Origin of the sequence: Winogradskyella echinorum (genome assembly GCF_014297365.1) — a bacterium.
Classification (GTDB): Bacteria; Bacteroidota; Bacteroidia; order Flavobacteriales; family Flavobacteriaceae; genus Winogradskyella; species Winogradskyella echinorum.
Genome location: NZ_JACOQD010000002.1, coordinates 403,699 through 519,041 on the forward strand (window position 1 = coordinate 403,699; position 115,343 = coordinate 519,041).

87 protein-coding genes and 3 tRNA genes (2 of these 90 only partly in view) are annotated in these 115,343 nt (G+C 32.0%); 46 read left to right on the forward strand and 44 right to left on the reverse strand.

Annotation, left to right across the window (positions count from 1 at the left end; genetic code table 11):
- A protein-coding gene (locus H8K90_RS09025) for an MFS transporter (protein WP_186845634.1) crosses the window boundary here: on the forward strand, positions 1–1,033 show its 3' portion. 239 nt of this gene lie to the left of the window's left edge; 1,033 of the gene's 1,272 nt are visible here — the last part of the coding sequence; its start codon lies beyond the left edge, outside the window; it ends in the stop codon at positions 1,031–1,033.
- A 57-nt stretch (positions 1,034–1,090) separates the two neighbouring features.
- Here H8K90_RS09025 and H8K90_RS09030 read toward each other — a convergent pair whose 3' ends face one another.
- The 5 genes from H8K90_RS09030 to H8K90_RS09050 all read right to left on the reverse strand — a co-directional run bounded on the left by H8K90_RS09030 (position 1,091) and on the right by H8K90_RS09050 (position 8,872).
- On the reverse strand, positions 1,091–1,261 hold the full coding sequence (locus H8K90_RS09030; protein WP_186845635.1) for a hypothetical protein: 171 nt from the start codon (positions 1,259–1,261) through the stop codon (positions 1,091–1,093).
- Positions 1,262–1,384: 123 nt separating this feature from the next.
- Positions 1,385–2,248 (reverse strand): N-acetylglucosamine kinase, encoded by an 864-nt coding sequence (locus H8K90_RS09035; RefSeq protein ID WP_186845636.1) that lies wholly within the window; start codon positions 2,246–2,248, stop codon positions 1,385–1,387.
- A gap of 60 nt (positions 2,249–2,308) precedes the next feature.
- The gene (gene gap / locus H8K90_RS09040; protein WP_186845637.1) at positions 2,309–3,310 is read right to left on the reverse strand and encodes a type I glyceraldehyde-3-phosphate dehydrogenase; all 1,002 of its coding nucleotides are present in this window, start codon (positions 3,308–3,310) and stop codon (positions 2,309–2,311) included.
- Between the two features lie 30 nt (positions 3,311–3,340).
- Positions 3,341–4,327, reverse strand: a complete 987-nt coding sequence (gene pfkA, locus H8K90_RS09045; RefSeq protein WP_186845638.1) for a 6-phosphofructokinase — start codon at positions 4,325–4,327, stop codon at positions 3,341–3,343.
- Between the two features lie 135 nt (positions 4,328–4,462).
- Positions 4,463–8,872, reverse strand: a complete 4,410-nt coding sequence (locus H8K90_RS09050) for a translocation/assembly module TamB domain-containing protein (protein WP_246457637.1) — start codon at positions 8,870–8,872, stop codon at positions 4,463–4,465.
- 299 nt (positions 8,873–9,171) lie between these two features.
- Between H8K90_RS09050 and tsaD the strand changes: the two genes are divergently transcribed.
- The 9 genes from tsaD to H8K90_RS09095 all read left to right on the forward strand — a co-directional run bounded on the left by tsaD (position 9,172) and on the right by H8K90_RS09095 (position 16,064).
- On the forward strand, positions 9,172–10,194 hold the full coding sequence (tsaD, locus tag H8K90_RS09055; protein WP_186845639.1) for a tRNA (adenosine(37)-N6)-threonylcarbamoyltransferase complex transferase subunit TsaD: 1,023 nt from the start codon (positions 9,172–9,174) through the stop codon (positions 10,192–10,194).
- A gap of 1 nt (position 10,195) precedes the next feature.
- Positions 10,196–10,651 carry a heme-copper oxidase family protein gene (locus tag H8K90_RS09060; RefSeq protein WP_186845640.1) on the forward strand — a complete coding sequence of 152 codons (456 nt, stop codon included), beginning with the start codon at positions 10,196–10,198 and terminating at the stop codon, positions 10,649–10,651.
- A 100-nt stretch (positions 10,652–10,751) separates the two neighbouring features.
- Positions 10,752–11,381: a peptidylprolyl isomerase gene (locus H8K90_RS09065; RefSeq protein ID WP_186845641.1), complete on the forward strand. Its 630-nt coding sequence runs from the start codon at positions 10,752–10,754 to the stop codon at positions 11,379–11,381.
- 2 nt (positions 11,382–11,383) lie between these two features.
- Entirely contained in the window at positions 11,384–12,088 is a 705-nt protein-coding gene (locus H8K90_RS09070) for a 16S rRNA (uracil(1498)-N(3))-methyltransferase (protein ID WP_186845642.1), read from the forward strand.
- 1 nt (position 12,089) lies between these two features.
- A complete protein-coding gene (locus H8K90_RS09075; RefSeq protein WP_186845643.1) occupies positions 12,090–12,731 on the forward strand; it encodes a DUF4159 domain-containing protein in 642 nt (213 codons plus the stop codon).
- Positions 12,732–12,768: 37 nt separating this feature from the next.
- The gene (locus H8K90_RS09080) at positions 12,769–13,188 is read left to right on the forward strand and encodes a hypothetical protein (RefSeq protein ID WP_186845644.1); all 420 of its coding nucleotides are present in this window, start codon (positions 12,769–12,771) and stop codon (positions 13,186–13,188) included.
- Positions 13,189–13,227: 39 nt separating this feature from the next.
- A complete protein-coding gene (locus H8K90_RS09085; RefSeq protein ID WP_186845645.1) occupies positions 13,228–13,731 on the forward strand; it encodes a TrmH family RNA methyltransferase in 504 nt (167 codons plus the stop codon).
- A gap of 59 nt (positions 13,732–13,790) precedes the next feature.
- On the forward strand, positions 13,791–14,879 hold the full coding sequence (locus tag H8K90_RS09090; RefSeq protein WP_186845646.1) for an AI-2E family transporter: 1,089 nt from the start codon (positions 13,791–13,793) through the stop codon (positions 14,877–14,879).
- Between the two features lie 6 nt (positions 14,880–14,885).
- Positions 14,886–16,064 (forward strand): class I SAM-dependent methyltransferase, encoded by a 1,179-nt coding sequence (locus H8K90_RS09095; RefSeq protein WP_186845647.1) that lies wholly within the window; start codon positions 14,886–14,888, stop codon positions 16,062–16,064.
- Here H8K90_RS09095 and H8K90_RS09100 read toward each other — a convergent pair.
- On the reverse strand, positions 16,059–16,652 hold the full coding sequence (locus H8K90_RS09100; RefSeq protein WP_186845648.1) for a hypothetical protein: 594 nt from the start codon (positions 16,650–16,652) through the stop codon (positions 16,059–16,061). The genes H8K90_RS09095 and H8K90_RS09100 overlap by 6 nt on opposite strands.
- 92 nt (positions 16,653–16,744) lie before the next feature.
- Complete coding sequence (locus tag H8K90_RS09105; RefSeq protein WP_186845649.1) at positions 16,745–18,220, reverse strand: glycoside hydrolase family 28 protein; 1,476 nt, start codon at positions 18,218–18,220, stop codon at positions 16,745–16,747.
- A gap of 232 nt (positions 18,221–18,452) precedes the next feature.
- Between H8K90_RS09105 and H8K90_RS09110 the strand changes: the two genes are divergently transcribed.
- Genes H8K90_RS09110 through H8K90_RS09125 form a run of 4 tightly spaced genes read left to right on the forward strand, consistent with a single transcriptional unit; the run spans position 18,453 to position 26,400 of the window.
- Positions 18,453–20,648 carry a rhamnogalacturonan lyase family protein gene (locus tag H8K90_RS09110; protein WP_186845650.1) on the forward strand — a complete coding sequence of 732 codons (2,196 nt, stop codon included), beginning with the start codon at positions 18,453–18,455 and terminating at the stop codon, positions 20,646–20,648.
- 1 nt (position 20,649) lies between these two features.
- The gene (locus H8K90_RS09115) at positions 20,650–22,005 is read left to right on the forward strand and encodes a rhamnogalacturonan acetylesterase (protein WP_186845651.1); all 1,356 of its coding nucleotides are present in this window, start codon (positions 20,650–20,652) and stop codon (positions 22,003–22,005) included.
- Between the two features lie 12 nt (positions 22,006–22,017).
- Positions 22,018–24,876: a glycoside hydrolase family 2 protein gene (locus H8K90_RS09120; RefSeq protein WP_186845652.1), complete on the forward strand. Its 2,859-nt coding sequence runs from the start codon at positions 22,018–22,020 to the stop codon at positions 24,874–24,876.
- Between the two features lie 18 nt (positions 24,877–24,894).
- Complete coding sequence (locus tag H8K90_RS09125; protein WP_186845653.1) at positions 24,895–26,400, forward strand: rhamnogalacturonan acetylesterase; 1,506 nt, start codon at positions 24,895–24,897, stop codon at positions 26,398–26,400.
- Between the two features lie 104 nt (positions 26,401–26,504).
- On the opposite strand, the gene H8K90_RS09130 is transcribed toward H8K90_RS09125, so the two are convergent.
- The 3 genes from H8K90_RS09130 to H8K90_RS09140 all read right to left on the reverse strand — a co-directional run bounded on the left by H8K90_RS09130 (position 26,505) and on the right by H8K90_RS09140 (position 32,320).
- A complete protein-coding gene (locus H8K90_RS09130; protein WP_186845654.1) occupies positions 26,505–27,671 on the reverse strand; it encodes a T9SS type A sorting domain-containing protein in 1,167 nt (388 codons plus the stop codon).
- A gap of 93 nt (positions 27,672–27,764) precedes the next feature.
- On the reverse strand, positions 27,765–29,228 hold the full coding sequence (locus H8K90_RS09135; protein WP_186845655.1) for a RagB/SusD family nutrient uptake outer membrane protein: 1,464 nt from the start codon (positions 29,226–29,228) through the stop codon (positions 27,765–27,767).
- An 8-nt stretch (positions 29,229–29,236) separates the two neighbouring features.
- Entirely contained in the window at positions 29,237–32,320 is a 3,084-nt protein-coding gene (locus tag H8K90_RS09140) for a SusC/RagA family TonB-linked outer membrane protein (RefSeq protein WP_186845656.1), read from the reverse strand.
- Positions 32,321–32,585: 265 nt separating this feature from the next.
- Between H8K90_RS09140 and H8K90_RS09145 the strand changes: the two genes are divergently transcribed.
- Positions 32,586–34,226, forward strand: coding sequence for a right-handed parallel beta-helix repeat-containing protein (locus H8K90_RS09145; RefSeq protein ID WP_186845657.1), 1,641 nt, complete (start codon positions 32,586–32,588; stop codon positions 34,224–34,226).
- Positions 34,227–34,340: 114 nt separating this feature from the next.
- On the opposite strand, the gene H8K90_RS09150 is transcribed toward H8K90_RS09145, so the two are convergent.
- From H8K90_RS09150 to H8K90_RS09160, 3 genes are read right to left on the reverse strand one after another with little or no spacing between them, the layout of a single operon-like run.
- A complete protein-coding gene (locus H8K90_RS09150) occupies positions 34,341–35,063 on the reverse strand; it encodes a DUF6250 domain-containing protein (protein ID WP_186845658.1) in 723 nt (240 codons plus the stop codon).
- Positions 35,064–35,089: 26 nt separating this feature from the next.
- Positions 35,090–35,413 carry an L-rhamnose mutarotase gene (rhaM, locus tag H8K90_RS09155; protein ID WP_186845659.1) on the reverse strand — a complete coding sequence of 108 codons (324 nt, stop codon included), beginning with the start codon at positions 35,411–35,413 and terminating at the stop codon, positions 35,090–35,092.
- Positions 35,414–35,427: 14 nt separating this feature from the next.
- Positions 35,428–36,747: a sulfatase-like hydrolase/transferase gene (locus H8K90_RS09160; protein WP_246457641.1), complete on the reverse strand. Its 1,320-nt coding sequence runs from the start codon at positions 36,745–36,747 to the stop codon at positions 35,428–35,430.
- Between the two features lie 216 nt (positions 36,748–36,963).
- On the opposite strand from H8K90_RS09160, the gene H8K90_RS09165 reads away from it, so the two are divergent.
- Complete coding sequence (locus tag H8K90_RS09165; protein WP_186845661.1) at positions 36,964–38,322, forward strand: right-handed parallel beta-helix repeat-containing protein; 1,359 nt, start codon at positions 36,964–36,966, stop codon at positions 38,320–38,322.
- 126 nt (positions 38,323–38,448) lie between these two features.
- Here H8K90_RS09165 and H8K90_RS09170 read toward each other — a convergent pair whose 3' ends face one another.
- A complete protein-coding gene (locus H8K90_RS09170; RefSeq protein WP_222611340.1) occupies positions 38,449–40,848 on the reverse strand; it encodes a glycoside hydrolase family 31 protein in 2,400 nt (799 codons plus the stop codon).
- A gap of 214 nt (positions 40,849–41,062) precedes the next feature.
- Between H8K90_RS09170 and H8K90_RS09175 the strand changes: the two genes are divergently transcribed.
- Genes H8K90_RS09175 through H8K90_RS09185 form a run of 3 tightly spaced genes read left to right on the forward strand, consistent with a single transcriptional unit; the run spans position 41,063 to position 46,169 of the window.
- Positions 41,063–42,283 carry an oligogalacturonate lyase family protein gene (locus tag H8K90_RS09175; protein ID WP_186845663.1) on the forward strand — a complete coding sequence of 407 codons (1,221 nt, stop codon included), beginning with the start codon at positions 41,063–41,065 and terminating at the stop codon, positions 42,281–42,283.
- Between the two features lie 11 nt (positions 42,284–42,294).
- Complete coding sequence (locus H8K90_RS09180; RefSeq protein WP_186845664.1) at positions 42,295–45,030, forward strand: glycosyl hydrolase; 2,736 nt, start codon at positions 42,295–42,297, stop codon at positions 45,028–45,030.
- A 17-nt stretch (positions 45,031–45,047) separates the two neighbouring features.
- Positions 45,048–46,169 carry a glycoside hydrolase family 88/105 protein gene (locus tag H8K90_RS09185; RefSeq protein ID WP_186845665.1) on the forward strand — a complete coding sequence of 374 codons (1,122 nt, stop codon included), beginning with the start codon at positions 45,048–45,050 and terminating at the stop codon, positions 46,167–46,169.
- Between the two features lie 25 nt (positions 46,170–46,194).
- On the opposite strand, the gene H8K90_RS09190 is transcribed toward H8K90_RS09185, so the two are convergent.
- Positions 46,195–47,235 carry a GntR family transcriptional regulator gene (locus H8K90_RS09190; protein ID WP_186845666.1) on the reverse strand — a complete coding sequence of 347 codons (1,041 nt, stop codon included), beginning with the start codon at positions 47,233–47,235 and terminating at the stop codon, positions 46,195–46,197.
- 203 nt (positions 47,236–47,438) lie between these two features.
- Here H8K90_RS09190 and H8K90_RS09195 point away from each other — a divergent pair, with 203 nt between their 5' ends.
- The 8 genes from H8K90_RS09195 to H8K90_RS09230 all read left to right on the forward strand — a co-directional run bounded on the left by H8K90_RS09195 (position 47,439) and on the right by H8K90_RS09230 (position 55,461).
- Positions 47,439–49,544: a bifunctional aldolase/short-chain dehydrogenase gene (locus H8K90_RS09195; protein ID WP_186845667.1), complete on the forward strand. Its 2,106-nt coding sequence runs from the start codon at positions 47,439–47,441 to the stop codon at positions 49,542–49,544.
- 81 nt (positions 49,545–49,625) lie between these two features.
- Positions 49,626–50,906: a sugar isomerase gene (locus H8K90_RS09200; RefSeq protein ID WP_186845668.1), complete on the forward strand. Its 1,281-nt coding sequence runs from the start codon at positions 49,626–49,628 to the stop codon at positions 50,904–50,906.
- A 9-nt stretch (positions 50,907–50,915) separates the two neighbouring features.
- Complete coding sequence (locus tag H8K90_RS09205; protein WP_186845669.1) at positions 50,916–52,286, forward strand: FGGY-family carbohydrate kinase; 1,371 nt, start codon at positions 50,916–50,918, stop codon at positions 52,284–52,286.
- Between the two features lie 4 nt (positions 52,287–52,290).
- A complete protein-coding gene (locus tag H8K90_RS09210; protein WP_186845670.1) occupies positions 52,291–53,442 on the forward strand; it encodes an alpha-hydroxy acid oxidase in 1,152 nt (383 codons plus the stop codon).
- Between the two features lie 21 nt (positions 53,443–53,463).
- Positions 53,464–54,873: a purine-cytosine permease family protein gene (locus H8K90_RS09215; RefSeq protein ID WP_186845671.1), complete on the forward strand. Its 1,410-nt coding sequence runs from the start codon at positions 53,464–53,466 to the stop codon at positions 54,871–54,873.
- Positions 54,874–55,129: 256 nt separating this feature from the next.
- Positions 55,130–55,218: transfer RNA gene (locus H8K90_RS09220), tRNA-Ser, on the forward strand.
- Between the two features lie 49 nt (positions 55,219–55,267).
- Positions 55,268–55,342, forward strand: a tRNA-Pro gene (locus tag H8K90_RS09225).
- A gap of 45 nt (positions 55,343–55,387) precedes the next feature.
- Positions 55,388–55,461 (forward strand) — tRNA-Arg (locus H8K90_RS09230).
- Positions 55,462–55,498: 37 nt separating this feature from the next.
- Here the strand turns inward: H8K90_RS09230 and H8K90_RS09235 are convergent.
- Positions 55,499–57,550 (reverse strand): HD family phosphohydrolase, encoded by a 2,052-nt coding sequence (locus tag H8K90_RS09235; RefSeq protein ID WP_186845672.1) that lies wholly within the window; start codon positions 57,548–57,550, stop codon positions 55,499–55,501.
- A gap of 113 nt (positions 57,551–57,663) precedes the next feature.
- Here H8K90_RS09235 and H8K90_RS09240 point away from each other — a divergent pair, with 113 nt between their 5' ends.
- Both H8K90_RS09240 and H8K90_RS09245 read left to right on the forward strand, forming a co-directional pair.
- Positions 57,664–58,842, forward strand: coding sequence for an acetyl-CoA C-acyltransferase (locus H8K90_RS09240; RefSeq protein WP_186845673.1), 1,179 nt, complete (start codon positions 57,664–57,666; stop codon positions 58,840–58,842).
- 9 nt (positions 58,843–58,851) lie between these two features.
- Positions 58,852–59,601: a C40 family peptidase gene (locus H8K90_RS09245; protein WP_186845674.1), complete on the forward strand. Its 750-nt coding sequence runs from the start codon at positions 58,852–58,854 to the stop codon at positions 59,599–59,601.
- Between the two features lie 51 nt (positions 59,602–59,652).
- Here H8K90_RS09245 and H8K90_RS09250 read toward each other — a convergent pair whose 3' ends face one another.
- A complete protein-coding gene (locus H8K90_RS09250) occupies positions 59,653–60,942 on the reverse strand; it encodes a tetratricopeptide repeat protein (RefSeq protein ID WP_186845675.1) in 1,290 nt (429 codons plus the stop codon).
- A gap of 28 nt (positions 60,943–60,970) precedes the next feature.
- Positions 60,971–63,508 carry a DNA gyrase subunit A gene (gene gyrA, locus H8K90_RS09255; RefSeq protein WP_186845676.1) on the reverse strand — a complete coding sequence of 846 codons (2,538 nt, stop codon included), beginning with the start codon at positions 63,506–63,508 and terminating at the stop codon, positions 60,971–60,973.
- Between the two features lie 262 nt (positions 63,509–63,770).
- On the opposite strand from gyrA, the gene H8K90_RS09260 reads away from it, so the two are divergent.
- Positions 63,771–66,323, forward strand: a complete 2,553-nt coding sequence (locus H8K90_RS09260; protein ID WP_186845677.1) for an ATP-dependent Clp protease ATP-binding subunit — start codon at positions 63,771–63,773, stop codon at positions 66,321–66,323.
- A 78-nt stretch (positions 66,324–66,401) separates the two neighbouring features.
- Complete coding sequence (locus H8K90_RS09265) at positions 66,402–66,767, forward strand: hypothetical protein (RefSeq protein ID WP_186845678.1); 366 nt, start codon at positions 66,402–66,404, stop codon at positions 66,765–66,767.
- Between the two features lie 12 nt (positions 66,768–66,779).
- On the opposite strand, the gene hutH is transcribed toward H8K90_RS09265, so the two are convergent.
- Complete coding sequence (gene hutH / locus H8K90_RS09270) at positions 66,780–68,309, reverse strand: histidine ammonia-lyase (protein WP_186845679.1); 1,530 nt, start codon at positions 68,307–68,309, stop codon at positions 66,780–66,782.
- A 126-nt stretch (positions 68,310–68,435) separates the two neighbouring features.
- Here hutH and H8K90_RS09275 point away from each other — a divergent pair, with 126 nt between their 5' ends.
- Entirely contained in the window at positions 68,436–69,476 is a 1,041-nt protein-coding gene (locus tag H8K90_RS09275) for a TlpA family protein disulfide reductase (RefSeq protein ID WP_186845680.1), read from the forward strand.
- A 51-nt stretch (positions 69,477–69,527) separates the two neighbouring features.
- Here H8K90_RS09275 and H8K90_RS09280 read toward each other — a convergent pair whose 3' ends face one another.
- Complete coding sequence (locus H8K90_RS09280) at positions 69,528–71,081, reverse strand: NAD(P)H-hydrate dehydratase (protein WP_186845681.1); 1,554 nt, start codon at positions 71,079–71,081, stop codon at positions 69,528–69,530.
- A gap of 79 nt (positions 71,082–71,160) precedes the next feature.
- On the opposite strand from H8K90_RS09280, the gene H8K90_RS09285 reads away from it, so the two are divergent.
- The 3 genes from H8K90_RS09285 (at position 71,161) to H8K90_RS09295 (ending at position 73,068) form a co-directional block, all read left to right on the forward strand.
- Positions 71,161–71,694, forward strand: coding sequence for a GNAT family N-acetyltransferase (locus tag H8K90_RS09285; RefSeq protein ID WP_186845682.1), 534 nt, complete (start codon positions 71,161–71,163; stop codon positions 71,692–71,694).
- Positions 71,695–71,833: 139 nt separating this feature from the next.
- Positions 71,834–72,193: a hypothetical protein gene (locus H8K90_RS09290; RefSeq protein WP_186845683.1), complete on the forward strand. Its 360-nt coding sequence runs from the start codon at positions 71,834–71,836 to the stop codon at positions 72,191–72,193.
- A gap of 2 nt (positions 72,194–72,195) precedes the next feature.
- Positions 72,196–73,068: a T9SS C-terminal target domain-containing protein gene (locus H8K90_RS09295; protein WP_186845684.1), complete on the forward strand. Its 873-nt coding sequence runs from the start codon at positions 72,196–72,198 to the stop codon at positions 73,066–73,068.
- Positions 73,069–73,180: 112 nt separating this feature from the next.
- On the opposite strand, the gene holA is transcribed toward H8K90_RS09295, so the two are convergent.
- Entirely contained in the window at positions 73,181–74,188 is a 1,008-nt protein-coding gene (holA, locus tag H8K90_RS09300; protein ID WP_186845685.1) for a DNA polymerase III subunit delta, read from the reverse strand.
- Between the two features lie 142 nt (positions 74,189–74,330).
- Here holA and H8K90_RS09305 point away from each other — a divergent pair, with 142 nt between their 5' ends.
- From H8K90_RS09305 to H8K90_RS09315, 3 genes are all read left to right on the forward strand, one after another.
- A complete protein-coding gene (locus tag H8K90_RS09305; protein WP_186845686.1) occupies positions 74,331–74,780 on the forward strand; it encodes a type I restriction enzyme HsdR N-terminal domain-containing protein in 450 nt (149 codons plus the stop codon).
- Positions 74,781–75,773, forward strand: coding sequence for a glycosyltransferase family 2 protein (locus H8K90_RS09310; protein ID WP_186845687.1), 993 nt, complete (start codon positions 74,781–74,783; stop codon positions 75,771–75,773).
- A 104-nt stretch (positions 75,774–75,877) separates the two neighbouring features.
- Positions 75,878–76,735: an OmpA/MotB family protein gene (locus H8K90_RS09315; RefSeq protein WP_186845688.1), complete on the forward strand. Its 858-nt coding sequence runs from the start codon at positions 75,878–75,880 to the stop codon at positions 76,733–76,735.
- Between the two features lie 285 nt (positions 76,736–77,020).
- Here the strand turns inward: H8K90_RS09315 and H8K90_RS09320 are convergent, their stop codons facing one another.
- From H8K90_RS09320 to H8K90_RS09335, 4 genes are all read right to left on the reverse strand, one after another.
- Complete coding sequence (locus H8K90_RS09320; protein WP_186845689.1) at positions 77,021–79,129, reverse strand: vWA domain-containing protein; 2,109 nt, start codon at positions 79,127–79,129, stop codon at positions 77,021–77,023.
- A 90-nt stretch (positions 79,130–79,219) separates the two neighbouring features.
- A complete protein-coding gene (locus tag H8K90_RS09325; protein WP_186845690.1) occupies positions 79,220–80,302 on the reverse strand; it encodes an AMP-binding protein in 1,083 nt (360 codons plus the stop codon).
- On the reverse strand, positions 80,303–81,244 hold the full coding sequence (locus H8K90_RS09330) for a CPBP family intramembrane glutamic endopeptidase (RefSeq protein ID WP_186845691.1): 942 nt from the start codon (positions 81,242–81,244) through the stop codon (positions 80,303–80,305).
- Between the two features lie 2 nt (positions 81,245–81,246).
- Positions 81,247–82,281: an o-succinylbenzoate synthase gene (locus H8K90_RS09335; protein WP_186845692.1), complete on the reverse strand. Its 1,035-nt coding sequence runs from the start codon at positions 82,279–82,281 to the stop codon at positions 81,247–81,249.
- A gap of 58 nt (positions 82,282–82,339) precedes the next feature.
- Between H8K90_RS09335 and H8K90_RS09340 the strand changes: the two genes are divergently transcribed.
- Entirely contained in the window at positions 82,340–83,239 is a 900-nt protein-coding gene (locus H8K90_RS09340) for a sterol desaturase family protein (RefSeq protein ID WP_186845693.1), read from the forward strand.
- A gap of 471 nt (positions 83,240–83,710) precedes the next feature.
- On the forward strand, positions 83,711–89,248 hold the full coding sequence (locus tag H8K90_RS09345) for an FG-GAP-like repeat-containing protein (RefSeq protein ID WP_186845694.1): 5,538 nt from the start codon (positions 83,711–83,713) through the stop codon (positions 89,246–89,248).
- A gap of 146 nt (positions 89,249–89,394) precedes the next feature.
- Here H8K90_RS09345 and H8K90_RS09350 read toward each other — a convergent pair whose 3' ends face one another.
- From H8K90_RS09350 to H8K90_RS09365, 4 genes are all read right to left on the reverse strand, one after another.
- The gene (locus H8K90_RS09350; RefSeq protein ID WP_186845695.1) at positions 89,395–90,072 is read right to left on the reverse strand and encodes a metal-dependent hydrolase; all 678 of its coding nucleotides are present in this window, start codon (positions 90,070–90,072) and stop codon (positions 89,395–89,397) included.
- 17 nt (positions 90,073–90,089) lie between these two features.
- The gene (locus H8K90_RS09355; protein WP_186845696.1) at positions 90,090–91,580 is read right to left on the reverse strand and encodes a hypothetical protein; all 1,491 of its coding nucleotides are present in this window, start codon (positions 91,578–91,580) and stop codon (positions 90,090–90,092) included.
- Positions 91,581–91,689: 109 nt separating this feature from the next.
- Positions 91,690–92,595 carry a 1,4-dihydroxy-2-naphthoate octaprenyltransferase gene (gene menA, locus H8K90_RS09360; protein ID WP_186845697.1) on the reverse strand — a complete coding sequence of 302 codons (906 nt, stop codon included), beginning with the start codon at positions 92,593–92,595 and terminating at the stop codon, positions 91,690–91,692.
- Between the two features lie 15 nt (positions 92,596–92,610).
- A complete protein-coding gene (locus tag H8K90_RS09365) occupies positions 92,611–93,450 on the reverse strand; it encodes a 1,4-dihydroxy-2-naphthoyl-CoA synthase (RefSeq protein WP_186845698.1) in 840 nt (279 codons plus the stop codon).
- A 131-nt stretch (positions 93,451–93,581) separates the two neighbouring features.
- Between H8K90_RS09365 and H8K90_RS09370 the strand changes: the two genes are divergently transcribed.
- Both H8K90_RS09370 and H8K90_RS09375 read left to right on the forward strand, forming a co-directional pair.
- The gene (locus tag H8K90_RS09370; RefSeq protein ID WP_186845699.1) at positions 93,582–93,983 is read left to right on the forward strand and encodes a hypothetical protein; all 402 of its coding nucleotides are present in this window, start codon (positions 93,582–93,584) and stop codon (positions 93,981–93,983) included.
- 156 nt (positions 93,984–94,139) lie between these two features.
- A complete protein-coding gene (locus tag H8K90_RS09375; protein WP_186845700.1) occupies positions 94,140–94,571 on the forward strand; it encodes a hypothetical protein in 432 nt (143 codons plus the stop codon).
- Here H8K90_RS09375 and H8K90_RS09380 read toward each other — a convergent pair.
- The 5 genes from H8K90_RS09380 to H8K90_RS09400 all read right to left on the reverse strand — a co-directional run bounded on the left by H8K90_RS09380 (position 94,560) and on the right by H8K90_RS09400 (position 99,254).
- Positions 94,560–95,393 carry a CvfB family protein gene (locus H8K90_RS09380; RefSeq protein WP_186845701.1) on the reverse strand — a complete coding sequence of 278 codons (834 nt, stop codon included), beginning with the start codon at positions 95,391–95,393 and terminating at the stop codon, positions 94,560–94,562. The genes H8K90_RS09375 and H8K90_RS09380 overlap by 12 nt on opposite strands.
- Positions 95,394–95,480: 87 nt before the next feature.
- Entirely contained in the window at positions 95,481–95,819 is a 339-nt protein-coding gene (locus H8K90_RS09385) for a DUF2853 family protein (protein WP_186845702.1), read from the reverse strand.
- A 94-nt stretch (positions 95,820–95,913) separates the two neighbouring features.
- Positions 95,914–97,674, reverse strand: coding sequence for a 2-succinyl-5-enolpyruvyl-6-hydroxy-3-cyclohexene-1-carboxylic-acid synthase (gene menD / locus H8K90_RS09390; RefSeq protein ID WP_186845703.1), 1,761 nt, complete (start codon positions 97,672–97,674; stop codon positions 95,914–95,916).
- Positions 97,675–97,706: 32 nt separating this feature from the next.
- The gene (locus tag H8K90_RS09395; protein ID WP_186845704.1) at positions 97,707–98,825 is read right to left on the reverse strand and encodes a chorismate-binding protein; all 1,119 of its coding nucleotides are present in this window, start codon (positions 98,823–98,825) and stop codon (positions 97,707–97,709) included.
- A gap of 3 nt (positions 98,826–98,828) precedes the next feature.
- Positions 98,829–99,254: a PaaI family thioesterase gene (locus tag H8K90_RS09400; protein ID WP_186845705.1), complete on the reverse strand. Its 426-nt coding sequence runs from the start codon at positions 99,252–99,254 to the stop codon at positions 98,829–98,831.
- Positions 99,255–99,300: 46 nt separating this feature from the next.
- On the opposite strand from H8K90_RS09400, the gene H8K90_RS09405 reads away from it, so the two are divergent.
- Positions 99,301–99,939 carry an alpha/beta hydrolase gene (locus H8K90_RS09405; RefSeq protein WP_186845706.1) on the forward strand — a complete coding sequence of 213 codons (639 nt, stop codon included), beginning with the start codon at positions 99,301–99,303 and terminating at the stop codon, positions 99,937–99,939.
- A gap of 33 nt (positions 99,940–99,972) precedes the next feature.
- Here H8K90_RS09405 and H8K90_RS09410 read toward each other — a convergent pair whose 3' ends face one another.
- The 5 genes from H8K90_RS09410 to H8K90_RS09430 all read right to left on the reverse strand — a co-directional run bounded on the left by H8K90_RS09410 (position 99,973) and on the right by H8K90_RS09430 (position 106,365).
- A complete protein-coding gene (locus H8K90_RS09410) occupies positions 99,973–101,433 on the reverse strand; it encodes an oligosaccharide flippase family protein (RefSeq protein WP_186845707.1) in 1,461 nt (486 codons plus the stop codon).
- 53 nt (positions 101,434–101,486) lie between these two features.
- Entirely contained in the window at positions 101,487–102,776 is a 1,290-nt protein-coding gene (locus H8K90_RS09415; protein WP_186845708.1) for a glycosyltransferase, read from the reverse strand.
- 48 nt (positions 102,777–102,824) lie between these two features.
- On the reverse strand, positions 102,825–103,520 hold the full coding sequence (locus tag H8K90_RS09420; RefSeq protein ID WP_186845709.1) for a hypothetical protein: 696 nt from the start codon (positions 103,518–103,520) through the stop codon (positions 102,825–102,827).
- Positions 103,521–103,556: 36 nt separating this feature from the next.
- A complete protein-coding gene (locus tag H8K90_RS09425) occupies positions 103,557–105,986 on the reverse strand; it encodes a YfhO family protein (protein ID WP_186845710.1) in 2,430 nt (809 codons plus the stop codon).
- Positions 105,987–106,071: 85 nt separating this feature from the next.
- Entirely contained in the window at positions 106,072–106,365 is a 294-nt protein-coding gene (locus H8K90_RS09430; RefSeq protein ID WP_186845711.1) for a DUF4834 family protein, read from the reverse strand.
- Between the two features lie 104 nt (positions 106,366–106,469).
- On the opposite strand from H8K90_RS09430, the gene H8K90_RS09435 reads away from it, so the two are divergent.
- A complete protein-coding gene (locus H8K90_RS09435) occupies positions 106,470–107,456 on the forward strand; it encodes a transporter (RefSeq protein WP_186845712.1) in 987 nt (328 codons plus the stop codon).
- A gap of 8 nt (positions 107,457–107,464) precedes the next feature.
- Complete coding sequence (locus H8K90_RS09440; protein ID WP_186845713.1) at positions 107,465–108,586, forward strand: GTP cyclohydrolase; 1,122 nt, start codon at positions 107,465–107,467, stop codon at positions 108,584–108,586.
- A gap of 46 nt (positions 108,587–108,632) precedes the next feature.
- Here H8K90_RS09440 and H8K90_RS09445 read toward each other — a convergent pair whose 3' ends face one another.
- The 3 genes from H8K90_RS09445 to H8K90_RS09455 all read right to left on the reverse strand — a co-directional run bounded on the left by H8K90_RS09445 (position 108,633) and on the right by H8K90_RS09455 (position 113,273).
- Positions 108,633–109,892 (reverse strand): aminotransferase class I/II-fold pyridoxal phosphate-dependent enzyme, encoded by a 1,260-nt coding sequence (locus tag H8K90_RS09445; RefSeq protein ID WP_186845714.1) that lies wholly within the window; start codon positions 109,890–109,892, stop codon positions 108,633–108,635.
- Positions 109,893–110,099: 207 nt separating this feature from the next.
- Positions 110,100–111,137, reverse strand: coding sequence for a PLP-dependent cysteine synthase family protein (locus H8K90_RS09450; RefSeq protein WP_186845715.1), 1,038 nt, complete (start codon positions 111,135–111,137; stop codon positions 110,100–110,102).
- A gap of 72 nt (positions 111,138–111,209) precedes the next feature.
- Positions 111,210–113,273, reverse strand: a complete 2,064-nt coding sequence (locus H8K90_RS09455; protein WP_186845716.1) for a S9 family peptidase — start codon at positions 113,271–113,273, stop codon at positions 111,210–111,212.
- Positions 113,274–113,350: 77 nt separating this feature from the next.
- Here H8K90_RS09455 and H8K90_RS09460 point away from each other — a divergent pair, with 77 nt between their 5' ends.
- On the forward strand, positions 113,351–113,674 hold the full coding sequence (locus H8K90_RS09460) for a YbaB/EbfC family nucleoid-associated protein (RefSeq protein WP_186845717.1): 324 nt from the start codon (positions 113,351–113,353) through the stop codon (positions 113,672–113,674).
- Positions 113,675–113,746: 72 nt separating this feature from the next.
- Here the strand turns inward: H8K90_RS09460 and H8K90_RS09465 are convergent, their stop codons facing one another.
- Both H8K90_RS09465 and H8K90_RS09470 read right to left on the reverse strand, forming a co-directional pair.
- The gene (locus H8K90_RS09465; RefSeq protein ID WP_186845718.1) at positions 113,747–114,766 is read right to left on the reverse strand and encodes a threonine aldolase family protein; all 1,020 of its coding nucleotides are present in this window, start codon (positions 114,764–114,766) and stop codon (positions 113,747–113,749) included.
- A 3-nt stretch (positions 114,767–114,769) separates the two neighbouring features.
- A protein-coding gene (locus H8K90_RS09470) for a zinc-dependent metalloprotease (protein ID WP_186845719.1) crosses the window boundary here: on the reverse strand, positions 114,770–115,343 show its 3' end. It continues 1,829 nt past the right edge of the window; 574 of the gene's 2,403 nt are visible here — the last part of the coding sequence; the start codon falls outside the window, past its right edge; the stop codon is at positions 114,770–114,772.

The window sequence follows — 115,343 nt, forward strand, 5'->3', positions numbered from 1 at the left end:
AATGTCAGTTGCATTAATACTTACTGCACTTGGCGGATTTTATTTAGCAACTTATCCTTCACTATATAATCTTCATTTATTATACGGATTTTGGGGCTTTACAACTATTTTCTTGTTTTGGGCTGCTATGATAAAAGCCACTCGAATTTGGGGAGGATCTAACAAACAAGGTATTGCTTTTGGTTTTTTAGATGGTGGCCGTGGCTTAGTAGCTGCGCTTTTTGGTTCTGTAGGAGTACTTATTTTCTCATTATTCATCACAAAAGATATAGAACTGACTTCTATTGAAGAACGACGTATAGCATTTAAAGAAGTTATAATATACACTTCAATAGCTGTATTATGCATAGGCATTATTGTATTCTTTTTATTAAGGCTAAAAGAAACTGAAACTTCAGTTTCTAAAAAACCACAGAAATTATTAACTCTTAATAATTTTAAAATTGTCATGAAATATAAAGCCGTGTGGTTATTGATGATAATAATTATGTGTGCTTATCATTGCTACAAAATGACAAATCTTTTTAGTCAGTATGCAGAGCAAATAATGCTATATAACAAAATCGAAGCTGCTAAAGTTGGCACCTATTTACTCTATATGAGACCGGTTATTGGAGTTGTAATTGGATTACTTGCAGATAGAACAAGTGCTACTTTATGGATTGTAATAGGCTTTTTATTAATGACTATTACAAGCTTAGTATTTGCCTTAGGTGTTATTGATGACAGCACTACTCTATTATTTATTTTATCAATTGGAACGATGGCTTTAGGAGTATATTCTGCAAGAGTATTATATTTTGCTACACTCGAAGAAACTAAGATACCATTAGCTGTCACTGGCACAGCAGTCGGATTCATTTCTGTAGTTGGTTATACACCAGATATTTTTACAGGAATAATTAATGGTTATTTTTTAGATGCTTATGATGAAGTTATAGGGCATCAAATTGTATTTGGTATTATGTTTGGTTTTGCAGTAATTGGATGTATTGCTTCATTTAAACTATATAGACATTCAATTAAAAAGTAATAAAAAAGAGCGCAAATTGCGCTCTTTATATTTTATAGTAAACTAAGTTTATACAGATTAAGCACGCTTAGCTTTTCTTTCTTCTCTAATTTCTTTAAAACGTTCTATTGAAGATCCAAAAATCCAGTAAGGGATTACAAAAGTTAAAAGGAATATCATTAACCAAAATCCAATAGTTAATATGGTTAAAAATGCTAAAAATCCTAAATATTGATCAAAATCGAACATAGTTTTTGTTTCGTTTACGTTTTAGATATGGCAAAGATATAACCAAAATATAAGTTTTACAATACCTAAACCTAGTTTTATTAACAGGAAATGAACAAAATTGAATTATTCATTACCATAACATTAAAGATTTTTTACATGATAATCTACTAAACCTTCAATAGGTCGTCTAACAAAGTTACCAACTTTAAAGTTAAATTCGTCTGCAACTTCTTTTATCTCTTCTTGAGAAAAATAAGCAATTGATCCGGCAAAATGAACTGGCACACCTTTGGCTAGCTCATCTTTAAATTGAAGAATCATGTTTTCAGCAAAAAGACGAATTCCTTTCCTCATAACATTTTTTATATAAGTAGAATCCTTGTTTATAAACATAAATTCAGCATGATCTGCTAAATAAGCACTTGGATTAGGCTGTTTATATAAATTATATTTAATAAAATCTGCTTCTAAATTATGCTTATGAGCAAAGGCTACACTTATGGTATCAGGCATTTTTTTAAAGTAATAATCTCTAATTAATTGCTTGCCAAAATAATTACCACTAGCATCATCCATTAAAATAAAACCTAAGCTATCTACACGCTGATGCAAAATTTCACCATCAAAGTAACTGCAATTAGACCCTGTACCTAATATACAAACCACCGCAGCTTCGTCGTTAGTATTAATGCATGCTCTAACTGCGGCATAGGTATCTTCTCTAACTTCTACCTCTGCGTTAGGAAAATAGGTTTCTATAATTGACTTTAACAACAGTCTTGGCTTTTCTGTACCGCAACCTGCTCCGTAAAAGAAAATATGAGTCACTTCATTGGCTAATGCCATAAGTTCTTCACTCTTTCGAACTATTTTCTTAAGTTTTTTCTCCGCAATAATAGCAGGATTTAAACCTTTAGTTCTTATTTTATCTACAGCTTGATTACCATTTTTATCAATAGCTATCCAATCGCACTTAGTAGAACCTCCATCTGTAATTAAAATCATACTGACTATAAATTAAAAATTCCGCAGTCATTATATTATAACTACGGAATTTTAGAATTTTTATAAGTTATTTACCTTCTGAGCTAAATCAACTAACTTGTTTGAATAACCAAACTCATTATCGTACCAAGACACAAGTTTAAAGAATGTAGAATTTAGTTCAATTGCAGAATCTGCATCAAACACACTTGTTCTTTCTTCGCTTACAAAGTCTTGAGATACTACAGCATCTTCGGTATAACCCATAACACCTTTCATTGAACCATCAGCTGCTTTTTTAACTGCTGCTTTAATTTCTGCTAATGATGTTGCTTTTTTAGTTTTCACTGTTAAATCTACTACTGATACATCTACAGTTGGTACTCTAAATGCCATACCTGTTAATTTACCATCTAATTCAGGAATTACTTTTCCTACTGCTTTAGCAGCACCAGTAGAAGTTGGTATAATATTGTTAATCGCTGAACGACCTAATCTGTAATTTTTACGAGAAGGTGCATCAACAGTAAATTGTGTAGATGTTGCTGCGTGGATAGTTGTCATTAATGCTTCCTCAATACCAAAGTTATCTTCTATAACTTTAGCTAAAGGTGCTAAACAGTTTGTAGTACAAGATGCATTAGAAACTATTGTGTTGCTAGCTGTTAATTTATCGTCATTTACACCCATTACAAACATTGGTGCATCTTTACTTGGTGCTGAAATTACAACTTTCTTTGCTCCACCATCAATATGATATTGCGCTGTTTCTAAAGTTGTAAAAATACCCGTACATTCTGCAACAACGTCTGCTCCTGCTTCATCCCACTTTAAGTTTTTTGGGTCTCTCTCTGCAGTTACTCTAATAGTTTTTCCATCAACTATTAAGTTTCCGTCTTTAACTTCAATTTCACCATCAAATCTGCCATGGACAGAATCGTATTTTAATAGGTAAGCTAAATGCTCTACATCTAATAAATCATTAATTGCTACAACATCCACGTCATTTCGCTTTACTGTTGCTCTAAACACTATTCTTCCTATTCTACCGAATCCGTTGATTCCTAATTTTAAGTTTGACATATTTTATTATTAATTAATTCTGTTTTATTATTAAATTGACATTATATCTGAAACTCTTAAGAGTTCCATATTTATTTTTGATTTTCCTTTTACAGCTTGGTCAAATGGTGTAATATCTATGATATCATTATTAAGACCAACCATAAAATTACTTTTTCCTTCTAATAAGCATTCTACGGCTTTTACACCCATTCTACTAGCTAATACTCGATCGAAACACGAAGGTGCACCTCCACGTTGCATATGGCCTAAAACTGAAACTCTCACTTCGTATTCAGACATGTTTTCATCAACATAATCTTTAAGTTCAAAAACGCTTTTTCCTATTTTATCACCTTCAGCTACAACTACTATACTAGAAGACTTACCAGACTGTTTACTTCGTCGTAAAGAGTCTAACAACCTATCTAATCCTAAGTCTTCTTCGGGAATTAAAATCTCTTCTGCACCTGCTCCAATACCAACATTTAAGGCAATATGCCCAACATCGCGTCCCATAACTTCCACAAAAAATAAACGGTTATGAGAACTTGCTGTGTCTCTAATTTTGTCAATAGCTTCTACAACAGTATTTAAAGCAGTATCATAGCCTAAGGTATGTGAAGTACCGAAAATATCATTATCTATGGTGCCTGGAATTCCCATAACTGGAAAACCATATTCTTGATTAAAAATCATTGCACCTGTAAAGCTTCCGTCACCACCGATTACAACCAAAGCATCAATACCTGCTTTAACTAATTGTTCGTGTGCTTTTGCTCTGCCTTCTTTTGTTCTAAATTCTTTTGAGCGTGCAGATTTAAGAATAGTTCCTCCTTTATTTATAATGCCCTTTACGCTACGAGCATCCATAGTAATAAAATCGCCATCAATCATCCCTTCATAACCTCTGTAAATACCAACACATTCTATATTGTGATATGCACAAGCTCTTACGACAGATCTAACAGCTGCATTCATACCTGGAGAATCTCCTCCAGAAGTAAAAACGCCAATTTTATTTATTGCATTTGTCATTGCTATAATCAATTTTTAGTAAAATTAATAAACAATACAAACAAAAAAGGTGCGAATTTGATAAAAAAACGGACTAAATATTAATTCAAACGTTTTCGTTAATAAGTATTTTAATAAAAGGGAAGGATTGACAACTTAAGACTTAGATTTTGTTTTTTTTTTCTTCATTGTCATATACTCTGGCATCATGGCATTTTCATCCTTTTCTTTCTTTTCTTCTTCCTTTTTTTCTTTTTTATCTTTTCTGTTTTTACCAGAAAATATAATTTGAATCAACTCTTTAAAAGTATCAAACTCTACATTGTAAGACAAACCTATACCTTGTGTATATCCAATTTCTTCACCAAAATTTCTAATAGTATTTTCTCTATTAAATACTTTAGCTCTTAAACTACCATCTTCATTAAGCAACCAATCAATTTGCACATCTCCAGTTATCGTCGTCTGTTGAGTAGTGCCAAATGGTACACCAAGCTTACCATTTACTAATATCTTGTCATTTATTTTAGTTTGAAGTGTAAAACCAACTGTAGAATTGGTCTGTAATTCTGGTGTATCTTGGCCGATAGCTAAATCCAGACCTAAGTTAAGGTTCTCGTTATCACCACCCAATATATTATTTACAATACCAGTTAATCTTTCTGAAATTGTTCCATTAATATTATTAACTCCACCAGAACCACTCGAAAATCCACCAGAATATAATAACGTTAGTGCCTGAAACTCTAGTTCATCCTTAGAAGATAGCCTATAATCTAACTCAGATTTTAAAGTAGAAGTAACGTTTGGAAATTTTAGGTTAAAATCTGGAGTTGGCTGCTCTAGCAAACCTGTTAATTGTATTTCTACTTGAACAGGAATTCTTTGACTGATTGGATTATCTAGTAAAACTGAAGGATTAGCAGTAGTTTCATAAAGTGCTTTTAGATTTATCTGTGCTTTCATTGGGTCTCCTTGCCATAAAATACTTCCACCTTTTTCAACATCAAACTTTTTCTCTACAAAACCACCATATTTAAAGTTATAGGTTCCTTCACTAACTATAAAGTTACCTGCCATATTAAATGTACCATTGGTATTAATCAAAAAGTTGAGATTTCCTTCTCCTCTACCTTTTATAGTACTTCCAGCTTCTTTGTCTATTACAATTTCAATAACTGCATTTTGGTTAACATTTAAATCAAAATCTAATACTAAACCTTTAACTTCAATTTGCTCTGTTATTTCTCCATTAATCCTTGCTATTTTTTCTTCAGGACTTAAAAAGTGAATAAACGAGTTATCACCAAAACTTTCAGCATCATTAAGTGGTATATAAAATTCTGTTCCAGGCTCTGTTCTTCCGTTCTTTACCTGTATAACCAATTGGTCTGTCGGTCCTTTAATTTCTGCTGTACCAGAGATAAACCCTGTTCCATAGTATAATTCATCCTCAGACTCTTCGGTATTTAGAACCAAAAGTCTATCTGTTTCTAACTCTAAACCTAACCTCCAATTCGAAAAGTTATTATGCGCTATAAATCCATTAAGATTCCCCTTTGAAAAGTATTTAGAATCCGTCATTGCTACATTATTAAATATAAACTGCTGACCTCTAAGTGATACTTTAGAATCGAAATCGAACCCGTAATCTACATTTAGATATGGAATAGATAATCCTGCCCTATCTAGCAATAATTCACCATAAATACCTGGTTTATTTAAACTTCCTGTAACATTAGCATTACCAGAAACCAAGCCTCTAATATTATTAATAACTCCTTCTCCTAAAGGATTTAAAGGGTCTAATAAGAATTCTTCGAAAACAACATCTAAATCTATTCTTGGGTTGTTTTTAGCAACATCTATACTTCCGTTGGCAGAAAATGATTTTAGATTATCATTTACAAGAGACACATCAACCTTGTAATTTGTAATAGAATTATCACCTTCTACTTTAGCTGTAAGATTACCCAAGTCATAATCATTGACAAACAAACTAGTAATTTCTACATCAGATTTTGGTAGATACACTCCATTATTTTGTATCACATCTAATTTTCCATTTACAACTCCTTGTAAAGACAAACTATCTATACGTGGAGTAATTTTTACGAGCTGTACATCATTAAAATCTAACTTCAAGTTTTTATTTAATGAATCTTTTATAACACCAGATAATAATATCTCTTCGTTACCTTGATTGATTTTTATAGGTGAAATATCGAAGGTCTTAAAACCTCTATCAAATTTTATTTTATTTAAGGTGTCTTTTTGAGAATTCACTAACCACTCGTACCCTTTAAATCGCACATCAGATTTTCTAAACCCAAATACAGATTTATTATCTTTATCTATAGTGTAAAATAGGTTGAGATTATAATCATCTTGATTGTTTTCTCCACCTTTAAACTCTGATTTAATTAAAAGAGTATCTCGCTTTGTTACGTTAATTAAACTAAACTGAGAGGCTCCATAAATACCTGCATTTAAACTATCAATTTCTATAAAAGTGTTATATAATGGGTTACTATTATCTACACTAATATTTATATTATTGGCAAAATAGTCTTGAAACTTAATTTCGGGTGAATTAAATGTAAGTTCAAATCCTTTTTCGTCCGTTTCAATTCTACCTTCTACAAACGTATTTTTACCTAGCGTTAAGTCTTTATAAAAAACAGCTGCAATTTTAGAATATACATTGAACCTAAAATCGATATACTGACCATCTTCCACTTCATTTGGCACATAATTAGTGTAAATACTACCTACAGAGTTTTCAACCAATTTTAAGATATCCATAGTTTTAAACTGACCTGTTATTCTACCATTTATAATATCTGGTGAGTTTATGGCTAACGTACGTTCATCACCTTCAAAAGAAGATACAATGTCAAAATCTTGAAAACTATAACGACTATCTTGGTTTTTATAAGTAGTGTTTTTAATGTTTATAGCACCAACTGCATTATCATATGTAGTACCTGTTGCCGTCATACTAACCAATCCTCTAAATTCTGAAATACTATCTCTTGTTACAAAATTTAAAACTTTAAGATTTGCATAATCCACATCTGCTTTAAAATCGAACTTTTTTAATTCTTGAGAAAAATCTACTAACCCATTAAAATCTAGCTGTAAATTTGGGTCGTCTGCTTTTAAAATACCATTGAAAATTTTGTTTCCTAAGTCTCCAGATATAGCAATATTTTCGTAGACATATCCATTGTAATCTAAGACATAGATATCACCTTTTACATCTGTTCTAAGGTTATCTATAGTAAATCCTTTTCCGTCAACATCTAGATTTAATGACGTGCTTTTTGCTGAAGGTTCATTAATTAATGCACCAATATTAAATTCATCTAAAACAACATTTCCTATATAACTTGCATTATCAATATCATCAATATTAGTAAGTTGCAAATCTGAGTTTATAAGTCCTAAGTCGGTATCAATTTCTATATTGGCATCTACGCGATTGCTTGTAATATAAGATGTTCCTTTTATTCTAAAATTACCAACTTTTGAAAGTACTGTTGGTATTGAATTACCTAGTATTCTTGGAAGTAACGCCGTTAAATCGTTGTAGTTTGATGATAAATTCTGAAATCTTCCGTCTAACGCAAAACCTTCTTCGTTGCTGTTAAATAAATTTTTAAATGTAATATCACCAATAATTCTCGTATTTCGAGTTGTGCTTACATTAAGGTTTTCGGCTTTTAAGTCATTTAAAGTTCCTGATAAATCTGCATTAAGAGTTGCGCGTTGGTTGACACCAAACTCATCAAAAAACACATTAAGCTCTGTTAGTGAAATTTCAGAATCTCTAAAACTTGCTACAACATTAACTTTATCAGTAAAATCCTTTAAATCTTCACGTTTATAATTAAATCTTAAATCCCCTTTTAATTCAGAAAGTTCAGTTTTAATATCTAAGGCGCCAAAACTCATGTGGTCGAGTGTATATTCAAAATTTGCCATTAGATTTTTAACAGCAATACCTCTACTATCTGTAAAACTGAATTTGTTTATACGAGAGCTTACCTCAGGACCGTTAATTAAGAAGTTAGTTGTATTGGCATTTAGATTACTAAACTCAAAGACTTTGGGTGTTTCTCTGTTTTCGTCTGTGAGTCTAAATATGCCATCTTCAATAGATACATCGCTCGATGAAAATAGAAATTCGCTTGGTCCTACTCTTGGATTATCATCATCAAACTTAGCAACAAACACATCTAAATTAGTGTCTTCTTCACCCTTATAGGTTTTTAGATTAAAGACTAAATTTTGTATATCTATATCACCAAAATTAAGTTTGCTATTGTAAAGATTTTTAAAACTTATAATAGAACTATTAATTTCACCAATACTAATTAGCGTGTCTTTTTTGTAATCTCTAATAAGAATTTCTTTAAGTTCAATATCACCATTAAGCTGAAGACCTACTCTACCAATATTTATATCTGTTTTAAAATCTTCGTTTAATCTTTCTGTAGCATATTTACCAAGTTTGGTTTGTACAGCAGGAATAGATAGTATTAAAAAGAGTATTAAAAACAAGAGTAGAATGATACCTACTATTTTGCCTATTATTTTGAGTACTCTTTTGATAGAAATTGTGCTTAAAAATTGATGAAATCTTCACTCCCTTTTTTCTGTAAAGCTAAGTTTTACTTTATATAAAATGCAAAATATAGCTTTACATCAGGAACCACTTCGTTAATACATGAATTTTTGAATTTGATTTTTTTGAATTTTCAAACTAAAAAAATCATGTACTTTTGTCTATAACTATACGTTGTTAAATATAGTATTAGACTACATGTTGTAAAATTAACAATTATAGTGCCATATCGACTATGAAAAAAGAAAATGTTTATATCCTTGGTATTGAATCTTCTTGTGATGATACTTCTGCAGCTATACTATGTAACGACCGTATTTTAAGTAATGTTGTAGCTGACCAAAAAATACATGCAGAATATGGTGGTGTTGTTCCAGAATTAGCATCTCGTGCTCACCAACAAAATATTGTTCCAGTAGTACACCAAGCTATAGAAAAAGCTGGTATTTCTAAAGACCAATTAAATGCGATAGCTTTTACTAGAGGTCCGGGTTTAATGGGCTCACTTTTAGTAGGCACGTCATTTGCTAAATCTTTAGCCTATGGTTTAGATATTCCTCTAATTGATGTCAACCATATGCAAGCGCATATTTTAGCACATTTTATTGAAGAAGATGGTCATAACAAACCACCGTTTCCTTTTTTAGCCATGACTATTTCTGGTGGACATACACAAATAGTAAAAGTGACAAATCATTTTGAAATGGAAGTTTTAGGCGAAACCATTGATGATGCTGTTGGAGAGGCTTATGATAAAAGCGGAAAAGTATTAGGCTTGGGTTATCCTGCAGGACCAGAAATAGACAGACGCGCACAACTTGGCAATCCGAAAGCCTTTCAGTTTACTAAACCAAATGTAGATGGTCTTAACTTTAGTTTTTCTGGGTTAAAAACTAACATTCTCTATTTTGTGCAGCGCAAAACAAAAGAAAACCCAAACTTTATTAAAGAAAACCTTAATGATATTTGTGCCTCAATACAGTACACTATTATTGGTATTTTAATGAATAAGTTAAAGCTTGCTGTAAAACAAACTGGCATAAAACATATTGCCATTGGTGGTGGAGTTTCTGCCAATTCTGGTATTAGAAAAGCACTAAAAGATACTGAGCAAAAACATGGTTGGACTACTTATATCCCAAAATTTGAATACACTACAGATAACGCAGCAATGATTGCAATCGTTGGGTATTTAAAGTATTTAGAAAAAGATTTCGCGGATTTTGATGTCATGGCTACTGCGCGCTTGAAGATTTAATATGAAGAAATTTTTAGTACCAATATTTTATTGGACTGCAACGACATTGTTTCTTTTATTAGCAATCTATTGGCACAACTATAATGATGCAGTTTTTGATATAAATATTCACGATACTTATTATGTAATTCATAATGCACATGCTTCCATATTATTGGCAGTTATATATGCTTGTTTGGGATTAATTTATTGGATTACAATAATTAGTAAAATAAAGATAAACAGTTACTTTACTCAAATTCATTCAATAATTACTTTAAGTATTATACCTATTTATTTTATTGGGTATTATATTTTAGAAAACCGCGAACAATCTCAATTTCCATTATTTGATGACACTTTAAGTTTAAATAATTTTTTATTCATTATTTGGTTGGTTTTTACACTCTCTCAACTCATTCTTATTGTTAATATATTTATCAGTTTAGTAAAGTTTTTTATTAAGAAAAAGTATTAAAACCTCTAATCTTCATATCGATTAATTATCCGTTTTATTTTTAATTTCTCATAAATTTTAGTTCTTTTGTAGATAACCCTAATTAACAAATCCTACTAAAATGAAATATGTATTACCGCTTATACTTTTCATTCCGTTATTCTGTATTTCCCAAAACACGTTAGAAAAACAAATGGATTCTATTACAACTACAGAAGCTGCAACAGAATTTTTAAAAGTCAACAAACCAGAAGATGGAAAGGTTTACACTTACAACAAGGAAAAGCATAAAACCAAATTAGCCAATGCGCTTTTTAAGCTTTCTATTGGAGACAAGAAAGTATTTAAAACTAACTTTAAAAAAACCTTTTATAAGGTTATTAATAAAACTGAAGTTGACCATTGTAAATTTAATATAATTGTATTGGATGGTAAAGACACTTCAAACCAGTCTGCAAAGATTATACGTAACAAAGTCTTATCTCAGTATAATGAAGGTTATAAATTTATGGAATTAGCTAAACTTCATTCGTCTTCACCGACTGCAAATATGGGAGGCGATACAGGCTGGATAAAACTTGGTGAGATTTCAGAGGCTTTTGATAAGGAAGCTTTTAATAAAGAGCGTGCCATTAACGAAGTCTTTACTATTGATGATTTAGAACACAAAAAGTATTACATTGTAATAAAAACTCAAGACAAAAAACCGATTGAAGAAATTACGGTTTTAAAATTCACTGAAGACATTTAGCAATGCAATTATTTTTCAATTCTAACATTTCTGAAAACGATGCTAGCTTTAGTTTTGACAAAGAAGAAAGTCGACATATTATTAAAGTATTACGTAAAAAAACTGGCGATAAACTTCACATTACCAATGGGGAAGGATGGTTATTTGAAGCTAAACTAACCTTAGCAGATATTAAACATTGTTCTGTAAATATCTTATCTAAATCTTTACAAAATAAGCGCACTTATAATCTACATTTAGCTGTGGCTCCAACAAAAATGAACGATCGTTATGAGTGGTTTTTAGAAAAAGCTACTGAAATAGGAATTGAGACGATTACACCTATTATCTGTGATCATAGTGAACGTAAGGTGGTAAAAACTGAACGTTTAGAAAAAATCATTCAGTCAGCTATGAAACAATCATTGCAATGTTACTTACCTAAACTTAATGCTCCTATTGCCTTTAAGGACTTTGTGAATCAAGAATTTTCTGGACAAAAATTTATTGCGCATTGTGAAGAAACTGATAAAAAATCATTAAAGTCTCAACTTAAAGCTAATAATGATTATGTTATTTTAATTGGTCCTGAAGGAGACTTTAGCGTTAAAGAAATCGAAATGGCTTTGCAGCATAATTTTATTCCTGTAACTTTGGGTAACACACGCTTGCGAACAGAAACTGCTGCCATTGCTGCTTGTCATTCTGTTGCATTTACAAATGAATAACATGAAATTCTTTTTTACTTTATACTTTACACTTTTTACTTTTTTACTTTTTTCTCAAGAAGTAGCCATCCTAAAATACAAAGGTGGTGGAGATTGGTATAGTAACCCAACTGCTTTGCCAAATTTGGTTAAATATTGCAACGATAATATTGATACTAATATTAACGAGAATATAGAAACTGTTGAAGCTGGTAGCATAGACATATTTCAGTTTCCTTTGTTACATATGACAGGTCATGGAAATGTATTTTTTAGTGATGAAGATGCTGAAAACTTAAGAAACTATTTAATATCTGGTGGTTTTCTTCATATTGATGATAATTATGGAATGGAACCTTACATTACAAAAGAACTGAAGAAAGTCTTTCCTAATAGTGATTTGATTGAAATCCCTAAAGATCACGCTATTTTTAATTCAGCATATAATTTCCCTAACGGATTACCAAAAATCCATGAGCACGATGGCAAAGCACCACAAGCCTTTGGTATTTTTCACGAAAGTAGATTGGTGTTATTGTTTACATTAGAAAGTGATTTAGGCGATGGTTGGGAAGACCAAGAAGTACATAATGATCCAGAAGATGTACGCGAAAAAGCTCTTAAAATGGGAGCTAATATTGTTAAGTATGCTTTTGAACACTAAATGCAATATATTAGAAGAGTAATTAATTTAAAAAAAGATGAAAAATATATACTTCTACGCTCTATTAATTACTTTATTGTCTTGTAATAATTCTGATCGATTAGGTAAGTGCTCATTAGTATCATGTCTTAATGGGGATATTATAAAATTAGAATTTATAAGTAATGAACAAAATATTTTTGAAACTAGTCCTCCAACCGATTTTACAATAACTCAAAATAACTTGCCTATTCATTTTGAGTTCACAATTGATTATCTTGTTAGTATAGACCTTGGGGATAGTGATCCTATACAAATAATTATTGACGATACTCAATTGAATATGGAAATTTCATCAACATATATTGAACGTGAGTGTTGTAGTGGGATTAGAGTTGATAGCATAATAATTAATAATTCAGAAATATGTACAAGTAATGAATTGTGTGATGAAATTATACAAATCAACATTGACTAGTGTCGTAATAATTTTTGCCTTAAATAGAAATTAAAAAAATTGCAACTAACCCACCGCACGTCCAACTTCAAAAAACTAAAACACCCAATCACTATAGTTTGTGATAACATCACCAATGCTCCAAATATTGGTAGTCTATTTAGAATTGCTGATGCTTTTGGCATCGAAAAACTAATTTTTTGTGGTAAAAATGTTTCACTTGGTAAACGCATGACAAAAACATCACGTTCTACAGAAAAATATGTAGATCATAAAATTGAAACCAATATAAACAGCGTAATAACAGACTTAAAAACTAAGAACTACTTTTTATTAGCTTTAGAGATTACAGAAAATAGCCAAGAGTTAAGTCAGTTTGCATTAAACACTAATCAACCCATTGCAATAATTCTTGGAGATGAAAACTTTGGAGTTTCTGAAGACATTTTAAATCAATGTGATGCCGTTACACACATTAATATGTATGGCAATAATAGCAGCATGAATGTAGTGCAAGCAACAAGTATTACACTTTACGAACTCACTAAACAACTTAATTCTTAAAATGTAATGCTAATTTAATTATATCAACTTATTTAAATAGCATTGATTATATTTATCAAATGAATTCAAAAATAATTGCAAACGGAATATTAAGAGCACTTGGCATCATAGTTGGTATCACTTTAATTCTTCTTTTCCTATATAAAATTCAAACTGTAATTATTTATTTGGTAATTGCTGGTGTTTTATCATTAATTGGCAGACCTATAATGATTTTATTAAAGCAAAAATTAAAGTTTAATGAAACACTTGCCGTAATAATTACCATGCTGTTTTTCTTAGTAATAGTTACTGGCATTGTAAGCATGTTTATACCTTTAGTTATTGAACAAGGTGAAAATTTATCATTATTAGACGTCGATGCACTACAAACTAGTATCGAAGATATTTACATACAATTTATAGAGCATTTTGGACTAAATGAGCAAGATGTTGAGACATCGATTAATGATTCTAAACTGATGTCTAAACTAAATTTTGGGTTTATACCAGATTTCTTAAATACATTTATAACAGGGCTAGGTAGTTTTAGTATAGGTTTATTTTCAGTACTATTTATTTTATTCTTTTTCTTAAAAGACAGTAAGTTATTTTCGAGTTCATTGTTGACGTTATTTCCAAAATCAGAAAATACAAGACTAAAAACTACACTATCAAAAATTAGAGAGTTATTGTCGCGCTATTTTGGCGGATTAGTTTTACAAATTCTAATTCTATTTACTATTTATTCTATTACCTTATTCATATTTGGAATAGAAAACGCTATTGTCATTGCTACATTATGTGCATTACTAAATATAATTCCTTATGTAGGGCCACTTATTAGCGCTTTCTTAATTTTATTACTTTCCGTAAGTAGTAATCTTGGTGAAGATTTCAGCTCTGTAATTTTACCAAAAGCTACCTATGTTATGATTGGCTTTATAATTGCCCAATTAGTTGATAATTTCTTTAGCCAACCTTTTATATTTTCAAAGAGCGTAAAATCCCATCCTTTGGAGATCTTTCTTGTAATTATAGTATTTGGTCTATTGTTTGGAATCACTGGTTTAATCATTGCTATTCCACTATACACAACCTTAAAAGTAATCGCTAAAGAGTTTTTTAGTGAGTATAGAATTGTAAAAAAACTAACAAGAGACTTATAATTTAGTTTGAATTTAGATGTTTTAAATACAGAAATTCAAGAATTTATCGATGCAAATATTAAGTCAGATATTTCGAGTCTACTGCTAAAAGGTATACCTCTTAATTATATAAATTCGAAAGTAATTATTGAGCAAATTGAAGCTAAAAAACGTTGTCAAAAAAAGCTTCCCACATGGTTTAATACAGAAAACATTTTTTATCCAAACAAGCTTAATATAGAGCAGACTTCTTCAGAAATAACTGCAAAGTATAAAGCTAATTTAGTTTCTGGACAAACCTTAATAGACTTAACAGGTGGTTTTGGTGTAGATGCTTATTATTTCTCTAAACAAATAGAAAACGTTACACATTGCGAAATTAACCCAGAACTTTCAGAAATTGTAACACATAACTATAAAGCCTTAAATGCTTTCAATATTACATGTAAAAACGACAGTGGTATTGATGTATTAAAACAATTAGATCAACCTTTTGATTGGATATACATTGATCCTTCTAGAAGAGATGATAGCAAACAAAAGGTGTTTTTACTTTCAGACTGCACACCAAATATTAAAACGTTTCAAAACTTATTTTTAAAATATGCTAAGCATGTGATGATAAAGACATCACCTTTATTAGATTTAACTGCAACACTTTCTGACTTGAAACAAGTAAAAGAAATACATACTGTAGCTGTAAATAATGAAGTAAAAGAATTATTGTGGTTATTAGAACGTGATTATGAAGGTGAAGTTTTAGTAAAAACTGTAAATCTTCAAAAAGAAAACACCCAAAATTTTCAATTCAATTTTAAAAATGAATCTACTGCTCATGTAGAACACAGTGCACCACTCACCTATTTATACGAACCTAATTCTTCGATATTAAAAGCTGGAGCATTTAATTCTGTCAGCCAAAAATTAAAGGTTAACAAATTACATAAGCACTCACATTTATATACTTCAGAAACATTAATTGACTTTCCTGGAAGGCGATTTAAAATTGAAAAACAGTTAGCATTTAACAAAAAAGAATTTGCCAAAGAAAAGATTACTAAAGCCAATATAACAACTAGGAATTTCCCATTGTCAGTAAATGATATTCGTAAAAAATTGAAAGTAAAAGATGGTGGTCATCTGTATTTATTTTTTACTATAAACATAAACAACGAAAAAATTATTCTCGTTTGCTCAAAACTATAAGAACCCTTTTTGCGCAACAAGCATATCTTTACCCCATAGTTTTACTAAATAAGAAATATCTATAGGAAAAAATGACGAAGAGCCATCTGAGTTATATTTCACTGGGCATTCTATGCGATTAGTATCAACTATTTCGCATCTATTTTTATTATTATCGGAAATAAAAATGGCACCCGAATCTAACTTTTCGTAAACTTTCTTCAAGTCGATTATAGCATATTTAATAAAGCTCGATGCATTATTGACATCATCTTTAGACCTGTCAATAATACCATAGGTAAAATAATGAGCTTTCATTTTATAATATTCAGACTCATGTCGCTCTTCAATTTTATTTTCATCTCTTCGGTAGCGAATGGTAAAATCCGAAAAATTCTCATATTGCTTTTCCCTAAAACGTTCTTGCACACTCATTATAGCATCATTATTTCTAAAGACATAATCAATACCATCCATCATATCAATATACTTGGCATAATCTTTTCTCAATTGAACTTCTGACCAATTTAGAGGTTTATAAATTAATGGTATAGCCAATTTTTTATGGACGTAATTAGTAAAAGCTCTATCGGATTTATACTTGGACATAATAGATCTAAAATAATAAAAAACAACTAAGCCTTACTATTTCTAGTAAGGCTATAAGCAGAAATTAATCAAAAAATAAACAATAATCTTAACTATTCATTCTGTTTCTTATACATTTTAGAAGTAAAATTAATACTGTCTGTGTTTTTTAGAATCACCTTAGAACCATCCTCAGTCTTTAAGGTTACATTATTTAGTTTCCAATTAGCACTATAGTTAATTTGTCCTGCAGTTTTGGCTTGAATGGATACATCAATTAATGTAATATTTTCAATAATAGAATTTTCTAATCCGTTTACATTAATTGCTCTTTCTGCTCCTTTAACATCTATATTATTAAGGGTGATATTTCTAAATGTTGGTATTCCCTTTGATTCGGGCTCAACTTTATTCAACATTTTTTTCCAATGCACAGGTATTGAGTCTGGATTAAATTCCTTTGGTAGTTTAGAATAACTATAAGTTGGATTCCAATTCATGGAAACCTCCATAAAGGTTCTTACACTATCCATTTTTATATTTTCTAAATAAATATCTTCAACCACACCTCCTCTAGTTGTTGCCGATTTTATATTTAGTCCATTCTTAGTTCCTAAACCCTTTATGTTAGACACATATACATGACGGATACTTCCTGATGTCTCACTACCCAAAGTAAATAAACCAGCTCCTTGTCTAGCTATACAATCTCTAATGACAACATACTCAGTAGGCTTGTTAACACGCTGACCATCCCAATCTCTACCAGCTTTCAAGCAAAAATTATCATCGTTACAATCTATATCGCAATTTTGAACTAGTATAAATCTAGAAGAGTCTATATCTACACCATCCGTGCTTGGGCCATGACCACCAATATTATTTCTAATCGTAAGTCCATCAACAGTAATATATTCAGAATATAGCACTTGCACAGACCAAAAACCAGCTTTTTGAATATTTAAATCTTTAAGAAATATATCTTTTGAATTTGAAATAAGAATCGTTCTCGGTCGTTTAGCGTCGTAATCCACAATCCAACGTAAGCCTCTTGGCTCGTAATCATTTTTCCTTAAATCCCAATAATAATCCCAAAATACTTTTCCTTGACCATCAATAGTTCCTTCTCCTCTAATGATAACGTTTTCCTGGTTTCTTACATTGATTAACGCAGCTGGCCATTTCATCTCTAAACCCGCAATTCTAGTGTCAATTTCTTTATAGTCTTCAATATTCTCACTACCTAAAATAACAACATCCTTAGGAACAACAAATTCAATATCTTTACTTATAAAAATAGAACCTGTTAAGTATTGACCTGGTTTAAAAGTTACAACTCCTCCTCCATTTTTAGCACATGCATCTATTGTTTTTTGGATCGCTTCTGTATTTAAGGTTTTACCATCTCCAATTGCACCAAAATCATTTACTAAAAAAATATCATCTTTTAATGTAAATTCTTTAGAACCTACTTTATCTATCCAATCAGGTTGAGTTGAAGTTTTAGGTTTTTTTGATTCTGCTTTGTCCTTACAGCTGAACAGCATTAATCCAGTAATTAAGATTAAAGTGAGTCTAAGAAATTTCATAAAAGTTTATTGTTTATATGATTGGCATAAACCTACGAAAGCTTTTCAGAAAATCTATCCTGTTCTTACAGGTAACTAAACTTACCTGAAAGCTATCCGTGTAAATTAAATGAAGTCATCATAGTACAGGATGGTCTTTTTTAATTAACTCGTTAGATTTGAGTAATACTATTAAAAAACAATTGAGATAAATAAATAGCAATTAAATCCTTTAGAAAAGCACTAATGTAGTATGAAAAAATCCTTACTCAAATTTAAACCGACGAGTAAACTTAATCCTTATAAAACGTTTAGTTTATTTATTTTAATTACACTTTTAAGTATCACTAACGCTTCAGCTCAAAAGCAAATGGAAACGCTTAATCGTGGTGTGCTAGCTGTGCGAACAAGTAGTACAGAAGTATTAGTGAGTTGGAGGATATTTGGTCCGGAATTTACAAATGCATCATACAATGTCTACAGAGGTACAACATTACTTAATAGCACACCAATTTCTGGTGCTAGTAATTTTATAGACACAATTAGTACAGACAGTAATTACAGTGTTGCTGCTGTAATTGATAATGTAGAACAAAGCTTATCGCAACCTGTTGATGTTTGGAACACATTCTATAAGAGTATTCCACTTTCTCGACCTGCTGGAGGCACAACTCCAAACGGTGATTCTTATTCGTATTCTGCAAATGACGCTTCTGTTGGCGATTTAGATGGTGATGGTGATTATGAAATTGTATTAAAGTGGATGCCTTCAAACTCTAAAGACAATGCACATGATGGTTATACTGGTAATACAATATTACAAGCCTTAGAAATGGATGGCTCAGTTTTATGGACTATAGATTTGGGTAAAAATATTCGATCTGGTGCACATTATACTCAGTTTATGGTTTATGATTTAGATGGTGACGGTAAAGCAGAAGTCGCATGCAAAACAGCAGATGGCACCACAGATGCTTCAGGAACCGTTTTAGGAGATATAAATGCCGATTATAGAAATAGCCAAGGACGAATTCTTTCTGGTCCAGAATATTTTAGCTTATTTTCTGGTGAAACAGGAAACTTTATTACTTCACAAGATTATATACCTGCAAGAGGATCAGTGTCTAGTTGGGGAGATAACTACGGTAATAGAGTTGATAGATTTTTAGCCTGTGTAGCTTATTTAGATGGTGCTAGGCCAAGTCTAGTATTTGCAAGAGGTTATTACACGCGTGTTGTACTTGCAGCTTATGATTATAGAGACAACCAATTGACTAATAGATGGATATTTGACACCAACGATTCTGGAAACGAAAGTTGCTTTGCTCAAGGTAATCACAATATAACCGTTGGAGATGTGGATAATGATGGAAAAGATGAAATTCAATATGGTTCTTGTGCTATTGACGATGATGGCACTGTATTATATTCCACAGGATTTGGTCATGGTGACGCAAGTCATTTAGGTGATTTTAATCCTAACAGAGCTGGTTTAGAATATTTTATGGTTCATGAGGTAGCAAATGGCTCAAGCATTCCTGCTTCAGATTTTAGAGATCCTTTAACTGGTAACGTACTTTGGAGTGTTCCTGGTAGTGGAGATATTGGTAGAGGGTTAACTGCAGATATAGACCCAAATTATTTAGGTGCAGAAAGTTGGAGCTCTGACGGCACAGGTGTTTATAGTGCAACAGGTCAATTAATAACAACTACTTACCCAACAACTGTTGGAAATGCGCAAACATACAACATGGCTGCTTGGTATGATGGTGATTTATTAAGAGAATTGGTAGATAAAACCGTAATTACAAAATGGAATGCTACTACAAGTTCTACAGACAGGTTGCTTACAGCGTACAATATTAGCGGCACAACAAGCAATAATGGAACAAAATCCAATCCTTGTTTAATAGCTGACATTCTTGGTGATTGGCGAGAAGAAATTATATGGCGGAATAATACAAATACAGCATTAAATATTTTTACTACACCAAACGTTACAACACATCGTATTTTCACTCTTATGCACGATCCGCTTTACCGTACGAGTATTGCTTGGCAGAATGTTGGTTATAATCAACCAGCACATACAAGTTTTTATTTAGGTGATGGCATGGCAATACCAAACGAACCGAATATTTACTTAATCGATGAAACATTATCAACAGACAATTTAGAAGAAGTAAAGTCATCATTGATGCGGGTTTATCCAAACCCAAATAATACAGGCCTAGTTCATATTAAAGCTTCAATAGCTTCTAACAGTAGTGTAAAAGTTTCGATTTATAATATTTATGGGTCAGTAGTTGCCATGAAAGATTTTGGGAATCATAGTAGCAACATGGATTTTAATCAATCTATGGATGTATCAAAATTGAGCTCAGGTATATATATGATAGAGATACAATCTGGCACTCAACGCCAAACAGCAAAATTAATCCGCAATTGATATGAAGTCTATGTGTAATAATTATAGTCGTTTATTTATAATTTTAACATGGTTATCCTTTTACTGTTCAAACTGTTTTTCACTACCTCATTATACTATTGAAGATCCAACAGATAACCCTAAAAAGTTGTGGTTATTCAATTTTGGTAAAGAAAACTCCGAAACTAAAGGCATAGCAATAAATGATATTATTAAGTATAGTCGCGAAAGAGGTTATGGTTTTGATTTTAATACTGCTAAAAACATAAACTTAAAAGCAGAAGGTTTTGAAGCAATAAATCCTGTATATTTTTCAATAGAACTTCCAGAAGGAAATTATAAAGTAACAGTAAAGTTAGGAAGTTTTCAAAAAACCACTAATACGACAATTAAAGCAGAATCACGAAGATTAATGTTGAAAGAACTATCTCTTAAAAAAGGTGAAACCATAGATACATCATTCAATGTAAGCCTTAGAAATAAAAAAATAGATGATCTAAATGAAGTTAATCTTAAAGAAAGAGAAAAAGCAGAGCTAAATTGGGATGAAAAACTAACCATAGAGTTTCTTGGAGAAGTAGCTGTTAAGCAAATTAAAATCGCCAAAATTGATACCATAGCCACATTATTTCTGGCTGGTGACTCAACTGTAACCGACCAAGATTTAGAACCTTGGGCATCCTGGGGACAATTTATCACTAATTATCTCAACGAAAATATTATTGTAGCAAACTATGCTTCTTCAGGTGCTTCTTTAAGTTCCTTTAAATCCAGTAAAAGGTTAGACAAAATACTTTCACTACTCAAAAATGGGGACTATGTATTGATACAGTTTGCTCACAATGATGAAAAACAAAAAGGTAAAGGTATTGGTCCATGGCAATCATACAGTAATTTGCTTAAAGAATTTGCAATAAGCATAAAGCAAAAAGGAGGTATACCCATATTTTTAACACCTGTTCAACGACGCTTTTTTAATTCAGAAGGTATTCTAAAATCAACCCATGGTGAATATCCTAGCGCAATGCGAAAAACTGCAGAAGATATAGATGTTAAGTTAATTGATCTCACCGAAATGACAACCAAAATGTATGAAGCTTGGGGAATAGAAGATTCAAAAATAGCATTTGTACAATACCCAGCAAATACATTTCCAGGACAAACTGAAGACCTAAAGGATAATACACACTTTAACAGCTTTGGGGCTAATGAAATTGCATTATGCATTATACAGTATCTAAAAGATGAAAAATTTGATTTAGCAAACTTTATAAAGTTAACCACACCTATATATAGTCTCAATAACCCTAATAATTATACAAATTGGACTTTACCAATGAGTATAAGATTCAACAATACAAAACCCGATGGTAATTAATAAAATCTCAAAATGAAAGCTAAACCAATATTACAATTTCTCTTAACTACAATGCTTTGCTTTTGTATAAAACTCAACGCACAGGAAACCGAAATCATGTACCTCTCCGGTAAAGACTTTAAAAACCCTGTGGAGTGGGATTTTATGTGTACAGATGGTTATAATAGTAAAACTTGGACTAAAATTAACGTGCCATCTAACTGGGAATTAGAAGGTTTTGGTGAATATACTTATGGCAGATGGTATAAAGAATTAAACCAAGAAGCCCCAAGTAAAGAGGAAGGGTTTTATAAGTATACATTTAGTGTTCCTGCTCATTATAAAGACAAAAATGTAACCATTGTATTTGGTGGCGCGATGACAGATACTGAAGTGAAAATAAATGGTAAATCTGCTGGTGAAATCCACCAAGGTGGTTTTTACGAATTTAAATATAACATTACCTCTTTGCTAAAATATGGAAGTGAAAATGTTTTAGAAGTTAAGGTCTCTAAACATTCTGCAAATGCTTCGGTAAACAATGCAGAGCGTAAAGCCGATTGGTGGTTGTTTGGTGGTATTTTTAGACCAGTATGGTTAGAAGCTGCACCAAAATCTTACATCAAACATTTTGCTGTTGATGCTAAAATGGATGGTTCGTTATTAGCCGAATTAGACCTTGTTAATATTCCAAAAAACTCACAAATTAAAGCAACAATTAGTGCTCATGGTGCAGATGATATTTTTGAACCAAAATTATTTCATGTAGAAAAAAATAAAACAAAACATACAATTAGCGCCATATGGGATAATATAAAAACATGGAATCCTGAGTCTCCTAATCTATACACACTAGAACTTTCATTAGTTAACAACGGAAAAATAATTCATACAACACAATCTAAAATTGGTTTTAGAACTATAGAATTTCTTAAAAAAGATGGCATTTATGTCAATGGAAAAAAAATCTTAATGAAAGGAATTTGTAGACATAGCTTATGGCCAGAATCTGGTCGAAGTACGAGTAAGGATATAAGTTTATTAGATGTTAATTTAATGAAGGATATGAATATGAATGCTGTCAGAGTTCACTATCCACCAGATGATCATTTTTTAGAAATGACCGATTCTTTAGGCTTATTTGTTTTAAATGAATTAACAGGTTGGCAAAATCCTTATGACACCAAAGTAGGCACAAAACTTATAAAAGAGATGGTACAACGCGATGTTAATCATCCTTCAGTAATTATATGGGATCAAGGTAATGAAGGTGGCTGGAATGATGAAATCGATTCAGTATTTAAAAAATACGACCCACAGAATAGAATTGTAATTCATCCTTGGGCAGATTTCGATGGTTGGGACACACATCATTATCCAACCTATTTAACAGGAATGCACCGTTTTAATAATGGTGAAAATGTATTTTTTCCGACAGAAACTATGCATGGTACATATGACAACGGCATAGGTTCTGGTTTAGAAGATTTTTGGAAACGTTATAAACAAAGTCCGTTGTTTGCAGGCACATTTATTTGGGCTCTAATAGACGAAGCAGTTTTAAGAACTGACTGGACAGGTGATGAAAAATACGATTCTAAAGGTAACTTAGCTGCAGATGGAGTTTTAGGACCTCATAGAGAAAAGGAAGGCAGCTTTTTTACGGTAAAAGAAGTGTGGTCGTCAATTCAATTTCAACCTAAAACAATTACTACAACTTTTGATGGATCGTTTTTTATAACCAACGAGTACACCTATACCAATCTCAACAAATGCAAGCTAACGTATCGTGTTACTAAAGCCAATAAAAATAGTATTGATACTAATGCAAATGCCGAAATTCTAATCGAAAAATCTATCAAAATCAAATCTATTGAACCTGGTGAGACCAGAAAAATTAGTTTTGATGTTCCAGAAAATTTTTACGACGGAGATTGGCTAGAGATTACAGCACACGATGAACACAATAGAGAAATATATACTTGGTCTTGGCCAATACACAGAGCAGATTATTATGCCCAAAAGTTCTTAAATGAAACTGCTGCAACTAGTAAATCAACTATTTCTAAAGCCAATAAAGAGGTTACATTGAAAAACGAAAGTGTAACCTTAAAATTAAGTACAACAACTGGCGAGATTATAACTATTGAAAATAAAAATGGTAATGTTCCCTTTAATAATGGACCAAAACCAATTGGTATGAAGGCCAATGTAAAACAAATATTAACTCAAGTAACAGATGAAGCAGTAATTTGTACGGTAGAATATACAGGAGGAATTCATTCTGCAGAATGGACATTATTTAATGATGGAAGACTAAAACTGAAAATGATTTTTCTAAAAAATGCAGGCAGAACAAATGGTTTTGACGGTGCTTTTTATGAAGGAAATATTAATAAGTTCGGGATAACATTTGATTTTCCTGAAGAAGGAATTGAAGGAATTAAATGGATTGGCAATGGACCATATAGAGTTTGGAAAAACAGAATTAAGGGTACCACTTTTGGATTATGGGAAAAAGACTATAACACTACAATAACAGGTGAAAGTTTTGATAAATTAATATATCCTGAATTTAAAGGATACCATGCTAACCTTATTGGCGCTAATCTTAAAACTAAAACTGGCAACCTTAAATTCTTCAGTGAAAATGATAAATTATTTTTAAGATTATTTACACCAGACTTGCCAAAGAATTCAATTTCAAAAGTATTTCCGCAACCCGAATTTCCTGAGGGTGATATCTCGTTTATGTATGAGATTCCTGCAATGCGATCGTTTAAACCCATAGAACATCATGGGCCCGAAAGTCAACCAACAAATATTAGAATAAAAAAAGGAGATGATGGCATTCCTATGACTTTATGGTTTGACTTTAGAAATTATCAATAATAATTTATAGATTTAATAATGAAGATATTAAAAATAAGCATTGTACTGTTTGCTGTACTTTTATTAGTCAATTGTAATTCAAAGCAAACCGAAAAACCTACGGTTTATACTGTCGGAGATTCTACTGTAAAAAATGGAAAAGGCGATGGATATGGTGGTCTTTGGGGATGGGGAGATTTTATTGGGCAATATTTAGATACTACAAAAATAAATATTGAGAATCATGCACTTGGTGGTACAAGTAGCCGTACTTACAGAGATTTAGGGCTATGGGAAGCTGTACGGAGTAAATTAAAAAAAAACGATTATGTCCTTATTCAATTTGGACATAATGATAATGGGCCCATAAATGACACCATAAGAGCAAGAGGTACCATAAAAGGTATTGGTAACGAAACTGAGGAAATAAATAATATGATTACTGGTAATCATGAGATTGTTCACAGCTATGGTTGGTATATAGAAAAAATGGTCAATGAAGCTCTAGAAAAAGGTGCTATCCCAATTATAATGTCACCAATTCCAAGAAATAAATGGGAAGGAAAAAAAGTTCCTAGAATTAATAAATCCTATGGCTTGTGGGCAAAACAAATTGCCGAAAAAACAAATACTACGTTTATAGATTTAAATGATAAAATGGTATCACAATTAGAGCAATTGGGAGAAGCAAACACTACTGGAACGTATTTTTATAAACGCGATCATACGCATACCTCAGCAAAAGGTGCGGTTATGGCAGCTTCAATTATTATTGAGGAAATCAAAAAAACGGATAGCAGTTTAAAGCAATTTTTACTTTCAAATCCATTGGTTCAGCTTCCAAAGAAAAAAAATATATTCTTAATTGGTGATTCTACAATGGCGAACAATAATGATAAAAATGCCGTAGGTTGGGGCGTTCCATTTTTAAAATATTGCGATACAACACAAGTAAATATTTACAATAAAGCTAGAGGTGGGAGAAGTTCTAGAACTTTTGTTAATGAAGGCCTATGGGATAAGGCAAAATCTGAGTTTCAAAAAGGAGATGTGATTTTTATTCAGTTTGGGCATAATGATGCAGGTCATATAGACACTAAAAAATTTAGAGGTTCTTTAAAGGGTATTGGAAATGAAACACAAATTGTACAACGAGATAGCATAGAAGAAACTGTACACACTTTTGGTTGGTATCTATCAAAAATGATAAAAGACACAAAAGCCAAAGGAGCTATGCCTATTGTTTTAAGTATAACACCAAGAAATGAATGGCCAAGCAATGTGGTTGAGCAAAGAGATAGTACATATGTAAAATGGGCTAAGGAAGTAGCAGAAAAAGAACAAGCGCTATTTATTAATTTAAGTGATATTGTTGCAAAAAAATACCAAGAACTAGGTAAAGAAAAGGTAAAATATTTCTTCCCAAAAGATCATACACATACAGGAATAGAAGGGGCAGATTTTACTGCAAAAAGTTTGGCGGAAGTACTTAAAACATCAAAAGCAATTGGCTTAAGAGGTTCGATTATTAACTTAGATTATTAAGTTAAAGCCTTATTGAAAGCTTTATTTTTAAACTTTGAAAACCTAAAAATTAAAAAGGTCTCATTAAGAATGAGACCTTTTTTAAGCTGTAGAAATTATTTCGATTACATTACTAACAACTTAACTGATTTTTGTCCTTCAGCAGTAGTAATAGTAGCTAACCAAAGACCAGTATTAAAATTAAATTCAAGATCTTCATTAGTATTAATCGTTTTCACTAAGGATCCTGTGATATTATAGATTTTAATTTCAGTTTCTAATTGAACATTAGAAACAATTACTCTATTATCCACAGCTCTAACTATTGTTGAAACTTTAGTAGCATCATCAACACTTAGTACACCCGTAATTTGAATAGGAACAGAAACAAGACTATTGTAGCTAGTAATACCATTATCTGGTTGTGTAGCGTTTGGACGTCCAATTTTAAAAGAAACATTGGTCATACCATTTGCATCAATATCTTCTGCATTGATATTATCTTTTTCTACTAAATGATACGTAACACCTTTGTTACTCCAAAAAATTCTCGACTCAGGTATATCTCTACCTCTGCCATCTAATGCAGATACTTCGTTGTAAAGCACCTCGCTAATAAAGCATGGAAAACTACCCCAATTAACGGTTCCATCACCTGTTCTTGCTTGGATAGCATCTACAAATAACTGATAAGGATCACTTGGATAATTAGTTGAAGGAACTAATCCTATCACTAAAAGTGCCGTTTCTTCTGTAGGATAATTTTCATAAACACGCGTTAATAAAGTCATATCATCATTAATCGGATCAGCTATAGCTGAATCTGGATTTAATTCATCATCAATATAAACTGATGGAATTGCTCTAGATGAGCTAAAGCCAGTACCATCACTAGTAATAACTTTTACCGAATAAGATGTTGGTCTACCAACATCGAATGCGCCATCACCAGTATAACCAGTAGGTGAATTTGTATCATCTGTCCATACTTGAGAATCATCAACAAATACAACACTTCCAGAAGATCCGTCAGTAATTCCTTTAGCAATTCTTGTTCTACCATTTACACGGTTATCACCATAACTTCTATAAATTTCTACTTCAGCTATGTCTGCTAAGACACCAGCATTTTCAGTAAGACTCAAAGTAAAAGTTACACCAGATGTATTGGCTACGGTAGTATATTCTGCATAAAATGCCACGCCTAAAGTATCTCTAACAGTATTAACTGTTTGAGAATACATTACAATAGAAAATATTGCAAATAAAAAAGTAAAATAATTTTTCTTCATAATTTATTGAATTTAGATTAATTAGTTTGAGTTAATCACTGAAAGTCAAAACAATTTATTAACTCGTTTATATAGATTAATATTTAATTATTATTAATACCCTGGATTTTGTGTATACAATCCTTCTCTTATTTGCATTTGAGAAAATGGAATTGGATATACAAGTTTGTTTTCGTTTATTGTAATACTTTCGTTTATCATTGTAAAAAAATCATTCATAACATCTACCGCTTGCTCTGATCTAACAAGATAATGCCAATACTGACCTTCACCAACAAATTCATACCTATACTCACTTTTTAATAGTTCATTAAATTCTTGAGCATTTACTGGATTTGCATTTGTAAGACCTGCACGAGAACGAGTCATGTTAAGACTTTGAATGGCTTGTGTTGTAGGGCCGCCATTTTTTAAATTCAAAGCTTCTGCATGCATTAAATAAATACTTGCGGGTCTTATAATAGGATAGTTATGTGGCCAATCGCTTCTACTTAAAAGATTAGGAACTTCGTCTGTCTCAAACCATTTTTTAATATAATTATCTTGTTGCTGAAGAAAAAAGTTATTCGTATATACAGTATCTACACTGGCATTAAATCTAAGGTCATTTTCTTGATCGAAAGAATCAATTAAGTCTTGACTTGGACGAATTTGAGGCACACCTCCATTAAAAGGAAACTGCAAAAAATTACTTGATAAAAATTGAGATGGAAATGTAGCACCAATACCTGCTGTACCAGATACATACTGCACTTCAAACAAAGAATAAGTATTGTCATTTTCTACCTTAAATAAATCTTCGAAATTTGAAGCCCAATTTAATGTTGGTATTAACTCTTCAAATAATGCAATTGAAGCATCTAATTTTGATAAATCTTGCACAGGATAACTTGCCCATGTTAAATATAACTCTGCCAATAAAGCCTTAGCCGCTCTTTTGGTTGCTCTACCCTCTTCACCAGGATAACTATCAGCTAGATTATCTATTGCTATGTTTAAATCTTCCTCTATAAAGGCATACACCTCTTCAGTTTCTGACTGGCCTATTGATACTCCTTCTTCTGGAGACAATGTTTCGTCAACTATAGGAATTCTACCAAATGTTCTAACTAAGTTATAATGAGCATAAGCGCGTAGAAATCTAGCTTCTCCTCTACTTTTAGTATTAAATTCTTGGTTTGGTAAATTTAATTCATCTAGAACCTCTAAAACTTTATTTGCTCTAGCAATAACAACATAACCGTATTGCCATGCATCCTCTACAGTAACCATTACTTGAGATACATTAAACCTAGAAATATCGACTGCATCTCTTTGAGCATTAGAAATATTAAAATTGATATTATTAGACCTAACTTCACTTAAATAAATATTATACAACTCCGGATATCTTCTCAATTCGGCATAAACTCCAGTTACTGCAGCAGAAACATCGTCCTCATCTTGAAAAAATTGAGTACTATCAATGGCGTTTGGATTTTCTAATACTAAATAATCGTCACAAGACACAAAAATAGTTGCTATTAATACGATTAAGATATATACTTTTTTCATCATTTATATTTTTAAAATTCTAAATTTATTCCTATTGATATCACTCTAGATAATGGATACCCTCCATAATCACCGCCATCTGTATTTAGTGCTTCTGGAGAAAAACCAATATCATAGTTATCTACCATAAAAACATTATCAGCAGATACATAAACTCTAAATTTATCAATACCTTCTATTATATTTTCTGGTAAAGTTGCTGATAATGTAATGTTCTTAATTTTCCAATAAGTGGCATCATATAACCATCTAGAATCATAGAGTCCCGCTGTAGTACCATCAATTCTTGGAGTAACACCATCACCAGTATCGGTTTCAGATCTCCATCTATTTTTCCAATGAGCAGGTCTATTATGTAATGTAGCTCCACTCGGGTTATCTATAGCTCTTCCTATTAAACCGTAAACCTCACCTCCTTGCTGACCTTGAATAAGTATTGATAAATCCAAAAACTTATAACTAAACGAATTGGTAAAACCCCAATAAAAGTCTGGTTGAGGACTACCTACAATAGTTATATCTTCTTCATTTATAACCCCATCTTTATTAACGTCTCTATACCTTACATCACCAGGAATAGTATTTGCCATAGATGGAAGATTATCAACCTCTTCTTGATTTTTATATACACCAATAGCATCGTACATATAATAAGAAAAAGCTGCGCTACCGATTTGATGAATTTGCGTTCTGTTTTGAAAACCTGTTGGTATTGGTGTACCATTAGGACCTAAAGCCTCAATTTCATTTTTATTGTGAGAGAAATTTAAATTTGTATTCCATTTAAATTCATTTACTAAATTTTTAGTAGTTAATTCTATTTCATAACCTTTATTTCTCATAGCACCTATATTAGTATATCCGCTAGAGAATCCTGTTGATAAAGCTACAGGCACATCTAGTAACATACCTGATGTTTTTTTATCGTAATAATCTACTGAAAGAAAAACTCTATTCTTAAATAAACCTAAATCTATACCTATATTAGAAGATAACGTTTTTTCCCACCCTAAGTCTGTGTTTTCAATAGATCCAATGGCATTTCCAAAATTAACACCTTCATTAAATGAGTAATTAGCTGTAGCAATATTACCAAAAGCTCTATATAATGGTATACTATTATTACCTGTTTCTCCAAAACCATATCGAAACTTCAACATACTAATTGAATTTACATTTTCCATGAAAGATTCTTTATCTACTCTCCAACCCACAGAAAATGATGGAAAAACTCCATAGAAATTATTTTTACCAAATCTAGAAGATCCGTCTCTCCTTATACTTCCTGAAAATAAATATCTATCGTCATAATTATAATTAACTCTTCCGAAAAAGGATAGTAACCTATCTTGAGAAAATTGGTAATAACTAGTACGAACATTTGATGTTACTTCATTAAAAGTTACTAAAACATCATTATTAATTTGGTTATGAATTTGTCGTGATGCATCTCTCCATCTAGATTCTATTGCAGATCCAACTAGAGCACCAAAAGAGTGCTTACCCAAAGTCTTATCATAAGATAATATACCTTGAGCAACATATTTATTATCTCTATAGGTGTCCAAACGAGCATTACTCAAAGAACCTTCTTCCTCGTTTGTATTTCTTGAGGCTATTCTAGTAGGTATATACCTATGAAAAGTTCTAGACGCACCATAGTATGAGCCTTCAGCTCTAGCATTTAACCCTTTAATAATTTCATAATTTAAGGATATGTTAGTTCTAACACTCATTTGTCTATCTTTTTGATGTAACTCTCTCAAATAAGCTATCGGACTAGTTTTAGAACCTGCCCATTGATACGTAGGGTAAGGGTAAGAACCTGTATTAATACCTGCATCTTCTTCTACAACTGGTGCCATTTCTAAAGCGTAATGAACTTGAGCATCTTTACCCGAAGTTCCACCTCCTGTATTAATTGAAGTTGTAGGAGAAACATTAAATGCTAATGAAAGTTTTTCATTAAATTTTACATTTATATTAGATCTAAAATTTAATCTTTGATAATCTGTGTAAGGAATAATTCCTTCTTGACTCAAAATAGTTCCAGATATATAATATTTAATATTTTCAGAACCACCAGATGCAGTAATTTGATGTTCTTGTATTCCAGCTGCTCTAAATAATTCATCTTGCCAATCAACATAAGTTAAGCCTTCACCAGTATCCCATCTAGGATCAGAAACATAGTTAGTATTAACTTCACCACCAAGTTGCGAAAGTCTATAGTCATAGGAGTCATCTGCCGTATAAGGAATACCTCTCTGAATTCCTAAATTAACCCAAGCCTTGTTTTTAACTTCTCTATTAATATCAATCCATTCTTCTGCAGTTAATAAATCTATTTTTCGCTCTACAGTTTGAATTCCATAATAAGAATTAAGAGTAAATTTTGTTTTTCCACTTTCACCTGTTCTTGTGGTTATGATAACAACTCCATTAGCTCCTCGTGATCCATATATTGCAGCTTGAGATGCATCTTTTAAAACACTTATAGATTTTATATCGGCAGGAACCAAATCAGAAATATCCTCCGCAGGAAAACCATCTACAATATACAAAGGTTCTGTTCCTGCAGATATTGAAGTTCCTCCGCGGACAGAAATAGATAATGGAGCACCTAACTCACCTGTTGTTGCTCGCACACTCACACCTGCTATTTGTCCTTGTAACGCTTGCTCTACCCTAACAATTGGTCTATCTTCAATGGATTTTGAAGTTATTGAAGAAACTGCACCTGTTACATCTGTCTTTTTAGCAGCACCATAACCTATTAATACTACCTCATTTAATTCGTTAAGATCCTCAACAAGCACACAGTTTACTTGTAATTTACCATCAATAGCTATTTCTTGTGTTTTATAACCTAAATAAGAAAAAACTAAAATGTTTTCGTTTGATGGTACCGTTATGGAATATACACCATCAAAATCTGTGACTGCTCCAACATTTGTACCTTTAACAATAACACTCACTCCTGGTAATGGTGAATTATCTTCACTTAATCTAACTGTTCCTGTAACCACAGTTTGAGCAAACAAAAAAGATGTTGATATGGTTAATATGAATAGAAATATTAGTTTATTTTTCATGTGATTTATTTTAGCTTAGTTTAGTTTAACAGATCTTTTTTTTATAAACTCTGTCCAAAGATTAGTTTAGGATATAACAAATCTATGTTTTGTTTAAGAATTGTCTATCCTGTAGAATCCTGTTAAAAATAACTTTTATTATAGAATGCCTAAGTTTGTATAAAATAAATTTATAAAGATGCAATTATATCCTGTAAACATTAACGATATCACAATGTGTGTTTAAAAAATATTTTTTCGAATTATCCTATTAACTTTAAAAATTATGAGAAATAAAACAATAATAAACCTGGTATTTTTTGCTATTAATGTAATCGGTTACGCTAACAACTTTTATGTTGCGCCAAATGGATTAGACACAAATACGGGTTCAATAAATAATCCGCTCGCTACAATTCAACGAGCACAAGAATTAGCTGCCTCAGGTGATACTGTTTATATACGCGGTGGACTTTATATGATGCAAGAAAGCCAAATTGCTAGATACGAAAGTATTTGGGCTTATGTAACAGAACTAGATAAAGATGGTATTAATTATTTTGCTTATCAAAATGAAAGACCAATTTTTGACTATACAAATGTTACACCTGCAGACAAACGTATATTCGCATTCTACATAACAGGAGATAATATTCATATAAAAGGTATTGATGTTACTGGTGTACAGGTTACTATTACTTCTCACACTCAGTCAGAATGTTTTGAAATCAACGGAGGAAGTAATAACACTTTAGAAAATATAAACATGTATGATAATATGGCTATTGGCGTCTATATATTAAGAGGCTCTAATAACCTAATTTTAAATTGTGATGCATACAGAAACTGGGATTCTGTATCTCAAGGTGGTACTGGAGGTAATACAGATGGTTTTGGTGTGCATGTACGCAATGGAGATACAGGTAATATTCTTAGAGGATGTAGAGCTTGGTTGAATAGTGATGACGGATTTGATTTAATAAATTCTGGTGAGCCAGTTATTATTGAGAATTGTTGGGCGTTTTATAATGGATATTCTTCGAGTACAGGAGATCTAAATAATTTATCTAGCCGTGGTGATGGCAATGGCTTTAAGGTTGGTGGTTATGGTGCAGGTGGTACTCCTTATTATACAATTTTACAAAGGTATGCTCCAATCCCATCCAATACAGTGCAGTTTTGTATTGCAGCGGGTAATAAACAAAGTGGTTTTTATGCAAATCACCATTTAGAAGGAAACAATTGGTATAATAATAGTGCTTATAAAAATAAACGTAATTACAATATGCTAAATTGTGAAGAATTGAGCTCTTCTGGTTACGATGTGGATGTACCTGGTTGGAATCATGTTTTAGCTAATAACTTAGGATTAAGTGCTACACTAGTAGAATTAACTAATATTGATATACCTGAATGTACTTTGACCAATAATTACTTTGACCTTAGTGTTACTGTTAATTCTGCTGATTTTTATAGTCTTAATGAAGATTTGTTAATGCTTCCTAGGCAAGCAGACGGTAGCTTACCTGATATTGATTTTATGAAAATTGTACCTTCTAGTGATCTATTAGATGCTGGAGCAGACATTGGTTTTCCTTTTGAGGGTTCTGCACCAGATTTAGGACATAACGAATATAATGTTGCACTTAGCGTCACTGATTTTAATAACGAAGTTGAATTTTCAAACTACCCTAATCCTTTTGTAGATGAAACTAAAGTAGTTTTTACTCTAGACCAATCTGACAAGATTAGTCTTTCTGTATACAATTTGCTAGGTGTTAAAGTTTATGACTTGCCAGAACAAAATTTTGTTACTGGTAAAAATTCTATCACTATAAAAAGAGGATCGCTAGCCTCAGGTAATTATATTCTTGCCTTAAAAGGATCAAATAATCAATTAGTATCAAAAATAATTACGGTTCAATAGCGTTGTATTCCAACATATATTAAAATGATAATAGCTGCTTCTATTTATAAATAAAAGCAGCTATTCGTTTTATGAATTATAGGGAATAATATAGATACAAACATCAAAGCATAACTACTTTAACCTATAGACTTTAAAATTATTTATTAGATGCCTCGATTTTGTAGTTCTAAAACCAAAATACCCACTAGTTAGTGGAGCAGAATCAGTATAAGAAAAATATTCTTCACCATCAATAAAGACTTTAGTGGTGCCATTATAAATTACCGTTTTTATATGATAGGTTTTATTTGGTTTTAAAAAATATTGTGGGTCTGTATGGTCTGTTACTAAATACCGTTCTCCAGTTCCTAAATACTTTCTAAAACGTGTTGTTGTGTTACTTCTACCTCCTATACCAAAATAGTAAAGCTCTAAATCGTGATACTGCGAAAACGTTCCGTTTCTTGTAAATAGGTTTAGATTATTTGGATCATTTGCCATCCAAAACTGATTTAAATCCGAAAGTCTATCGTTTGAACCATTTTCAACAACAACCATTCTATCGTATTCAATTAATACATTACCTGAAAGTTTATCTTTTAACCAAACCGTAGCACCACAATCTACATCGATAATTAATTTCTTATTATCAACTTTTACGGCTGTATTGCGTAGTGTGTCCGTTTCAATTATCCATTGCGAAAGATCAACCTTATCAAAATTATCCTCATACAGAAGCTCATCAATTGTATAGCCTTCAATAGTGTTCTTTGCCTCTACTTTTACACTAGACTTACATGCGACAATTATAGATCCTAATATGATTACAAATAATAATTGGATAGAAATCTTCATTTTAATAGCTTGTGGTTTAAATGATTTTAATCTAAATGAAAAACTTCTACTAGTGGTTTCTCTTTAGGAGAATTATCACTATTAGTTTCCATAATATCTGCCATATAAGACCACCACTTTTTAACCAATGGATGATTAGGCAATACCTCTTTGTTAAAATCCTTGTGAAGCTTCTGAACCGCAAAAAGAATTAAAGTTTCTTCATCTAAAAAAATACTATAATCACTAATTCCGGTTTCAGAAAGCAGTGTACTTAATTCTGGCCAAATTTCATCATGCCGCTTTTTATATTCCTTTTCAAAACCAGATTTTAGTTTCATCTTAAAAGCATGTCTTATATAATTATCCATATCTAATTCTTCAATTAAAGGTCCTTGTTTACAGATGTATCATCTTTATTAAATTGATTTTGAAGTAAAACTTTCAATTTGTTCGCTAAAACTGTGTCCTTTTCTATTAAATTGTTTTGCTCTTCTGAGTCACTTACAATATCAAAAAGTTGATAGTTTGAAGGTGAAGCATCCTTAAAACGTTGTCGAATTAATTTCCATGGTCTTTGAATTAGACTTTCTTGCTTATGACCTCTAACATAAATTTCGTGAGAAGTTTTAATTTTAGGATTTAATAATGATGGCCATACATTAACACCTTCAACATCATCGGGAATTTCTTGTTCTATCAGTGAAAGTATAGTTGGCATAATATCACTTATAGAAATAAAATTAGCATTGACTTGAGGATTTAAATGGTCTTTCCAATACACTATTGCAGGCACTCTAATAGCTCCTTCAAAATTAGAAGTTTTCCAATCTTTTAGAGGGTGATTACTACCTAGAACATCGTTTGGACCATGCGCTCCATTATATTGCGCTTTCGGATACCAGTTTTCCATAGCTCCATTATCACTCAAAAATATTATAAGGGTATTATCATCAATTTTTTGATCTTTTAAACTCTGTATAATTCGTCCGATACTATAATCCATATGTGCCATAGCTGCCGCAAAATCTCTTCTTGAATTATTTTCTATTTTATTGAGGTAAGGTTCCTTCCATTTGTCTTCTTCCTGCAATGGAAAATGAGGCGCACTATAAGCCAATTGCACAAAGAAAGGTTTACTCTTATCCCTTTTATTAGCAATCCATTCTATAGCTTCGTTTTCAATAAGGTCCGTAACATGACCTTCTTCTTCTATCATTTCATCATTTCTATACCAACTATCATCACCATTTTTGTATTTGTGAGTGTACTGATCTATCTGTCCATGTAAAAATCCATACGAGTAATCAAAACCGAAAGCATTTGGTCCATTATCAATATCCAAACCTAAATGCCATTTCCCGAATATGGCATTTTCATAGTTTGCTATTTTTAAGGCTTGAGGCAATGTGGTAATGGAATCTGGCAAAGTTTTGTTACTGCGACCGCTAATTGGAGCAACAACACCTATTCTACTTGCAGGCATACCTGTTAACAATGAAACGCGAGATGGTGAACATGTTGGGTTAACATAAAACCGATCTAATTGCACTCCATTTGTTGCTAATTCATCAATATTTGGTGTATTAATTTCGGAGCCGTTATAACCAACATCATTCCAGCCTGCGTCATCTGCAATTATGACCAAAATATTAGGAATTGTTGCTGTTTCTTCTGGTGCTTTAACTGCCTCTTTGCAAGCCATAATAACTAACGAGCCGCACAAAATGAACAAAAATTTGTATCTAATTTTCATTATGTTAATTGATGATTAGTGACTCAAATGTATTTGAAATATTACGCTTTAGTATCCTGTGCTATACCGCATTATTAATAGATTGCAAAACACAAACAGGATACAACAGGTTGCGATTATTTTAGCATAACTCTAATTTTAGATTTCTATAAAATAGGTTTTATTATGAAATTTCAACCAGTCATTTTACTGTTATTTTTAAGTAGTTTTTCGATATCTGCTTCAAACATTTATGTGGCACCAAATGGTGATGACACTAACAATGGTAGTATAAACAAGCCTTTAGAAACGATAAAAAAAGCTCAAGATATTGCTAAACAAGGCGACACGGTTTTTATACGAGGTGGTCGTTATATAATGCGAGAAAATCAAATTGCTAAATACTATAGGATTTGGGCATATGTGACTGAATTACATAAAAATGGTATTAACTATTATGCATACAAAGACGAACAACCAATTTTTGATTTCTCCAATATAAAGGTGCCAAAAAAACGCATTATAGCATTCTATATCAAAGGTGAAAATATTCATATTAAAGGTATTGATATTACTGGTGTACAAGCAACAATAAAAGTGGGTAACTCACAATCTGAATGTATTAAAATAGAAGGTGGAAACAATATTACTATTGAAACAGTAAATATGTACGACAATATGGCTATTGGTGTTTATATCACCAAGGGTAAAGACAATCTTATTTTAAATTGTGACGCCTATAGAAACTATGATCACCTAAATAGAAATGGCTATGGTGGTAATGCCGATGGTTTTGGCGTGCATGTTAAAAATGGTGATACTGGTAATGTGCTAAGAGGCTGCCGAGCTTGGTTAAATAGCGATGATGGCTTTGACACTATTAGTTCTGGAGAACCAGTTTTAATAGATAATTGCTGGGCGTTTTACAATGGCTTTTCTAGTGATGATGGCACCTTAGAGAACGTTACAAGCCGTGGTGATGGCAACGGATTTAAAATTGGTGGATACGGAAAAGATAGATCAGATTTTAATGAAATTATGTTTAAATATGCACCTATTCCTAGAAATACAATTAAATTTTCTATTGCAGCTGGGAACAAACAAAGTGGTTTCTACGCCAACCACCATTTAGAAGGAAACAACTGGATTAACAACAGTGCATATGCGAATAAGCGCAATTACAATATGCTTAATTGCAAAGCATTAAATCCACAAGAATATGGTGTAGATATTCCTGGTAAAGACCATCATTTGGTTAATAATTTAGGGCTTTCGGCAGATACTGAAGAATTATCTAATATCGATAAGGATAATTGCATCCTAAGAAATAATTATTTTGATTTATCCGTAACCGTAGACGCAAATGATTTTATAAGTCTCAATGTAAATGAATTAATCCTACCTCGAAAAAAAGATGGTAGTTTACCTGATATCAATTTCTTAAAATTAAAATCATCTAGCGATTTAATTGATGTTGGTTACGATATTGGTTTTCCCTTTAATGGTAAAGCCCCAGACTTAGGCGCTTTTGAAAGTAAAAACTAATTAACACCTTATTATTAAAACAACAAATAAATCATAAATAGCCATAAAGAGGTAACAATAATTTGTGCTATTTCGAGTTTATATTTTTTCATTTTTAATATTTTTTTTCTCACATATCTTTTTAAACTACTTCTTAATTAATATTTTAATTTCTTCATTGCTCTTCAGTTGAGGTGAAATCGTTAAAACACTATCGATGTAATCAAAATCTATATTTTCATTATTAACACTTACGGAAGCTGGTTTATTTAACATATGAAGTTTTATATCATAACTAATGTCACCAGTTTTATATTTGCCATTAGTAGCTGCTATTCTGAAAGTAATATGACTATCGCTAACATTTAGATTTAATTCAGTAGTATTAAAATTACCATTTTGATAACTCAGTGTTCTACCATCATCATTGTAGATTGTAAATGTATTTGAGGCATTAGGCCAAACCTCTATAGTTAATTTTGAAAATTCCTTTTCGCCAATATATTGAACCAATTCTTGCTTCGGAATGATAGCTCCCTCTCTTATAAATATAGGTAGTTGATCTATTGGGCATAAAACACTGTAATACTTTTTTCCTTGATATATTTCACCTGTCCAGTAATTTGTCCATGTGCCTTCTGGTAAATAAACCACTCTGGTTTTTGCTCCTTTTTCTGTCACAGGGCAAATCATCAAGCTCTCACCTAACATATATTGATCTGTTATATCATAGACGTTTTCATCATCCTGAAAATCTAAAACCAAAGCTCGCATTTGAGGTGTTCCCTTCGTGTGATTTTCATATGAATTACTGTATAAATACGGAATAAGTTCGTAACGCATTTCATCATATTGCTTAAAAATGCGTAAAGCTTCATCACCATAATTCCAAGGTTCTTTATAATTAGGATGCTCCATGCCAAAAAGATGTGCAATAGGACTTAAAAGACCAAACTGCGTCCATCTTATATATAATTCTGGGTCTGCCACATGCTCAAAACCTCCCATGCAATGCGCCCAATTACCAACACCAGAAAGTCCAATGTTAAGTCCAGCTTTTATTACTGGTTCAAAATACTGCCATTCACTCGGCCAATCACCAGCGAAAATAAACGGGTAACGTTGTATGCCGGCAAAACCTTCGCGTGTGTTGTTCATGCCTCTAAGCTTGTTGTAATCTTCAAATTGTTTATAAGCTGCTTTAGCATAAGCTAGCGGAAATATATTATGTAAAGATTTTATGTTTTCACCTTGAGGTCCGGTTTTATTACTCTCATTTGCTTTTCTTCCAAAAGCGCTGCCTTCATCTGTTTTTAAAAACATAGCGCCTTGGTCTGCAACGCGTTTTACACCATTATCAAACCACCAATTAACAGCTTCTTCATCGAAAAAATTGACGAATTCTCCAGGATTATCATCTTCTGGGTAGACATAGCCTTTTGCTCGGGCTTCGTCTAATAATCTTAAATTCTTTCCATTATCAAATCTTGGTCTTAGATGCACTCCAACCATATTTAAATTAAGATCATATAAATCTTTGAACATCTTTTCTGGATTAACAAAGGTCTCTCTCCACTCAAACGACGTAGCTCCTTTACCTCCATTTTCCCCAAAAATTCTCCAAGTTGAGTCCAAATGCAATACGTCTAAAGGAATATTTAATGCTCTAAATTTCTTTGCTAAATCAACAACATAATCTGTAGAAGTTTTTTCTTCATGCCCCCAAGTACCACCACTATAGGTACCAACTTGAAGCCCTAAAGCAAATTTTGGTAACAATGGAGACTTTCCTGTCAAGGATGTGTAACTGTCTAAAATTGAAGTAAAATTTGGACCATACATAAAATAGTAATCCATTTCGCCACCTTCAGCAGAAAAAGTATAAGTCTTGTTACTAGAATAACCCATATCCCAATTAGAAGGATGCGAATTATGAAGAAAAATACCATAACCTTTAGTACTCATAAAAAATGGAACCGGACAGTAATTAGCTTCTAAAACATTGTACGCGCCAACAATATGTGGCAATCCTATACCTCTACCAACATCTAATCTTACCTCCTTACCTCTTCGATCTAAGAAATCCATTCGCTCACCAAAACCAAAAAAGTGTTCATCTTTTTGAAGATTTTTAGAAGATGAAACTTTTTTATTATTTATAGAATATCCGTTTTCAGAATCTGAAGTAAGCAGATTACCTTCTAAATCATAAAAAGCTATTGTAAATGGTGATTTAAGTACTTTTAAAGAGATTTTATCTGTTGTAACTAAGAGGTCATTAGCATTATTCTCTATTGTATATGGTACTTTACTCCAACTATAATTAGTAACCATCCATGGTTCATTGGCTTCAAATTCGCCATTCCAACTTGTTCTAACTCTAATCATCGTTGCAGTACAGAGTTCTATTTTCACTGTAGCTTCTTCTGTCTTTAGAGTTATAATGTTTTCATTTTCAGAAACTAATTCTTTAAAATCACCAGTAAAAGATTGTGCAATAGATAAGCTTGAATACAAGAAAACAAAAAACGCAAATGTAAATTTCATAAATAGTATATGTTGAAGTGTAAAGCTCGAAAATATCATATTTATAAAATTTTAGCATCCTGTGCTATGCTGAATTAGATTCTGTTTTTGCGTTTTAAGTCAGCCTTTATAACTTTTCATAATTTATTCGACAGGATACAACAGGACAGAAAATGCATTTACATCAGATACTTTTACTACTCAGTTTTTATACAATCATCAAAAAATATTGAGCATGCAAAAACTAGTCTTATTTATTGTTATAATCAGTTTATGTGCATGTAAACCTGAAGTAGAAAAAACTGAAATTCCTGTTTTAGGAACAAATAAAGAAAGTTCATTACAAAACGTTTGGATAGATTCGCTTACTGGGCATAAAATTGAAAAAATTGTTAACCTTCCTGGCGATAATAGAAGTTTCTACTTTCATAATAACCCCTTTTTAAAATCTAAAGATGGTAAAAACGCGTTGATGATTTTTAGCAATCGACAAGACGAAGATGACCAATATTATTCAGTGAATTTAGAAACAAAGGAAGTCGATCAAATTACTTCGAAAAAAGGCTCCAAGAAAGGTGAAATTGTTGGTCCTAAAACTCGTAAAATTTTCTATATGGTTAAGGACAGTGTTTTTTCTACACATATAGATACACATGAAACAGAGTTTTTGTATAAATTCAGTGATGATGTTATTGGATCCATTACGACATTAAATGCTGACGAAACTTTATTAGGTGGTGCGCTAATAACAAAAGAGGAAAACGAAATTTTTAAAAAAAATCCTAAAAAAACGAGCTATTTTGATAAAATTTACGATGCTAAATTAGAGCGAAGTCTAATTTTACTTAATGTAGAAACCAAAGAACTTAAAAATATATATTCTGAAAATGCATGGCTTAATCACATACAGTTTTCGCCAACAGACGCTAATAATTTAATGTATTGCCATGAAGGACCTTGGCACAAGGTAGATAGAATCTGGAATATTGATATAACTACAAGCGAAACCCAAATAATGCATAAAAGAACTATAGACAGAGAAATTGCTGGTCACGAATTCTTTAGTCCAGATGGCAAAACGATTTGGTACGATTTACAAATGCCACGCAGTGTTACATTTTACTTAACAGGCAAAAATGTAGAAACTGGCGAGGATACTAGATATGGTCTAAAGAGAAACGAATGGTCCATACATTATAACATTTCACCAGATCAAAAGTTCTTTGCCGGAGATGGTGGAGATCCTGGACAAGTTGCCAGAGCAAAAGATGGTCGTTATATTTATCATTTCACACCAAAAGGTGATAGTTTAGTTTCTACTAAATTAGTAGACATGAAAAATCACGATTACGATTTAGAACCAAATGTTCATTTTACACCAAAAGGTGATAAGATATTATTTAGAGCAAATTTTGAGGGCACAACACAAATTTACACGGTTGATATAAAAAAATAATAAAATTAAACATGCAGAAAACAATATTATTAGCATGCACACTTCTATTTTTATTTGTTGAAAGTTGTTCAGAAAAACAGAACAACATTTCCATAGAAAATGAAACTGAAATAAGCTCAAAATCACAAACAAAAACTTGGACACGTTGGTGGTGGATGGGAAGCGCAGTAGATTCTGTAAATATAAAATCTAACCTTATAGATTTACACAAAGTTGGTATTGGTGGTGTTGAAATTGCACCGATTTATGGTGTAAAAGGAGAGGAAGAAAACTATATAGATTACCTAACGCCAAAGTGGATGAATATGCTTAGCTATACCACCAAAATAGCTGATAGCTTAGGCATGGAAGTCGATTTAACTTTAGGAACTGGTTGGCCCTATGGTGGGCCTCAAGTAACACAAGAGTTTGCCGCTACAAAATTAATCACCCAAAAATATTCAGTATCTAAAGGTGATACGTTTAATAAAACTATCGCTGTAGATAACCCTAAAGACAAAAGCACAGCAGTTTTAAACTGTGTGTTAGTATATGGTGAAAATGGTACTTATAAGGATATTACAACTTTAGTAAATAACAATACTATTAATTGGGAAGCTAAAGATGATAATTACACTATTTTCGCCGTGTTTACAGGAAAAACCAGACAACAAGTAAAAAGAGCCGCTCCTGGTGCTAAAGGCCTTACTTTAGATCATTACTCTAAGGATGCATTAAACACCTATTTAGAAACTTTTAATACAGCTTTTAAGGATTTTGATGGCAACATTCGCTCTATTTTTAATGATAGTTACGAAGTATATGGCACTGACTTTACACCCGATTTTTTTAATGCTTTCATTAAATACAGAGGATACGATTTAAAACCTCATTTACCACTTTTACTAAGTGAAAAAGAAACCGAAGAAAGTAATAGAGTAAAAAGCGATTATAGAGAAACCTTATCGGACTTACTACTTTATGATTTTGATGAACCTTGGACGCAATGGGCCAACGACAATAACTATAAATCCAGGCTTCAAGCACATGGTTCACCAGGAAATTTAATTGACCTATATGCTTCTGCAGATATTCCTGAATGTGAAACATTTGGCTCTATGCCATACGATATTGAAGGTTTTAGAAGAGAAAAAGAAGATATAAGAGAAGGAGATGCAGATCCTGTAATGTTGAAATTTTCATCTTCGGCAGCTCATATTGCTGGTAAGCCATTAGTATCTTCAGAAACATTTACCTGGTTACGAGACCATTTTAAAGTGGCATTATCTCAAACAAAACCAGAGTTAGAAGATTTATTTTTAAATGGTATAAACCATATATTTTTACATGGTACTACATATTCACCAAAACGAGCAGAATGGCCAGGTTGGAAATTTTATGCATCTGTAAATTTCAATCCTAATTTAGCTATTGGTGAAGATGAAAAAAGTCTATTTGATTATATTGAAAATTGCCAAAACTTATTACAATCTGGCGATGCTGATAACGACATACTGCTATATTGGCCAATATACGATGTTTGGAATTCGCACTTAGATGCAAGTCTGTTTTTTCAGTTTAAAATTCATTCTTTAGATGAATGGCTGCATAACCAACCTTTTTACAATACCACAAAAGAATTGATGGATAAAGGTTATGGACTAGATTTTATTTCAGATAATTTTATTAAAAAAGCAGATGTTGTAGATGGACAATTAAAATTACCAGGTGGACTTTATAAAACATTAGTTGTGCCAACATCTACTAACATGCCATTAAATACACTTAAGAAACTTATTGAATTAAAGAAAAAAGGGGCGAAAATTGTCTTTCAAGATTTACCACAATCCGTTCCTGGCTTTAAGGATTACGAGGCGCAAAATAAGGTGCTTCAAAAAATAATTTCAGAAAACAAGGAGATTATTTTTCCAGCAAAAGATATCTTTTCAGATATAAATAATGCTAAGGCTCTGCCAGAAACATTGGTGGAAACAGGTTTAAAGTTTATTAGAAGAGATCATAACGGTAACAAAATTTATTATTTAGTAAACCATACTTCAGATGTCATCGATGAGTTTATTCCAGTAAATGTAAAATCAGAACAAGTCACTATTTACAACCCAGATACAGACACTTACGGAAATGCTCAAATCAAAGCTGAAGGAGATAAAACCTTAGTTAGAGTTCAAATAAAATCAGGAGAAAGTCTGTTTGTAACTACAGATGCAACAAATACGTATGAAGATTGGGCGTATTTTCAATCGACAAATAAAACGTATAATCTTAATGGTGATTGGAAAATTGATTTCTTACGAGGTGGCCCATCACTTCCTAATTCGGCAAGTATTTCTGAGTTAACATCATGGACAAATCTGAGTAAAGATGCAGAGTATTTTTCGGGTACTGCTAAATATGAAATGACATTTGAAAACCCAGATAAAAACACTAAAAATTGGCTTTTAAAGCTTGGTGATGTTAGAGAAAGTGCAAAAATTTGGTTAAATGATGAGTTTGTTGGCACACTTTGGGTCAATCCTTTTGACGTAAACCTAGAGTTAAAACAAGGTAAAAATAAATTGACCATAGAAGTTACAAATTTATCTGCAAACAGAATTAGAGCAAAAGAACTTAGAGGTGAAGAATGGAAGATCTTCCATGAAATAAATATGGTTAATAAAGATTACGAAAAATTTGATGCCACTAAATGGAATCCTATGCCTTCCGGTTTATTAGGTCCAGTGACGTTAATACCTCTAGTAAAGAATTAAATTTAAAGATTCAGAATATGAAAAAATCCCTTATAATCATTGGTTTACTTGTTTTTTCACTACAAACCGTATGTGCTCAAGCTATTGACAAAAAACAAGTCTTAGAATCCATGCAACTTGCTAACGACTATTTTATGAAAAAATGGCAAGATGTAGGTAAAACTATCATTACCAATAAAGAACGACCAAGCAATATATGGACACGAGGTGTTTACTATGAGGGACTTATGGCTTTATATGAAATTTATCCTAAAGAAGCTTATTACGACTATGCTTACGACTGGGCAGAATTTCATGATTGGGGATTTAGAAATGGCAGTGCCAATAGAAATGCAGATGATTATTGTGCGGCACAAACCTATATAGACTTATACAATTTAGAGCCAGACCCTAAGAAGTTAAAGAATACGAAAGCATGTATTAACATGTTGCTTAACACACCTCAATTAGACGACTGGTCTTGGATTGATGCCATACAAATGGGTATGCCAGTATTTGCAAAACTTGGTGTTTTAGAAAATGACGATAGATATTTCGAAAAAATGTATGAAATGTATATGTTTACACGAAACGAACATGGAGATAACGGGTTATACAATCCAGAAGATGGTTTGTGGTGGAGAGATGCAGATTTTGATCCACCATACACAGAGCCTAATGGAGAGGATTGCTACTGGAGCAGAGGAAATGGTTGGGTTATAGCCGCATTAGCTAAGGTCTTATCTATTATTCCTGAAGATGCACCACATAGAGATCAGTACATTGTAGATTTAAAATCTATGGCAGATGCCCTAATTCCAATACAAAGAGAAGATGGTTTTTGGAATGTAAGTTTACACGATCCAAATCATTTTGGTGGTAAAGAAACCTCTGGTACTGCCTTATTTACATATGCAATGGCTTATGGTGTTAATAATGGAATTTTAGATAAAGACAAGTTTATGCCTGTGATTGAAAAAGCTTGGAATGCCATGATAACAGAAAGCTTACAAGAAAATGGTTTTTTAGGATATTTACAATCTACAGGAAAAGAGCCAAAAGATGGCCAGCCACTTTCGGTAAGCAAAATTCCAGATTTTGAAGACTACGGGTTAGGATGTTTTTTATTAGCTGGTGCTGAGATTTATAGGTTTGATTAATAATTAATCTACAATAGAAAAGTTTTTAGATTGAGTTTCTATCTATAAAATTAAACTCATTCTTCACTTTTCCTTTTTCCTTGTTCAAAATCATTTTTGCCGCAGTTTCTCCCATTTTTCTAAAGTTGGTAGACATTACAGTAATTCCTAAAAGCTCTTTTAATGGTGTATCATTGTAAGATATAACACCAATTTCATCACCTAAAATATACTCGTCTTCTCTTATCTGTTTAACGAGATTAACAAGATCAGATTCTTCGATTATAATAAATAAATCTCCACGTTTTAAAATCATATCCTCATAGACTTCACTTAATATTTCAAAATCTATATTGTGTTTTGCACAAAACTTACGAAAACCATGTAAAATTCGTCTAGGATATGGATAAACCGATTTATCGGGATATACTAAAATTAACTTCTCATATTTTTTAACTTTTTCTAACCCTTGCTCTAAAGCATTATAAATATCATTTTGAAAATCTTGTGATACCTCAATATTACCAACATCTACGGGAGGCTTACTATTGTCTAAAATAACCAGTTTATCTTTTGGTATTTTATTTAAAAATTTCAAAACCTGTTCTGTATAACTTACATGCTTGAGTTCATCCGTTTTAAAATGTGGCATAATCACATAATAATCATAAGCTGTTTTATTTTTGTCTAAAATATTTAAAAATAAAGACTCATCACAATGGTAAATATGTAGATCTGTATGAGAGTTTGCACCAACATTTTCTATAAACGAATTATATATCCTTAATTTATAAGAACTTAGTTTATTAACTAGAAATAAAATATTAACTTTAGATAACAGTCTAGTTCTAGTAACATAATAACCTTTACCACGTATAGAGCTAATAATATTTCTGTCTTTTAATATATTATAAGCTTTTTCTACTGTATCTCTGGATAAATAAAATTCTTCACTGAATTTATTTATAGATAGAATCTTTTGATCAATGGTTAGATGACCAGCTGAAATGTTGTCAATAATTGAATCGACTATTTGCTGATATTTAGGAACCCTTGAATTTTCATCAATGGTTATTAATTTTCTCATTTCCATGCTTAAAAATATAATATTTAAAGAATATACTGTTTTGAATTAACCTTAAATAATTAAAGTATGCATTTTACAATTAATTTTTGATGTAAATATACCGAAATAAACTAACCGTTATTCTTAGTAAAAACGGGATAGTACAGGATAGAGTCTTACTAATCTTAATATACTTTAGCTATGAAATATTATTAATCAATTTTATGACTGTAATTACTAAAAAATTTAAATATGTCAATTATTTGTGGGATGACAAAAAAGCTGCCGCATTAGGAGATAACCAAGTAGATTTATTTTTATATAGATCTAATATTTTGGGTGCCGATTTAAGAATCACAAACTATGGTGGTGGCAATACAAGTTGTAAAACTATAGAAAAGGACCCTTTAACAAATAAAGATGTTGAAGTGATGTGGGTTAAAGGATCTGGTGGTGATATAGGTACTTTAAAGCGATCAGGTATTGCAGGCCTTTATACGGACAGACTGCGAGACTTAAAAAACGTTTATGGAGGGTTAGAAGACGAAGACCGTATGGTAGGCTTATTTAATCATTGTATTTATGACTTAGATAGTAAAGCTCCATCAATTGATACTCCACTACACGGACTTTTACCGTTTGCACATATAGATCATTTACATCCAGATGCTCTAATTGCTGTGGCCGCAGCAAAAGACAGTGAAAAAGTAACCAAAGAAATTTGGGGTGACACTATGGGTTGGGTACCTTGGCAAAGACCAGGTTTTGATTTGGGTCTGCAGTTAGAGAAATGCCTAGCAGAAAACCCTGGAATACGAGGAATCGTTCTAGGAAGTCATGGGTTATTTACTTGGGGAGACACATCATATGATTGTTATATGAATAGTCTCGAAGTTATAGAAATGGCTTCAGAATACATTGAAAATAAAATAAAAGAGCAAGGTCAGGTTTTTGGTGGTCAAAAAATTCAAAGTTTACCAAAAGAACAGCGCTTAAAGAAAGCTGCCCAGTTAATGCCTTTATTAAGAGGTTTATGCTCATCTGAAAATAGAATGATCGGTCATTTTTCTGATAGCGATGTGGTCTTAGAGTATATTAATAGTAATGATTTAGAAAGGTTAGCACCAATGGGTACTTCTTGTCCAGATCATTTTTTGCGTACTAAAATTCAACCATTAGTTCTAACTTTAGATGCTAATGAAGACTTATCGGATAGTGCCACAATTCTGAAAAAATTAGAACCTGCTTTTGCACAATACCGCAAAGAATATGCAGATTATTATAATACTTGCAAAAAAGACAATAGTCCTGCCATGCGAGATCCAAACCCAGTAATCATTATTTATCCTGGTGTTGGTATGTTTAGTTTTGCAAAAAACAAACAAACGACTCGTGTAGCAAGTGAGTTTTACATCAACGCGATTAACGTAATGCGTGGTGCAGAAGCGATTACTGAATATACATCTTTACCTAGACAAGAAGCTTTTGATATAGAATATTGGTTATTAGAAGAGGCAAAATTACAGCGCATGCCCAAAGAACAGCCACTATCTCGTAAAGTAGCATTTGTTACTGGCGCAGGTGGAGGTATTGGTAAAGCAATTGCAGACAAATTAGCTGAAGAAGGAGCAAATGTAGTTTTAACAGATATTAATGAAGACAGTTTAAAAGAAGCACAAGCAAGTTACAAAAGAGATGTTGCTAGTTATGCAGTATGTGATGTAACCAATAATGAATCCATTAGTTCTGCATACGATAAGGCTTGTATAGAATTTGGTGGCGTAGATATAATTATTCATAGTGCTGGCTTGGCCATTTCTAAACCATTAGAAGAAACAACCGAAAAAGATTGGGATATTCTTCAAGATGTTTTAGTTAAAGGTCAATTTGCATTAGTTAAAGCAGGCGTGCAAATAATGCGCAAACAAGATTTAGGTGGTAATATTATAAGTATCGCTAGTAAAAACGGATTAGTTTCTGGACCAAATAATGTTGGTTACGGAACAGCCAAAGCTTCGCAGCAACATATGTCTCGTTTATTGGCTGCTGAATTAGGCAAAGATAAAATTAGAGTAAATGTTGTAAACCCTGATGGTGTTATCGTAGGAAGCAAAATATGGGAAGGAGACTGGGCAGAAGGACGCGCCAAAGCTCATGGAATTACCGTAGACGAATTACCAGCACATTATGCCAAAAGAAATCTACTTAATGAAATTATATATCCAGAAGATATTGCAAATGGAGTATTTTCATTAGTCGCAATTTTAGATAAAACAACTGGCAACATAGTTAATGTAGACGGTGGTATGGCCAATGCATTTGTCAGATAAAAGAATTTGAGTTAGTTTTAGAAAGAAGAAACTTCCATATCATATTAATTTATTATGGAAGTTTTTTTTAAATCCATGTACATGAAAATAGATCAAAACCTAATAATAGATAGTAATAATAAAAACCTTCAAACGCATCAAAGTCATTTTAACTTTTTAGCAGATTCGTTGTCAAAAAAAGGCAAAAATGTTGATGCTATAGTTTCAAGATTAAAGGATTTTCAGGTAGCCATCCCTAGTTGGGCTTTAGGTGCTGGTGGAACACGATTTGGAAGATTTTCCTACTATGGCGAACCTTCAAACTTAGAACAAAAACTAGAAGATGTTGGTTTAATTCATGCACTTACTAAAACTGCTGGTGCTGTATCATTGCACATTCCATGGGATATTCCTACAGATTATAAAGCAATAAAAGAATTAGCTAATGATCTCGATATTAAATTTGATGCCGTAAATTCTAACACATTTCAAGATCAAGAAAAGGCTAAAGAAAGTTACAAATACGGTTCTTTAAGTAATACATCTTCAGCTATAAGAGAACAAGCGATACAACATAATATAGATGTTATAAATATTGGAAATCAATTAGGTTCAAAAAGTTTAACCGTTTGGTTGGCTGATGGTTCTTGTTTTCCGGGTCAAAACAATTTTCAAACAGCACTTCAAAATACAGAAAACAGTTTAAAAACAATATATAAAAAACTACCTGAGGATTGGAACATGCTTATTGAATACAAGCCTTATGAGCCAAATTTTTATAGCACAGTAATACAAGATTGGGGAACATCATTTATGTTAGCCAATGCATGTGGAGATAAAGCTTATTCTTTAGTGGATCTTGGGCACCATTTACCAAATAGTAATATTGAACAAATTGTTTCTATTCTCATGTCTAAAGGTAAACTTGGAGGTTTTCATTTTAATGACAGTAAATATGGTGATGATGATTTAACCGTTGGTAGCATAAAACCTTATGCCCTATTCTTAATATTTAATGAATTAGTTTATGGCATGCAAAACAATCCTCAAAACCCAGATTTAGCTTGGATGATTGATGCTAGTCACAACATTAAAGATCCTTTAGAAGATTTAATACAATCACTTGAAGCCATACAAGAGGCATATGCAAAAGCGCTATTAATAGATCAAGCAGAACTAAAAGCTGCACAATTAAATAATGATGTTGTAAAATGTCAAGAAATTTTACAAGATGCTTACAGAACTGATGTAAGACCTTTAATTGAAAAAGCACGATTAGATGCTGGTGGAGTTGTACATCCGATTAAAACGTATCGCGATTTAAACATTAGAAACACCTTAATAAAAGAAAGAGGAAAAAACACTGTAGCTACAGGTTTATAAGCGTTTTTTATGATAGATGTAACTGCCATATTTGATATTGGAAAAACCAATAAAAAGTTCTTTCTTTTCGATAAAGATTATAAAGAAGTATACAAGGAATATATCACTTTCGATGAAATAAAGGATGAAGATGGTCACCCTACAGAAAACTTAAAAGCTTTGCAAAATTGGTTAAAAAGCGTTTTTAATAAGATTCTCGAAACATCTAAATACAATATAAAAGCAATAAATTTTTCTACATACGGAGCAAGTTTTGTACATATAGATGACAACGGAGACGTCTTAACACCATTATATAATTATACTAAGCCTATAGATTCAGAAATTATAAATTCCTTTGTTGAAAAATATGGGCCAAAAGAAGAATTCTTAAAAACAACAGGGTGCTTTGACTTAAGCCTTTTAAACTCAGGTTTACAATTATACTGGATAAAATACACCAAGCCAGAAGTTTATAAAAAAATTAAATATTCACTTCATTTGCCTCAATACCTTAGTTATATTTTTACAGGTATTCCCATTAGTGAATATACAAGCATAGGATCTCACACAGCGCTTTGGGACTACACTAAAAAGGATTATCACCAATGGGTATATAAAGAAGGGATTCATAATATTTTACCAACTATTGTTTCTACGGAAACTAGCATAAATATGAATTATAATGGCAAGCGTATTAAAATTGGAGTTGGTATACATGATAGCTCAGCAGCTCTTTTACCTTACGTAAGAAGTATAAAGAAAAAATTTGTTTTAGTTTCTACAGGTACGTGGAGTATTGCATTAAATCCGTTTGTAGAAAGTCAATTAAGCGTTAAAGATTCCTCAGGAGATTTTATAAACTACATGCGTATAAACGGTAAACCCGTTAAGGCAACACGATTATTCTTAGGTAATGAGTATAAGATTCAAATTAAAAAATTGACCAAACATTTTAATGTTTCTGAAGGTTATCACAGAAATGTAAAATTTGACTATGATACTTATTTCGAAATTATTAGAGATTTTGAACCTATGTATAAATGGGAAAGTATATCAACAGAAAAAATGCCACCAAAAACTAAAATACCTTACGATAAGTTTGAGCATGCTTATCATCAACTTATGATTGAACTTGTCCTTTTACAAATTAAAAGTGTAAAAGAAGTAATAGGAGACGATGATATTAAAAGATTATATGTAGATGGTGGATTTAGTGATAACGATTTATACATTAAGCTTTTATCTCATCATTTTAGAGATAAAAAATTAAGAACAACAGATTCTTCTTTAGGATCTGCTTTAGGTGCTGCAATTTCAATATCTGATAAAAAATTAAATTCAAAATTTCTTAAAAAGAACTATTCTTTAAAGAAACATATTCCTTTTATAATAAAATAATACAATGGCTAACTCCTTCGATACTAGGTATCCATCTATAGACGATCTAAGAAACAAAGCAAAACAACGAATTCCTAAATTTGCTTTTGAATATTTGGATGGTGGTTGTAACGAAGATGTTAATTTACATAGAAATACTTCTGAACTAAGAGAAGTTCAGTTAAAACCAAAATATCTTAAAGACCATTCAGGTTCTTCACTTAAGACTAAATTATTTGGTATAGAATATGATGCACCATTTGGTATTGCTCCTTTAGGTTTACAGGGCTTAATGTGGCCAAATGCGCCAGAAATTTTAGCCAAAGCTGCATATCAACATAATATTCCATTTATACTCAGTACAGTAACAACCACAAGTATTGAGCGCGCAAGTGAACTAACAGAAGGCAAAGCCTGGTTTCAATTATATCATCCAACTGAAAATAGATTGAGAGATGATATAATAAAAAGAGCTGAAGCTGCAGAATGTCCTGTATTAGTAATTCTATGCGATGTCCCTACTTTTGGTTTTAGACCTAGAGATATAAGAAACGGACTTGCAATGCCACCAAAAATGTCATTAAAAAATATTATTCAAGTTTTAGGACGACCAAATTGGGCTTTACAAACTTTAAAACATGGTCAACCAAATTTCGAAACCTTAAAACCCTATATGCCAGAAGGTTTAGACTTAAAACAACTTGGTAAATTTATGGATGATACTTTTAGCGGACGATTAAATGAAGAAAAAATAAAACCAATTAGAGACATGTGGAAAGGGAAATTGGTGCTAAAAGGAGTCGCTTCAGAATATGATACAGAAGAAGCTATTCGATTAGGACTAGATGGAATAATTGTATCTAATCATGGAGGAAGACAGTTAGATGCTGGAGAATCTACAATAAAGCCTTTAAACAGTTTAGCAGCAAAATATGGAGACCAAATTGAAGTAATGATGGATAGTGGCATACGTTCGGGACCAGACGTTGCAAGAGCAATGGCCAGTGGTGCCAAATTTACCTTTATGGGTCGCTCATTTATGTATGGAGTTTCTGCTTTGGGTAAAAAAGGTGGTGATCATACTATTTCTTTGATAAAGTCTGAATTACAACAAGTGATGGAACAAATTTGTTGCGAAAATACCACAGATTTTCCAAATCATTTGATTACAAAATAACTAACTAATTGAACACCAATTATGAGTCAAATAAATATTGAAGCTGAAGACATAGAACAGATTGCTGGAGGCGAATTTGAAAGAACACCCGTTCCTCAGTCCAAACTTAAAAGCTGGAAAAGTTTTCTAGGTATGTACGCAGGTGAGCATGCTGCAGGTACCGAATTTATGATTGGGCCTCTTTTCTTAACTGCAGGTGTAAGTGCATTTGACTTAATCATTGGATTATTAATAGGTAATTTATTAGCTGTGTTATCCTGGAGATTCTTAACAGCAGAAATTGCTGTAAAAAACAGACTTACATTATATTATCAATTAGAAAAAATTTGCGGTAAAAACCTTGTAACAGGATATAATTTAGCAAATGGAATACTCTTTTGTTTTTTAGCCGGATCTATGATAACGGTTTCTGCTACAGCAGTTGGAGTTCCGTTTGATATGCCAATGCCTAAACTCTCTGATACTATGCCAAATGGCATGACTTGGGTAATTATTGTCATCTTAATTGGTGCTGTAATTTCTCTAATCGCAGCAAGAGGTTACGATACAGTATCTAAAGCAGCAAATTGGATGTCTCCTCTTATTGTTATAGCATTTATCGCCTGTGGTATTGTAGCCTTAAGTCAGTTAGGAGTATCAAGTTTTGGTGAGTTCTGGGATATTTGGGGAGAAGGTAAAGAACCATTTCCTGGACAAATTAAGTATACATTTTGGCATGTTGTTATTTGGTCGTGGTTTGCAAATGCGGCTATGCATATTGGTATGTCAGATCTATCTGTTTTTCGTTTTGCAAAAAAAGCAAAATCTGGATGGACAACTGCTGCTGGTATGTATGTAGGTCATTATATGGCATGGATAGCAGCTGCGCTACTCTATGCAGTTTATTTAAATTCTCCTGAAGCTCAAGGATTTTTATCAAATGGTGAAGCTCCACCTGTAGCCCCAGGACCATTAGCATACAATGCTATTGGTGTATTTGGTATTATAGCTGTTGTTTTGGCAGGTTGGACAACTGCCAACCCAACCATATACAGAGCTGGTTTGGCATTTCAGGCTATTATACCAAAGGTTTCTACATTTTGGGTTACAATAATTGCAGGTTCTGTAGCGACAATTGCTGGATTATTTCCTGCTTTTGCCATGAAATTATTAGGCTTTGTAGCTTTATACGGTTTTATATTGGCACCATTTGGAGCCATCATTGTTTTTGAACATTTTTTCTATAAAAAATTCGGAATAATTAAAAATTACGCAGAGCACTCTGGCTCTAAATTTAATAAATCTGTGCTTTTAGCGTGGGCTATAAGTTTTGGATTATTCTATTTTATCTCTGAACAATTCGATATCTTTTTATCATTTGTTACGTTACCAACTTGGCTGCTATGTGGAGTATTGTTTCTAGTATTTAGTAAATTTTTACAAAAGAAATAGAACAATTAGAGTAACTAAATTTATTCAAATAATTTATTTATAATAAATTGAATTAATTTCTTTAGTTTAAATCGACTCTTTAGAGACTAATTTTAGATAAAAAACATTTATAATTAGCTAAAAAACAACATTATAAATTATACTATTTATATATTAATATTTTAGTTGTAAAAAACTCAAAAAAAATGTTGCGTTCTTTAATATGAAAAGTTAACTTTGCATCCGCATTTTTAATGAAATACGTTCATTTATTACTGGAGAGGTGCCTGAGTGGCCGAAAGGAGCGGTTTGCTAAATCGTCGTAGGTGGAAACACTTACCCAGGGTTCGAATCCCTGTCTCTCCGCAAATTCACTTTAGTTATTATAACTAATAGTAAAATAGATAATCATTTTCGGGGTGTAGCGTAGCCCGGTTATCGCGCCACGTTTGGGACGTGGAGGCCGCAGGTTCGAATCCTGCCACCCCGACTTTGTTCTTCAAAACTTTGTGATGAAGAACTTTATTAGAGTTAAGGGCTCTTAGCTCAGCTGGATAGAGCACCTCCCTTCTAAGGAGGCGGTCGAAGGTTCGAATCCTTCAGGGCTCACAAAAAGCTTCAACATGTATGTTGAGGCTTTTTTGTTTTATTCCGGATACTCTATTCTAAGATGATATATATTAGCTAGCTTTAGCTTTAGCACTTTCTTAATGGATTGAATTTCTTTAAAGGTGATATCCGCATTTAAAAATTGACCACTTTCCATCTGTTTATTTATAATATTATCTACAAAATCATTAATCTTAGTACTTGTAGGCTCTTTTAAACTTTTAGATGCTGCTTCTACACTATCGCACATCATTAAAATGGCCGTTTCTTTACTAAAGGGTTTTGGTCCTGGATATGTAAAATCATTACTATCTACATTTTCATTTTCAGACTTCTCCTTCATATAAAAATAATACACTAAACTTGTACCATGGTGAGTTCTTATAAAATCAATAACTCGGTCTGGTAAATTATTTTTTTTGGCAATTTCGATTCCGTTTATTGTATGGTCAATTATAATTTTTGCACTTTCAACACTTGATAATTCATTATGCGGATTTATACCTGTGCTCTGATTTTCGGTAAAGTATGTTGGGTTTTTCATCTTACCAATGTCGTGGTATAAGGCACCAACTCTAATTAGCATAGCGTTAGCACCAATCTCATTAGCACAAGCCTCAGCTAAGTTTGCAACATTTAATGAATGATGAAATGTACCTGGTGCTCTATTAGATAATTCTTTTAGAAGCTTAGTATTAGTATCTGATAATTCTAATAAAGACACGTCTGAAACTAAGCCAAAAATCTTTTCGTACATATAAATTAAAGGCTGAACAAAAAGTGTTGCAAGACCGCAAAGAATAAAAAGCCCAAATACTTCCCATTTCATACTTGTAATTTGACCTTCATGAATAACGAAAAAGGCAAAATATGCAATAATGTATATAAAGGTTATTTGCCCAACAGATATAAAAAGGTTGGCCCTCTTGTATAATTCCGAAACCGTTAAAATGGTTACAATACCTGCTATAATTTGAAGAAACATATACTCATAACTATTTGGCACTATAAAACCTAATAATAATACCGTAAGTACATGAGCAAATAAACCTAATCTTGCATCGAAAAAAGCTTTTAAAATTAAAGGTAAAATACATAATGGCACTACATATATATATTGCGAATTATAATTAATCACCAAGGTGGTAATAAAAATCATCAACGCAATATTGAAAAATATAAAAGTGACTTTAGTATTATTTAAAAAGACGTCTAATCTATATTTTCTTAGAAATAATAATAGCATCAGTAATGTTAATGCAACCAAAAGCGTATAAGCTACAAGTACCCAATTATAATTTGTGGTATTCCATACTTGCGACTCGTATTCGGATTTTAAAGAATCTAATATATCGTATTCAGCATCTTCAACAACTTGTCCTTTAGAAATAATTAGTTGATCCTTTTCTATACTTCCTCTAGTTAAGGCAATTTTAGATAACTCTTCCTCTAAAACACGCTGTGTTAAGCTTTCATTTATGGATATATTAGGCTTTATTACATCAAAAAATATGGACATCATCCTATTACGTTTCTCTGTAGAAACACTATTGCCTAAATGCTTTTCTACAAGTTGACGCAATTCTCCTATCTCATATAATTCTCCATACGTTAATTCCTTTTTAACGGTATTTGATGTTGCTAATGTAATTGGTTTATTATCCGAATAACCATAGCTATTATCTAGAACACCACTGCTATATAGTTTATCTATAAATGATTTTCCTTTTTTAAATAAATCTGAATCTTGAATTCTAACAGAACTCGAATCTTTAAAAGTCTTAATAAAACTTTGAGTATATCCCTGTAGAACCTCTTTTTCAACTGCATTACTAGCTTTAAAATAGATTGAACTATTACGTTCTACTTCTGCCCTTTCTTTATCAACCTCGTCCTTAGTTTTCTTTATGGCAAAGTTAAATGGTGCGTATAGATTTTCGGATTGCCAAGGTTTTCCTTTTTCAAATGAGTACCTAAACTTACCCGTTTTAGGAAATAGGTAAACAATAAAAAGCGTTGTAACTAAGAATAATAATATCTTATAAACCAACGCATGATTTTTATACCATTTATTTAGAAGTGTATTCATATGTAATCAAATGTAATAAATATTAGAATTTTAGACTGCTATAATCATCAATACATTGAGAAATCTCTCAAAAAATGATTAATTTCGCAGCAATTAATATAAACACAAACATAATGAATAAGGACGTTGTAATAGTTTCTGCCGTTAGAACACCAATAGGAAGTTTTTTAGGAAGTTTATCTACTGTACCTGCTCCACAACTTGGTGCTACAGCAATTAAAGCTGCATTAGATAAAATTAACCTTAAACCAGAAATGGTTGATGAAGTATTGATGGGAAATGTTGTACAAGCTGGCACAGGACAAGCACCTGCCAGACAAGCGGCTATTTATGCTGGTATTCCAGACACTGTTCCTTGTACTACTATTAATAAAGTTTGTGCATCTGGAATGAAAGCTATTACACAAGCGGCTCAGGCTATTAAACTTGGTGATGCAGATATTGTTGTTGCCGGTGGCATGGAGAATATGAGTGCAATTCCACATTATTATCATGCACGTAGTGCTACAAAATTTGGACCAGCTACACTTGAAGATGGTATGCAAAAAGATGGATTGGTAGATGCCTACGATAAAAATGCAATGGGAGTTTGTGCGGATGCTTGTGCAACTGAATACAAATTCTCTAGAGAAGATCAAGATGCATTTGCTATACAATCTTATGAACGTTCCAAAGCAGCTTGGGAAGCTGGAAAATTTAAAGATGAAGTTATTCCTGTAGAAGTTCCACAACGTCGTGGTGATGCAATTGTTGTAGATAGAGATGAAGAATATACAAACGTAAAAATGGAAAAAATTCCGTCTTTACGTCCTGCTTTTACAAAAGATGGAACAGTAACTGCTGCTAATGCATCAACCATAAATGATGGAGCCGCTGCAGTGGTATTAATGAGTAGAGAAAAAGCAAATGAACTTGGCTTAACGCCTCTTGCAACTATAAAAAGTTATGCTGATGCTGCGCAAGAACCAAAATGGTTTACAACGGCACCAGCAAAAGCCTTACCAAAAGCATTAGCAAAAGCTAATATTGAATTAAGTGACGTTGATTATTTTGAATTTAACGAAGCTTTTTCTGTTGTTGGTTTGGCTAACATGAAAATTTTAGGATTAAACGATAGTAATGTTAATGTTAATGGTGGTGCAGTTTCGTTAGGACATCCACTTGGCTGTTCTGGTGCTAGAATTTTAGTAACATTAATTAATGTATTACATCAAAACAATGCTAAGATTGGAGCTGCAGCCATTTGTAATGGAGGTGGTGGAGCTTCAGCGATGGTATTAGAACGCGCTTAAGTTTTATATATGCAATACGGTCTTTGCAATCTTGGAATTGTACCAATACGATTAGAACCTAGCGATACCAGTGAAATGGTAACGCAAGCATTGTATGGTGATCTATTTAAAGTATTAGAACAACGAAAAAAATGGAGTCGCATTCGTTTTGCGTTCGACAAGTATGAAGGCTGGATAGATAATAAACAATATATAGAAATTGAGGAAGCTAATTATAAAAGTTTATCTGAAGCTGAAATGAAGCTTTCCTACGATTTAATTGAATTTGTATCTGATGCTTCTAATAATTTGTACCCTATACCTACAGGATCCGATTTAAATGGATTAGCATTACTTAATCATAAATTTGATGGTACTATTATTACCACTAAAAATAGTAAATCTGAAATAGTAAAAACATCTTTTCAATTTTTAAATGCTCCATATTTATGGGGTGGAAAGACACCTTTTGGTATTGATTGTTCTGGTTTTACTCAAATGGTTTACAAATTAAACGGTTATAAATTATATAGAGATGCTTCTGAACAAGCAACACAAGGTGATGCACTAAGTTTTATTGAAGAAAGTGAACCAGGTGATTTAGCTTTTTTTGATAATGCTGAAGGAAATATTACTCATGTTGGCATTATTATGGAAGACAACTACATAATACATGCACATGGTAAAGTTAGAATAGATAGATTAGATCACAGTGGAATTTATAATGTTGACAAAAAGCTACACACACATAAGCTAAGAGTTATCAAAAAAATAATATAAAAAAAGCGACTAAATATTTAGTCGCTTTTATTTTTCTATGTAATAATTATTTTAATTACCACCAGCCGAAGCTTCCATTTGTTCTACTCTAGCTCTCATTGCTTTAAACTTTTCTGTTTCTGCAAGTGCGCTATAGATATTCATTAAAGTTCTAGCTGCATCAATATTTGTATTTCTTAATTCTAAAGCTTTTTCCAGATAAGGAATAGCATCTTGATATAACTGAGAACGTTTTTCTTTTAGCTCATCATACTTTTTATTATCAGCTGCACTGGTTCCTAAACCATTCATTTCTTCTACAATAGCAGCTTCACCTTCTAAAATTGCAACTGCAATATTATTATAAGCATCTACATAGTTAGGGTTAATTTCAATTGCTTTTTTATAGTACTTTTTAGATTCTTCAAGATTACCACCTTCTGCTGCTAAAACACCTAGATTATATAATAACTCAGCATTATTAGGGTCTTTTTGTGTTGCCTGCTCCATTAAATCCTTAAACTTATCTCTATTACCCATTTTTAAATGAACATTAGCTTCTGATAATAAAAGTCCTAAATCGTCTGGATTTTCAGCTCTAGCATCTGCCATTGCACCTAAAGCTTTTTCATTCTTTCCTTGAGATACATAGATTAGAGCTATATTCTTAACGATTTCTGCTGTCTTTGGGTCACTTTTTACATCTCTTGGATTATTGTGAGATTTAGCAATCCTAACAGATAAATCTCTTGCTTCCTTACCTGGGAATGATTCTTCTACACCAGATTCCTTATTAGTAGCATAGTAGTTCATTTGAACACCAGTGTAACCCATATTTTTCAGTTGCACATAATAATCTAGTGCAGAATCATAGTCTTGGTCAGTAACTGCTGCTGAAGCGGCATAATATAAATATAACGTATCCGTTGGAGACATTTTATACACTTTCTCAAATCGTTTTGCTGCTACTTTATAGTCCTTATTATTAAAAGCATCATTAGCTTTTGTTAAAAAAGAATTAAGCATACCAGTTTTCATCTCATTTGCTTCATCAGTATATTTTAATTTACCCATTGAAGATTCTAAATCTTTCAACTTATCTAAGCTAGCAATTGCAGAATCTATATCGCTATCAGATCCTTGACCTTCTGCATATAAGGCCTTTGCCTTAAGGAAATAGAATTTAGACTTTAATTTATCATCCATACTTCCTTCTAGAGCTTCTGCTGCAGCAACTGCAGATTTTGCGTCACCATAATTTGAACCCTTTATTGCTTTTTCAATTGCCTTTATCTCATTCTTTTGTGCAAAGGACATAGTTGTAAAAGCCAAGAGTAGCACTAATGTCATTAATTTTTTCATCTTGTAATAAATAATTTATTGTTAATTTTTAGTTTTCAGTTTCATTATTATCAATAGCCGTGCCATCTTCCTTAGTCGCCTCATTTTCAGAAGATTCAGAATCCATCTCTTCAGTGGTTTCATCATCATCTTTCATTACTTTAGCAACAGCTGCAATGGAATCGTTACCTTTTAAATTAATGAGTTTAACACCTTGCGTTGCTCTACCCATAACACGTAAATCGGCTACTTCCATACGAATTGCAATACCAGATTTATTGATAATCATAAGATCATCATCATCAGTTACATTCTTAATAGACACTAAGTTACCTGTTTTTTCTGTAATAGAAATAGTTTTTACACCTTTTCCTCCTCTATTAGTAATTCTGTAATCCTCTAAGCTTGAACGCTTTCCGTAACCGTTTTCAGATACAACGAGTATATTACTTTCCATATCATCAACAGCTATCATACCAATAACTTCATCAGTATTTTCGTCTTGTAACCTAATTCCTCTAACACCAGAAGCATTTCGCCCCATTGGTCTAGTCTTAGCTTCTTCAAAACGAATTGCTTTACCAGATTTTAATGCAAGCATTACCTGACTTTCTCCAGTGGTTAGCTTTGCTTCTAATAAAGTATCATCTTCCTTAATCGTAATGGCATTAATACCATTAGTTCTTGGTCGAGAGTATTGTTCAAGAGATGTTTTCTTTACTTGACCTTTCTTGGTAGCCATAATTACATAATGACTATTGATATACTCTTCGTCCTTTAAATCTTGAGTACAGATGAAAGCCATAACTTTATCATCTTGTTCAATATTTATAAGGTTTTGGATTGCTCTACCCTTAGAAGTTTTAGATCCTTCAGGGATTTCGTAAACTCGCATCCAGAAGCATTTTCCTTTCTGTGTAAAGAACAACATATATTGGTGGTTCGTACCTACAAATAAATGCTCTAAGAAATCTTCATTACGTGTTGTTGATGCTTTTTGACCAACTCCACCTCTATTCTGTGTTTTATATTCGGTTAATGAAGTACGTTTGATATAACCTGCATGAGAAATAGTAATGACTACTTTTTCATCAGGAATCATATCTTCTATACTTAAATCACCACCAGCATATTCAATAACAGAACGACGCTCATCACCATATTTTTCTCTAACAACTTCTAATTCTTCCTTAATAATATCCATACGACGTTCTTTCTTGTCAAGAATATCTTTTAAGTCTTCAATAGTCTTCATTAACTCATCATACTCAGCACGTAACTTGTCTTGCTCTAGTCCTGTTAACTGACGTAGACGCATTTCTACAATTGCTTTGGCTTGTAATTCTGAAAGTTTAAAACGTTCAATTAATTTAGCTCTGGCTTCATCTGCATTTGCGGATGCTCTAATTAAAGCTATAACTTCATCAATATTATCTGATGCTATAATAAGCCCTTCTAATATATGTGCACGCTCTTCAGCTTTACGTAATTCATAAGTTGTACGTCTTACAACAACCTCATGTCTATGCTCAACAAAATAATGGATTAACTCTTTTAAGTTTAATAATTGAGGGCGACCATTTACAAGTGCTATATTATTTACACTAAAAGATGATTGTAAGGCTGTGTATTTAAATAATTTGTTAAGTACTATATTAGGAATAGCATCGCGCTTTAATACGTAAACAATACGCATTCCGTTTCTATCAGACTCATCTCTAATGGTAGAAATACCTTCAAGTTTTTTATCGTTAACCAAATCAGCAGTCTTCTTAATCATGTCTGCTTTATTAACTTGGTAAGGAATTTCATTTACAATTATACACTCACGTCCATTAACTTCTTCAATATTAGCCTTACCACGCATTACAATACGTCCACGACCTGTATGAAAAGCTTCTTTTACTCCATCATATCCATAAATGGTACCACCTGTAGGAAAATCTGGAGCTTTAATGTGCTGTATTAACTCGTCTATTTCAATATCGTTATTTTCAATATATGCAATAGTACCATTAACAACTTCTGTTAAGTTATGTGGTGGCATGTTAGTAGCCATACCAACGGCAATACCAGATGCACCATTAACTAAAAGACCAGGAATACGTGTTGGTAATACAGTTGGCTCTTCTAGTGTATCATCAAAATTTAACTTATGGTCAACTGTCTCTTTGTCAATATCTGCTAACATATCTTCAGATATCTTACGCATACGTGCTTCTGTATAACGCATTGCTGCTGGACTATCACCATCTACAGACCCAAAGTTACCTTGCCCATCTACTAACATATAACGTAAACTCCACTCTTGAGCCATACGTACCATAGTATCATAAACCGAAGTATCACCATGTGGATGATACTTACCTAAAACTTCACCGACAATTCTTGCTGACTTTTTATGTGCACTATTTGCTCTAACACCCAGCTCATGCATACCATAAAGTACACGTCTATGAACTGGCTTTAAACCATCTCTTACATCTGGTAAAGCACGTGACACAATGACTGACATTGAATAATCAATGTAAGCCGATTTCATTTCATCTTCAATATTAATTGGAATGAGTTTTTCTCCTTCTGCCATATAATAAATTAATTAGATTTTTCGTAGGTTTTCAAAACGTGCTAATATAACCAATTTAGCAGTGTTTAATAAGAAATAGAGGCTTGTTTTTGGGAGTTTTTATTAACAATTTTTGATATCTTTTTAGTTAATAAGTATCTAAAAATTTGCTTTGATATAAATTGCTTTTTTAGTCTCTTCGTTTCAACGTTTTATTTAAGGTATGATTTTTGACCTATAGGTAATATGTTTTTATTATTTTTAATGCAGAAAGGAATTTACTATGGACGATAATTTTTCCCCAAGAGTTAAAGATGTTATAGCTTTTAGCAAAGAAGAAGCTTTGCGATTAGGCCATGACTTTATTGGCACCGAACATTTAATGTTAGGGCTTTTAAGAGATGGTAATGGCAAAGCTATTGATATATTAAGCGCTTTAGACGTGGACTTAAATCACCTTAGACGTAAGGTTGAGATTTTAAGTCCTGCAAATCCTAATATAACCACAACATCTAACGAGAAAAAAAACTTGCACCTTACAAGGCAAGCAGAACGTGCTTTAAAAACTACGTTTTTAGAAGCAAAACTATTTCAAAGTACTTCTATAAATACAGCACATTTGTTGTTATGTATTTTAAGAAATGAAAATGACCCAACCACCAAGCTTTTAAATAAGCTAAAAGTTGATTATGATAACGTAAAAGAAGAATTCAAATCTATGATTACTAGCGAAGATGATTATTTAGAAACCCCAAAAGCCGAATCGTTTTCTGATGATGATTTAAATGACGAAGATGACGATGCAAAGCAAAACCCTTTTGGTGGACAGTCTAGCAAAACGAATAAAAAATCTAAAACTCCTGTTTTAGATAATTTTGGTAGAGACTTAACTGTGCTTGCCGAAGAAGGCAAACTAGACCCAGTTGTAGGACGAGAAAAAGAAATACAACGAGTATCTCAAATATTAAGCAGAAGAAAGAAAAACAATCCTTTATTAATAGGTGAACCTGGTGTGGGTAAATCTGCCATTGCAGAAGGACTTGCTTTGAGAATTGTTAAACGGAAAGTATCTCGTACCTTATTTAACAAACGTGTTGTTACTTTAGATTTAGCAAGTTTAGTTGCTGGAACAAAGTATAGAGGACAGTTTGAAGAGCGCATGAAAGCTGTTATGAATGAACTTGAAAAGAATGATGACATTATTCTTTTTATTGATGAGATTCATACTATTGTTGGTGCTGGCGGAGCTACTGGAAGTTTAGACGCATCAAATATGTTTAAACCAGCATTAGCAAGAGGCGAAATACAATGTATAGGTGCTACAACTTTAGATGAATACAGACAATACATTGAAAAAGATGGAGCTTTAGAGCGTCGTTTTCAAAAAGTAATTGTTGAACCTACATCTGTTGAAGAAACAATTGAAATCCTTAATAATATTAAGGGGAAATACGAAGAACATCATAATGTTGATTATACTGATGAAGCTATAGAGGCTTGTGTAAAATTAACCAATCGTTACATGACTGAGCGATTTTTACCAGACAAAGCAATTGACGCTTTAGATGAAGCAGGCTCTCGTGTTCATATTACTAATATTGATGTACCAGAACAAATCCTTGAGCTAGAGAAAAAACTAGAAGAAGTTAAGGAAACTAAGAATAGTGTTGTTAAAAAACAGAAATATGAAGAAGCAGCAAAGCTTAGAGATGATGAAAAACGTCTAGAAAAGGACCTTGCTGCTGCACAAGAAAAATGGGAAGAAGAAACAAAACAGCATAGAGAAATTGTTAGTGAAGATAATGTAGCTGATGTTGTTTCTATGATGACAGGTATTCCTGTAAATAAAATAGCACAAACAGAAATTAATAAACTATCTCAATTACCAGACCTAATCAAAGGAAAGGTTATTGGTCAAGATAATGCTGTTGCAAAGGTTGTAAAAGCTATTCAGAGAAACCGAGCTGGACTTAAAGACCCTAATAAACCAATTGGGTCATTTATATTTTTAGGGCAAACAGGTGTTGGTAAAACTCAGTTAGCTAAAGTATTAGCAAGAGAGCTATTTGATAGTGATGATGCTTTAGTCCGCATTGACATGAGTGAATACATGGAAAAATTTGCTATCTCTCGTCTAATAGGTGCACCTCCAGGATATGTTGGTTACGAAGAAGGTGGTCAGCTTACAGAAAAGATAAGACGTAAACCTTATGCTGTAGTGCTTTTAGATGAAATTGAAAAAGCGCATCCAGATGTATTTAATATGCTTTTACAGGTGCTTGATGATGGTTACTTAACAGACAGCCTAGGACGCAAAATTGATTTTAGAAATACAATAATAATTATGACATCTAACATAGGTGCTCGTAAGCTAAAAGATTTTGGAACTGGTGTTGGTTTTGGGACATCTGCAAAAGAAGCTCAGGCTTCAGACCATGCAAAAGCTGTAATTGAAAATGCATTAAAGAAAGCATTTGCACCAGAGTTTTTAAATCGAATTGATGATGTAATTGTCTTTAATGCTTTAGAGAAAGAAGATATTAACAAAATCATTGATATTGAATTAGTTAAGCTTATTGATAGAATTAAAAATTTAGGTTACGAACTTAAACTTACTAATAAGGCTAAGGACTATATTGCAGAAAAAGGTTTTGATAAGCAATATGGTGCAAGACCGCTTAACAGAGCAATTCAGAAATATGTAGAAGATGCTTTAGCTGAAGAAATTATTAATTCAAAAATTCATGAAGGTGATACCATTACAATGGATTTAGATGAAAAGAATGATGTCTTAAAAATTAAGATTAAATCTTCAGGTAAAACGACGGAGTCTTAAGCAATTCGTCTATAATAATTATAACTCCTTCATAATGAAGGAGTTTTTTTATATCTTATATTCAAAAATCAACTAATCATGAAAGAAATCCTAACTTTCGATTTTTGTGATATGACTATTTATGATAATTATATTTTAGTTATTATAAAGGAAGGCGTAAATGTTATACCTAAACATAACGACGTATTGGTTGAAGTTACTAACACCTATTTTGTAGACAAACCTTTTGTATACATTACACATAGAATTAACTCATATTCTGTAGACCCTAAAGTTTATTTTAAAACTTCGAAAATTAAAAATCTAAAAGGATTTGCAGTTGTTTCTAATAATTTTCAAGCAAAAAAAAATGCGCAAATAGAACAGCGTTTTTTTAATAAACCTTTTAAAATTTTCACAAAATTAAGCGATGCCTTTACTTGGGCAGATAACCTGGTTAAATAAAACTACAGTGACTTACTTTAAACCATAAGTGTTTAAAAACAATTCTTCAATTTCAATATCTACATCTTTTAAAAACTGAATTGAAGCTTCAATATCATCATGCAATACTTCGTCTACTTTAATAAAAGGTACAACTTTTCGATACTGTTCTAAAAACGACTCTAAAAAGGGTGATGTTTTTAAGGGACTTCTAAACTCTATAGCCTGTGACGCATTCATTAATTCTATAGCAATAACACGTTCTACATTTCTAATTAAAGTGTAAGCTTGTGTTGCTGCATTTGCACCCATACTTACATGATCTTCTTGTCCATTAGAAGACACAATTGAATCTACACTCGCTGGAGATGCCAATTGTTTATTAGCACTTACAATACTTGCAGCTGTATATTGCGGAATCATAAATCCTGAATTAAGTCCAGGATTATCAACTAAAAATGCGGGTAAACCTCGCAAACCAGATACTAATTGAAATACACGACGTTCTGATATATTACCAATCTCTGCCATTGCTATTTTTAAATAATCTAACGCCAAAGCCAAAGGTTGTCCATGAAAATTTCCACCAGAGATAATTAAATCTTCTTCATGAAAAATATTAGGATTATCTGTCACGGAATTGATTTCAGTTAAAATCACTTTCTCAACAAAATCTAACGTATCCTTTGTTGCACCATGCACTTGCGGAATACAACGAAATGAATAAGGATCTTGTACATGTTCCTTTTCACGAGTAATAAGTTCACTTCCTTTTAAAAATTCATTAAAACGTCGAGCTACTTTTCTTTGTCCAGGATGTGGTCTAACCGCATGTACCAAATCATGAAAAGGATCCAGACGACCATCAAAAGCATCTAACGAAATACTTGCAATAATATCTGCTAAATAAGATGTTTTATGAGACATTAAAAGTAAGTAAACTCCATATGCACTCATAAATTGTGTGCCATTTAATAATGCTAATCCTTCTTTAGCTTCAAGCTTTATGGGTTTCCAATTGAATTTCTCTAATATAGTCTCAGCTTCATATTCCTGATTATCATGCACCACTTTTCCTTTTCCTAATAACGGCAATGCTAAATGTGCCAAAGGGGCTAAATCACCAGATGCTCCTAAAGAACCTTGTGTAAATACAAAAGGAAATATATCGTTATTAAAAAAGTCAATTAACCTATTTACGGTTTCTAACTGAACTCCACTATGACCATAACTTAGCGATTGTATCTTTAGAAGTAACATAACTTTAACCACAGATTCTGGTACACGATCACCAGTTCCACAAGCATGAGACATAACGAGGTTTTCTTGAAGCTGCGTTAAATCCTTATCCGAAATTTTAACATTATATAATGAGCCAAAACCAGTATTGATACCATACATTGGTTTTTTATTATTTGCCAGTTTAGCATCTAAGTACGTTTTACACTTTTTAATGTTATTTGCAGCGGCTTCTGAAAGTTTTAATTTTTTCTTATCCTTAAAAATATTGTATATCGTTACAATATCTAAAGCTTCAGAAGAAATAGTATGATAATTATTCATTTCAGGTTATTAATTGATAATTCAAAATTGAGAAATATTTTGCACTCTACATCATATTGTTAATAATTACTGTAAACTTGAAATTAAGCTTAGAATGCTTATTTTTGGGCAATAACAAAAAAATTTATGAAAAGATTATTAGCAATTTGTATAGCACTTTCACTATTTGCATGCAAGAAAGAAGAACCTAAGGATTATGCAACTATTTCTGGAAAGATTGAAAATGCTCACGAATCCAATATTTTAAGAGTTTTCCAAGGTAGAAACTTTGAAAAATTAATATCTCTTAACGACGATGGAACATTTAAAGACACTTTAAAAGTTACAGAGGGAGATTATAATTTTCAGCATGGGAATCAACGAGGTGTTATTTTTCTAAAAAATGATAATGAATCTTCATTTAATGCAGACTATACGGATTTTATGAAATCTATAGTTTTTAGCGGTGATGCAGAAGATATAAACAATTTTTCTATACAATCTTTTTTAATTTCTAATGATCATTTTACTGAAGATTTAGTGGCAAACGGATCTAAAGCTGAATTAGACGAAGCCATTAAAAACTACAAATCAGCATACGAAGACCTAAAGAAAAAATACAGTGAAATAGATTCTACTCACCTAGCATTAATGGATAAAAATATTGACGGTACGCTAAAACAACTAACCCAATTTATGTCAACTAAATTGGCAACACGTTCTGCATTACCAGAAGGGTCGCCTTCACCTATTTTTGAAAATTACGAGAATTTTGCAGGAGGAAACACATCACTTTCAGATTTAAAAGGTAAATATGTTTATATAGATATTTGGGCAACTTGGTGTGGCCCTTGTATTAAAGAAGTGCCATCACTTAAAAAAATTGAAAAACAATATGACGGTAAAAACATAGAGTTTGTAAGCATTTCTGTAGATGAAGGTCGTGGTTATAAGGGTGATGCTAAGGCAGCTCACTTAGGGTGGAAAAAAATGGTAGCCGAAAAGGAATTAAGCGGCACACAATTATTTGCTGATAACGGATTTATGTCTGAATTTATACAATCATACCAAATCAATGCTATTCCAAGATTTATATTAATAGATCCTAAAGGAAACATTGTAAATGCAGACGCTCCGAGACCATCTAGTCCTCAACTTGTTGAGTTATTTAATACTTTAGAATTATAATTAATAATAACGATATATAAAAAAGCCTTCATCTTTGAAGGCTTTTTTTTATTACTTTTCTTGTTGTTCCTCCTCTTGTGGTTGCTCTGGCTGCTTAAATAAATCTATATAAGCTTCACCCATAGTATCAATAATATGACTTGCAATTAAGCTTTGATAACCATAATCTTCTAATGAAATATCTGCGGATTTACCATGCAAGTAAACTCCAAAAATAGTAGCTGCCAAAGGCTCGTATCCTTGAGCTATTAATCCCGAAATAATTCCTGTTAAAACATCGCCACTTCCAGCCGTTGCCATACCAGGATTTCCTGTAGTATTTACATACAACTTATCGTTATAAACCGTAATAGAGTTTGCACCTTTAATTAATACAATCACCTTATACTTCTTTGAAAACGCTTTTACTTTTTTCAGTTTATCAAAATCATCAGACCACTTCCCTATTAATCGCTCTAATTCTTTAGGATGTGGAGTTAATACAGTTTGTTCTGGCAATAATTTTAGTAATGTTTTCTTTTTTGAAAGTAGATTTAAACCGTCAGCATCGATTACCAATGGTAATTTGTTTTTCTTTAAAAATGCTTCAAAAGCCTTTGCAGTTTCATCAGTTGTTCCTATACCTACTCCAACACCAATTACTGTTGGTTCTATATCAAAGTTTATCTGGGTAATATTATTTTCATTATCATCTGTAATTACCATCACTTCTGGTAAAGCAGCTTGCATACTATTATAGCCGCATTTTGGGATATAAGCCGTTACCAAACCTGCACCAGAACTTAAAGCCGCTCTACTTGCTAAATTTACAGCACCTATTTTTCCATAACTTCCACCTAAAATTAATACATGCCCAAAGTCACCTTTGTGCGAAAATTTTTGTCGAGGTTTATAAAGTGGTAAAACTTCAAATTTAGATATGAGTTCTACTTCTGTTTCCGTTTGTATTAAATAATCTCTATCAATACCAATATCTAAAGCTTCCCATTGAATGGTATATTTAGCCGTTTCTGGTAAAAAGAAAACCAGCTTAGGTGATTGAAAACTTAAGGTATAGTTAGCATGAACTACGGCATTTTCATCCTCAACCGCTTTGTCAGAGTACAAACCTGATGGAATATCTACCGCCAAAGTAAATGCTTTAGATGCTCTCCATCTTTGAAATAGTTCTTGTACCCAATCATTAGGTAATCGATTTAAACCAATACCGAAAACAGCATCAACAATGATATCTTTTTCATCTATTACAATTTCAGAAAAGTCTGCACCACAACTTAACATAATTGGCCAATTCTTTGTAGTATCCTTTATGCGATCGTAATTAATAAGAAAATCTTTAGACCGTTTATCACTACAGTTTACTATATATGTTACAACATTATAACCATGTGTTATTAAGTGCCTTGCCAAAACCAGACCATCACCACCATTATTACCTATACCACAAAAAACATGAACTGGCACTTGGGCTCCTTGCATACGACTATGAATCCAATTAAAGATTTGAGTACCTGCACGCTCCATTAAATCGGTTGATGATATATTTTGACGTTCTGTTGTTAACCTATCTCCTTCGTAAATTTGCTCTTTGGAAAATATCTTCATGCAATAATTCTATAAAATGAATGTGTTTTGTCCCGTAAAAATAATACATTTAATATATAAAAATATCCCCTTTTGCTAAATGTCTAAGTACAAACCATTCTCAACGCAAAGACTCATCATTAGACCAGTCACTATTAAAGATGCTCCGTTTATTTTAGAATTAATGAATACACCAAAATGGATAAAATATATTGGAGAGCGTCATGTAAAAACCGTTGAAAAGGCCGAAGCTTATATTAAAGAAAAAGCATTTCCTCAACTTGAAAAACATGGATATACCAATAATGTTATTATAAGAAAAGAGGATAACACAAAACTTGGCACTTGTGGCTTATATCACAGAGAGGGCAAAGAAGATCCTGATATTGGCTTTGCATTTCTACCTAATAATGAAGGTAAAGGCTATGCCTTTGAAGCAAACAATAAATTAATGCATGTCGCTAAAGAAAATTATGGCTTAACCGAATTAAGTGCATTTACATTAGAGGATAACAAATCTTCTAGAAAATTATTAGAACGTTTAGGCTTTAAATTACTAGGTATAGGTAACTTACCAAATAATGATGAGGACTTATTACACTACCATAGAGTTTTAGATTTTAATAATAAATAGGGTTGTGCTCAATATCAAAAAAATATTTAAAAATTTTAATTTAAGATTAGTAGTTCTAGAATGTATCTCCTTAGTTTTTATAATTAGCGGGATAAAACGATTTTATATTGCATATAATGGAAAACTATACGATGTTTTAATGAATAAAGATTGGGAAAAACATGAATTAATAAATAATTCGTCAATTTCTGAATTATTTGTGAATGAAATATATTGGTTTTTAACAACGTTGTTAATTAGTATTTTAGTTATTGCACTTATAAACTGGAGAAATAAATTTGGACAAATAAACTCAATTGCGGTCATCATAATTACTTTAGGAATTTCTTCGACTGAATTTTACTCATCAGGATTTATAAACCGATATCTAAATTATTTTTGTGGAATATTTGCGGAAGGCTATGGAATGGCTTTTTTAGTTGGTGGCTCAATTATATTATTAGTTGGAATTTTGATTTTATGGAAAACCATTACACTGCATAAAAAAACAAAGCATTAACAATGACAAAATTCATTAATTTTACCTTCCTTTCTTTATTTATAGTTCTTAATGGTTTTTCGCAACAACTAACTTTAGAAACAGGCTTAGATGCTTCAGTTAATGAAACTTCCGGATTGCTTTATCTTAACAAAACGCTTATTACACATAATGATTCTGGTAATACTAATCAATTATTCGATATAGATACTTTAACTGGTGCTGTTACAAGAACGGTAACCATCAGCAATGCCAAAAATGTAGATTGGGAAGATCTTACACATGATGACACCTTTATCTATATAGGCGATTTTGGAAACAATAATGGTAACAGGACAGATTTAAAAATCTATCGCATTTCCATTGACGATTATTTTAATAAGACCTCTGTAACTGCAGATGTTATTAACTTTAGTTACAGTAATCAAACAGTTTTTAAGTCAAAACCCTTTAACACAGAATTTGATGCCGAAGCCTTAATACATTACAATGATAATCTCTATATATTTTCGAAAAATTGGAGAGATGATATAACTCATATTTACAAACTCTCTAAACTTCCAGGAACTTATAATATTTCTACAATAGATTCCATTGAAACCGAAGGTCTTATTTCTGGTGCTAGTTATAATGCACGCAGTGATAGCATTATACTTTGTGGTTATGGTGATGGTGCTTTTATTATTGAATTAAAAGGATATAGCGAAGGTTTGTTTTCTAATGGTTCTATAGATCGGATTTCTATTACCCAACCTGAAAATTATTCGGCACAGATAGAAGCAATTATTCCTATTAACGCTAATGAATATTATTTGTCAGCTGAAAAAAGTTTATCAAATGCGCCTTCAGGATTATTTAGATTTAATACTTCAATTTTAAAAAATAAAGAAGATTAATTTGAAGATTCTTATTCGAGATTTGATTTTGCTCAACTTTTTTTATTAACGAATATTATAGATGCTGAACTTGTATCAGAATCTCATATAATTTTAAACGTTCAATTAAAATTTACCCTAAAATCCTAACCAACAATTCCTTTAGTAAATCACCTTGAGGTACAGCATTAGAACCAACACCTTTACCTTTTACATCAAACTCACGCAATAACCCAATTACAGAACTTACTTTTTTCATCGGATAGTTTCGAGCTGCTGTTAAATACTCATTCACAAAATAGGGATTCACTCTTAAAGCTGAAGCCACACTCCTAGGATTTTTATCGTGCATACCATGAAGATGTAATAACTGCGAAAAAAAACTAAACAGCAACGATACTGTAACAACCATAGGATTGTCCTTAGGATTGTCTGCAAAATACTTTGCTATTTTATGAGCTTTTACCACATTGCGCTCACCAACCGCTTTTCTTAGCTCAAAATTATTGTAATCCTTACTAATACCTATATTTTCTTCAATATGTTCTGGTGTAATTTGTGTGCCTTTTGGTAATACAATTTTAAGTTTATTAAGTTCATTATTAACCTTACTTAAATCTGTACCTAAAAATTCTACAAGCATTTGAGCTGCCTTTGGCGAAATATCATATCCTTGCCCTTTTAGCACACGTCTTATCCAATCTGGCACTTGATTATCATAAAGCTTTTTACTTTCAAAAACAACTCCACCATTTTTGTTTATTGCTTTATATAAAGCTTTACGCTTATCAATTTTTTTGTACTTATAATTAACCACCAAAACTGTAGTTGGCTGCGGATTGTCTGCGTATTGCGCTAATTTTTCAATCGTTCTGCTTAAATCTTGAGCCTCCTTAACAATCACTACTTGTCGCTCTGCCATCATTGGATATCGTTTGGCATTACTCACAATATCATCAATAGATACATCACGACCATACAAAACCATCTGATTGAAACCCTTTTCAGCTTCATCTAACACATTATCTTCAATAAAATCTGAAATCTTATCAATATAATAAGCTTCTTCTCCCATTAAAAAATAGATAGGCTTAAGGTCTCCCTTTTTTATTGCTGCAACAAGTTGTTTTACGTCGTCCAAATTATCAAAAATTCCAAAAATTTAAATTCCAAATTCCAATGCAAATCAATAAGATTAATACTCATTTTTAGATTTTGGGATTTGAAAATTGTGATTTGCCGTATTCTACATTAAATTTGATGAAAAATTAAGAATATTGCCTTTGCAAGACCTCAACTTTCCAAAGTTTGAATACCGTTTCAAAAGTACAGAAAATAAAGTTTCTATTTTTGATGTAATTCGGAAAAAATTCATCATTCTACAACCTGAAGAATGGGTGCGACAACATTGCGTGCATTATTTAATTAACGAGAAGAAATACCCTAAGTCGTTAATTAATGTTGAAAAAGAATTGACCATAAATGGCTTAAAAAAACGTTATGACATAGTTATATTTAATACAGATGGTAGTATTTATTTAATCGTAGAATGCAAATCACATAAAATTACGATTGACCAAACTACCTTCGATCAAATAGCACGTTACAACTTAACTCTAAATGCCACGTATTTAATGGTAACCAACGGTTTAAATCACTATTATTGTGAAATGGATATGAAAGCAGAACGTTATACCTTTTTAAAGACGATTCCAAATTACTCAAAAGACTAAATGTTACAAATTAAAGATATAGCAGTTGTAATTTTAAACTGGAATGGCAAAGCCTTACTCCAGCAGTTTTTACCATCAGTAATTAAACATTCTAATGATGCTATAATTTATGTTGCTGATAATGCTTCTACTGATGATTCTGTTGCATATATTTCTAAACATTATCCGACTGTAAGATTAATTCAGAATAAATTAAATGGTGGTTATGCTAAAGGTTATAATGATGCACTAAAACAAGTTGAAGAACCTCTTCTCTGCCTATTAAATAGTGATATTGAAGTTACAGCAAATTGGTTGCAACCTATTTTAGAAGTATTTAATAAAGACGCTAATACAGCCATTATTCAGCCAAAAATTTTAGATTATAAAAACAAAGCTTTTTTTGAATATGCTGGTGCAGCTGGTGGTTTTATAGACAAATATGGTTATCCATATTGTCGAGGACGTATTTTCAATACCATTGAAGAAGATAAGGGGCAATACAATGACATTAAAGACATTTTTTGGGCTTCTGGTGCTTGTTTTTTTATTAGAAATACTGTTTTTAAAAACCTAAATGGTTTCGACGAAAGTTATTTTGCGCATATGGAAGAGATTGATTTGTGTTGGCGCGCATTTAATAGCAATTACAATACAAAATATGTAGGTTTATCAACGGTTTATCATGTTGGTGGTGCAACGCTGAATAATACAAATCCTAAAAAAACCTATCTTAATTTTAGAAATAGTCTCTTAACACTTGTAAAAAATACCGACACAAATGTTTTTATTAAAGCTGTTATTAGAATGAAATTAGATGGTGTTGCAGCTTTCCGGTTCTTATTACAGCTAAAACCATTACACTTTTTTGCTATTTTTAAAGCGCATTTATCTTTCTATAAAAATTTAAGCAAAATTTTAAGACAACGCAAACAACTGTCAAAGCGAGGAAATTATTATAAAACCACCTCTATTGTTTGGTCTTATTTTATTAAAAACATAACAAAATTCTAATTGTTCATAAAACTGTTAAAGTTTTTGTTAATCCATGTTTAGACAATTCTTCTTTTCTATAATTTTGAATTGTTGTAAATAACAGTTTAACTAAAAATGAATTTATGAAAAAATTAATGTTATTAAGTGTTTGTTCAATGGTGTTGTTAGCGTCTTGCGTGTCGAAGAAAGATTACCTAGCACTTGAAGCACAACAAAAAGAAACACAAGATTTATTAAATACAGCTACGGTAAAATTAAATAGCTGTCTTTCTGATGCTGCTGCTGCAAATGCTCGTGTAGAAGCTATGAAAGAACAATTAGCTGATATGCGTAAAAGCAATGAAGCTTTGATAAAAAACTCTCAAGACTTAACCGAATTGACAAGTAAAGGTGCTACTAACCTCGAAAAATCGCTAGAAAGTCTAAGAGAAAGTAACTTAAAAATTACACGTTTACAAGATGCTTTAACTCGTAAAGACAGTGTGACTTTAGCTATTGTTACTAGCCTTAAGAAAGAGGTTGGAATGAGCGATTCTGATATTGAAATTAACGTAGAAAAAGGTGTTGTATTTATTTCAATTGCTGACAAATTATTATTTAAAAGCGGAAGCTATACTGTAACAGAAAGAGCTAATGAGATATTAGGAAAAGTTGCAAAAGTTATCAATAGCAAACCAGATTTTGAAGCTATGGTAGAGTCGCATACAGACAACAAGTCTTATAGCAAACCACCATTATTAGACAACTGGGATTTAAGTGTAAAACGTGCTACTGCAGTTGTTAGAGTTTTAGAAAGCCTTAATGTAAACCCTCAACAGTTAATTGCAGCTGGTCGTAGTTCTTATGTGCCGTTAGTTGACAATGATACTGCCGAGAATAGAGCAAAAAATAGACGTACTCGTATCGTTGTACTTCCTAAAATTGACCAGTTCTATGAAATGGTTGAGTCTGAAATGAAAAACCTAAGCGAAGGAAATTAATCCTTTTAAGCAATATATTGAAAAGCCCAATACGGTTGTATTGGGCTTTTTGTTTTTTATAATATTTTCAACTGCGCTCAACTGAACATAATAGTTCTAATTAACATGTTTTGCATTATACATATACAAACACTATTTGTTGTCAGTTCGAGTAATTTTGAGGTACGAAAAATTGTATCGAGAACATTTTATTGAACAATATTCTGCTTCTCGATACATATTTTCCTCATTTTCAATCGAAAAATCCACTCGAAGTGACGAATTCTATCAAAATGCACAATAGTTCTAATTAATATTATCATAAGATTTCACCAATCTTATAAATTCTGCTCTATAACCTTCTTTGTCTTCACCTCTACCATTCTCTGCTAGTTCAATAACTCTATCTAATTTAGCATTATTATTATATTTAGAGTTTCTCAGTTTCATACCAAATAAAGCAACCGCAGAAGCAAAATTCATATCAGCAGATGCCACAGTAATTTTAGTATTTTGTACGTGTACCATCTCAATACTCTTTGACTCGTCTAGTCTTTTATATCTGAATTTTACTGTAAATAATTCGTTTTCATACTTTGAAGTTGGATATGTGGTAGCGTATTTTAAACCTGGAACTGTTTTTAAATAATCACTTTTAATTCCTGTTGGGATAATTTCATATAAAGCCGTTACGGTATGACCACTTCCTAATTCACCTGCATCTTTTGTATCATCTATAAAATCCTCATCTGCTAACAACCTATTTTCATAACCAATTAAACGATACGCTTGTACTTTCTTTGGGTTGAATTCTACTTGAATTTTTACATCCTTGGCAATCGTAAATAAGGTACCACCAAACTCTTTTCCGAAGACTTTCTGAGCCTCTTGCATATTATCGATATAAGCATGATTTCCGTTACCTTTATCTGCTAACGTCTCTAATTTTGAATCTTTATAATTACCATATCCAAAGCCTAAAACAGATAAGTACACTCCAGACTTACGTTTTTCTTCAATTAAACTTTGCATGTCGCTGTTACTTGAAGCTCCAACATTAAAATCTCCATCTGTTGCAAGTATTACTCGATTATTTCCATTTTTCTTAAAGTTCTTTTCAGCTAATTTATAAGCTAACTCTATACCTGCTCCACCAGCAGTTGAACCACCAGACCTTAAATTATCTAAAGCCGCTAAAATCTTTTCTTTATTATCACCAGATGTAGGTTCTAAAACCACACCAGCTGCACCAGCATATACCACAATAGATACTTTATCTTTTGCTCTTAATTGATTAACCAAAAGTTTAAAAGCACTTTTTAATAAAGGCAGTTTATTCTGCGAACCCATAGAACCAGATACATCAATTAAAAATGTGAGATTAGATGCTGGTAATTCTTCGTCTGTATAACTTTTACCCTGAAGACCAATTCTTACTAATTGGGTTTCTTTATGCCATGGTGACTCAACAACTTCTGTGTAAATAGAAAAAGGGTGCTCATTTGTTGGTTGCGGGTAATTATAGTTAAAGTAATTAACCATCTCTTCTATTTTGACAGCATCTGGAGAAATATGTTGGCCATTATTAATCATACGTCTAACATTACTATAAGAAGCTTTATCTACATCAATTGAAAAAGTTGATAATGGAAACATATTAGTTCTTTCGAAATTATTCTCTGTGATTTGAGCATAAGATTCATCATTTTGAATTCTATAATTTCCGCTTTTAGTTGTAATTACAATGCAACCATCTTTTGCTGAATTACCAAACATACTAAGCGCTTCAGTTGATTTATAAACATTCATATGCTCAATATCATTAGGATTTAACTTATCAATTAATTGATTATATCCTTTTTGTATTGGAATCCCATCAACGATATATAAAATATTAGAGTTACTATTTTTTGCCTTTGTACCTCTTATGTTAACCCCTTGTACATTGTCTGCCAATTGTTTGGAAATCTTATCGTGGAATCTTTTCTGTTCTTGTCTTCTTATTTGTGATTTGCTTGGAGCACTTATACTACTAATACTCTCTGATCTGACAACTTCTGCAGTACCAGTATAAGCCTTTTTTGTAGTTGTACCATAACCAACAATCACAACTTCATCTAATGTTTCACTTGCTTCTAAACTAACATCAATAACACTTTTGGTTCCTACGGTTACACTTTGAGACTTGTAACCTATATAACTAAATATTAATTTATCACCTAAATTGGTGCTTATTGAATACTTACCGTCAAAATCAGTTGTTACACCTTGACTAGTTCCTTTAATAAGAACATTTGCTCCTGGTAATGGCAACCCGTCTGAAGCAGTTGTTACAGTGCCTGTAACAGTTTTTTGCTGAGCATTTAATTGTACTGAAAAAAACAATACAATAATGATTTTTAAAATTGTTTTCATAATGTTTGAGTTATAAGTTTGTGTAAACCTATTAACAAACACTATAATACAAAACCACTAATGAGTGAAGTAAGTCTTTGAATGAGTAAACTACCTTAAAGCAGCTTTAAGTGTTTTTTTACGTTGAATTTTCCCTGTATTCGTCTCTGGAAATTTCTCTAGTGTGTATATCTGCTTCGGAATTTCAAATTTATCCAAGGCTTTTAATTCCTGAATATTGGATAAAATGGTGTCTGCAGAATCCGCAGGATTTTCAATTATAAGAATTAACTTTTCTCCAAGTTCAACGTCAGATTCACCAGCAATAATATATCGCTCCTTAATAAGAGTTTGAAGTTTTTCTTCAATTTGCTCTGGAAACAGTTTTACTCCACCAGAATTAATTACATTATCATAACGTCCGAGTAGTTTAAAACTAGTTTCGGATTTTAAATCTACAATATCATTAGTTACTAAAGCGTCTTTAACAAGTTTTGGTGCGTGGATAATTAAACATTTCCTTTCATCTTGCTCAAAACGAACATTAGTTAACGCGTTGAAATATTTTTCGCTTTTAGCCGATTTAGATTCTAATTGACGTACTGCAACATGAGTTACGGTTTCCGTCATACCATAAGTTTCAAAAAATAGGGATTTTGATTCTTTAATTTTTTCTAACAAAGGTTTAGTAACCATAGAACCACCAACAATAATAGTCTTTATATTTTGTGTGTAATTTATAGCTTGTTTTAATTGAAGCGGAATCATAGCACAAAAATCGTAATGCTTGTCATAATCGAAAATGGGATGCGCAACTGGTGCAACAAAATCTAGTTCTAATCCCAATACCAAAGCACGTACAAACATCATTTTACCAGCAATATAATGACTAGGCAAACAATGTAAAGCTGTATCACCTGGTTGAAGTCCAAAAAAATCACCTGTGGCAATAGCAGAGTTAACCATTGCTTGCTTTTTTAATTTAATAGACTTTGGTGTACCTGTAGAACCAGAAGTATTAACAATTAAAAAATCCTTGTCGTTGAGCCAATCTATTAAAAAGTTGCCAGTTACTTTCTCAAACGGTTCACCTTCTTTTATAAGGCTATAGGCTACTTCTTTTAAGTCTTCAAAATTAAAATGAAGTCCGTTAAACTTAAATCGGTTATGTACTTTATTGTACTTTGGTGTCATCTATTCAATGATTTTATAGTCTTCTTTGGGTGGTTCTACAACATCTCCAAATAATTTATCTTTCCAGTTTTTCCAACCGTACTTTTTAGACAAAATAAGAAGCATTATAGGATACACAACTAAAACAGGAATTACTATTTCTGTTACAGTACCAGCAACAGGTTCTGCAGTACTTTTATATATGGCATCTGTTTGTAAAGCTGTCCAATCTGTAGTTACAAGTAATGATGCAATAAGATTATTACCTAAATGAAATCCTAAAGCTAACTCTAAACCTTCATCCATTAATGTCATAATACCCAATAATAAACCTGTGCCAATATAAAAAATCATCATTTCCCAAAATCCTATAGCTCCAACTTCTGGGTTGGCACTATGAGCAATTCCGAATAAAACAGAGGTAAATATTAACGGAAACCATTTATTCTTAACCAAAACGCCAATATGCTGCATTAAATAACCTCTAAATAAATACTCTTCTAATCCTATTTGAAGTGGAAAAAGGATAATACTAATTAAAAATAATAAGGCAAATTTACTAGCATTAAACTGATATACAATTTCTGAAGCGTCTATCGCATACATTATATAAAATGTACCAATTGTATAAAGTGTTATCATTAAAAACGAGAACAAAATCCGTTTGTAATCTATTTTAGATCGCGATGTTGTTAATGATAAAATACTTCTTTGATGCACATATTTTACCATAATAAATAATAGACCCAGTAAAAAAGCAAATGGCGCTAAATTAATGATTAAAGTAACATTAGCAGACCAGCCCCAACTTTTCATCATCTCCATAGCAGCCTCTAATTCAGCAGGATCTGAAAATAAAAAATAGATAAAATTGGCAATAAATATACCAGCAACTAATATGGTTGTTATAATAAACATCCATAATTCGCGCTGTCCTTTATAGGCTTGTTGTATATAATTCATAGTTATATATTAAATTTCCAGTGTTGTTTTTTATCGTATTGCAAAGTACCATTTTTTACAATTAATGGCGAATCAAAATTATTAGTAAATAAACTTCCTGTACCTAATCCTTGAGGCATTGTGTTTTTTAGCGTGTAAGTCCATTGTGCAATAGCATTTAGCCCAATATTACTTTCTAAAGCACTTGTAATCCACCATTTTATATTTAAACTTTCTACTAAATCAATCCATTGCGTGCTGCCACCAAAACCACCAACCAAACTTGGTTTTAATATTATATATTGTGGCTGTATCGTTTCTAGTAATATTTGTTTCTCTTCTATTGAAAACACACCTATCAATTCTTCGTCTAAAGCAATTGGTAAAGGTGTCGCTTCACAAAGCTGAGCCATAGCTTCAAATTGTTTTGGTTTTATGGGTTGCTCAATGGAATGTAATTGGTATTCTGAAAGTTGTTTTAATTTCTCTAAAGCATCATCTTTTGAAAACGCTCCATTAGCATCTACGCGCAATTCTATATCCGAAGCTGAAAATTCTTTTCTAATAGATTTTAAAATATTCAATTCTGTTTTAAAATCTATGGCTCCTATTTTAAGTTTTATACAATCAAATCCGGTTTCAATCTTTTCCTTGATTTGAGTTCGCATAAAGTTTTCATCTCCCATCCAGACTAAGCCATTAATAGCAATAGCGTCAAAACCTTTTGTAAATGCTGAAGGAAATAACTGAAACTGATCATCACTTTCTAAAGATTTAAAAGCAGTTTCTAAACCAAATTGAATGCTTGGAAATTCCTTAAGCTCGTCAACCAATATAGCTAATCCTATATGTATATTTTGGCAAACCCATTTTAATTTGGTTTCATAGTCTGGTCTATCATCAATAGATAAACCTCTTAAAATGCCACACTCACCTATTCCTTGTTTGCCATTATTTCCTAGTGTTATAAACCAGGTTTCTTTAGTAGTCATTACTCCACGAGATGTACCACTCGGTCTTTTAAAGTCTAAAATGTATTTATGATATTTTGCTGTCATAGATGCAATCAAAAATACTTAAATAATTTTGTAATTTACCAACTCAAAATCATTACAAATGCCAGATTTTCCTAACATCATCTTATTTGCCATTCCTTTTTTTATTCTAGCGATGTTATTAGAATTATATGTCACTACAAAACAGCACATTAAGACCTACGAAAGCAAAGATGCACTATCTTCTATTGCAATGGGCTTAGGCAATGTGTTTTTAGGTTTTGCCAGTAAAGCTTTAGTACTGTTAATATTCTTCTGGATATATGATAATTTTAGGTTATTTACCGTTCCTGTGGCTTGGTGGTCTTTTGTGCTAATATTTTTTATAGATGATTTCTCATATTATTGGTTTCATAGAGTATCGCATGAGTGTCGTTTATTTTGGGCATCGCATGTGGTGCATCATTCTTCTGAACATTATAACTTAAGTACAGCTCTAAGACAAACTTGGTCTGGTGGTTTTTATACCTTTATTTTTTGGTTATGGCTGCCTTTATTAGGTTTTCATCCTGCGATGATTTTATTACAAATGTCAATAAGTTTATTGTATCAATTTTGGATACATACCGAAGCTATAGACAAAATGCCCAAATGGTTTGAAGCTGTGTTTAATACACCATCGCACCACAGAGTGCATCATGGTAGTAACCCTATTTATTTAGACCGCAATCACGCAGGTATTTTAATTATTTGGGATAGAATGTTTGGTACGTTTCAACCAGAATTAAAAGAGGAAAAAGTAGTTTACGGTTTGGTAAAAAATATAAAAACTTACAACCCAATAAAAATTGCGTTTATTGAATGGGTTAATATGTTTAATGATGCATTTACCGGAAAGAAATCTATTAAGAACAGGATTCTCTATTTAATAAAACCACCTGGTTGGAAACATGATGGTTCTGGTAAGGTCAGCGATGATCTGCGAAAGGAATGGATGGATTTAAAACAAATAGAAAAATAAGTTAGTGATTGTATAATTTTAGTTTTAAAATACCATTTAAATAGTTCCTTTGATTTTTTACTTAAACAGTTTTTACAATAATAGTATTCATATGCTTTATAGTTTACTGTGAACCAATATGTTATTCTTTATCACTTCAATTTTAAAACATATCTAAAATCTATAAAATCAATTTAAAAGCCTATACAGCAATGTTTTAGATCCTATTTAAGGTACTATAGCCTATAAACCTATACGATAAACGAAAATATTATAATAAGGAGTATTTATTAATCATCTTGTACCACTATTTATACTTATAAAATATTTTAAGCATATATAAAAAACCAAATCAATAATAATATGACTGAAAACTACACGCTAGATTCTTAATTAATGCTTTCTATTTTTTTTGATACATCTTCTTTATTGTTTATGTATTGAAAGCATTTGTTTTTTTGCATGTATTTTTTTGTCGATACCTCAAGGAAAATGGTAAACAAGAAACTTATCCTATTTATCACCGTAGTGATTGCAGCTATTGCAGTTCTATATTATAATGAGTCTCAAATCGATGCTTCAAATTATTCAGATTATGAACTCTTAGCGGTTGCAGATCATGAAAAGCTAACTTCAGGATCATACACACTGCAACCTATACGTGAGAATAGCTCTATTGCCACTTTTAAAAGACATGAAAAGGCTATAAACTCACATACAACTAACAGAAGTGCTTTAATGGATCCAGCCATTAGTGCTGAAGCAATTGCAAAATTTCTTAATGGAAATTTACCAACAACAACTCCTTCTGGTAATACAGGTATTCCCGCTTTGTTGTCACAGACTGGAGCTTTTTCTAATTTAAGTATCTTAACTCCTAATCCAGGACTTATCCCTTATGATATGATTGAACCGTTTTGGTCTGATGGTGCTGCAAAAAAAAGATGGATGGCCATACCAAACGATGGTACATATGATACAGCTGACGAACAAATTACATTTTCTAACGATGAAGCTTGGGATTTTCCACGAGGCTCTGTATTAATTAAACATTTTGAGGTTGGCGGACAACGTTTAGAAACACGTTTTGAAGTAAAAGGAGACGACGACGTCTATTATTATTTAACTTATAAATGGAATAGTGCACAAACAGATGCAACCTTATTAGATGATGCTGTAGATGAAGATGTTGTTGTGAACGGAGTTACTCAATCTTGGCATTACCCGAGTAGAAACGAATGTGCATCTTGTCACTTTCCGCAAAATGGTAGTGTATTAGGTCCAAAAACAAGACACCTTAATAAGGCAATCACTTATCCGAGTTCTGGTATAACCATGAACCAACTTGTTAATTTTAGTGAGCTTGGTCTTATAACTGAAACTATTACAGATACTAATGTTAGTAATTATCCTGCGGTGGCTGCAAAAGACGATTTAAGTGCTTCGTTAGAAGATAGAGCAAGATCTTATTTAGATGTAAACTGTGCAAGTTGTCATAATCCAAACGTCGATAACGTGGCTATGTTTGATGCACGTTATTCAACTCCATCGGCAAACCAAAATATTATTTATGGTCCTGTAGTTTATGATGAAGGTTTGACAGATCCTAAAGTGATTATACCACAAGATGTTGCCAATTCTATGGCACATTTTAGAATGAATTCTACACAGACTGGTATTGAGATGCCTCCGATAGCAAAAGATGTTGTTGATACTGCTGGTGTTCAATTAATTGAAGATTGGATAAATAGCTTAACTCCAGCAACCTCTTCTCCACCAGAAGCTTTGTTTTCTGCTTCTACTGTAAATGGCCCAGCACCTTTGAGTGTTAATTTTGATGCTTCCGCGTCAATTGATGCAGATAATGATCCATTAACTTACTCTTGGGATTTTGGTGATGGTAATACAGCGTCTGGTGTTACAACTAGCCATATATTTACTACTTCAGCTGAGTTTACCGTAACATTAACGGTAAGTGATGGTGAATTTTCTGATATAGCAACTACAATAATTGCAGTTAATAATAGTAATCCTGGTGGAAACACTATGTCTTTTACTGATGGAACATCGCTCTTAGGACAAGATAATTTTAGTGGATTGCCAATGGGAGTCATTGATATGAATGGCGACGGTAAAGATGATATTGTACAGTTTAATAATGCAAGGCAGCTTCGTATTCAGTATCAAAATGAAGCAGGACAACCGTTTACAAGCCATGACCATGGCACAGTAAGTAACAGTAATCAATGGGGAACTGCAATTGCCGACTTTGATCATAATGGCTTTAATGATATTATGTCTGGTGGTGCTTACGACAACTTAAAGATTGTAAAGAATAATAATGGAAACGATTCGTACTCACAATCTACACAGCCAAACTCAATTTTGTTCTTACAAGGTGCAAACTTTGCAGATATCAATAACGATGGTTGGGCAGATATTTTTGCGTGTCATGATGACGCAGAATCGCGAGCTTATCAAAACAACCAGGACGGAACTTTATCTTACAATCATAATTTAATTAGAACTTTTACAACCCCATCAAGTGATAATTCCGGAAATTATGCAAGTATGTGGATGGATTATGATAATGATGGTGATCTCGATCTTTATATTTCTAAATGTAGAGGTGGTGTAAACGACCCAACGGATCCAAGACGTATAAACATGTTATGGCAAAATGATGGAGATAACAATTTTACCGAAGTCGCTGAGCAAGCTAATCTTAAAATAGGAGCACAAACTTGGTTGTCGGATTTTGGTGACATTGATAATGATGGTGATTTAGATGCCATTATCATTAACCACTTTACGGGTCCTAATTTAATGAGAAACAATGGTAATGGAACTTTTACAGAAATAACTACAGGAAGTGGTTTATTGCCTACTTTAGATTCCTCTAATTTTTATGGAATTCAAGGGTTTTTCAAAGATTTTAATAATGATGGTTTTATAGATTTAATGGTGTCTGGAGACAACCATTACATTTTTTACAATAATGGAGATGGTACTTTTCAGAATGCTCCAAATCCGTTTAACTCTAATCAAATACAGTCGTTTTCTGTTGGTGATATTAATCATGATGGTTTCTTAGATATTTACGCAGGTTATGCTAATGGATTAAATTCTCCTAGTTCTACAAAAGATAGAATCTGGTTAAATGATGGTAACTCAAATAACTATATTAATATTCAATTAGAAGGCACCGTAAGTAATATAAATGGTATTGGCGCACGAGTAGAATTATATGGTACTTGGGGAAAACAAATAAGAGATGTTCGCTCTGGTGAAGGCTATGGCTTGGTAAATACATTTACTCAACATTTTGGAATTGGAGTAAATACTCAAATAGAAAAAGTGGTTGTTCGTTGGCCTTCAGGTGTTGTTGATGAAATTCTTAACCCAGAAATTAATCAATTTTTAAAGATTATTGAGACCATCCCAGAACCAAGTTGTAATGATGGTATTCAAAATGGTGATGAAACTGGTGTGGACTGTGGTGGATCTTGTCCAGACGAATGCCCACCACCTCCTACTTGTACAGATGTCATGGTGTCTATAACATTTGATAACTATCCACAAGAAACAAGCTGGTCTATTCAAGATAGCGCAGGAGTTACTGTTGCCTCTGGTGGTACTTATGGTAGTGAACCAGATGGTTCTACTATTACTATTGAAGAATGTCTTCCTGAAGGCTGCTATGACTTTATCATTAGCGATACGTATGGAGATGGTATTTGCTGTGAATATGGCAATGGATCATATACTGTAACGGCTAATGGACTAACAGTTGCTTCTGGCGCAAGCTTTGAAAATTCTGAGACTACTAATTTCTGCTTGGAAGAACTCCCATGTGCAGGCGTTGACTTAACTGTAATTGAAGTAGATTTTGAAAACGGATCTGGTACGGATTGGACGACTTCAGGAACTGCTTCTACAGGAACTTTTGTTATTGCAAACCCAACAGCACAAACGTCGGGTGTACTAACACAACCAGAAGACGATCATAGCGAAGTGGGAACAAATGCATTTTTTACGGCAACAAATACTACAGCAGGAGTTAATGATATTGATGGTGGTGTTTCAATTGCTACCTCACCTGTTTATACTATTACTGATGACTCTAATTTATCAATTTGGTATTTCTTTGGACAACGTGATGCTGGTGGAGATTCTGGTGATTTCTTTTTATTAGAATATTCAATTGATGGTGGTACTAACTATACTACGCTTGCATCTTATGGTGATGAAACTGTAGAAGCACAATGGACGGAAGCAACAGCACAAATTCCAGCAAACTCTAGTTTAGTTATTAGAGTATCTGCAGCAGACGGTTCAAGCGCTGGTGATATTGTTGAAGCCGGAATTGATGATTTGGTGGTTACCAAAATTTGTGTAGAACCTATACTATATACCTTTAATGACAATGTCTGGTCGCCAGAAGACCCAAACAATATATCTAACTCAAATGATGAAATTGTAATAGAATCTGGTGAGGCTGTAATTTCTATGAATACATCTATTAATACTATATCGGTCGAGGCTGGTGCGGCATTGACAGTAAATTCTGGTATTACATTATCGGCAAATACTACAACTTTAAAGTCAACTTCAGTTTTATATTCTAGTTTAATAGTTGATGGAACAATTGAAGGTGAGGTAAAATATGAGCGTTTTGTTAATGCTAGTTCTGGTGGTAATGATTTAATTTCCCCACCACTTTCAGGGCAGACGTGGGAAGATTTCTTGGCCTTAGATACAAATGCTACAGACTTATTAAATAATGGTAGTATTAACCCAACAACTTATGCTTTTGGTCCTTTCGATAAAACAGTAGATAATTATATAAATTATACTAACTCTCAAAGCGATTTAGATAATATAAATTTAGTAAGTGGTAAAGGCTACAGAGCCGCTACTGAATCTGGAACAAATTTAACGTTTGAAGGAACCGTGCCTACGTACTCAATTTCGATTAATATATTAGATACAGGAGCACAATTTCCTGATTGGAATTTAATTGGAAATCCTTATCCTTCTTATCTGGATATGGATTTGTTCTTAAATTTTGTTTTATTAGATAATGGCGTAGACCCAGTAGTTAGAAATATGGATATTTTCGAAAATATATCTGGTATATATGGTTATGCTGGTAATGGTGTAGAAAACAAATGGGATGTTATTACCTTAGCCAATGCTAGTGAAAAATTAATGGCACCAGGCCAAGGATTCTTTGTAGCTGCAAATGAAGCTTATGTTAATGATTATGATGTTATTTTTGACCCTTCAATGAGGGCAAAAAACGGCGCTGATGATTTTATTGCTGGTCGTAGTTCAAATAATTTAACGTTTTTTAAGCTCAATATTGGTGCGTCTAATAGTAATTATAGTACTGAGTTTTATTTTAATAATCATGCAAGTAAAGGTCTAGATCATGGATATGATGGAAAAATTTTAGGTAATGTAGCGCCCAACTTTGCCCTATATTCTCTTTTAGTAGAAGACAATACAGGACTTCCTATAGCTTTACAGGCATTAAACCCTACAGATTTAGTAAATACAATAATTCCATTGGGTGTTAATTCTAATCAAGGAGAACAAATTACTTTTAGTATAAGCGAAACCACATTACCAAGAAATGTCGAAGTATATTTAGAAGATAACGTAACTAATACTGTTACGTTGTTAAATTCAGGTGATTATACATTTACCCCTAATACAGACTTAAATGGTTCTGGTCGTTTTTATCTTCGTGTAACATCATCAACGCTATCCGTTGGACAGAATGAATTAGATTATATTCAAATATATACTACAACAAGCCCAAAGTCCTTAGTTATTAAAGGACAATTAAATGCTGGTAGTAGAGTAAGTTTACATGATATACAAGGTCGATTAGTTTTAAATGAAACATTGAATCATTTAAAATTAAGTAACACCATTGATATTTCAAGGCTTGGAACTGGAGTGTACTTTGTTAAGGTATTTAATAATTACCATAGTAAAACACAAAAAATTATAGTAAATTAGATTATGATTAAAAGAAAAAAGCAAGTTTTATAAACTTGCTTTTTTTTTAATTCTAACTTATTTGACAAAGGGTATTTTATTTTTTCTAAAGGAACCCTTATAAACTCAAAAAACAGCGTTTTAAAAAATAAGGGACAACATATAAATTAAAGTTCAACGCTCTCTCCTATTTCTAATAACATTAAATCTTTATTCTTATCAAAAAATTTACGTTTTGCTACTTCATGGTCAATTTCTATATAACCAAATGTGTCATAATGGTAGCCCAAGATTTTATCGCATTCTACAAAATCACTTGCAATAATGGCATCTTCTATTCCCATTGTAAAATTATCACCAATAGGTAAAATCGCTAAATCGAGTTTGGTTTGCATGGGTATTAGTTTCATATCCATAGTTAAGGCTGTATCACCTGCTATGTATATGTTTTTACGTTCGCCTTCAATTATAAAACCACCAGGTTGTCCACCGTATTTTCCATCTGGAAAAGAAGAAGTGTGTATGGCATTTACATATTTCAGACTTCCGAAATCAAAATCCCAAGTTCCGCCGTGATTCATTGGATGACCTTCCAATCCTAATTCTTGATAATGCACTACAATTTCGTAATTAGAAACAACAATTGCTCCTGTTCGTTTAGCAATAGCTTCAACATCTAAAATGTGATCTTGATGTGCGTGAGTTACTAAAATATAATCTGCCTTTATACCCTCAATGTTTATATGAGCTGCTTTATCGTTTCCTGAAATAAACGGGTCAACAAGAATATGAATATCCTTGATTTGAATACCTAAACAGGCATGTCCATAGAATGTGATTTTCATAATTGTATATTTTTAGTCTATTGTAAAATCATAAATTGTCTCTTTTTACGACCAGAACTCATCATAATAAATTTTCCGTCTTGATAAGTTCCGTAAAATGGTAAATAGAATGTTTTTCCTTTATTATCTTGTATTTTACTATAGATAACTTCACCTGCATTATCATAAACTATATCGTATAATGAAGACGACTCAAACCATCCTTTAGAGACTTTTGTTCTTCCATCCTTTTTTTCAAGTAGATTTTTACCAGAATTTAATAATACATGCAATTCATCATTTTTAAGAAATGCATTATATGAAGGTGCTGTAGAACGTTTAAAAATACTTCTTCCCCAATCTAAATTACCAGAAGCTCCAAATTTTAATATTAAAATGTCGTCATAATGATATACCGTTTGCCAGTAACCACCATTCATACCAGTAGACACGTAGGTTTGCGTAATATAAAATTCTTCTGCCAATAGATAAGTATTTCCTTGTGAATCTTCTAAAATATAATCGATATAAAAATTGGTTAACTCTTTTCCTTTATTTTTCTTTTTTGATCCTCTTTTATCACCGAATAAATCTTCATAAACATTTATAGGTAGCTCATAATTGTTTTTACTGGCGATAGAAAAATTTTCTGAATCAATAATAAAATTACAACCACCTTTAATTCTACCCGAATTTCTTTCAGAATAAAAACCTATAAGATGTAACTTACTGTCTACTATTGTAATACCTAAATTTTTAATATGCTGATCAGCTAGGCTAATGGATAACTCCTTATTGCTTGTTTCGGTAATTTTATTTAAAATAAAATCGTAATTGGCTTCTCCCTTTTTCTTTTCTCTTTTTCCTTCTTTATATAATTTTCCTAATACAAAAACGTCTCCGTTATCATTGATAGAAATATCATTATGCTTAAAATATTTTTCTTCATGCTTTTGATAGCTTTTAGTAAATAACAATTCTAAAGTTTTAGCGTTAAACACTCTAATAGCATAGTCGTTTACGTCCTTGTAAATATTATCCGTGGCCATAGCTAAATACTTTCCATTTGGAGATATACCTAAACTGGTTTCACGATCTTGTCGATTACCAAATAAAAATCGCTTTTTAGCAACTGTAACTTCAAATAGTTTCTTTTTGCTATGAGATCCACTTTTTATATTAAATGAATGACAATTAACTATGCGCTCTTTAGCTTTAGGTGAGAACACAGTAAATACTTTAATTTCGTCGCCATAAACAACTTCTCCTATATACCGTTCTTTTTTATCGCTCTCAATAACCAGACTATGTTTTTTATCAAGACTATTATCAAAAACATCAAACAATATATCACGTTTGCTTTCTCTTACTATGCCTGTTAAGCCATTGTCTGTAGTATGAATCGTTAAAACACCTGTAGACTTAACCTTATCTTTATACTCTAAACTTTCACTGACATTTAAATTTGTTTTTTGAGCATCAACAAAGGTAAATGCTAATAGTAAGGCAAGTGTAATTAGATTTTTCATGTAATGGTTTAGATTTTTTTGAATAAGTTGTTAAAATAAAAAAACTTAAGCATTAATATACTTAAGTCTATAAATTTTTACTTTAAAAATCACTTTATAATATAATGAACTAGTACAAAATATACCCAATACCTAAAAGTAAAGCAAACAGAAATGTTGACAAGGCTAAAACTTTTAGTTGCTTATCAAAATCATCTGCTGTTTTTGCAACTTTAATTTTTTTAACATGAATTATTAAAGGGATAAATGCTATAAGATATAAAAAATTGTAAGGCTCTACATAATACAAAATTGAAAATATGACACTCAACAACATAGCACCTATAATCAATACTAAATGATATTTTTTGGCCTTTTGTAGTCCTAATTTTACTGCTAAAGTAATTTTACCTGCATTAGCATCTGGTTCTATATCTCTCATGTTATTTAAATTAAGCACACCAACGCTTAACAAACCTACTGTAATTGCTGGCAAAATCACAACATGATCTATTGTATGCATATAAAGTAAATAACTACCTATTGTACTCAATAATCCGAAAAATACAAAAACAAAAATATCGCCAAGAGCTCTATAACCATAAGGCGAATCTCCCATAGTATAATTTAAAGCTGCATACACTGAAATACCTCCAAGAAAAACAAACAGCAGTAGAAATAAAAAATTAGTTGGTCCAAAAGCCACCCAGATAAGGGATAAAGTAAAAAGTATAATTACTAAGATATTCATCTTTATAGCTTCGAGCATATGGTCTGGTGTTATTTCACCACTTTGAATGGCACGTTGTGGACCTACTCGTTCATCATTATCTGTACCCTTAACACCATCGCCATAATCATTGGCAAGATTAGATAATACTTGAAGACTTATAGTCGTTAAAATTGCCAATACTAAAACCCAAGGATTAAAGTGTCCGTTGTAATAGGCAAAACAAGTTCCAAGTATTATACCAGATACAGAAAGCGGCAAGGTTCTTAATCGCATGGCTGAGAGCCATGGTTTAACTTTTTTCATTGAAACCTAATTATATTATGGAATCCATTTTTTAGGAAAGTTAGGTTTCCTTTTTTCTAAAAAGGCATCTCTTCCTTCTTTTGCTTCATCTGTCATGTAAGCTAATCGCGTAGCTTCGCCAGCAAATACTTGTTGTCCAACCATACCATCATCTGTAAGGTTCATTGCAAACTTTAGCATTTTAATAGAAGTTGGTGATTTTGCTAATATTTCTTGTGCCCACTCATACGCAGTATCTTCTAATTCTGCATGAGGTATAACCGCATTTACCATACCCATTTCGTATGCTTCTTGAGCAGAATAATTTCGACCTAAGAAAAAGATTTCACGTGCTTTTTTCTGTCCTACCATTTTTGCTAAATAGGCAGAGCCATAACCACCGTCAAAACTAGTTACATCAGCATCAGTTTGTTTAAAAATGGCATGTTCTTTACTTGCTAATGTTAAATCACATACTACATGTAAACTATGACCACCACCTACTGCCCAACCAGGTACAACAGCAATAACTGCTTTTGGCATAAAACGAATAAGGCGTTGAACTTCTAGGATATTTAGACGATGATACCCATCTTCACCAACATAACCTTGGTGTCCTCTAGCCTTTTGATCTCCACCCGAACAAAAACTCCATATGCCATCTTTTGTAGAAGGTCCTTCAGCACTTAAAAGCACAACTCCAATATTTACATCTTCTCCAGCATCATAAAACGCATCGTAAAGTTCTGAAGTTGTTTTTGGACGAAAAGCATTCCTAACATTTGGTCTATTAAATGCTATTCTAGCAACCCCATTGCATTTGTGATATGTTATATCTTCATAAGATTTGGCAACTTTCCAATCTATAGAACTCATTTATCTATTATTTTAAAAGCAAAAATAAGGAATTAATAATAATGCACTAACTGCAATTTATATTTGGTTTTCTCATGTTAAACAATATATTTGCGCCCTTAAAAATTAACCCTAATCTAGCCTAACCTATAATGAATAATAGCCTTAACCTTAAAAACAAAACTTTTTTAACTCGCTCAACTAATTTAGGAGAAGTCTATCTCTTTGATAATTATATAATTACTAATTTTAATGAAGGCGTTGATATTGATTATGCTAATTTTAATGAAGTTAGAGATATAATAAAAAATCATTTTGAAGAAAGACCTTTTGGCTTTATCGCAGATAGAAAAAATTCATATTCCATAAATCTAAATGATGCCAATAGATTTAATATTTCATTTCCTAACTTAAAAGCATACGCTATTGTGGTGTACAATTCTTTAACAGAAAGAGTGTTTGAGATTGAAAATCGTTTTTTTACATTTAATAGACAAGCATTTAAATCGATTGAAGATGCAATCGATTGGGTTGAGCAAAACTTACCTCATTAATATCTACTTTATTTCTACTTGTAAGATCTAAAACGTTTTGTCATTCGTATAACATATTAGTCTTCATTGTTTTAAGTGACTAGCATAAAATAGCTGTGTCTTATTAAAAACTCTGTTAAGTCACTAAAATTAGTAGTTTATAAAAATACAACTGTTATGACAATTACAAATTCAAACGTTGCTTCGCAAATTGTAAAACAAACACAGTCTAAGGTAGGAACTGTTCATTTTTTTAACCATATAGCTGTAATAGAATTTAATGAAGGTACTCATATAGATATAAATTCTGTGAAGAAAACACTTAAAGATATTCGCAACTATTTTGGTGATTCTAAACCATTTGGTATCGTGGCAAATAGAGTTAACTCATATTCTATTTCTCTATTAGATGTAAAAGATGCTAGAAGGACGTTACCGAATTTAGCAGCCTATGGTATTGTGAGTTACAACAGTGCTACAAGAATGAATGCAGAAATTGAAAGTAGTTTCTGTGAATGGAAAGATATCTGTTTTAATAATTTATATGAAGGCTTAGACACCATTTACCATAGAGTTAATGGAAATCAGCTAATTTCCTCACTGAACTAGACTAATTCCCTTATCGTCAATAGTTATTTGACGCTCTTTATAAAGAGCTCCTATTGCTTTTTTAAAACTTTTTTTACTCATCTGAAGCATCTCCTTAATTGCTTCTGGATCTGACTTATCATTTAATGGTAAAAAACCACTATTATCTTGTAACTCATTTAAAATAAACTCTGCATTCGGTTCAATATTTCTATAACCTATTTGGTTTAAAGACACATCTAACTTGTTATCGTGACGTACTTTTTTTATGATACCTTTTAATCTATCACCTACACTAATATCTTTATAAATATCATCTTTAAACACAAGACCTAAATGTCTTTTGTTTACAATAACATTCATGCCTAATTCTGATGGATGAGATACAATTAAATCAACTTCATCAAATTGATTAACAGTGAGTTCTTTATTATCTAAAAAACGATTGGTTTTACTAGAAGCAACTAAACGTTCAGTTTCTTCATCTAAATAGCAGTGCACCAAATACCAACCACCTGCTTTCATTTTAAACGCTTGTTCTTTAAACGGACAGAATAATTCCTTTACCAAACCCCAATCTAAAAATGCACCAAACTTAGTAACCTGATTACAACGTAATAATGCAAAATCACCATTTTTAATATAAGGTTTATCTGTTGTGGCAACCGGTCGTTCTTCATTATCTAAATAGGCAAAAACTTCAATCTTATCGCCTATTTCAAATACTTCTGGTACATATCTATTGGGTAAAAGAATTTCATTATCATTTCCATCCCCTAAGAATAATCCTGGTTCTGTATCTCTTAAGATTTCAAGTGTATTATATTCGCCTAAATGTATCATGTTGCAAAGGTATTCATATTCATACAAAGAAAAAGCGCTATAATTATTTAATTATAACGCTTTTCATATTTTTTTGAATGCTTTCTACTAGTAAACAGATTCTTTTTTGAAATGCTTACAAAGCATGTAATATACTACTGCTCTATATTTATTTCTATTAGATTGTCCGTAAGTATCCATTACTTTAGCAATAGCTTTATCTAAATCAGCACCATCTTTTAATCCTAATTTTTTGATTAAATAGTTGTTTTTTACTGTTGCTAATTCTTTTTCATCAGAACCAGAAACCGTAGAAGAATCTGCATTGTAAATTGAAGGACCTAAGCCAACAGTTACTTTAGTTAATAAGTCCATATCTGGTGTCATACCACATTTGTCTTTTAAATCTGCTGCATACTTCGCAATTAAATCATCTCTTTTACTCATGTTTTATTGTTTTTAGGTTAAATAAATTGTCTCACTAAAGGTAAGTATTTTTTAGACACACAAAAAATAGAGAAGTCACTTCTTAACGGTTACTTTACTTTATAAACTCAAAATAATCTAAGAGTATTTTGTCATTTAAAGTAGAAGGCGTAAAAATCTCCAATAATTTTGGTTGGTTAGACGCATTGTAAAAACCTTCTAATTGACTTTTCAATACAGTTTCATCATCAGCTCTTAGATAATCAAATCCATACATATTACATAGTTGTTTAGCTGTAAGTTGATGTTTGGTTTCAAAAAAGGTATTAAAATTATCTGTGTCTTTATGACCTGGTAGAATTCTAAAAATACCTCCACCATTATTGTTAACAACTATTATTCTAAAGTCTTTGGGTATATAATTATTCCATAGTGCATTACTATCATAGAAAAAGCTTAAATCTCCTGTTATAAAAGTTGTGGGTTCATTTGCGGCTACTGCTGCACCTATCGCAGTACTTGTACTGCCATCTATGCCACTTGTACCTCTATTACAAAAAATATTTATATGCTTTGGCATTTGAAATAATTGCGTATATCGGATTGCAGAACTATTACTTATTTGCAATTGACCTTGAATTGGTAAACTTTTAATAATGGAATTAAAAACCGTAAAGTCTGAAAACGGTATCACTTTTAAATACGCTTTATGTTTTTTACGTCGTAATTGTCGTGTTGCTAACCAAGTTGTTTTATAATTACTTTTTGTATGATGTGTTACTTGCGGTAAAAACGCACTTAAAAAAGTATTGGGTCTTAATTTTATATGCTTTTCTAAGCAAAAAAAGGTGTCATTTGCATGTTGCAAACTTACATGCCAATGATGGTCTGGTTTATACTTTCTTAGAAATTTCTTAATTTTTTTTGAGACAATTAAGCCACCAAATGTTAGCAGTATATCTGGTTGCAATGTTTTTAATTCTTCACCTTCTAATGGTGCAATGATTTTATCTATTTCTGGGAAAAAATCTTGATGATGTAAATTAGATGTCGTTTCTGTAAACACTAAAATACTATCGTCGTCAGCTATTTCTTGTATCCATTTTTCTTCAATAGAATTGGGCTGTAAAACACCAACTAAAATCATTTTTCGTTTAGCATTATGCCAAACATCTAACAAACTTTTAATTTCAAAATCATCTACTTTCTCAGTTCTACTTTCAATTTTAAAAATTTTTGGATTTACAGTTAGTTTTTCAACGGTTTCATATAGAGGTTCATCAAAAGGAATATTAATATGAGTTGGACCTAATTTTAAATTTGATATAGTAAGTGCATTATGTATTTCAGACTCATTAAATGACTGAATGTCTTTTTGCAGACCCAAGATACGTTCAAGCTTATTTTCTAAGTTCTTAAAAATTGGTAATTCGTCTTCTTTACTTCTGCTGTCTTCCTCTTTTAGATCTAATTTTAAATTTGTGGAGTACAATACATGATCTCCATAAACATTCTTTTGTTTTATAGTTTGTCCATCACCAATGCCTACCAAATGCTTTGGTCTATCTGCAGATAAAACAACTATAGGAATATTACTATAAAAGGCCTCAGCAACTGCAGGATAATAATTAAGCAGCGCACTACCAGACGTACATACTATAGCTACTGCTTCTTGCAATTGCTGTGCAATACCTAATGCAAAAAACGCTGCACAGCGTTCATCAACAATGCTGTAACAATTAAAAAAATCGTCGTGAGTAAATCCAATTGTTAAAGGAGCATTTCTGCTTCCTGGAGAAATAACAATATGCTTTACGTTATGAGCTTTACATAAGGTTACAACAGTTTGCGATAAGGGAATTTTGGAATGCTTCATGTATATACAAATATAGAAAAATCTGTAGGTTCTTAGGTAAGTACATTACCAATAGTTTTGGTTTTATTTACAGTTTCTTCCCATTCCTTTTCTGGGTTAGAATCTTTAGTTATACCACCACCAACATAGATTAAAGCTTTGTCTTCTTTAATTTGCATACAACGTAAATTAACGTAGAAATTAGACTGTGTTTTTACAACTGCATAAGCATTATTTTCAACATTGCGTCTATTGGTATTTCTAGTTTTAGACTGCTTTAAATTAAGTTCGCCTAAAAAGCCTGTATAGTATTCGCGATTATAATTTTCATGTTGAAGAATAAAATCTTTAGCCTCCTGTCTAGGAAAGCCACAAACGGCTGGTGTAGGATGCAAGGCATCAATAATAGATTTTAAACTAGATGTATTTGCTATACGGCTTGTAATTCTTGTTTTGAGATGAAGCAAATTACCTGCTCTAACCGTTTCTACATTAGACACGTTAATTTGGCTCGTATAAGGTTGTATTTGATTGGTTATATAATCGGTAACGATTTGCTGTTCTTCTAATTCTTTGTTAGTCCAGACAGGTTTAGATATTCTTCTGTAAGGTTGAGTTCCTGCCAAAGAAATGGTTGTTAATTGCTTGCCTTCAACTTTAAATAATAACTCTGGTGTTGCTCCTAACCAAAGACCTACTTTAGGGTGATACCAGCAATAAACCATAGCATTTTTGTACTTATGATAAAGTTTTTTGAAAATTGAAATTGGATTATTGTTAGTCAATTCTTGAGTTTCACAACGCGACAACACCACCTTTTTAAGTGACTCTTGCTGAATAGTGCTTATTCCTTTTGAAACTAAACTTATGTGAGAAGTTTTTTCATTCTCATTAATTACTAATTGTGTTTTAGAGATTTGAGATTCAATTTTAGATTCTACCTCAATAGAATATTGCTCACAATCCGTTTCTAATAAAAGAACACTTTGGTTTTTAAAGTCGAATGGTGCAAACACAAATCCACTTTCTGTAAACGTTTCCGTTTTATGTAATGTATCATCTTTTTGCAACCAACATTTAATAATAGAATTAATTGGTCTACTATAAACTACAAAAGGTAATTGATTAGCATATTGCGCTTTTAAAGCCTCAAAAAACGAATCTTCATTCATTCGCTACTTTTTTTTGGGAAGTGAAATAGTAGATAATCTACAAATAGAAACTAAATTATCAGCTTCATCTGTTACTCTAATATCCAAAAGTTGTGTGGTTCTACCCTTATGTAAAAAAGTAGCTTTGGCATAGACATAACCATCAGTAACACTCTTTAAATGATTAGCTGTAATCTCTAATCCACGAACAAAATAATTTTCAATATCTGTAAATAAATGCGATGCAAAGCTCCCAACACTTTCTGCTAAAGCTGCCGTTGCTCCACCATGCAAAACACCATCTGGCTGGTGTACTTTTGGTGATACTGGCATTCTTGCTACTAAAAAATTATCACCATAATCCACCATCTCAATTTCTAAGGTTTCCATTAACGTGTTTTTACTCACAGCATTAACTTTTGCTAAGAATTCTTCTTTAGATTGTTGCATAGAAATACAGTATTTTTATCATCGAAAAGCAAAGATACCAAGAATAATGAATTCCAACGAAAAAGAAATCACATATAAAACACGTAACTCCTACTCTACTTTAAATCAACTCACAGAACACACTAAAACGGTTTGGTTTGTATGCCATGGCATGGGTTATTTAAGTCGCTATTTCCTTAAATATTTTAAGGGATTAAATGTAGAAGAGAATTATATTATCGCACCTCAGGCACCGAGTAAATATTACATTCAACCAAAAATGCACGTTGGTGCCAATTGGTTAACACGAGATAACACTGATACTGGAATGGACAATATTTTGAATTATTTTGATTCTATTTTTGAAGTTGAAGATATCCCAACATCTGTTAACCTTATCATATTTGGATATTCTCAAGGTGTTAGCGTGGCTATGCGATATATTGCAAAAAGACAATTAAAATGTAACCAATTGGTAATACATTCTGGTGGCATTCCTAAAGAATTAACTGCTAAAAATTTTGAGTACTTATCTAATAGCACAGAAGTAAAACTTATTTATGGTACTGAAGATGAATATTTAGACGAAGAAAGAATTCTACATGAAACTAAAAGATCACAAGAATTGTTTGGCGATAGAGTTTCAATTATGCCTTTTAACGGTAAACATGTGGTTAATGTAGATTACATTAATAATTTGGTTTAAACTACCAATAGTATGCAACTTAGTAACTATAGTTTATTTTAACCTTAAATACTTTTTAATCTGACTAGATATGTCTTCAGAAACATTTAATTTATATAGTAAGCTAAAGTAGACTAAGCCTATTATCCCAGATTTTAAAACAATATTTACTATCGGGTGAAACGGAAATTCCCAAAAATAGAATACTAAAATCAATACTATTAAAGTTAGTACAACCTTTAATGAAGCTAATGTAAATGGTTGCATGTTAAACTTCTTTTTAACAAAAATGATCTTTATAGTGTTATAAACAAAAACAGCTAAAAATGTTGCAAATGCAGAACCTTCAATTCCATAAACAGGGATAAAAACAACATTTAGTACTATCGCTATAATTGCTAATAATACTCCAAAAAACAAAACCATTTTATAATAATCGCTATTAAACAATATAGCATTGTTATTACCTAAACAATTATCATAGAGTTTAGCTAAACTTACAATAAGTACTACAAATAATCCGCCTGTAAATTCTTCTGGAAGGACTTTATAAAGCTGATTGATATTTAGGATAATTAATAAAAAAATAAAGCCGCTAATTACCAACAGTGTCATAGAACTCCGTTTGTACAAATCCTCTAAAGCTGGTATATCTTTATCATTAAGATATTTAGCTGTTAAAGGCATTAATATTTGGTGCATAGCACGCTGAGGTACAGCTATTACAGTAGCTATAAAAATGGCAACACTGTAATATGCTACTTGCTCTATATCTGGTAATATGAGACCAATCATAAACTTATCAATATCTAATATAAGCATGGCCACAGAACCCGCAATAATCATTAAACCTGCATACTTGAATATTGAATTTTGCTTTTCTAATTTCTGAAATTTTAACTTCGGAAATCTTACAGAAAAAGCATATAGCTTCATAATTACCATACGCAATATATACACGCCAACTAAAGCTATTATAAATTGATCAACAGTTAACCAATCTAAATACACAGCAAAAAGTAATAACATAATACAAACTCTATGAAATACTTCTTTCATAAGATTACCAAATACGGTTTGCATTTGTACTTTAGTCCAAGCGAAAAATATTTCGAAATAAGCCATGGCAATAGCCAAAACAAAAATGTGCCAAATATAATTTTCTACAATTGGGTTTTCGCTAGAAAGTAAACTAATAATAGCATCATAGGCAAAATAACCAATAATACCAACAGGAATTATAAACGCTAAAGGCAGAAATAACATCAATGTTAAAAAGCTATTAATGCTACTTTTAGATTTAAATGACGAATAGAATTTAACGATAGCATTATGAACTCCAAAAGCCATAAAAGGCATCATTATGTTTGCCGCAGATAATAGAAATGCAACTAAACCATAATATTCATCTGTTAAAAAATTAGTGTAAAGAAAAAGGGTATTAACAGCACCAATACCAAAACCTAAATAAGTTGTAATAGTATTTTTAAAAGATTGATTTAATACAATTCCCATAGTGTTACAAATTACAACTATAAACTGTCAATTTCCAAAACCAGTTTTGAGAATTAATTTTTCTTAAGAATTTCACTTAATTTTTGTGTCAATGCCTTTCTACTATATGGTTGTAAACCAATAGCATTAACCTTTAACAATTCATTCTTAAAAGCATTAAAATAATCTAAGATTTTAGTTTTTAATTCAGTCTTTTGATTATAAGTATAATAGGTACCAGTATTTGTGGATTTAATAATATGTTCTACATCAGCATCCTTTGGGCCAATCGCTAATATTGGTGTTTCAGAGATAAGGTATTCAAATACTTTCCCTGGTATTATCGCTTTGGTGTCTTCAGAATCAATTTCTATGAGTAGTAATAATTGTGATTTCATCTGAAATTTAATCGCATCCTCATGGTTTACATAACCTAATACATCTAAATGGTTTTTTAATCCATTTTGACGAATAGATTCTACAACATCATCACTTACCACACCTATTAATTGCAATTTAAAGGCTTTAGAAAATTCATCATTTTCATTTGTTAATTCTGAAAGCACTTCCCATAAAACCATAGGATTTCTATCAGATAATAACGATCCTATATGAGATAAAGTAAACATAATGTCCTTCTCTTCTACTCTAACATTATGAGAATCGTAACCGTTTGTGATTACTGAAATGGGTTGCTTAGTTTTAGCTTCAAACTCGTTTTTAGTATGATTACTTGTTACAATGATTTCATCTGCCGTATTTAAAACTTTACGCTCTAAATCTATATGTTTAGCTTTTGAAGCATCGGTTAGTTTTAAGGCTTTATGATAACCAATAGTTGTCCATGGATCTCTAAAATCTGCTAACCATTTTACACCTAATCTTGCTTTTAATTGCAAACCAATTAAATGCAAACTATGTGGTGGACCAGTAGTGATAATGGTTTCTATTTGATGATCACTTATATATTCTGAAAGAAAAGCAACAGATGGTTTTACCCAATTTTTACGAGCATCTGGTATATAATAATTCCCTCGCACATATAGCATTGCTTTTTCAATCAAAGACTGCTTTTTTTCTTTAGGAATAACACCAGTACTTATCTTTTTAGCACGACCCTTAGAAAATAAATTAGCCAAACCATAAGGCTCACTAATTGACTGTTTGAGAATAGTGATGTTTTCTGGTATTTCATTTACTAAACTTTCATCTATTATAGGATAGTTCGGGTTTTCTGGACAATACACAATAGGCTCAATACCAAACTCAGGTAAGTATTTTACAAACTTTAACCAACGTTGCACACCAGGACCTCCTGCTGGTGGCCAATAATAAGTTATGATTAGTACTTTTTTTTTGCTCATTGTTGTCATTCCTGTGAAGGCAGGAATTTATTTAATAATTATAAGTGGTTACTTATTAGAATTTTTTATCAATTTATTAAAATCATCCTCTAATATAAATTCGGCTAATTCTAATTCTACAACAGTACCATCTGGTAGATATCTTTGATATTCCACCATTCCAACTCCTTTAGCATAATACGTAAATTGATAGTACTCGTATTGCTGATTAGCATCTAATAATTTTATAATATACTTATCCTTAAACATTAATGTAGAATACTCTTTCCCTCTAACATATATGTTTTCAAAACTGTTTTTGATTCTTTCTTTAGTAAAATGCGCATTTCCATAATTTGGATTATTGTATTTTACAGAGTACTTATAACTATTGGTGTCTTTCCACTTAAATACATCCTTATCTATTACTTTTCCAACAATATTTATAATTTCTTCTTTACTATCTTTTTCGAAATCTTCGTATCGGATTAATTCTGCTCCATCACTTTTCAACTCTTCTTCAAAATAATTATATAGTCGAAAATCTGTAGTATAGGATTCTGTTATAATTTTATTGAGATTAGGATTTGTAGTTACTTTCCAATATTCGTGACGACTTGGATTATTTTTATCTATGTATTTATAAATTTTTATTTCTACTTTATTCGCAATCTGATAGTAATAATCTTTAAAGTTTTTTTCCGTAGTAAAACTTGAAAATGAAAATACTAAAACAACAAGTAAAATATTTTTGTTTATTCTCATTTTATCAACTTATTAAAAATTATCGAAATAGATATATTAATCCTTCAACTTTTGTCTCTTGACCTCATAAAAAATCCCCAAAAGCAATAATATCCCGAAAACAGCCGAACTCGCTAAAGCAATACTACTTCCTGTTTTAACAACTTGTGGTTCAAACTTAAACTCTATAGTATGGTTGCCTTTAGGAATACCCATACCACGAAGCACATAATTGACGCAAATATGGTCTACTAATTCACCATCTAAATATGTTTTCCATCCATTACCATAATAGATTTCCGAAAAAACAGCAAAACCATCATTAAGATTGTTAGATACGTATTTAAGATAATTTGGCTTAAATTCTTTTAATTGAATATTTGCGGTAGAATCAACCTTAAATGTTTGAGTTTTTAAGTCTCTATACATTCTTGATACGGCTTCGGTTTTAGTATTCAAACTATCTAAAGCCAATATTTCTTCCTCAGGATTTTTAACCTTTCGCAATTTTGAAACAAACCATGCATTACCGTTAGCGTCTGTATTTGTATATGGAAAAATCTGCCCTTGCTCTTCTGCGATAATGTACTTTGTATTTAGCATATTGAGTACATTCATGTTATTCTTATACACATGAAATTCTAATAAATCATTCACTCTACCTAATTTTGCAGCATGGTAACCAAATAGTGAATTATGAAAATAAGCTGCACGTCCTGGTTTGCTCTGCCCTTCTGAAGACATGTCTAAAACTCTAAAGTGTCCTTTGTCTTTTAAAATTTCTTTATCCGCAGCATTAGCTTGATAAGGTTTATCAACACTTAATGCAGATGAAAAATTATCGTTGTTAACATATTGTCTATCTATACTTACCAAATCAAAAAGTAACAACACTGCAAATACCACAACAGTTAAGTTTTCTGATAACTTTTTCTTCAGGAAGAAATAAACCGCTCCGGCAGAAAGCAATACTAATATTAAAGTTCTAATAGTATCTGTAGTAAACAAAGCCTTTCTATCTTCAATAACAGCATCCATAAAAGGTTGTCCATAAGCCTGAATATATTGATCGTCTCTTAATCCTTCAAAATCGAATAAAGTAGATTTAAAAAGAAGAAATAGCAACGCTAAACCTGAAGTAATACCAACAGTATATTTTAATGCTTTTAATTTTTCTTCATCTTTCTGAAAGTCGTTAAACAAACGGACCAAAGCAAAAATACCTAATACAGGAATACATAACTCTAGTATGACCTGAATTGAACTTACAGCTCTAAATTTATTATATAACGGTACATAGTCGATAAAGAAATCAGTAAGAAAACCAAGATTTTTACCATAGGAAAGTAATAATGATAAAATTGTACCTCCAACTAACCACCATTTTAGTCGTCCTTTAACTAAGAATAAGCCTAAAACAAAAAGGAAAATTATAACAGCTCCAACATAAGCTGGTGCCTCTACAATAGGTTGTTGCCCCCAATACATTGGTGCATTTCGCGACCCTTCTAGTGCATCAATAGGTGAAGCTCCTAGGTTAATGTATGCTTTATAAGTTTCAGAATCTTTACCAACATCTTCGGTATTTCCTCCACCCATAAATTTTGGAATGTAGAGATTAAAAGTTTCTAAAATACCATAACTGTATTCTGTAATATAATCTTTATTTAAACCTGTAGTGACCTCTTTTGGTGAACCATCTGGATTAATCGTTAACTCACTTTTACCACGTGTACTTTCCTTTACATACTCTTGGGTTGCCATAATATTTGTGGCATTTAAACCAACAGCAAGTATGGCTGCAATAGACAATAAGCCTACAGATTTAAAGAAATGAGGTAACAACTTTTTTCTATAAGCATCTACTAAATAAGCAATGCCTAGTACTATAACTAACAACAGTAAATAGTAAGTCATCTGAAAATGGTTGGTTACAATCTCTAAGCCTAAGGCAACCGTTGTAAGTAAAAATCCAAGAATATATCTTTTCCGAAACGTGAGTATAATACCTGCCAAAACCAAAGGCATATATGCTATGGCATGGGCTTTAGAATTATGACCAACTCCCAATATAATTATGAGATAGGTTGAAAACCCAAAAGCTAATGCTCCAAGTGCTGCAAGCTTAAAATCTACTTTTAAAGACAGCAATAAAATGTAAAAGCCAATAAAATATAAGAATAAATAATCTGCTGGCCTTGGCAGAAATCGCAATGCTAAATCTAACTTCTTAATGTAATTATGAGGATATTGAGCTCCTAACTGATATGTTGGCATACCACCAAAAGCACTATTGGTCCAATAGGTTTCCTCACCAGTTGCTTTAGCAAATTCTTTTTGCTGTTGAGCCATGCCAATATAATGCATAATATCGCTCTGAAAAATCTTTTTACCTTGTAAAACAGGACTAAAATAAGCTAAAGAAAGTACTACAAAACCTATTATTACTAGGATATGTGGTAAAAAGCGTTTAAAAGAAAATGACATGAGTAAACTTTAAGTTGAATGATTCTGAAAAGTAGTTATTTTTTTTGAAACACAGATAGAGTTTCCTGTTTTCGCAAGAGCCACCTTAATCAATTTCTTCGTAATCTACATATTCACCAACTTTTGAGTTAGATGATCTATTCTGATTTGGCATTTTGTCAATAACCGTTTCCCCTTCTTTATGCTTTTGTTGTTGTCTTTGATTTGTCTGATTTTGAAATCCACCAAATTGCTGACCAAATTTCTGTTCTGCTTTTTTAGCGACAAAACGCAAAAGCAAAGGAGCAAAAAGACGTGCTAATATCTTGAAACCGAAGTAAACAAGTAGTATAATTAAAACCGTTTTCAATAATCCCATAACGGAAGCTTCTTGTATCATAAAAATAAATAATACTCAAAAATACAATTATACTCATTTATAATCCGTTATTATTCCTTAAAAAAAGTATAAAATATATATATTTGACTTTAAACCAAAGACAAATGCGAGTACTCAAATCTATTTTCGTTTTATTAATCACTTTGACTTTTAGCTCAGCCTACGGACAATACACAGAAGTCATTAACTCTAATCGTCCTGGTGTTTCTAAAAGTGCTTTTTCAGTTGGTACTGGAGTTGTGCAGTTTGAAGCTGGTGCCTTTACAGTAAAAGAAGAACATGTACCTTTAAAATATGAGGTTTCTGGTTTTGGCGCAGACTTCGCTATAAGATATGGAGTTTTGTTTGAACAATTAGAGTTTTCTTTAGATGGTGTTTATCAAAATGATAACATTACATTCAATAATGCAGCAATTCCTGTTAAGGATAAACGTTCTAACTTTAAAAATGTAACCTTAGGTGCTAAATACTTAGTTTACGATCCATACAAAAATGCTGAAGAAGCTAAACCGAATCTATATAGTTACCATGCTAATAGAACATTTCAATGGAAATCTTTAATACCAGCAGTTGCTGTATATGCTGGTGCAAACTTTGACACAAAGAATAATCCTTATACTGCGCCAGGAATTGAAGGTTTTAGCCCAAAAATTATGCTTGCTACCCAAAACAACTTTAATGGTGGTTGGGTATTTGTTACCAACTTTATACTAGATAGAATTGGTACTGATTATTCAGATTTTCAATATATACTTACGTTAACACATTCATTTACTCCGCAATGGGTTGTTTTTGGTGAAACGCAAGGTATTAGCAGTGATTTTTACGCAGATAATCTTCTAAGATTTGGAGGAGCTTATTTATGGACTCAAGATTTTCAATTAGATACCAATATCACTTTTAACACTAAAGATACACCTACCGTTTTCAATATTGCACTTGGAGCCTCTTACCGATTAGATTTTCATAAGGATAAGAAAATAGACAATGGTAATGGTAATGATGGTAATTTCGAAAAGAAAAAGAAGAAGAAAAAGAAAAAGAAGAAAAAAGAAGACGATTTTGATGACTCTAATTCCGACAATCTATAAGTCAATTTATGATTACAATTAAAGAAGCCACATCAAAAAAGGATTTAAAAACATTTGTAAAGTTTCCGTTTCAACTTTACAAAGGATCTTCATCTTGGGTACCACCAATTATAGCAGAAGAAGTAAGAACTTTAGATAAAAACGTAAATCCTGTTTTTAAAGACGCAGAAGCGCGTTATTTCTTAGCCTATAAAGACAATAAAATTGTTGGTCGTATAGCAGCAATTATCAATTGGCTTGAGGTTAATGGGCAAAACGAAATGAAAATGCGTTTTGGTTGGTTCGATGTTATTGATGATATTGAAGTTACTAAATTGCTACTAGAAAAAGTACACGAAATTGGTAAAGCAAAAGGCTTAAACTATGTAGAGGGCCCTGTTGGGTTTTCTAATTTAGATAAGGTTGGTATTTTAACTGAAGGCTTCGATGAATTAGGAAGCATGATAACTTGGCACAATCATCCGTATTATGCGGATCATTTTAGAGCTTTAGGTTACGATGTTGGGAAAACCTATTCTGAAAATAAAATGGAGTTTAAAAATATACACCAAGAGTTTTTTACACGTGTACAAACTATGGTGAAGAAGCGTTACCAGCTAAGAGCTCTTAATTTTACAGATAATAATGAGATAATGAAATATGCTGATGAGATGTTTGAAGTTTTTTCAGAATCGCATTCCGTACTATCCTCATTTGTAGAAATCAACAAAGAACAACGCGAATACTTTAAAAAGAAATTTATTGGTTTTCTTAACCCTGAATATGTAAAATTCGTTTTAGATAAAGACGACAAGTTAGTTGGCTTCGGAATTGTAACACCTTCTTACGCTAAAGCTTTGCAAAAAATGAATGGTAAGTTATTTCCTTTTGGATTTATGCATTTATTAAAAGCAAAGAAGAAAGCAAAAACGGTAACATTTTACCTTATTGGTGTATTGCCAGAATATCAAAATAAAGGAGTCACGGCTATAATTTTTGAAGAGTTTTGGCAAACCTTTAACGCCAAAGGTATTCAACTTTGTGTTAGAGGACCAGAGTTAGATGATAATGAAGCTATTCAAAAACTTTGGAAGAATTTTAAACCTGTAACGCATAAACGACGTTGTACGTTTAAGAAAGCTATTATATAAAAAAAGCCACTTTTCAGTGGCTTTTAATTTATAATTTAAAGAAAATTTATTCTCCCATCGCAGCGATTAATGCCGCAGACATTCTTTTATAAGTTCCATTTTCTAAACGACTTCTAATAGCATCAAAAGCATCTAAAGTTTCTCTAACATCCTCTAAAGTATGTGTCGCTGTAGGAATCATTCTTAATAAAATTAATCCTTTAGGTATCACAGGGTAAACCACTATAGAACAGAAGATTCCGTAATTTTCTCGTAAGTCTCTTACTAAAGCCATAGCTTCAGGAATACTACCCTTTAAATATACAGGAGTTACACAACTTTGTGTTGTACCAATATCGAATCCACGCTCTTTTAAACCAGATTGTAATGCATCGACTATAGTCCAAAGATTCTTTTTAAGCTCTGGCATAGTACGTAACATATCTAAACGTTTTAATGCACCAACAACCAATTGCATTTGCAATGATTTAGCAAACATTTGAGAACGTAAATTGTATTTTAAATAATCTATAATTTCTTGATCTGCTGCAATAAAAGCACCAGTACTTGCTAAAGATTTAGCAAACGTTGCAAAATACACATCGATATCATCTTGTACACCTTGCTCCTCACCTGCTCCAGCACCAGTCTTTCCTAGAGTACCAAAACCATGAGCATCATCTACAAATAGTCTAAAGTTGAATTTCTTTTTAAGCGCAACGATTTCTTTAAGTCGTCCTTGTTCACCTCGCATACCAAACACACCTTCAGAAATCACTAAGATTCCACCACCAGTTTGCTCAGCCATTTTTGTAGCACGCTCAAGATTTTTTTCTAAACTCTCAATATCGTTATGTTTGTATGTAAAGCGCTTACCATGGTGTAGTCTCACACCATCTATAATACAAGCATGTGCATCTACATCATAAACAATAATATCATCTTTACTTACAAGAGCATCTACAGTAGATACCATACCTTGGTAACCAAAATTCAATAAGTATGCTGCTTCTTTTTGTACAAATGCAGCTAATTCATTTTGTAATTGTTCGTGTAAATCTGTATGACCAGACATCATACGCGCTCCCATAGGATAAGCTGAACCATATTGTGCAGCAGCTTCAGCATCAACTTTTCTAACTTCTGGGTGATTTGCTAAACCAAGGTAATCGTTAATACTCCACGTAATAACATCTTTGCCTTGAAATTTCATTCTATTAGAAATCTCTCCTTCAAGTTTAGGAAACACAAAATAACCTTCTGCTTGCGCAGCCCATTTACCTAGAGGTCCTTTATCTCTATAAATCTTTTCAAATAAATCCTTCATGCGTCTTCTTTACTACTAATGCTCATTTCTATGTTTTTAGCGCATAGAATCAACGATTAATAATTGTTAATTAGTCTTGTTAGTGTCAGCAAAATTAGTTAATAATATTATGAATGCATAATTTATTTAATTGAACTATTAACTAAGTTTTGAACATAAAAAAACCTACCATAATTTTATGATAGGTTATATAAAGTATAAACTTTTCTATTTTATATATTCTATGGTTGTATGCACCTCATTTTTGCTATCGAAAAAGCCTTGGTCTTCCATCCATTTATCGTTGTACACTTTGCTCATATAACGAGAACCATGATCTGGAAAAACAACTACAATTTTATCAGTAGATTTAAATTCACCTTCTTCTTGTAATTGCTTTATGGCCTGCATAGCAGCACCACTTGTATATCCAACAAATAAGCCTTCTGTATTAGAAATTTCTCTTGCAGTATGCGCACTTTCCTCGTCAGTAACTTTTACAAATTTATCAATTACATCAAAATCTGTGGCTGTTGGTATTAGGTTTTTCCCTAAACCTTCAATTCGGTAAGGATAAATCTCTTTATCATCGAATTCGCGAGTTTCATGGTACTTCTTTAATACCGATCCGTATGCGTCTACACCAATTACTTTTACATCTGGGTTTTGCTCTTTTAAATACTTAGCAATACCAGAAATTGTACCACCAGTACCACTACAAGCTACTAAATGTGTAATTTCACCTTCAGTTTGTTCCCATATTTCTGGACCTGTGGTATTATAATGTGCATCAATATTTAATTCGTTAAAATACTGATTGATATATATAGAACCTTTATTCTCTTCGTGCAAGCGTTTTGCCACTTGGTAATAAGAACGTGGATCATCAGCCTTAACATGAGCAGGGCAAACATACACTTTAGCTCCCATAGACTTTAACATATCTATCTTATCAGCAGAAGATTTAGAACTTACTGCCAAAATACATTCGTAGCCTTTAATAATACTCACCATAGCAATACTAAATCCAGTATTACCAGAAGTAGTTTCAATAATAGTATCACCAGGAGTCAAAATTCCTTGACGCTCAGCTTCTTCAATAATGTGTAAAGCAATTCTATCTTTAGAAGAATGACCTGGATTAAACGCTTCTACTTTGGCGTAGAAATCACCATCGAAGTCAGCAGTCATTCTGTTTAATTTGATTAGGGGAGTGTTACCGATTAATTGTAACACGTTATCAAATACATTTTTGTTGTTGTTCATAAATGAAATTTTTCGGTAGTCAATTATTTATTTGACACCTAAAACCTCGCAAAAGTAACATTTTTTTTTGAATTAGCTCGAAATCCCTTCTAAATCTAACAGAAAAGCATACTCTTCAGCGTCTTCCTTTAAGCTTTCAAAACGACCAGAAGCACCGCCATGTCCAGCATCCATATTCGTTTTTAAGTAGAGTTGGTTAGTATCCGTTTTCATCTCACGTAACTTAGCTACCCATTTTGCCGGTTCCCAATATTGCACTTGCGAATCGTTGAGACCCGTTGTGACTAGCATATTAGGATAATCTTTGGCTTCAATATTATCGTAAGGAGAATATGATTTTATATAATTGTAATATAAAATATCATTAGGATTTCCCCATTCATCATATTCTCCAGTAGTTAAGGGAATAGAATCATCTAACATAGTAGTAATAACATCTACAAATGGTACCGCTGCAATAATACCGTTATACAATTCTGGCGCCTTGTTTATTATAGCACCCATTAATAGACCACCTGCACTTCCACCCATTGCGTATAAATGCATAGAAGATGTATAACGCTCTTTTATTAAATGAACCGAACAGGCAATAAAATCTGAAAACGTATTTTTTTTATTCAACAGTTTTCCATCTTCATACCATTGTCTTCCTAAGTATTCACCTCCACGAATATGTGCTATTACATAAATAAATCCTCTGTCTAAAAGACTTAATCTAATTGTAGAAAAATACGGATCTACAGTAGATCCATAACTTCCGTATGCATATTGTAACAATGGATTTGTTCCATCTTTTTTAATTCCTTTTTTATAGACAACTGACATTGGTATTTGTATGCCATCTTCTGCCGTTGCCCAAATACGTTCAGATGTATAATTATCTTTATTAAATTTTCCACCTAAAACTTCTTGCTCCTTTAACACTGTTTTTGTTTTAGTGCGCATATTAAATTCGATTACAGAAGAAGGTGTCGTCATAGAATTATATCCATATCGCAATACTTCGGTATCAAAATCGACATTGGTACCAGTATAAGCTGTATACGTTTCGTTATCAAATGGCAAATAATAGTCTTGTGTTTCGTCCCAGCGTTTAATTCTAATTTGGTTTAATCCATTGCTTCGTTCACTAATAACTAAATAATCTTTAAAAATATCTATTCCTTCAATAAGTACATCTTTTCTGTGCGCTATAACACCTTTCCAATTTTCGACTTTAGTATCAGTTTCTAAAGTTTTCATTAATTTAAAATTGGTGGATTTGTCTTTATTTGTAAGAATGTAGAAATGGTTATCATAGTGCGAAATACTATATTCTAAGCCTCTTATCCTAGGTTGAAATACTTTAAATTTCCCTTCAGGATTATCCGCATCTAAAATATGATACTCATTAGTTAATGTACTATAACATGCTATAATGATATACTTTCTAGATTTAGACTTATATACAGCAACACCAAACGTATCATCACCTTCTTGAAAAACAAGCTCATCTTCAGAATTATCACCTAAGCGATGTTTATAAATTTGAAAAGCTCTAAGTGTAATGGCATCTTTTTTGGTATAAAACAAGGTTTCATTATCATTTGCCCAGCTAGAAGAACCTGTAGTATTTAAGACTCTATCCAAAGCGACTTCATTAGTTTCTAAATTCTTAACATGAATGGTGTAATTTCTCCTTCCTGTCGTATCAATTCCATAAGACACCAATTTATTATCCGGACTTATGCTAATACCTGCTAATTTGAAGAAACTCTCACCTTCTGCCATTTCATTACAGTCAAATAACAATTCTTCAGGATTATCCAAAGTGTCTTTTTTACGTGTATAAATTGGGTAATCTTTTCCCTTTTCAAATTTTGTAATGTACCAATACCCATTATATTTATAAGGCACTGAAGAGTCATCTTCTTTTATTCGGGCTTTCATTTCCTCAAACAAATCTTTCTGCAAATCTTTAGTGTGTGCCATTTTAGCATCACAGTACTCATTCTCTGAATTGAGGTAACCAATCACTTCAGGATGTTCTCTATCCTTCATCCAAAAATAATTGTCAACTCTCACATCTCCATGCTTTTCTATTTGATGTGGAATCTTTTTTGCTACAGGAGGAATAATATCAGGATTTTTTATCATCTGTTTTAAGAAAATTTTAATCTAAAAAGTCGCGCAATTTACTAATTTTACAACGTAAAAATTTAAAAGACAAGAATATGTTTGGAGATATGATGGGAATGATGAGCAAATTAAAAGAAGCTCAAAAGAAAGTTGAAGAGACTAAAGAACGGTTAAATACGGTTTTAATTGATGAATCTAGCAATGACAATAAACTAAAAGTTACTATAACCGCAAATAGAACAATTAAGTCTATTGCTATAGATGACGAACTATTACAAGATAAAGATATGTTAGAGGATTATTTAATCCTTACACTTAATAAGGCTATTGAAAAAGCAACTAATGTACACGAAACAGAAGTTGCAGCTGTAGCTAAAGAAGGCATGCCAAACATTCCTGGTATGGATATGTTTAAATAGTCTAATAAAGATTAAAGACCGCTTCGCTGTTAGAACCAAGAATCAAGACGAATTACTAACAAGTCAATAAACTTAAAAATCTTTTAACGAACTTAATAATTTATCATGCATTTGGTCTGTATAATCGAGGTGCGTAACCATACGTAGTTTATTACTGCCCATTACAATGATTTTAATATGTTTCTCATTAAGTTTATTCAGAAATTGAGTTTCATCGATATTATCATTTAATTCAAAAATAACAATGTTTGTTTCAATTGGCTCAACAACTTTTACAGCAGACATTTTAGATAGCTCCTCTCCTATTTCTTTTGCTTTCTTATGATCTTCTGCTAAGCGTTCTAAGTGATGGTCTAGAGCATATAAACCTGCAGCTGCTGCAAAACCAACTTGTCGCATACCACCTCCAAGAATCTTACGAATACGCAATGCACCTTGCATTAATTCTTTATTACCAATAAGCACAGAACCCATTGGGCAACCCAAACCTTTACTTAAACACACAGAAATAGTATCGAACAATTCACCATATTGCTTAGTGTTTTCGTCTTTTGCTATGAGCGCATTCCAAAGACGAGCTCCATCTAAATGATATCCTAACTGATGCTTATTAGCTACTTTTTTAATTTTCTTTAATTCTTGGAAATCCCAACACGCTCCACCTCCTTTGTTGGTTGTATTTTCAATAGCAATTAATGAGGTTAATGGACTATGGTAAAAATCAGGAGGATTTATAGAAGCTTCAGCTTGTTCTGCAGTAAACATACCTCTATGTCCATCTATAAGTTTACAAGAAATTCCGCTATTAAAAGATGCTCCACCACCTTCATAATTATAGATATGCGCATACTTATCACAGATTACTTGTTCTCCAGGATTGGTATGCAATTTTAGAGCAGCTTGATTTGCCATACTTCCAGATGGAAAAAACAAAGCTTCATCCATGCCAAACATATCAGCCAAACGCTTTTCTAAAGCATTAATTGAAGGGTCTTCTTTATATACATCATCACCAACTTCAGCAGTCAACATGGCCTCTAACATGCCTTTTGTAGGTTTGGTAACTGTATCGCTTCTTAAATCTATTATCATTTTTTAATTTAGATTATAGTTACAAACATCACTGCCAATAGGTGAACCATCTGGTATTTTTGGAGATGCTTCTATTTTGAACTTTTCAGGATGTTTGTAAAATTCATTAATCATTAAATTATATTGGTATTGAATGGCTTCAAAACCAATATTTTTCTTTGCAATATCTCTTATTGTTTTATTCGCAATGGCCTTAACTTGAAAATACGACTGGTTATTTACAGCTAAGTTCATCAAGTATTTTAACACATTGACATTGATTTGCTGTTGAGTTTCATTAAGGTAAGCATCATTATGATTAACGTCAAAGGAATTTTTGATAAGCGTATCAATAACATCTTCTAAACTTAGTTGACTCTCATTTAAACTCTTCTGTAACACCAAGCGATTGGCACGCTGAGGATGTAATAAATATTTTAATGTCATATCACTAGCCGTATTAGCTGCACTTATTGGGTCAAATGCAACTCCAGTTTTTCCTTTAAAAGATTCTCGAGATCGATTATATCCAAAAGCTCTTGGTGGAAATAATGCTAACTTATCTTTAGGAATGGCTAAAGTCTCTGCATTAAGTGTT

What these genes read in the sequence shown, in the direction of transcription:
- H8K90_RS09145 (WP_186845657.1), top strand. Translation starts at nt 32,586, where the DNA reads ATGAGAAATAAAACAATAATAAACCTGGTATTTTTTGCTATTAATGTA.
- H8K90_RS09330 (WP_186845691.1), bottom strand. Translation starts at nt 81,244, where the DNA reads ATGAATTATATACAACAAGCCTATAAAGGACAGCGCGAATTATGGATG.
- gap (WP_186845637.1), bottom strand. Translation starts at nt 3,310, where the DNA reads ATGTCAAACTTAAAATTAGGAATCAACGGATTCGGTAGAATAGGAAGA.
- H8K90_RS09190 (WP_186845666.1), bottom strand. Translation starts at nt 47,235, where the DNA reads ATGAGAAAATTAATAACCATTGATGAAAATTCAAGGGTTCCTAAATAT.
- H8K90_RS09235 (WP_186845672.1), bottom strand. Translation starts at nt 57,550, where the DNA reads ATGAATACACTTCTAAATAAATGGTATAAAAATCATGCGTTGGTTTAT.
- H8K90_RS09280 (WP_186845681.1), bottom strand. Translation starts at nt 71,081, where the DNA reads ATGAAGATATTTTCCAAAGAGCAAATTTACGAAGGAGATAGGTTAACA.
- H8K90_RS09465 (WP_186845718.1), bottom strand. Translation starts at nt 114,766, where the DNA reads ATGATAATAGATTTAAGAAGCGATACAGTTACCAAACCTACAAAAGGC.
- H8K90_RS09170 (WP_222611340.1), bottom strand. Translation starts at nt 40,848, where the DNA reads ATGAAATTTACATTTGCGTTTTTTGTTTTCTTGTATTCAAGCTTATCT.
- H8K90_RS09455 (WP_186845716.1), bottom strand. Translation starts at nt 113,273, where the DNA reads ATGATAAAAAATCCTGATATTATTCCTCCTGTAGCAAAAAAGATTCCA.
- H8K90_RS09445 (WP_186845714.1), bottom strand. Translation starts at nt 109,892, where the DNA reads ATGAAGGATTTATTTGAAAAGATTTATAGAGATAAAGGACCTCTAGGT.
- H8K90_RS09290 (WP_186845683.1), top strand. Translation starts at nt 71,834, where the DNA reads ATGAATAAAGATTGGGAAAAACATGAATTAATAAATAATTCGTCAATT.
- H8K90_RS09295 (WP_186845684.1), top strand. Translation starts at nt 72,196, where the DNA reads ATGACAAAATTCATTAATTTTACCTTCCTTTCTTTATTTATAGTTCTT.
- H8K90_RS09245 (WP_186845674.1), top strand. Translation starts at nt 58,852, where the DNA reads ATGCAATACGGTCTTTGCAATCTTGGAATTGTACCAATACGATTAGAA.
- H8K90_RS09200 (WP_186845668.1), top strand. Translation starts at nt 49,626, where the DNA reads ATGAAAATAGATCAAAACCTAATAATAGATAGTAATAATAAAAACCTT.
- H8K90_RS09250 (WP_186845675.1), bottom strand. Translation starts at nt 60,942, where the DNA reads ATGAAAAAATTAATGACATTAGTGCTACTCTTGGCTTTTACAACTATG.
- H8K90_RS09430 (WP_186845711.1), bottom strand. Translation starts at nt 106,365, where the DNA reads ATGATACAAGAAGCTTCCGTTATGGGATTATTGAAAACGGTTTTAATT.
- H8K90_RS09460 (WP_186845717.1), top strand. Translation starts at nt 113,351, where the DNA reads ATGTTTGGAGATATGATGGGAATGATGAGCAAATTAAAAGAAGCTCAA.
- H8K90_RS09105 (WP_186845649.1), bottom strand. Translation starts at nt 18,220, where the DNA reads ATGAAATTTCTTAGACTCACTTTAATCTTAATTACTGGATTAATGCTG.
- hutH (WP_186845679.1), bottom strand. Translation starts at nt 68,309, where the DNA reads ATGAATAATTATCATACTATTTCTTCTGAAGCTTTAGATATTGTAACG.
- H8K90_RS09090 (WP_186845646.1), top strand. Translation starts at nt 13,791, where the DNA reads ATGAATTCAAAAATAATTGCAAACGGAATATTAAGAGCACTTGGCATC.
- H8K90_RS09260 (WP_186845677.1), top strand. Translation starts at nt 63,771, where the DNA reads ATGGACGATAATTTTTCCCCAAGAGTTAAAGATGTTATAGCTTTTAGC.
- H8K90_RS09195 (WP_186845667.1), top strand. Translation starts at nt 47,439, where the DNA reads ATGACTGTAATTACTAAAAAATTTAAATATGTCAATTATTTGTGGGAT.
- H8K90_RS09415 (WP_186845708.1), bottom strand. Translation starts at nt 102,776, where the DNA reads ATGAGCAAAAAAAAAGTACTAATCATAACTTATTATTGGCCACCAGCA.
- H8K90_RS09320 (WP_186845689.1), bottom strand. Translation starts at nt 79,129, where the DNA reads ATGAAAACAATTTTAAAAATCATTATTGTATTGTTTTTTTCAGTACAA.
- H8K90_RS09385 (WP_186845702.1), bottom strand. Translation starts at nt 95,819, where the DNA reads ATGAGTAAAAGAGATGATTTAATTGCGAAGTATGCAGCAGATTTAAAA.
- H8K90_RS09210 (WP_186845670.1), top strand. Translation starts at nt 52,291, where the DNA reads ATGGCTAACTCCTTCGATACTAGGTATCCATCTATAGACGATCTAAGA.
- H8K90_RS09350 (WP_186845695.1), bottom strand. Translation starts at nt 90,072, where the DNA reads ATGAAAATCACATTCTATGGACATGCCTGTTTAGGTATTCAAATCAAG.
- H8K90_RS09310 (WP_186845687.1), top strand. Translation starts at nt 74,781, where the DNA reads ATGTTACAAATTAAAGATATAGCAGTTGTAATTTTAAACTGGAATGGC.
- H8K90_RS09160 (WP_246457641.1), bottom strand. Translation starts at nt 36,747, where the DNA reads ATGGCTTGCAAAGAGGCAGTTAAAGCACCAGAAGAAACAGCAACAATT.
- H8K90_RS09395 (WP_186845704.1), bottom strand. Translation starts at nt 98,825, where the DNA reads ATGAATGAAGATTCGTTTTTTGAGGCTTTAAAAGCGCAATATGCTAAT.
- H8K90_RS09400 (WP_186845705.1), bottom strand. Translation starts at nt 99,254, where the DNA reads ATGCAACAATCTAAAGAAGAATTCTTAGCAAAAGTTAATGCTGTGAGT.
- H8K90_RS09345 (WP_186845694.1), top strand. Translation starts at nt 83,711, where the DNA reads ATGGTAAACAAGAAACTTATCCTATTTATCACCGTAGTGATTGCAGCT.
- H8K90_RS09425 (WP_186845710.1), bottom strand. Translation starts at nt 105,986, where the DNA reads ATGTCATTTTCTTTTAAACGCTTTTTACCACATATCCTAGTAATAATA.
- H8K90_RS09065 (WP_186845641.1), top strand. Translation starts at nt 10,752, where the DNA reads ATGAAATATGTATTACCGCTTATACTTTTCATTCCGTTATTCTGTATT.
- gyrA (WP_186845676.1), bottom strand. Translation starts at nt 63,508, where the DNA reads ATGGCAGAAGGAGAAAAACTCATTCCAATTAATATTGAAGATGAAATG.
- H8K90_RS09420 (WP_186845709.1), bottom strand. Translation starts at nt 103,520, where the DNA reads ATGAGAATAAACAAAAATATTTTACTTGTTGTTTTAGTATTTTCATTT.
- H8K90_RS09435 (WP_186845712.1), top strand. Translation starts at nt 106,470, where the DNA reads ATGCGAGTACTCAAATCTATTTTCGTTTTATTAATCACTTTGACTTTT.
- H8K90_RS09450 (WP_186845715.1), bottom strand. Translation starts at nt 111,137, where the DNA reads ATGAACAACAACAAAAATGTATTTGATAACGTGTTACAATTAATCGGT.
- H8K90_RS09130 (WP_186845654.1), bottom strand. Translation starts at nt 27,671, where the DNA reads ATGAAGAAAAATTATTTTACTTTTTTATTTGCAATATTTTCTATTGTA.
- rhaM (WP_186845659.1), bottom strand. Translation starts at nt 35,413, where the DNA reads ATGGATAATTATATAAGACATGCTTTTAAGATGAAACTAAAATCTGGT.
- H8K90_RS09380 (WP_186845701.1), bottom strand. Translation starts at nt 95,393, where the DNA reads ATGATACATTTAGGCGAATATAATACACTTGAAATCTTAAGAGATACA.
- H8K90_RS09115 (WP_186845651.1), top strand. Translation starts at nt 20,650, where the DNA reads ATGAAGTCTATGTGTAATAATTATAGTCGTTTATTTATAATTTTAACA.
- H8K90_RS09100 (WP_186845648.1), bottom strand. Translation starts at nt 16,652, where the DNA reads ATGTCCAAGTATAAATCCGATAGAGCTTTTACTAATTACGTCCATAAA.
- H8K90_RS09370 (WP_186845699.1), top strand. Translation starts at nt 93,582, where the DNA reads ATGAATAATAGCCTTAACCTTAAAAACAAAACTTTTTTAACTCGCTCA.
- pfkA (WP_186845638.1), bottom strand. Translation starts at nt 4,327, where the DNA reads ATGACAAATGCAATAAATAAAATTGGCGTTTTTACTTCTGGAGGAGAT.
- H8K90_RS09035 (WP_186845636.1), bottom strand. Translation starts at nt 2,248, where the DNA reads ATGATTTTAATTACAGATGGAGGTTCTACTAAGTGCGATTGGATAGCT.
- H8K90_RS09440 (WP_186845713.1), top strand. Translation starts at nt 107,465, where the DNA reads ATGATTACAATTAAAGAAGCCACATCAAAAAAGGATTTAAAAACATTT.
- H8K90_RS09165 (WP_186845661.1), top strand. Translation starts at nt 36,964, where the DNA reads ATGAAATTTCAACCAGTCATTTTACTGTTATTTTTAAGTAGTTTTTCG.
- H8K90_RS09285 (WP_186845682.1), top strand. Translation starts at nt 71,161, where the DNA reads ATGTCTAAGTACAAACCATTCTCAACGCAAAGACTCATCATTAGACCA.
- menA (WP_186845697.1), bottom strand. Translation starts at nt 92,595, where the DNA reads ATGAAAAAAGTTAAACCATGGCTCTCAGCCATGCGATTAAGAACCTTG.
- menD (WP_186845703.1), bottom strand. Translation starts at nt 97,674, where the DNA reads ATGAAGCATTCCAAAATTCCCTTATCGCAAACTGTTGTAACCTTATGT.
- H8K90_RS09110 (WP_186845650.1), top strand. Translation starts at nt 18,453, where the DNA reads ATGAAAAAATCCTTACTCAAATTTAAACCGACGAGTAAACTTAATCCT.
- H8K90_RS09075 (WP_186845643.1), top strand. Translation starts at nt 12,090, where the DNA reads ATGAAATTCTTTTTTACTTTATACTTTACACTTTTTACTTTTTTACTT.
- H8K90_RS09125 (WP_186845653.1), top strand. Translation starts at nt 24,895, where the DNA reads ATGAAGATATTAAAAATAAGCATTGTACTGTTTGCTGTACTTTTATTA.
- H8K90_RS09215 (WP_186845671.1), top strand. Translation starts at nt 53,464, where the DNA reads ATGAGTCAAATAAATATTGAAGCTGAAGACATAGAACAGATTGCTGGA.
- tsaD (WP_186845639.1), top strand. Translation starts at nt 9,172, where the DNA reads ATGAAAAAAGAAAATGTTTATATCCTTGGTATTGAATCTTCTTGTGAT.
- H8K90_RS09405 (WP_186845706.1), top strand. Translation starts at nt 99,301, where the DNA reads ATGAATTCCAACGAAAAAGAAATCACATATAAAACACGTAACTCCTAC.
- H8K90_RS09325 (WP_186845690.1), bottom strand. Translation starts at nt 80,302, where the DNA reads ATGACACCAAAGTACAATAAAGTACATAACCGATTTAAGTTTAACGGA.
- H8K90_RS09240 (WP_186845673.1), top strand. Translation starts at nt 57,664, where the DNA reads ATGAATAAGGACGTTGTAATAGTTTCTGCCGTTAGAACACCAATAGGA.
- H8K90_RS09375 (WP_186845700.1), top strand. Translation starts at nt 94,140, where the DNA reads ATGACAATTACAAATTCAAACGTTGCTTCGCAAATTGTAAAACAAACA.
- H8K90_RS09030 (WP_186845635.1), bottom strand. Translation starts at nt 1,261, where the DNA reads ATGTTCGATTTTGATCAATATTTAGGATTTTTAGCATTTTTAACCATA.
- H8K90_RS09205 (WP_186845669.1), top strand. Translation starts at nt 50,916, where the DNA reads ATGATAGATGTAACTGCCATATTTGATATTGGAAAAACCAATAAAAAG.
- H8K90_RS09120 (WP_186845652.1), top strand. Translation starts at nt 22,018, where the DNA reads ATGAAAGCTAAACCAATATTACAATTTCTCTTAACTACAATGCTTTGC.
- H8K90_RS09365 (WP_186845698.1), bottom strand. Translation starts at nt 93,450, where the DNA reads ATGAGTTCTATAGATTGGAAAGTTGCCAAATCTTATGAAGATATAACA.
- H8K90_RS09180 (WP_186845664.1), top strand. Translation starts at nt 42,295, where the DNA reads ATGCAGAAAACAATATTATTAGCATGCACACTTCTATTTTTATTTGTT.
- H8K90_RS09060 (WP_186845640.1), top strand. Translation starts at nt 10,196, where the DNA reads ATGAAGAAATTTTTAGTACCAATATTTTATTGGACTGCAACGACATTG.
- H8K90_RS09315 (WP_186845688.1), top strand. Translation starts at nt 75,878, where the DNA reads ATGAAAAAATTAATGTTATTAAGTGTTTGTTCAATGGTGTTGTTAGCG.
- H8K90_RS09410 (WP_186845707.1), bottom strand. Translation starts at nt 101,433, where the DNA reads ATGGGAATTGTATTAAATCAATCTTTTAAAAATACTATTACAACTTAT.
- H8K90_RS09265 (WP_186845678.1), top strand. Translation starts at nt 66,402, where the DNA reads ATGAAAGAAATCCTAACTTTCGATTTTTGTGATATGACTATTTATGAT.
- H8K90_RS09135 (WP_186845655.1), bottom strand. Translation starts at nt 29,228, where the DNA reads ATGATGAAAAAAGTATATATCTTAATCGTATTAATAGCAACTATTTTT.
- H8K90_RS09275 (WP_186845680.1), top strand. Translation starts at nt 68,436, where the DNA reads ATGAAAAGATTATTAGCAATTTGTATAGCACTTTCACTATTTGCATGC.
- H8K90_RS09340 (WP_186845693.1), top strand. Translation starts at nt 82,340, where the DNA reads ATGCCAGATTTTCCTAACATCATCTTATTTGCCATTCCTTTTTTTATT.
- H8K90_RS09185 (WP_186845665.1), top strand. Translation starts at nt 45,048, where the DNA reads ATGAAAAAATCCCTTATAATCATTGGTTTACTTGTTTTTTCACTACAA.
- H8K90_RS09140 (WP_186845656.1), bottom strand. Translation starts at nt 32,320, where the DNA reads ATGAAAAATAAACTAATATTTCTATTCATATTAACCATATCAACATCT.
- H8K90_RS09080 (WP_186845644.1), top strand. Translation starts at nt 12,769, where the DNA reads ATGAAAAATATATACTTCTACGCTCTATTAATTACTTTATTGTCTTGT.
- H8K90_RS09335 (WP_186845692.1), bottom strand. Translation starts at nt 82,281, where the DNA reads ATGACAGCAAAATATCATAAATACATTTTAGACTTTAAAAGACCGAGT.
- H8K90_RS09355 (WP_186845696.1), bottom strand. Translation starts at nt 91,580, where the DNA reads ATGAAAAATCTAATTACACTTGCCTTACTATTAGCATTTACCTTTGTT.
- H8K90_RS09175 (WP_186845663.1), top strand. Translation starts at nt 41,063, where the DNA reads ATGCAAAAACTAGTCTTATTTATTGTTATAATCAGTTTATGTGCATGT.
- H8K90_RS09150 (WP_186845658.1), bottom strand. Translation starts at nt 35,063, where the DNA reads ATGAAGATTTCTATCCAATTATTATTTGTAATCATATTAGGATCTATA.
- H8K90_RS09070 (WP_186845642.1), top strand. Translation starts at nt 11,384, where the DNA reads ATGCAATTATTTTTCAATTCTAACATTTCTGAAAACGATGCTAGCTTT.